We start from the raw sequence: 114,901 nt of genomic DNA, 5'->3' as shown, positions 1-114,901 counted from the left end.
GCCGATGCGATTATTGTTGCCGACCCCGCCATCATGGCGTATGCGGCAGACAAACATCCGAATTTACGCCTGCATATGTCGGTACAAGGTTCGGCCACCAATTACGAAGCCATCAATATGATGAAAGAGCTGTTCGGCATCCGTCGTGCCGTTTTGCCGCGCGTACTGACCATCGATCAGGTCAAACATGTGATTGACAATACTGATGTGGAAATTGAAGTCTTTGGCTTCGGCAGTTTGTGTGTGATGGTGGAAGGCCGTTGCATCTTGTCGAGCTATGCAACAGGCGAATCGCCCAATATGCAAGGTGTCTGCTCTCCGGCAAAATCCGTCCGCTGGGAACAACTGCCCGACCGCATGAACGTACGTCTAAACCAGGTATTGATAGACCAATACAAACCCAATGAACCGGCAGGTTATCCAACCTTGTGCAAAGGCCGCTTTGAAGTCAATGATGAAACTTACTATGCTTTGGAAGAACCGACCAGCCTGAATGTTTTGGAAATGTTGCCCGAACTCATCAAAATCGGTGTGTCCGCCATCAAAATCGAGGGACGCCAACGCAGTCCGATGTATACGGCGCAGGTAACCAAATCCCTGCGCCAAGCACTGGATGCAGCCGCAGCCGACCCGTCGCATTTCAAAGTCAATCCGTCCTGGAACAATGCCTTGAGCAAAGTTTCGGAAGGTCATCAGACAACTTTGGGCGCATACAACCGCCCATGGAAATAAGGGGAAAAAAATGAATTCATTGAAATTGTCGCTGGGCCCTATTTTGTTTTTCTGGCAAAAAGAAGCCCTGCTGGAATTTTACGTTTCCATGCTGGATACGCCGTTGGATACGGTTTATTTGGGCGAAGTAGTCTGCTCACGCCGTCAGAAAATGCGCTTTGCCGACTGGTTCGGACTGGCTGAAGACCTGGCGGAAAGCGGTAAGGAGATTATTCTTTCTTCACAAGTCCTGCTCGAAAGCGAATCCGATCTGAAACGCCTGCGTAAAATCACGGAGCAGGGAAAGTTTAAAGTTGAAGCCAACGACATGGGTGCGGTCAAATTGGCACGCGAACACGGCATCCCGTTTGTTGCCGGCGCAAGCCTGAATATCTACAACGAAACCACTTTGGACGTATTCCGAAAATTAGGGGCATTCCGCTGGATTGAACCGTCCGAGCTGAGCCGCGATAAGGTTGCAGAAATCATCAAGGCTTCAGACGGCATTGAAACCGAACTCTTTGCTTGGGGCAAAATGCCGCTCGCCTATTCATCACGTTGCTTTACCGCCCGCCATTACAATCTGAATAAAGACAGTTGCGAGTTCCGCTGCCTCGACCACGAGCACGGTATGGCCATGAATACGCGCGAAGGCCAGCCGTTTCTCACCATCAACGGCATCCAAACCATGTCTTACGGCTGCCAAAACCTACTGCCCCACCATGAAGATTTGAATAAAATCGGCGTGAATATGCTCAGACTGTCGCCACAAATGCACGGCATGGCTGAAATTATCCAAATTCACCGCGATGTATTGGACGGAAAAGCTACATGGGAAGATGTCCGCCCCGAGTTGGAACGACTGACTACCGGAACACTGGTTGACGGCTATTGGCGCGGCCAGCCCGGTATTGAAACCGTGAAGGAGGCATATTATGGCGCTGCCTGAAATCATATTACCCAAATGGATGGCAAAAATCGGTACCAAACTTCCCGGTAAACCTCCACGCTTTGTTTTGGTCTCCGTATTGAATACCATGCTGAAGAAAGGTTTACTGCCTGCCGATATGGAACTTTTTGCCGGAAGAAAATTCGAAATCGAAGTTTTGGATGCCGGTATCAAAGTGCGGTTTAGTGCCGATACGGAAAAATTCCTGGACGACAACTTCAGCGGCGCTCCCGATCTGAGGCTGGCCGCCAACGGCATAGACTTCATGCGTATGATGATGCGCGAGGAAGATCCCGATACCTTATTTTTTAACCGTAAATTGCAAATTGAAGGCGATACGGAACTGGGGTTAATTACCAAAAACTTACTCGACAGCGTCGAGTGGCCTTTCAGCGAATGGTTCCTGAAACGCAGTACATCCACTTTGGATTGATTAATTTTGGTTGAACCAAGAACAAAGGCCGTCTGAATGTTTCAGACGGCCTTATATATTTTGCCTCTTTTTGATATGTTTTTCTTATTGGTTTTATCAAATATAAAAAAGCGTACCTTGTTAGGTACGCTTTTTTCAATCCGACTCAAAATTAGAATTTTGCACCGGACTCATTTGCCATAAAGTCTACAGCCGCTTTAACTTCATCGTCACTCAAGCTGCTGTTGCCGCCTTTGGCAGGCATTGAATTAAAACCTTCAAGCGCGTGTTTGTGCAAAGTGTCTTTACCTTGCTTAATTCGAGGAGCCCAGTCGTCTTTTTTACCGACAACAGGTGCGCCCGGAATCATACCGCCATGACATGTTTTACAGTTGGCTTCAAAAACAGCTTTGCCGTCTACCTTAACCGGAGCCGCTTCTGCTTTTTCAGCAGGTTTGGCTTCAGCAGCCGGAGCAGCTTTGGCATCTGAAGCAGCTTTATCGGCAGCAGGAGCCGAAGCGGCCGCCGGAGCAGAAGCATCGGCAGGTTGAGCTGCCGGAGCAGGCTCAGCTTTTTTAGCAGGAGCTTTTTTACCGTCTTTGTTGGACAAACCCCAAACATAAGCAGTCATGATGTGCAGCTTGTCTTTGTCGAGGAAGTGACCCCAAGCAGGCATTTGGCTGCTGCGGCCGTTGGTAATGGTTTCGGTAATCGCTTTTTGAGTACCACCCCACAACCATACATCGTCGGTCAGATTCGGGCCGAGGCCTTGGATACCTTGACCTTTGTCGCCGTGACAAGTGAAACAGTTGGCAGGTGGGCCGCTAAACAGGACTTTACCGCGTTCTGCACGTTCTTCGTCGTATTGACCTTTAGGTTTAGAAAGAGACATAACATATTGTGTTACATTTTTCACGCCTTCTTCACCCAAAGCAGGACCCCATGCCGGCATAGAGGCAGTACGGCCTTTTTCGATGGTTTCCTGAATCTTTTCAGGTTCGCCGCCCCACAACCAATCGTCGTCGGTCAAATTCGGGAAGCCTTTTGAGCCTTTGGCATCTGAACCGTGACATTGGATACAGTAGGTATTGAAAAGGTTTTGCGCAATAGCACGGGCTTCAGGATCTTTAGCCACTTTCTCAATCGGCATATTGGAAAATTTAGCATACACTTTACCGTATTGCTGATTGGCTTTGGCAACTTCTTCTTCATATTGACCATGGCTGCTCCAGCCCCACAGGCCTTTGTAATCGCCGATACCTGGATACATAATCAGGTAGCCGACACCAAACAGCCATGTGCAGACATAAAGCCAAAACCACCAACGTGGCAGAGGGTTGTTGTACTCCGAAATGCCGTCCCACTCATGACCTGTGGTTTTTACTTCTTCGCCTTTTTTAGGGCGTTTCACAACGTTTTGCGAAAGCAGAAGCCAAGCCAGGCCGATGAAGCTGAGCACGACGATAACGGCAATATATATACTCCAGAAACTACTGGTAAATTGGGATGTTGTGTTCATTATTTTGCTCCGTGATCACGGACTGACTGAGCTTGATCGTTCTTTTCAGACGGCCTTTGTTCGTCATTATCGAAAATACTGCTGGCAGCATCGTCATAGTTTTTCTTATTGCGTCTATTGAACACAATATAGAGGACTAAAATAAAGCTGATGAATACCCAAACAGTAAAGAGCGAGCGAGCCCAGTTAGCGTCCATGATGTTACCTTACGTTTTTCAATGCCAAGCCCAAGCCTTGCAGGTAGGCGATAACAGCGTCCAGCTCTGATTTGTTGGCCAGCATTTCAGGTGCTTTGGCAATTTCTTCATCGCTGTAAGGTGTACCCACTTTACGCAGGGCTTTCATATGCGCCACAGTTGCCTCGGCATCGACTTTATTGCGTGCGAGCCATGGGAATGCAGGCATATTGGACTCCGGCACAACGTCGCGCGGGTTCAGCAGGTGGATGCGGTGCCATTCATCGGAATAACGGCCGCCGACACGAGCCAAATCCGGACCGGTACGTTTAGAACCCCATTGGAACGGATGGTCATAAACAGACTCACCGGCAACAGAGTAATGACCGTAACGTTCAGTTTCTGCACGGAATGGACGAATCATTTGAGAGTGGCAGTTGTAGCAGCCTTCGCGCACATAAATATCGCGACCGGCCACTTGCAGGGCGTTATATGGTTTCACGCCGGGTGCAGGTTCGGTAACCGCCTTGGTGAAGAACAGCGGAACAGCCTCGATCAGAAGGCCGACGCTGACTACAAGCAGGGTGAATACAATCAGTACACCGACTTTTTCTTCAGCTAATTGTTGTAATTTCATTTTGGTAGCCTATCTTTCTTGTCATTAGTGGTGTTGAGTTTGAGAAACCGCAGGAATCTCAGCATCAACGGCTTTACCACTGATAGCAGTACGGTAAACGTTATATGCCATGATGCACATACCGCTCAGGTACAGAAGACCGCCGGTGAAACGAATCATGTAGTAAGGCATGGTACGTTTTACGGATTCAACGAAGGAATAAGTCAGCGTGCCGTCGTCATTCAAAGAACCCCACATCAGACCTTGCATTACGCCGGCAATCCACATTGCAGCGATATACAGAACCACGCCGATGGTCGCGATCCAGAAATGCGCCTCAACCAATTTGGTGCTGTACATTTCATTTTTGCCGAACAAGCGGGGAATCATATAGTAAACGGAACCGATGGTTACAAAGCCCACCCAGCCCAATGCGCCGGCGTGAACGTGTGCAACAGTCCAGTCGGTGTAGTGGCTCAGAGCGTTAACGGTTTTGATAGACATCATCGGGCCTTCGAAGGTAGACATACCGTAGAAAGACAGAGAAACGATCAAGAATTTCAAAATCGGGTCGGTACGAAGTTTGTCCCATGCGCCGGACAGAGTCATGATACCGTTGATCATACCGCCCCAAGAAGGCGCAAACAGGATCAAAGACAATACCATACCCAAAGATTGAGTCCAGTCAGGCAATGCGGTGTAGTGCAAGTGGTGAGAACCAGCCCACATATAAGTGAAAATCAAAGCCCAGAAGTGGACGACGGACAAGCGGTAAGAGTAAATCGGACGGCCTGCTTGTTTAGGTACGAAATAGTACATCATACCCAAGAAGCCGGCTGTCAGGAAAAAGCCCACCGCATTGTGGCCGTACCACCATTGAACCATCGCATCAATCGCACCTGCGTAAACCGGGTAAGATTTCATCAAACCGGCAGGGATGCTGATATTATTGACGATGTGCAACAGCGCAACGGCCAAGATAAAGCCGCCGTAGAACCAGTTGGCAACGTAAATATGTTTGATTTTACGTTTGGCAATCGTACCGAAGAATACGATGGCGTAGGCAACCCACACCAGCGTAATCAAAATGTCGATAGGCCATTCCAACTCGGCGTATTCTTTACCTTGGGTGTAACCCATAGGCAAGCTGATGGCCGCAGCCACGATAACGGCCTGCCAACCCCAGAAGGTAAATGCAGGCAGCCAACCGCCAAACAGACGGGTATTACATGTACGTTGAACAACGTAGTATGATGTACCGATCAAACCGCAACCGCCGAATGCAAAAATAACCGCATTGGTGTGCAAAGGACGCAGGCGGCCGAAGTGGAACCAAGGTCCGATATTGGATAAATCGAGGGCCGGAGCAAAAAGCTGGGCAGCGACGATAACGCCGACCAACATGCCCACAATACCCCAAACTACAGTCATGATGGCGAACTGGCGCACCACTTTGTAGTTATAAGTTTGTGTGTCCATGGAAGTCTCCATAAATTATGGGTATAAAAAATTTTTATCTCACCCCAACCCCTGCATTTACGAAAAGCGCAATACGGCCAAGGTTCAAATTTTTCTAAATTTAACATAGACACCACAACATGCCAAGCAAAATTACATTCCAAATTGCATAAAATATTTAGAAAAACATAAATTCATTTCTTTTATAATCAATAAATTATTAAAACATACGCATTAAATCGGACAGGGTATTTTTTCAAGCCCCCTTTTTCATACAGTTTTATTGATATAGATTAAGCCCACCCCTTAAAACCCCTTCTTCTTAATAAACTTTAGCAAATTAACCAATAGCCATGATTAATTACAAAATTACCCCCAACTTTCTGTCTCATGAATGGCACATCACCTTATCATTCACTCAAACCAATGATTCAGAAACAGAAATCAGCTTACCCAACTGGGTTCCCGGTAGCTACCTCATCCGTGACTTTGCCCGCCACATCACACACATCAGCGCGCGCTGCAACGGCAAAGCCCAACCGCTGACACAAACCAGCAAAAACCATTGGCAAACCCCTGCTCTCAGTGGAGCGTGGGAAATTTACTACACTGTTTACGCATTCGACTTATCAGTTCGCGGCTCGTTCCTCAGCACCGAGCGCGGCTTTTTCGACGGCGCGTGTCTATTCTTAAAAGTCCACGGACAAGAAAACCGGCCACATCAAATCGAATTTTCCACCCTGCCGCACACATGGCAGATAGCCACCACACTGCCCCAAACCTCGGCAACCACTTTTCAGACGGCCTCATACGCCGAGCTTATCGACCATCCGGTTGAAACAGGCATCATTGAATTTCTCGAATTTGAAGCACAAGGCATTCCCCACCGTATTGCATTAAGCGGCATCTATCCCGATTTTGACCGCGCCCGCTTCCTCGCCGATATTCAAAAAATCTGCGAAACCGAGTTGGCGATGTTCCCCTCCCCTGCCCCGTTTACCAAATACCTTTTCTTACTACATCTGGGCGACAACCTCTACGGCGGGCTGGAACACATCAGCAGCACCGCCCTGCTCGCCGACCGCCACAGTCTGCCATCCTATAATATGGGCGAGGCCGACAACGCCTATACCGAATTGCTCGGCCTTTTCTCCCACGAATACTTCCACGCATGGAATGTCAAATCCATCAAGCCGGCCGTATTCGCACCTTACGACCTCGACCAAGAAAACTACACCGAGCAACTTTGGGCATTTGAAGGCATTACCTCCTACTACGACGACCTCTTTCTAGCCCGAAGCAAAACCATCAGTCCCGAAGCCTACCTCACCCTGCTTGCACAAAGCATCACACGCGTCCAGCAGACACAAGGCCGTCTGAAACAAACACTTGCCCAATCCAGTTTCAGCGCATGGGACAAGTTCTACAAACAAGACGAAAACAGCCCCAACGCCATCGTCAGCTATTATCAAAAAGGCGCACTAGCCGCACTTTGCCTCGACCTTATCATCCGTGAAAAAAGCCAGGACAAATACACCCTCGACAGCGTGATGCAGCAACACTATCGCGACTGGTGCAATACCCATCAAGGCATACCCGAAAAACACTGGCAAACCCGTTGCCAAGAAATAACCGGTTTAGATTTAGAAACCTTCTTTCAGACGGCCTTATACAGCACCGATGATCTTCCGCTCGCAGAATGCCTGCAAAGCGTAGGTGTCAAACTCGACTTTATCCCACTGCCCCGCCAACATGGAGGAGCATTTGCAAGCGAACCCCAATCGGTTGCCCCAGCCAACGATTTGGGTGCACGTTTCAAACAAAACAGCGACCATGCCGTCCTGACTCATGTATTCAATGGCGGCAGCGCAGAAAATGCCGGACTCTGCCCGCAAGACAAAATCATCGCCTTGGGCGGCTACGCCTGCAACGACCTTGCGGCACAGTGGGGCAAACTGCCTATCGGCACGCGCACCACCATCCATTTCTTCCGCCAAGGCTTATTGCGCGAGACCAGCATCACAGTCCAAGCAGCAGAAGCCAATACCGCCCTGCTGCACATTACCGATCGCCAAAAACTCGAAAACTGGTTGTACAATCATTAAATAAAACTTCAAACGGCCTGCTACTTCACAGGCCGTCTGAAATCAACATGCCCATTAAATATAAAGAAAGGAAAAACTATGCCCATCCATAAACTGACCGACTCTCTCTATATCGCCCCCCAATTGACTGAAGCCGATGTCCAAGAAGCCGTACACCTCGGCATCCAAACCGTCATCTGCAACCGCCCGGACGGCGAAGAAGAAAACCAACCGGCTTTTGCCGAAGTGCAAAACTGGTTTAAAGAGGCCGGCATCAACCAATTTTCCCACCAGCCCGTTGTTGCGCCTCAAATCAACGCAGCCGATGTCGCAGCCTTCCAAAATCTGTTGCAACAATCTCCGACTCCTATCCTTGCCTTCTGCCGTACCGGCACACGCTGCTCCCTGCTTTGGGGTTATCATCAAGTGCAACACGGCGCATCCGTAGCCGAAGTAGTTGCCGCAGCCGAACAGGCTGGCGTCAATCTCAGCAACTTTGAAGCCCGCCTGCAAGAAGCCAAAGATAAAGGTTTGGCTTAATACCTAATTTATATCGTAAATAGTAGCCCTTAAAACCATCAGGCCGTCTGAAACCGATTATTCAGACGGCCTGATGGCCTTAGCTTATTTATAATTTATTTCCACTATCTTAAAGATATATTTTCTAAATTAAAACAGAATTGACCTGTGTCAATACCCCAATCCTATTTTCATTTATAATGCCTTTCAATGATTCAGGGTCATGCCCGAATCTTCCAGTTTCCTCGATAAGAGCCAGCTCTCTTATTAAATGATTTTTCTTTCCTCTTGATGTGTGTGTGTTTGGGTGTGGCTGAGTGCCACCCCCTTTTTTTATACCTACCCTCTTGAAGGCCGTCTGAAACTTTCAGACGGCCTTTCCTTTCCCCTAGTAAAAATAGTATAAAATCCCCTTATCGTTCAAACCACAAACCCAAAACACCATGGTCAACAAACTCACCCCCCCTCCCAGCCTGCCCGATCCGCAAGACCTCCGCGCCGTTATCGCCTACAACATGCGCCTCTACCGCGTCAACCACGGCTGGTCGCAAGAAGAACTCGCACGCCAATGCGGACTCGACCGCACCTACGTCTCCGCCGTCGAACGCAAACGCTGGAACATCGCCCTTTCCAACATCGAAAAAATCGCATCCGCACTCAAAATCGCCCCTTACAAACTTCTCCTTCCACCGCAAGAAATGCTCCGTCAAATGACCGAGCCTGCCGACACCCAAGCCTAATTCACAACCAGACACCATCATGACCGCCGCCCAACAAGCCATCCAAACCTACCGGCAGCAAAAAGCCGCAGCAGAAACTGCCTACCGCAAAAACAACCGCCCTACCGCTTACTTCCGCGACCATATCGCCGCGGCCGAAACCCTGCTGCAAACCCTCTGGCAAATCCATTTTCCCGACAGCAACGACATCAGTCTCATTGCCATCGGTGGCTTCGGGCGTTGCGAACTCTACCCCCATTCTGACTGGGACTTAGCGATTATTTCCTCGACCCCATTTTCAGACGGCCTGCAACAGCAAACCGCCCAATTTATTCAAACCCTTTGGGACGCACGCCTCAATCCGGCCATCAAAAGCGGCAGCATAGAAGAAATCCTCCAAAGCACCCAAAACGACATTACCGGCGAAACCGCCTTTCTTGAAGCACGCCACCTACAAGGCAATGCCGACCTTACCGCACAACTTCTAAACAAACTCAACACACGCCGCGACACAGCCGCCTTTATCGAAGCCAAACTCCTCGAAATGGAGCAACGCCACACCAAATCCCAAGGCACAGGCGCACAACTCGAACCCAACATCAAAACCTGCCCCGGAGGCCTGCGCGACATCCACACCCTGATTTGGACAGCCAAAGCACAAGGCATAGACAGCAACCCCACCGCCCTCGTTACCGCCGGCTTCCTCACCCGCGCCGAAGCCGGCATGCTGGCCCATGGCTACCGCCGTCTCGCCAACATCCGCATTCACCTCCACCTTACCGCCGCCCGCCCCGAAGACAGGCTGCTTTTCGACTACCAGTCCCAAGTCGCCGAAAGCTTAGGCTATACCCAACCCGACATCCGCGGCAGAAGCGAAGCCCTGATGCACACCTTCTACCGCGCCACCAAAGCCATCAAACAACTCAACGGCATCCTCATTCCGGTTCTCAAAAACCATCAAACCTCCAGCCGTCCCCAACATATCCACCCCATCGACAGCCACTACAAACGCATCGGCCACCAAATCGCCGCCAACGACCTTGCCCTATTCGAGCAAAATCCCGAACACATCTTCACCATCATACAAACCATGCAGGAGCAAAACATCACCACCATCGAGCCGCAAACCCTGCGCGCATGGTGGGCGGCCACACGAAAAATCAACGCCCGTTTCACCCAAAATCCAGAAAACCGCCGCCGCTTCATCCAATTCTTCAAACACGGCACCGGCCTTACCCAAACCCTCCGTTTTCTCAACCTCTACGGCGTACTTGGCCGCTATCTCCCCGCATGGGAAAAAATCACCGGCCTGCTCCAACACGACCTCTTCCATATTTACCCCGTAGACGACCACATCCTGACCGTCGTCCGCAATATGCGCCGTCTCGCCATCGAAACCCACAGCCACGAAATGCCCGAGGCCAGCGCCGTCATGCAGGCCTACCCACGACCACATGTCCTCTACACCGCCGCCCTGCTGCACGACATCGCCAAAGGCCGTGGCGGCGATCACGCCAAAGAAGGCATCAAAGACGCCCAACAATTTGCCGCCGACCACTACTACACCGAAGAAGAAAGCCACCTCCTCGCATGGCTGGTTGAAAACCACCTGCTCATGTCTACCGTTGCCCAAAAAGAAGACATCCAAGACCCGCACGTCCTCCAAGCCTTCTGCCGCCGTATTCCCACACGCGAATACCTCGACGCACTCTACCTGCTTACCATTGCCGACATCCGCGGCACCAACCCAAAACTTTGGAACACATGGCGCGCCAGCCTGCTCCAAACCCTCTACCACAGCACCGCCGCCGTTTTAAACAGCAAAAACCACAATCCCGAACGCCTCCCCAACCGACGCGAACAAGCCGCAGCCGACCAACTCACGCGCGCAGCCGTTCCCCTCAAAAACCAACAAAAACTCCGCCGCATCCTCGGCAGCGCATACTACGTCCGCCATCAAACGCGGGAAATCCTCTGGCACACCGCAAACCTCGCCTACGACACCCAAAGTCCGGCCGTCCGCAGCCGCATCCTCCCCCAAAGCAACAGCCTTCAAGTCATGGTCTTCATGCCCAACGGCGACCGCCTCTTCGCACGCCTCTGCCGCATCTTCAGCAGCCACCGCTTCGACATCCAAGCCGCCCGCGCCTTCATCACCGAGCACGACTACATCCTCGACACCTTTATCCTCCAACTTCCCGACAATCTCCCGCCCGAAGAATATCCCGATCGCCAAAGCGCACTCGAAGCCGAACTCAACAGCTTCATCCACGGCAATACCACCGTCCAAAAACAAAGCGGCCGCCCGCACATCAGCCGCCGCATCCGCCACATCCCCATTCCGCCTACCGTAATCATCACCCCCGAAGAAGATTATCCCGGCTGGCACACCATAGACATCACAGCCGTCAACCGCCCCCACCTCCTCGCCGACATCGCCGAGACCTTCTTCGCACACAACATCAGCCTGCGCTACGCCAAAATCACCACCTTGGATCAGCGCATTGAGGACAGTTTCATCACCTATAGCCCATCCCTCCAAGACCCGCAAACCCAAAACACCCTAAAACAAGCATTGATCGAAGTCCTGACTCCATAAAGGCCGTCTGAACATCTTAAAAACATAGGGTGAGCATTTTTTGCTCACCCTAATCGCATTCAATATATAAACATCCTGAATATACCCTTCTAAAACACTCAAGAAATCCAACGCCTTAAAAATCAAAACCAGACCACTCCCTGATATAAAACTACATTACAAAATCATAACCCAAATAAATATAATTCCGAATACAAAATTTCATTCATCTATTACACCAAACCCCTTTTCAAATTCCCTCCTTCAAAACCATTTCCCCATCAATATTCACACAAAATACATACCCAAAATAAAACCCATAAAAAACAAAAGAATAAAATCACAAAAAATCAAACCGACCGATTAAGCCATAAAAACACCGCCCGTCTAAACCAATTAACATATTATTGAATTAAACTAAAATTCTGACAAAAAACGTCACACACCCAAACTTGTCTCCCTTCCCTGTCACAAAAAACACAAAACTGACAAAAAACGTCAACCGCCCTATTTCCCTAAAATCCTGAAACTTTCAAACAAAACCTCACAAAACTTAAAAATTGAAAAATAAACCCAATAAAAACAACAAATAAAAAATAAAAAATAAAATTTTCAGCCCATTTTCCACACTTGGCACACCGACTGCTTGAAACAACACGTCCGGTAAGGCCCAAGCCTCAAAGCAGCAAGCCCGACGGAAGCTGTATATTCCTTCTTACTTTATGGTTTACTCATAATACAAAGTGCCAAGCACATTACGGACTTTTTACTTAAACATAATTATTCACACTTTCAAACTGGAGTTTTAATCAATGAAAGCAATCCAAAAAGGTTTCACCCTGATCGAATTGATGATCGTCATCGCCATCTTGGGCATCTTGGCCGTAATCGCTCTGCCTGCATACCAAGATTACACCATCCGCGCTAAGATTTCAGAAGGTTTAAGCTTAGCCGAACCTGCTAAATTGGCAGTAGCAGAAACTTCTGCGGCTTTAGGTGGCTTGAACCAGATTACTGCTACTAATACTGGTTATACTTTCCCTGCAGGTGGTACTAAATACGTTTCAAGCATCGCTATTGAAGCAAATACCGGTAAAATTACAGTAACAACTAAAGATACTGGTGCTTCTACCAATCCAGTGTTTACATTAACTCCGAATCAAGCTAACTCTGAATCTCCTATTACTTGGGAGTGTAACTTTACTGGTGGTGAAGCTAAACACGTTCCAGCTAACTGTCGCACCGCTCCTACTGCTGCAACCCCGGCTCAACCTGCTCCATAAGCTAACTTCACATATATTCTGAGAAAAGCAAATCCCATAAAGCAATTATGGGATTTGCTTTATAAAAATAAAAAACTTGAAAACGATACACTCAAATGAATACCCCATTTCAAGCCCAAAAAGGTTTTACCCTGATTGAGCTGATGATAGTTATCGCCATCCTCGGTATTCTGGTTATTGTTGCCGTGCCTACCTACCAAAACTATATCGGCAGGGCGCAAGCCTCCGAAGCACTTTACCTTGCCGACGACCTGAAAACCGAAATCAGCATTGCCTCAGCGGTAAATAACCGCCTACCCAATGCAGAGGATGTCAGCAAACAAGGTGCAATCGGCGTTACCGCTCAACGCATCGGCGGCACATACATCCAAAACGGTGGCGTAACTGTAGAAGCAGATACAGGCAAAATCAGTATTCCTTTCGATAAAGGCCAAAACAAAGGCAAAGTCCTGACCCTGACCCCTTATCGAATTAACAATGACTCGACTTGGTTGCTTAACTGGCAATGCGGCGGAACGCTGGATCCGATGATGATCCCCGCCATGTGCCGTGATAATTCAAACGGATAACAACCAAGCCCATACCCTACAAGAAAACACAAAAATACATTGCGAAGAAAACACCCCAAACAAAGCCAAATACAAACGCGGAAAACGAATCAAAGCAAAAGAAACCAAACTCTCCAAAACAAGGTCATTAAGAGCCTGAATCATCACATTACGAGAATAAATGCCGTCTGAAATCCATTTTCAGACGGCCTCTTTATATTTAATCCTAATCCGACAGGAAAGTTTTAACCTGATTGGTTCAGACGGCCCTCGTCTTTTCACCACTACATAAAACAAATTCGCAACACTCCTGATAAGACAATTTGTCGCCCATCTGAACTCAATATATAATTTGACCATACAAGTCTTTATTTTTAAGCATTTTTCATTTTTAAAACATACATTGCCTACATTGGGAGAAACATCATGCCTCATCTGAATTTAGATAAAACGGATTTAAAGATTCTGCAGGTTTTGCAGGAAAACGGGCGGTTGAGCAATGTAGAGCTTTCTGAAAAAGTAGCGCTCTCCCCTTCTCCCTGCCTGCGCCGTCTCAAGCAGCTTGAAGATGCGGGCATTATTCAAAAATACGCCGCCCAGCTTTCCCCTGTCTCTTTGGGCTTGGGTTTGCAGGCTTTTATCCGTGTATCGATTAGCAAGGCAAAAGATGCGCGCGAGGATTTTTCCGAATCTGTCCGCGCTTGGCCGGAAGTATTGAGCTGCTTTGCGTTAACGGGTGAAACCGACTATCTGCTCCATGCCTTTTTTACCGATATGAACGCGTTTTCCCATTTTGTTTTGGATACGCTGCTTTCGCACCACGGCGTGCAAGATGCGCAATCGAGTTTTGTGTTGAAAGAAATTAAAAACACGACCGCTCTGCCTTTGGTTCATTTGGTTCAGGATTAATGATTTGAAACTGATGAAGGCCGTCTGTTGTTCAGACGGCCTTTTAAATTTCTATGGTTTGCCTTAAAGACCATACACTTGTATACTTTTTAAGAATAATTCACATAAGCTTTTACCATGACTGACACCGCCCATCTCGATACCAATACTGTTTCAGAACATACCAAACAATGGTTGGAAAAAGCCGTTATCGGGCTGAATCTCTGCCCGTTTGCCAAAGCGCCGCACGTTAAAAACCTGGTTCGCATCGTTGTCAGCGAAGCCCGTCATTTGGACGGTTTTCTTGAAGACTTGGATCGTGAATTGCAGCTTTTGGGCAATACGCCTGCTTCGGAATTGGAAACCACTTTGCTGGTTCATCCGACGCTGTTCCCTGATTTTGAAACCTTCAACCAAATGTTGGAAATCGCCGATGATGCCGTTGTAGAAAACGAATTGGAAGGCATTGTCCAAATTGCACCGTTCCATCCTGATTTTCAATTTGAAGGCACAGAAGCCGACGACATCAGCAACTACACCAACCGCTCGCCCTACCCGACTTTGCACCTGATTCGTGAAGACAGTATTGCCAAAGCGGCTGAAGCGTTTCCCGATGCCTCGGCAATTTTTGACCGCAATATTGCGCTGCTGGAAAAAATGGGGCATGAGGGCTGGGATAAGTTGGATATTCCGCGTTGTCCATTCCCGCATCACAAGCCGTCTGAAAACAACTAATTGGTGATGGAAGATGATTCGTCATCTATTGATTTTTTGCGGTGCATTGTCGCTTATCTTGGGTATTATCGGCATTTTCCTGCCATTTCTGCCAACCACGCCTTTCATTTTATTGACCGCTACTTGCTGGGCACAGGCTTCGCCGCGCTTTCACAATTGGCTCTATCATCACCGCTATTTCGGCCCAATCATACAAAACTGGGAAAACAACGGCGCCGTGCCGCGCAAGGCAAAGTTTTTCGCTATCGGCATGATGACCTTTTCTTGCCTGTTGATGTTTTGGCGGTTTCCGGAACGCTGGTGGATTGGTGTCATATCGTCAATTTGTTGCAGCTGCGTGGCCGTGTGGATGTGGCTGCGGCCGGAAGCATAAAATAAAGCAGGTGGGCATTTTCGCTCACCTGTTTTTGTTTTTACACCCGATTTATCTGTCAAAACAATCAGTAACACCTAAAACACCCTATTCAACCCTCATTTTTTCAGACGGCCTTTATTTATTCAATCAAATGTAAATTTTAGCTAAAATTAATCTAAATTGTTTTTCTGATAGGATTATTATTGATAATTCAAACCCCTGTTTCAAAACCACTTTTCTACTACTTTCGACTACTTCCCTCCCTTTTATTTCTTTATTTGTATCAACATTTCTTTTGATTCCAACACTCTAAACCGTCCCTTAACACTTACTTTGCGTTATACTTTCCCCTGACACAACCGCGCAGTTCGTCTGGATATTTCAGACGGCCTGAATATTTCACCGCCGTACTTTCTCAACAAAGTTCCTAACGGCGCAACAGAATAAAAAGGAAATACTATGCGCTACCTCTCGTTTTTACTGCTGCTTGCCGCCTTCCCGGCAGCGGCATCCGATTTTGACGGCTCGTCCGCCAGCCTGCTTTGGGGTCTGCCGTTTGCCCTGATTCTCTTGTCTATCGCACTCGGGCCTCTGTTTTTCTCCCATACTTGGCACCACCACTTTGGCAAAATTACAGCGTTTTGGACGCTGCTGTTTTTAACTCCATTCATCGTAACCTTTGGTTTCGGAGCCGGCGTCCATACCGTTGCCCATGCGTTGGTTGAAGAATATATCCCCTTTATCCTGCTGCTTTTAGCGCTCTATACCATTTCAGGCGGTATTTTTGTCAGCGGCGATTTGCACGGCTCGCCTAAATTGAACACAACCCTGTTGGCAGTCGGCACGGCTTTGTCTTCCATCATGGGGACAACAGGCGCGGCGATGTTGATGATTCGTCCACTTTTGAAAGCCAACCATAAACGCCACTACCGCGTTCACATCGTGATTTTCTTCATTTTCTTGGTAGCGAATATCGGCGGCGGTCTGACTCCTTTAGGCGATCCTCCGCTGTTCTTAGGATTCCTGAAAGGCGTAGATTTCATGTGGACGGTTAAACACATGCTGATGCCTGTATTGATTAGTTCTGTGATTTTACTGGCCGTTTTCTACATCATCGACAGCCGACACTTCAACCGCGAACAAAGCGAACACCTTGCTCCCGCTCCTTCCGATAAAGAAGAAAAAGTCAAAATTTACGGCAAATGGAATTTCCTGTTGCTGGCAGGCGTGGTCGGCGCGGTCTTGCTGTCCGGTTTGTGGAAACCAAATCATCCGGGCTTTGAAATCTTGGGCAGCCATTATGCCTTGCAAAACCTGATGCGCGATGGCATTTTGCTGGCTCTGACCGCCGTATCTTGGATTATTACGCCCAAACAAGTACGCGCAGGCAATGAGTTCAACTTCGAGCCGATTGCCGAAGTAGGCAAACTGTTTTTGGGTATCTTCATTACCATTTCGCCCGTCTTGGCGATTTTGAAAGCCGGTGAAACAGGCGCACTGGGCGCTGTCGTTTCTCTGGTTCACGACGCGGCAGGCAATCCGATTAATGTGATGTATTTTTGGATGAGCGGCATTTTGTCGGCATTCTTGGATAACGCGCCGACTTATTTGGTGTTCTTCAATATGGCCGGTGGCGATGCCCAAGCCTTGATGACAGGCCACCTGTTCCATTCGCTGCTGGCAGTATCCATGGGTTCCGTATTTATGGGCGCGCTCACTTATATCGGTAATGCACCGAACTTCATGGTCAAAGCCATTGCCGAACAACGCGGCGTACCGATGCCTTCCTTCTTCGGCTATATGGCATGGTCGGTGATTGTATTGATACCGCTGTTTGCCCTGCATACGATGATTTTCTTCGTTTGGCAGCTCTTTTAAACTTAAGGCCGTCTGAAATTCAGACGGCCTTTTATTTTCTAACAAGCCAGCAAACATAGTTCTTAAATATCAATCAGTTGAAATCTTTCCGCTTTAACATTCCATTACATATTCCTACTTTTTTCCCACTTTTCCCGTAAAAATAAGCGTAAAACTGACATAAAACGGCCTATACCTGATAAAATCTAAAGCTTTGTTGTTTGCGTTTATTCGTTGTTTTTATAGCAAACCTCTGCTTTTTTCAGACGGCCCATCCTTTGTTTCAAAGCATTACATGCCGTCTGAAAAAACAATCCGACATCCGAATCTCAACCCACCAAAAAGTAACGCATCCTTATGATTAAGATAAAAAAAGGCTTAGACCTGCTCATCGCGGGCAGACCGGAGCAAGTCATTTATGACGGCCCGGCCATCACCGAAGTCGCGTTGCTTGGCGAAGAATATGTCGGCATGCGCCCCTCGATGAAAATCAAGGAAGGCGAAGCCGTCAAAAAAGGCCAAGTGCTGTTTGAAGACAAAAAGAATCCGGGCGTAGTATTTACCGCGCCGGCTTCAGGCAAAATCGCCGCAATTCACCGTGGCGAAAAGCGCGTACTTCAGTCAGTCGTGATTGCCGTTGAAGGCAACGACGAAATCGAGTTCGAATGCTACGCACCTGAAGCGTTGGCAAAATTGAGCAACGAAGAAGTGCGCCGCAATCTGATTCAATCCGGTTTGTGGACTGCGCTGCGTACCCGTCCGTTCAGCAAAATCCCTGCCGTCGATGCCGAGCCGTTCGCCATCTTCGTCAATGCGATGGACACCAATCCGCTGGCTGCCGATCCTACGGTCATCATCAAAGAAGCCGCCGAAGACTTCAAACACGGCCTGTTGGTATTGAGCCGCCTGACCGAGCGTAAAATCCATGTGTGCAAAGCAGCAGGCTCAGACGTGCCGTCTGAAAACGCTGCCAACATCGAAACACATGAATTCGGCGGCCCTCATCCTGCCGGTTTGAGCGGTACGCACATTCATTTCATCGAGCCAGTCGGCGCGAATAAAACCGTTTGGACCATCAATTATCAAGACGTGATTGCCATTGGCCGTTTGTTTACCACAGGCCGTCTGAACAGCGAGCGTGTGATTGCCTTAGGTGGTTCCCAAGTCAACAAACCGCGCCTTTTGCGTACTGTTTTGGGCGCAAAAGTATCGCAAATTACCGCCGGCGAATTGGTTGACGCAGACAACCGCGTGATTTCCGGCTCGGTATTAAACGGCGCGATTGCGCAAGGCGCGCACGATTACCTCGGTCGCTACCACAATCAGATTTCCGTTATCGAAGAAGGCCGCAACAAAGAGCTGTTCGGCTGGGTTGCGCCGCAGCCGGACAAATACTCCATCACGCGCACAACCCTCGGTCATTTCCTGAAAAACAAACTCTTTAAGTTCAACACAGCCGTCAACGGCGGCGACCGCGCCATGGTTCCCATCGGTACTTACGAACGCGTGATGCCCTTGGACATCCTGCCTACCCTGCTTTTGCGCGATTTAATCGTCGGCGATACCGACAGCGCGCAGGCTTTGGGTTGCTTGGAATTGGACGAAGAAGACCTCGCTTTGTGCAGCTTCGTCTGCCCGGGTAAATATGAATACGGCCCGCTGTTGCGCAAGGTGCTGGAAACCATTGAGAAGGAAGGCTGATTATGGGCTTGAAACATTTTCTTGAAAAAATCGAACCGCACTTCCTGCCGGGCGGCAAACATGAAAAATGGTATGCCCTCTACGAAGCTGCGGCGACGATTTTCTATACATCCGGCGCGGTAACGCGCAAAGCGGCCCACGTCCGCGACGCGCTCGACTCCAAGCGCATGATGATTTTGGTGTGGCTGGCTTTGTTCCCTGCCATGTTCTACGGTATGTACAACGTCGGCGTACAAGCATTCGGCGCGTTAACGCCTGATTTGCTGCAACAAAATATCGCCAACGACTGGCATTACGCCCTTGCCAACGCTTTGGGCATCAATATGTCGTCTGAAGCGGGCGTATTGGGCAAAATGCTGTTCGGCGCGATCTACTTCCTGCCGATTTACGCGACCGTATTTATCGTCGGCGGCTTCTGGGAAGTTTTGTTCGCCACCGTGCGCAAACACGAAATCAACGAAGGTTTCTTCGTGACTTCAATTCTGTTTGCTTTGATCGTTCCGCCTACGCTGCCGCTGTGGCAGGCTGCCTTGGGTATTACCTTCGGCGTGGTGGTTGCGAAAGAGGTATTCGGCGGTACGGGTAAAAACTTTATGAACCCTGCGCTGGCAGGCCGTGCCTTCTTGTTCTTCGCCTATCCTGCCAATATTACCGGCGACACCGTTTGGACGGCGGTTGACGGCTATTCCGGCGCAACCGCGCTGGCTCAATGGGCGGCACACGGTGCAGACGGCCTGCAAAATGCCGTTACCGGTAAATCCATCACTTGGATGGATGCGTTTATTGGTAATCTGCCCGGTTCTATCGGCGAAGTATCTACTTTGGCGCTTTTAATCGGCGGCACGTTTATCGTGTTTGCCCGCATCGCTTCTTGGCGCATTATTGCCGGCGTGATGATCGGTATGATTGCCATGTCTTCGCTGTTTAACTTCATCGGTTCGGACACCAATCCGATGTTCAGCATGCCTTGGTATTGGCATCTGGTTGTCGGCGGCTTTGCCATCGGTATGCTGTTTATGGCGACCGACCCTGTTTCCGCTTCCTTTACCAATGTCGGCAAATGGTGGTACGGCGCGCTGATTGGTGTGATGTGCGTATTGATCCGCGTGGTCAACCCTGCTTACCCCGAAGGCATGATGTTGGCGATTCTGTTTGCCAACCTGTTTGCCCCGATTTTCGACTATTTCGTCGCACAAGCGAACATCAAACGCAGAAAGGCGCGCAGCAATGGCTAAGAAATTCGATAAAGACAGCTTCAGCGGCACGCTGATTGTGGTATTGGTTGTCAGCCTGATTTGTTCCATCATCGTTGCCGGTGCGGTCGTCGGCTTGAAACCCATCCAAGAGAAACAAAAACTCCAAGACAAACAAGGCTATATCTTGAGCGTAGCCGGTTTGATGGATAAAAACACCGACATCAGCAAAACCTTTGCCGAGCGTATCGAGCAACGCGTTGTCGATTTGGCAACAGGCGAATACGTGAAAGATGCGCCGAAAGACTTCAGCGCGCGCATCGCAGGCAAAGACCCTGCCCAAAGCATCCAAATCAAACCCGAAGACGATTTGGCCGGCATCAAAAGCCGTGCCAAATACACCGAGGTTTATCTGGTCAAAGGCGATGACGGCAAAGTCAGCCAAATCATCCTGCCTATGCACGGTAACGGTTTGTGGTCTGTTATGTACGGCTTTGTCGCCATCCAACCCGACGGCAACACCATCAACGGCATCACTTACTACGACCAAGGCGAAACCCCGGGCTTGGGCGGCGAAATCGGCAATCCGTTGTGGCAACAAAAATTCGTCGGCAAAAAACTGTTTGACGAACAAGGCAAACTCGCCCTGCATGTCGGCAAAGGCGCAAGTTCGGACAAAGAACACGGCGTAGATGCCCTCTCCGGCGCATCGCTGACATCTAAAGGCGTGCAAGGTTCGTTCGCCTACTGGTTCGGCGAAAACGGCTATATCCCCTACCTGAACAAATTGAAATCAGCAGGAGCACAATAATGGCTGACATGAAACGCTTGAAATATTTGATGTTTTCACCCTTTATCGACAACAACCCGATTGCCTTGCAGGTTTTGGGTATTTGTTCGGCTTTGGCGGTTACCACCAAGCTTCAGACGGCCATCGTGATGGGTATTTCCGTGAGTTTGGTAACTGGTTTTTCCAGCTTTTTCATCTCATTGGTACGCAACTACATCCCCAACAGCATCCGTATTATTGTGCAAATGGCGATTGTTGCCTCTTTGGTAACGCTGGTTGACCAACTACTTCAGGCTTTTGCCTATGAGCTGTCCAAACAGCTCTCCGTATTTGTCGGCCTGATTATTACCAACTGTATCGTGATGGGCCGTGCCGAAGCATTCGCCATGAAAGAGCCGCCGCTGGAAAGCTTGGTTGACGGTATCGGCAACGGCGCAGGTTACGGCATGATGTTGATCATCATCGCGACCATCCGCGAACTGATCGGCTCTGGCAAGCTCTTTGGCTACACCATTTTCCAAACCGTACAAGATGGCGGCTGGTATCAAACCAACGGCTTGTTCCTGCTTGCTCCCAGCGCGTTCTTCATCATCGGTTTCTTGGTATGGGGTCTGCGCACTTGGAAACCTGAACAGGCGGAGAAATAACACATGGAACATTACTTAAGCCTCTTTGTAAAATCCGTCTTTCTGGAAAACATGGCACTGTCTTTCTTCTTGGGGATGTGTACGTTTTTGGCGGTATCCAAAAAAGTATCCACCGCATTCGGTTTGGGCGTTGCCGTCACTTTCGTACTCGGCCTGTCCGTCCCTGCCAACCAACTTGTTTACTCGCTACTGAAAGACGGCGCACTGGTTGAAGGCGTGGATTTGACCTTCCTGAAATTCATCACCTTCATCGGCGTGATTGCCGCTTTGGTGCAGATTTTGGAAATGTTCTTGGACAAATTCGTCCCTGCCCTCTACAACGCATTGGGTATCTACCTGCCTCTGATTACCGTAAACTGCGCGATTTTCGGTGCCGTATCGTTTATGGCGCAACGCGAATACAACTTCGGCGAGTCCGTTGTATACGGTTTCGGCGCAGGCTTGGGCTGGCTTTTGGCTATTGTCGCTTTGGCGGGCATTACCGAAAAAATGAAATATTCGGATGTCCCTAAAGGCCTCAAAGGCTTGGGCATTACCTTTATCGCCGCCGGCCTGATGGCAATGGCGTTTATGTCGTTCTCCGGCATCCAGTTATAAGAAAGGAATCGGCATGGAGATTATTTTAGGTATCGTGATGTTTACCGTCATCGTCTTGGTTTTGGCACTGATGATTCTGTTTGCCAAATCCAAGTTGGTGAGCGAAGGCGACATCACCATCAAAGTCAATAACGAAAAAGAGCTGACGATGCCTGCCGGCGGCAAACTGCTGGGTGCGCTTGCCAGCCAAGGTATTTTCGTTCCTTCCGCCTGTGGCGGCGGCGGCTCATGCGGACAATGCCGCGTTGTCGTGAAAAGCGGCGGCGGCGACATTCTGCCGACCGAGTTGTCCCACATCAGCAAACGCGAAGCGCGCGAAGGCTGCCGTCTGTCTTGTCAGGTCAACGTCAAAACCGACATGGACATCGAAGTACCGGAAGAAGTGTTCGGCGTAAAAAAATGGGAATGTACTGTCATCTCCAATGACAACAAAGCCACGTTCATTAAAGAACTCAAACTTGCCATTCCCGAAGGCGAAGAAGTTCCCTTCCGCGCCGGTGGCTACATCCAAATTGAAGCTCCGCCGCACACCGTTGCCTACAAAGACTTCGATATTCCTAAGGAATACCACGAAGACTGGGACAAATACAATCTGTGGCAATACGTTTCCAAAGTGGACGAGCCGATTTTGCGTGCCTACTCTATGGCTTCATATCCAGAAGAAAAAGGCATCATCATGCTGAACGTGCGTATCGCCACACCGCCTCCACGCGTACCCGATGCGCCTCCGGGACAAATGTCTTCTTACATCTGGTCGCTTAAACCCGGTGATAAAGTAACCATCTCCGGTCCGTTTGGCGAATTCTTTGCCAAAGATACCGATGCCGAAATGGTATTTATCGGCGGCGGTGCAGGTATGGCGCCGATGCGCTCCCACATTTTCGACCAGCTGAAACGTTTGAACTCCAAACGTAAGATTACCTTCTGGTATGGTGCCCGTTCTAAACGCGAGATGTTCTATGTCGAAGACTTCGACCAACTCGCGGCAGAGTACCCGAACTTCACATGGCACGTCGCCCTGTCCGACCCATTACCTGAAGACAACTGGGACGGTTACACAGGATTCATCCACAACGTGGTTTACGAAAACCACCTGAAAAACCACGAAGCACCGGAAGACTGCGAATTCTACATGTGCGGCCCTCCAATCATGAACCAGTCCGTGATCAAAATGCTCAAAGACTTGGGCGTGGAAGACGAAAACATCCTTTTAGACGATTTCGGCGGCTAACCAACAAAAAGGAAGAAACTTCGGTTTCTTCCTTTTTTATTGCCAGGCCGTCTGAAAATCATACTTTCAGACGGCCTGAACCTTTCTTTTACGATACAATAAAGGCTTCAAAAAATAATCCGCAAATCCCTTATGCCGTTTCTTTCTAATTCGTTTTACCGTCCGATAATCGGTTGCACCGTTGCCATCTTTTCCGCATTTACACTCTCTGCCTGCCAACCTGAAAAACAACAACAAACCATCACCCTGCAAGGCGAGACCATGGGCACGACTTATACCGTCAAATACCTTTCAGACGGCCAAGACAAACTCCCCTCCCCTGCCGAAATACAAAAACGTATTGATGACGCGCTTAAAGAAGTCAATCGGCAAATGTCTACCTACCAGACCGACTCCGAAATCAGCCAATTCAACCAGCTGCGCACCGTCAATCAGGCCATGCCCATTTCCCAAGACTTTGCCTATGTAACCGGCGAAGCCTTGCGTTTAAACAAACTGACGCACGGCGCACTGGACGTAACCGTCGGCCCTTTGGTCAACCTTTGGGGATTCGGCCCGCAAAAAGAAATCACGCACGAACCGACTGCACAAGAAATCCAACATGCTTCAGAAATGGTCGGTACGGACAAACTCAAACTTTCCCAAGATGGCCAGCATCCCACACTTGCCAAAACCCATCCCGAAGTTTATTTAGACCTATCCTCCATCGCCAAAGGCTTTGGTGTAGATAAAACCGCCGCCGAACTTGAAAAACTCAATATCGGCAATTATTTGGTTGAAATCGGCGGCGAGTTGCATGGCAAAGGCCGCAATGCGCAAGGCAATCCTTGGCGTATCGGCATCGAGCAACCCAATATCGTTCAAGGCGGCGCAACCCAAATCACCATTCCATTGGATAATAAATCACTGGCCACATCCGGCGACTACCGCATTTTCCATGTCGATAAGTCAGGCCGTCGCCTTTCCCATATCATCAACCCTAAAACCAAACAACCCATCAGCCACAACCTCGCCTCCATCAGCGTAGTAGCAGAAAACGCCACACTTGCAGACGGCCTTTCCACCGGATTGTTCGTCCTCGGAGAAACCGAAGCGCTTAAACTTGCCGAGCAAGAAAATCTCGCCGTTTTCCTTATCATCCGAACCCCGCAAGGCGGCTACCATACTAAAATGTCCAGCGCATTCAAAAAATTATTAAACTAACCTTCAGGAATACACACATGAAAACCCTCCTTCTGACTTTCGGCATCTTTATCATTGTCATCCTCGGCATGGCAGTCGGCTATATTTTCTCCAAACGCACCATCAAAGGCAGCTGCGGCGGCATTTCCTCTCTCGGCATGAAGAAAATGTGCGATTGCGACACGCCATGCGATACTTTGCAAAAAGAGCTGGATAAAAAACAACATTCCGACAATCAAAGCATCAAGGTCGATCATTAAGTCTTTGTTGAATGTTTATTCATAACTCAAGGCTGTTTATCCCCCATCAGGCCGTCTGAAAAACAAAAGAGCGTGATTCCAATGGATACACGCTCTTTTGTTTTGCCTCTTCCAAAGCAATCCAAAAATATCTTGCATACACATTTGAAACAAGCCCTCCAAAACCAATCATGAAACAAAAAGAAAAGCTCCTGCAAAACAGGAGCTTTTTCTTGGAAGAAACCGGATTATTTCAATTTAGTTTCTTTGTAAATAACGTGTTTACGGGCTACTGGGTCAAATTTTTTGATTTCCAGTTTGCCAGGCATAGTACGTTTGTTTTTAGTAGTTGTGTAGAAGTGACCAGTACCAGCGCTGGACTCCAGTTTGATTTTATCGCGCATTGCAGTAATCCTTAATTAATGGTGTTTAAATTAAGCTTCGCCGCGAGCACGCAAATCAGCCAATACGACATCAATGCCTACTTTATCGATGGTGCGCAATGCAGCGTTAGAAACGCGCAGGCGAACCCAGCGGTTTTCACTTTCTACCCAGAAACGACGTGATTGCAAGTTAGGCAAAAAACGACGTTTGGTTTTGTTGTTGGCGTGTGATACGTTATTGCCAGACATCGGGCGCTTACCGGTCACTTTGCAAACTCGTGCCATGGTTAGTCTCCAAACTTCTAAAATAGTAAAACGCGATTTATACCACGAAATCCGCCTTCAGTTCAAGTCGTTTACTGAAAAAACGGGATTTGTGGAAATAAACCTTCTCAATATGTTGCATCTGCGAAACGGTATCTCGCAAAGCCTTAACTTTTCAATTATAACGGATTTCTTCAAAAAAATCATCTGTCGTTTGCGCGGTCGGCGAAATAAACAGGCCGTCTGAACATTTCAGACGGCCTGTTTGTCATCATGCTTTTTTCTTCAACGCCGCATTCAAAATGCAGCCGAGTATAAAACAGGCTAAAGAAGGAACAACCCACCCTAAACCGATATTGTAAAACGGCAATGCGCGCTCGATGGCGGCAGCGGTGTCGGCATCCAATCCAAACGCGGCCTTATAGGCATCGAGCAAACCGACCATAAGGGCCGCCATCATGGTGCAAAAATAGACAATACGGCCGCCGCCAAACAGTTTATCCGTCAAAGCTAGCAGAATGATGACGATAGTCAGCGGATACAACAGCATCAGCATTGGGATGGAAAAATGCAAAATCGCTGAAAGGCCTTTATTGGCCAACAGGATAGACACCACCGTATTCAGTATTACAAAGACTTTATAAGAAATACCCGGGCAAAGACGGTTGAAATATTCGGCGCATGAAGTAATCAAGCCAACCGCCGTACTCAGACAAGCCAGCAGCACCATGACGCCAAGCAACACAATACCGGCCGTACCGAAATAGTGCTGTGCGGTTTTAGACAAAACCGACGCGCCGTTTTCCTGCAAGCCGATACCGGCCACGCCTGTCGCGCCCATATAACCGATAAACAGGTAAACCACTGCCAGGCAGGAAGCCGCCAACACACCGGAAATCGTCGTGGTCTTCAGCAAATCCGCGCGGTTGTCCACGCTCATGGCGCGAACGGCATCGATGACGATAATGGCAAACACCAGCGAAGCCAGCGCGTCCATGGTGCCGTAGCCTTCCAAGATGCCTTTGACCAACGGATGCGCGGCAAAATCGCCTTGTGCCGCCTGTGGCACGCCCATCGGGTTAATAGCGGCATAGCCGACCAATATTGCAATTGCCAGTAACAAAACGGGCGTAAGGATTTTACCGATACGGTCAACCAGCTTACCCGGAGAAATCGATAGCCAATAAGTCATGCCGAAAAACACCAGGCTGAATACGGCCAATGCGATGCTTTTCCAAGATTCATCAATGAAAGGAGAGATGGCGGTTTCAAAAGATACCGTTGCCGTACGCGGCATGGCAAATAGAGGGCCGATTGCCAGATAAAGCGCGGCGGCAAAAGTCACGCCGTACCAAGGCGCAACACGGGAAGCCAGCGCTTCCACATCGCGCGAGCCGGAATAGCCGACGGCAATCACGCCCAGCAGTGGCAACCCCGCCCCGGTCAACAAAAAGCCGAACATTGCCGAAAGCCAGTTTTCGCCTGCCTGCTGCCCCAAATAAGCCGGGTAAATTAAGTTACCCGCGCCGAAAAACAGCGCAAACAGCATCAAACCCACCGCCCATAAAGAGGCCTTGCTGCGACTTGTCGTCGAATTCATCTTAAATTCTCTTTTTCCAAATACCCGTTATCAGCTTCATCGGTTTCATCGATTTCAAGGCCGTCTGAAAGCATTTCGGCTTCGTTTGTTTCCAAACCGTCTTTCAGGCTGATTTCGATTTCGCCATAATTTTCAGGCTGTACGATACGCACCAAGCCTTCTTTGGCCAATTCCAGCAATGCAATAAAATTGACCACCACATATGTCGCGCCCTGCTCCGGCTTAAACAAATCACTAAACTTGCTGATACCGCTTTCGTTCAAACGACGCAAAATCGCCGTCATCTGCGCGCGCACGGAAATGGTTTCCCGCACCACTTCATGACTGCGCGTATGCTTGGCACGCGACAAAATACCCAACCAAGCCTGCGTCAAATCGGCAACGTACACTTCCGGCAACTTCGCTTCGACCGCAATTTCCAGCGGCAAATACGCCCAAGCAAAATCACGTCCGGCGCGCGGCAATGCGTCCAAGCCCTGAGCCGCCAGCTTCATCTGTTCGTAAGCCAACAGACGGCGCACCAACTCGGCACGCGGATCCGCCTCTTCATCCTCAACTTCTTCGGGACGCGGCAACAGCAGGCGCGATTTAATTTCAATCAACATCGCCGCCATCAGCAGGTATTCTGCCGCCAAATCAAACTGATATGCTTCCATTTGAGCAATATAGTGCAGATACTGCTCGGTAATCTTCACCATCGGAATATCAAGGACATCGATATTCTGCTTGCGGATAAGGTACAGCAGCAAATCCAACGGCCCTTGGAAGCTGCTCAATACCACCTTCAACGCATCAGGCGGAATAAACAAATCCTGCGGCACATCGGTAACAGGCTGACCGAACACCCACGCAACGGTATGTTCAGACGGCGTTGCGGCAGTGGAAGAAATAAGGTGTTCTGAAGGCATGGTTAAAGGGTCTTTTTCTTTTTAAGTTTAGTAAGAAGTTTCATCAACAAAAGGCCGTCTGAAACGAGGACAACCCGTTTTTAATATAAAATCAGCGGTTTTTACGATTGATTTGCAAAGAAACAATGGCGACGGCAAAGGTCTGCGCCAAGGCCATACCCAACAGCGGCAGGCCGGCGAAAACCGTACCCGTCAGTACCGAACTGATATCTCGGGACAACACAAAACCATCCCTCGCAAGCATCGCCACTATCAAAGCCAACAGCAGCAAACTTTCGCAGCCGACCAAAAGCCAAATCATTTTAACCGAACGGCGTTTGCGCCATTTCATGATCCCGGCGTGCAACAGGCTGAATATCATGACGGACAGAAACGGATAAAGAAAAGCGGTGAATGGACGGGTATAACCGCTTTGCACACACAAATAATCGCCGGGCAACGTATTGCATTCCATCACATCGAGAAACATCGGATCGACGGCATACATCAACACACCGAACCATACCGCATAAATCAGGCTGGCGATAAAGTAGGCTTTAAAAAATCGGCTCTTACCCATTCCCTACCCCTCACTTCCGCCCCGCGATATGCTCCACCGCCGCCTGCGCACAATACAGCCCAAACGAAGCCGTCACCAGCATACTCGCGCCGTAGCCCGCGCAGGACAAACCTTGCGGCGCGGCATCGGCCGAACACACTTCGCCGGATTGCGGCGGCGTAATATTCTCTGTTGAATAAACGCAAGGCACGCGCATTTTTTCTTTGGTATCGCGGCTGAAGCCGTAGCGTTTGCGCAAGGTATAGCGCAAATTGGAAAGCAGCGGATCGTGGGTAACGCGGCTCAAATCGGCGGTTTGGATCAAAGCCGGATTTTTCTGTCCGCCCGCGCCGCCACTGATGATAAACGGTTGTTTATGTTGCACGAAATATGCCGCCATCGCCGCTTTGACACGGATTTGGTCGATGGCGTCGATGACGAAGTCAAAAGGCCGTCTGAAAAGCTCGTCCAGATTGTCTTCGGTCACAAAATCTTCAATTTCCGTCACTTCGCATTGCGGATTGATTTGAGCAATGCGTTCGCGCAAAGCGGTAACTTTTGCCTTACCGAAATCATCGGTCAAGGCGTGCAACTGGCGGTTGACATTGGATTCGGCAACATTGTCCAAATCAATCAGCGTTAAACGACCGATGCCGCTCCTCGCCAATGCCTCCACCGCCCACGAGCCGACGCCGCCGACGCCGACCACGCACACATGCGCGCGCGAAAAGCGCACCAGCGCTTCGTCTCCGTAAAGTCTGGCAATGCCGCCAAAGCGGCGCGAAGAAAGAAAAGCGGCGTCCTGCATAAGTAACCTTGTGATATATCAATAAATTAATGAAAAACGCGACAGGCGATTCGGACAGACATTATACTTGAAAGCAGATGGGCTGTTGTACCTGCCCGAAAGAGTTTATAATCGTTTCACATTCAGACAAGTTCTGATTTCATATTAAACGAAAGTGCCGCTACTCGGCGCAAAAGGAGAATGAATATGTACAAACATCTGGTTGTAGCCGTTGACGGTAGCGAGACCTCCCTCAATGCATTGAAACACGCCGCCGAACTGGCAAGCCTCAACAAAGCCCAACTGACTTTGGTTCACGTTGCCAACCCTGCCGAATACATGGCTTTGGCGCCTGAATTCCTGCAACACGAAAGCTACGAAGCCGCCGCCGTTGCCCAAGGTAACGAAGTTTTGGATTTCGCAGAAAAAACAGCGCGTGAAAACGGCGTTGAAAACATCGTGAAACACCTGTTGGTCGCCAACAAAGGCGCGCGCGAAATGGCTCAAGACTTGGTTGACTACGCCGACGAAAATGGCGCCGACCTACTGGTACTCGGCACACACGGCCGCACCGGCCTGATGCACCTGCTGATGGGCAGCTTCGCCGAAACCGTTATGCGCCAAAGCCACCTGCCTCTGCTGATTATCCGCAGCAAAGCCGAAGAAGCATAATCAAGCATTGATTTAAAATAGCGAAAGGCCGTCTGAATATTTTTCAGACGGCCTTTTTTCACATGACAGCTTTAACTTTTATTTCGCCATTTCTTTGAACACTTCGTGTGCCGCAACAATGGTTTCGTCAATCAGCTCAGGCGTATGCGCGGCGGAAACAAAGCCGGCTTCATAAGCGGACGGGCCGAAGGCAACATTGCGGTCGAGCATACCGTGGAAGAAATATTTGAAACCTTCAATATTGGAACGCGCCATATCAGCGTAGTTTTGCGGTGCATGGTTGGCAAAATACAGACCGAACATGCCGCCCACGCTGTCGGCCGTAAATTCAACGCCGTGCGCTTTGGCCGCATCGGCCATACCGTTGGCAAGGCGTTGAGTCAGGGCAGTCAGGTTTTCATAGAAGCCTTCGCGCTGAATGATTTCCAACGTTTTCAAACCAGCTGCAACCGCAATCGGATTGCCGGACAATGTACCTGCCTGATACACACCGCCTAAGGGGGAAATGCATTCCATAATGTCTTTACGGCCGCCGAACGCCGCCAAAGGCATGCCGCCGCCGATTACTTTGCCCATGGTGGTCAAATCGGGTTTGATGCCGTGCAAAGATTGCGCGCCGCCCAGCGCCACGCGGAAGCCGGTCATCACTTCGTCGTAAATCAATACGGCACCGTGTTTTTCAGTCAATTCGCGCAAGGCTTTGACAAAGGCTTCAGACGGCCTAACCAGATTCATATTGCCGACAAAAGGCTCCAAAATCACACAGGCAATGTCATTGCCGCTTTGAGCAAAGGCTTCTTCCAGTTGGGCGATATTGTTGTATTCGAGTACCAAAGTGTGTTTGGTAAAATCGGCAGGCACACCGGCGGAAGAAGGATTGCCAAACGTCAGCAGACCGCTGCCTGCTTTCACCAACAGGCTGTCGGAATGACCGTGGTAGCAGCCTTCAAACTTGATGATTTTGTCACGGCCGGTAAAACCGCGTGCCAGACGGATGGCGGTCATCGTTGCTTCCGTGCCGGAGCTGACAAGGCGCAGCTGCTCGACCGACGGCATGATTTTGGCGATTTCTTCGGCAATGACAATTTCGCCTTCAGTCGGCGCACCAAACGACAAACCGCCCAATGCCGCCTCGCGCACAGCTTCAATGACTTCAGGATGGGCATGGCCGACAATCGCAGGGCCCCAAGAGCCGACATAGTCGGTATAACGCGTGCCGTTTTCGTCCCAAACATACGCACCTTCTGCCTTTTTGATAAAACGCGGTACGCCGCCGACGCTGCCGAATGCGCGCACAGGAGAGTTTACGCCGCCGGGAATAATGGCTTTGGCGCGGTTGAACAAGCTTTCATTACGGTTCATGGTCAATTCTTTCGTAAGAGGTCGTCTGAAAATCAAATTGATGCCATTTTAACACTAAATCCTTTTCAGACGGCCCAAGCTTCAAAATAAGAATCGGGCGCAAAATCAAAATTATTCTTTAAAAACAAACACTCTATCCACATTTTTCCTGCTTGTGCTATAATCCGCGACCTATTGAAACAATAAAAGAAAAGCATCATGTTACGCGGATTCATACTCAGCCTCGCCCTTTTGGCGTCCTCCCTCGTCCATGCACAACGCAGCCTGCCCGACGATATGGACGTGGCCGTTTTAAAAACTGTCGATCTGCCTTATCTGAAAGTCAGCAAAGGCGGTTTTTCTTGGACGCGCCTACTGACCTTGGGCATTGTGGACGGCAATGCGGCCAAACTGCAAATCACCCGCTTCACCAAAATCCACGATGAAAACGACCGTTTCATTCCTATGGGCCGCCTGCTGAATCAAACCGGCAAAGCCGTCGCGTTCAAATACAACGAAGAGAGCCGCCTCGTCCGCGAAATCTGGATTCTGACCGACGCCGAGGCCGACAGGTTTGCCGCACACGCCAAAGTGCAAAAACAGGCGGAAGAATAACTTTCAGACGGCCCGGGTATTCACAGGCCGTCTGAACCCTTTTACAACAAGCAAATCAATCAAAACAAACCATGAAAAAAGTATTTATCCGCACCTTCGGGTGCCAAATGAACGAGTACGACAGCGAAAAAATGCTGTCCGTCCTCGCCGAAGAACACGGCGGCATCGAGCAGGTTACCCAACCTGACGACGCCGACATCATCTTGTTCAACACCTGCTCCGTGCGTGAAAAAGCGCAAGAGAAAGTCTTCTCCGACTTAGGCCGTGTACGCCCACTCAAAGAGAAAAACCCAAACGTAATCATCGGCGTTGCCGGCTGCGTTGCCTCGCAAGAAGGCGAAAACATCGTCAAACGCGCTCCGTATGTGGACGTGGTTTTCGGCCCGCAAACGCTGCACCGTCTGCCTAAACTCATCGTCGATAAAGAAACTACCGGCCTGTCTCAAATCGACATTTCCTTCCCCGAAATCGAGAAATTCGACCACCTGCCGCCTGCGCGCGTAGAAGGCGGCTCGGCATTCATTTCCATTATGGAAGGCTGTTCCAAATACTGCTCTTACTGCGTCGTCCCTTACACCCGCGGCGAAGAATTCTCCCGCCCGCTCAACGACGTATTGACCGAGATTGCCGGTTTGGCACAACAAGGCGTTAAAGAAATCAACCTCTTAGGTCAGAACGTCAATGCCTATCGCGGCGAAATGGAAAATGGCGAAATCTGCGACTTTGCCACTTTGTTGCGCATCGTCCACGAAATCCCCGGTATCGAACGCCTGCGCTTTACCACCAGCCATCCGCGCGAATTTACCGACGCGATTATCGAGTGCTACCGCGACCTGCCCAAGCTGGTTTCCCACCTGCACCTGCCGATTCAAAGCGGTTCCGACCGCGTATTGAGCGCGATGAAACGCGGTTACACCGCCTTGGAATACAAATCCATCATCCGCAAGCTACGTGCCATCCGTCCTGATTTGTGCCTCAGCTCCGACTTTATCGTCGGCTTCCCGGGCGAGACCGAGCGCGAGTTCGAGCAAACCTTGAAACTGGTCAAAGACATCGCCTTTGACTTGAGCTTCGTCTTTATTTACAGTCCGCGCCCCGGTACGCCTGCCGCCAACCTACACGACGATACGCCGCACGAAGAAAAAGTACGCCGCCTCGAAGCTTTGAACGAAGTCATCGAAGCCGAAACCGCGCGCATCAACCAAACCATGGTAGGCACGGTTCAACGCTGCTTGGTCGAAGGCATCTCCAAAAAAGACCCCGACCAACTGCAAGCCCGTACCGCCAACAACCGCGTGGTCAACTTTACCGGCACACCCGACATGATCAACCAAATGATCGATTTGGAAATCACCGAAGCCTACACCTTCTCCCTGAAAGGCAAACCGGTATAAGCACACGCAAACAAAGGCCGTCTGAAACTGTTCAGACGGCCTTTATCTTGGTTCGGCACGGCATTATCTGATTCATGTATTTTTATTACCCGAACAAAAGGCTTTTCAGTATAATACCGCCCGAAAATTCCCTTATCTGTTGAGAAGTTAAGGCCAAAAACCAAACTTTTTGCAGACCAATCCGACGATGCCGTCCCGCAGGCGGCTTTCCCAAAAGGAATATTTTTAAATGAGTTCTTCAAATCAAAGCGTTTTGGAACGATTGTTCAACCTGAGTGCCAATCAGACCAACGTCCGCACTGAAATCATGGCCGGTTTGACCACCTTCCTCGCCATGTGCTACATCATCATCGTCAACCCCCTGATTTTGGGCGAAACCGGCATGGATATGGGCGCAGTATTTGTGGCCACCTGTATCGCCTCCGCCATCGGCTGTTTCGTGATGGGCTTTGTCGGCAACTACCCGATCGCCCTCGCGCCGGGCATGGGTTTGAACGCCTACTTTACCTTTGCCGTCGTCAAAGGCATGGGCGTGGACTGGCGTGTGGCTTTGGGTGCCGTTTTCATTTCCGGCATCATTTTCATCCTGTTCAGCTTCTTTAAAGTGCGTGAAATGCTGGTCAACGCCCTGCCTATGGGCTTGAAAATGTCGATTGCCGCAGGTATCGGCCTCTTCTTGGCATTGATTGCGCTCAAAGGCGCGGGCGTGATTGTGGCCAATCCTGCCACATTGGTCGGCTTGGGCGACATCCACCAACCTACCGCCCTGCTGGCGATGGCAGGCTTTGTCATGGTGGTTGCACTCGGCCACTTCCGCGTCAAAGGCTCCATCATCATTACCATTCTGATGCTGACCGCCATCTCCACCGTCTTGGGCTTGAGCGAGTTCAAAGGCGTGGTCGGCGAAGTCCCAAGCATTGCGCCGACTTTCATGCAGATGGACTTCAAAGGCTTGTTTACCGTCAGCATGGTCAGCGTGATTTTTGTATTCTTCCTGGTTGACCTGTTTGACTCTACCGGCACCTTGGTCGGCGTTTCCCACCGCGCAGGCCTGTTGCAAGACGGCAAACTGCCGCGTTTGAAACGCGCCCTGCTTGCCGACTCAACCGCCATCGTCGCCGGCGCCGCCTTGGGTACGTCTTCTACCACCCCTTACGTTGAAAGCGCGGCAGGTGTTTCTGCCGGCGGCCGCACCGGCCTGACTGCCGTTACCGTCGGCGTCCTGATGCTGGCCTGTCTGATTTTCTCGCCGCTGGTTCAAAGCATTCCTGCATTCGCTACCGCTCCCGCCCTGCTCTATGTTGGCGCGCAAATGTTGCGCAGCGCGCGCGAAATCGATTGGGACGACATGACCGAAGCCGCACCGGCATTCCTGACCATCGTCTTCATGCCGTTTACCTACTCGATTGCCGACGGTATTGCGTTCGGCTTTATCAGCTACGCACTCATCAAACTCTTGTGCAACCGCACCCAAGACGTACCGCCTATGGTATGGATTGTCGCCGTATTGTGGGCATTGAAATTCTGGTTCTTGGGTTAAACCACCCCAAAAAAACAGGCCGTCTGAAAAGTTTTCAGACGGCCTGTTTTATTTTGCCCAGCGTTTAAAGCTGTCGGCAAAGATTATTTTTTCACTTTTTTAGCGGCTGGTTTAGCGGCAGCTTTCGCGCCTTTGTCCAATACGCAGAAACGGGTAGCGATTTGGTCAACCACTTCTTGTTTGCCGTTTACTTCGGTAGTACCGCGGATAGTCAGCATGTTGCCGTCAACTTTGTCCACGTTGGCTGCAGTAGCTGCTTCAGCAATCCAAGCAACGTTGCCGCCCCAGAATGCGTTTACATCTTTGCTGCTGTCAGTGATACGGAACAGGTTTTCAGTGACTTGGCCTTTGTATTTTACTTGGGCGGCAACAACTTCGTTGCCTTTGAAGCCGTACATGACGCTCAGAGGCTCTTTGCCGTCTTTACCGCATTTGTAGTGAACTTCTTTAGTACCGTCGATAGAGTCTACTTTCAAAGTATTAGGTACTGGAGCTTGAGCTTGTTGAGCCTGAGCTTGAGTTTGTTGTTGCGCAGTAGGCGCAGCTTTGGCTTCAGGTTTGGCTTTAGAACCGCTGCTACATGCAGTCAGGGCAACAGCCGCCAAAACGGCAGGAACGATTAATTTAACATTCATATTCATAATTGACTCCCAAATGGTTTCAATAAAAAACCGGCAAACGCCGGCTGACATTTACACATTAACAGAGATATTCCGTCTTGTCTTTATTTCAGACGGCATTTTTTAAGAAAAGTTCAAATAAATATTTTTATTTTCTAAAATCAAGAAATTATGAATATGAAATCATGTAAATTCAGGTTTGGGAATTTTTAAGATGAATACTCTTGTCAATAAATCGGGTTTTGACAATAGTAAAATAAGATTGAAAAACGCATAGAAATGACAAAAAGTCTGGGCAATTGATTTTACACACTTCTGTCTCTTGAGTTGCTAAGCGTTTCAGACGGCCCTAGAACACAAACAGTAAATGCAATAAAAAAACGCAATCTGAAACAGATTGCGTTTTTTTGAAAACTGGCACGCCCACGGGGAATCGAACCCCGGTTACCGCCGTGAAAGGGCGATGTCCTAACCGCTAGACGATGGGCGCGGATAAATCTTGTGGCGCACCCGGAGCGATTCGAACGCCCGACCCTCTGGTTCGTAGCCAGATACTCTATCCAACTGAGCTACGGGTGCATCCTCATCACTTCGCTAGTGCGTTGTGAATCAAGAAGACCGAATAATATAGGCTTTACTGAAACCTGTCTACCCTTTTCACGGATATTTTTTATATTTTTATTTAACTATTTGAAATTAAACAATATAAAATTAACGTAAAATCCCTACTCCTGACAAATCCTGCGCCATTTTGGCGGCGGAGTTATCGGTCATGCCACCAACAAAATCCAAAATCTTCATATAGGCCTGATACAGACTGTCTTCAGGAAGAATCGGATTGTGCTTTTTCAATAATTCCAATGCCAGAGACTGACGCGTTGCCAACTGTTTTTCAGCAATCAGGGCATAAGCGGCAGGGACAAGCAAATCCAAGATGGAGCCTAAGCATGGGAACGTGGCGATTTCGGTCAAGAGTTTGGTGTGATGACGAAAAATCCGTGTTTGCGCCAATTCTTTCGCTTTTGCCAAAGTGTTTTGCACTTGCGGGCTGCACAGAGCAAGCAAGTCTTTGCCTTTGAATGTTCCATCCAGTAAATCGGACTGATGCAGCATAAAGGTTTGCGCGACATCATCAATCGCCTTGCCGATCGCAATGCCGCGCAACATGGCGCAACGCTGACGGCTGGAGCTGGCGTGCCACGCGCTTTCGGCAAAGGTCAGTTCGGACAAAATACTTTCTACTTCCGTATCCGTGAGCAAATCCAATTCGACGGCATCTTCCAAGTCCAGCAAGGCATAGCAAATATCGTCGGCGGCCTCCATCAAATAAGACAAAGGATGGCGCGCCCAGCTGTCTGCTCCTGCGGAAACCAGCCCCAATTCGTCGGCAACTTGACGGATAAACGGCAACTCGGTTTGATAAATATTGAATTTTTTTCTGCCGTTCGGATGTTGCGTTGTCCACGGATACTTCAACAATGCGCCGATGGCTGCCGCAGTCAGGCGCATTCCGCCAGCCTCGGGATACATTTCAAGGCTGGCGACGATACGCAGGCTATGCGCATTGCCTTCATAGGTTTGAATATCGTTGCGTTCCGCTTCGTTTAATGTGTTCAGATAAATTTGATGTTCAGGCCGTCTGAACCAATCACGCAAAGCATCTTCGCCGGTATGGCCAAACGGCGGATTGCCCAAATCATGCGCCAAACAGGCAACCTGCACCACGGCACCAATATCGCTGGGCGTATTGCCCTGCGGCAAAAAACCGCCGTTGTGCAACATCACGCCCACGCGGTTGCCCAAGCTCCTGCCCACGCTGGCAACTTCAACGCTGTGCGTCAGGCGGTTGTGCGTCAAATCGTGTTGCGCCAGCGGATGCACTTGCGTTTTTCGGCCAAGGCGGCGGAAGGCTCCGGAAAAAACGACCCGGTCGTAGTCGATGTGAAAATCCGTACGCAAGGCATCGGCACCTTCCTGAGTCGAAGGGGTAACGGTCGGCACGATTTCGCCGTTTTGGGGACGGAAGCGTTGGGTGGACAATAAGTTTTGCCAATTCATTCGGGTATTCATAAGCGTTTCCTAAAATGAAGCAAAGGCCGTCTGAAACATATTCAGACGGCCTTATGCTTATTTACCGCGCATCAATTCAAAGAAATCGTCATTGTTTTTGGAGTCTTTGAGTTTGCCCACCAAAAACTCGGTCGCTTCGATTTCGTCCATCGGATGGAGGAATTTACGCAAGAGCCACATGCGCTGCAACTGATCGTTCGGCACCAGCAATTCTTCGCGGCGCGTACCGGATTTATTGATGCTGATGGCCGGGAACAGGCGTTTTTCTGCCATGCGGCGGTCAAGGTGCAATTCCATATTGCCCGTACCTTTGAACTCTTCGTAAATCACGTCGTCCATGCGGCTGCCGGTTTCAACAAGCGCTGTCGCAATAATGGTAAGCGAACCGCCTTCTTCAACATTACGCGCGGCACCGAAGAAGCGTTTCGGACGGTGCAAAGCGTTGGCATCGACACCGCCGGTCAGAATTTTGCCCGAAGTCGGCACAACGGTATTGTAGGCACGAGCCAAACGGGTAATCGAATCCAGTAGGATAACCACGTCTTTTTTGTGTTCGACCATACGTTTGGCTTTTTCAATCACCATCTCGGCCACTTGTACATGGCGTTGCGCAGGTTCGTCAAACGTAGAGGAAACGACTTCGCCGCGTACAGAACGGCTCATTTCGGTTACTTCTTCCGGACGCTCGTCAATCAACAGGACAATCAGCTCGACATCGGGATAATTGGCGGTAATGGCGTGGGCAATGTTTTGCAACATTACGGTTTTACCGGTTTTAGGCGGCGCCACCAACAATGCACGTTGGCCTTTACCGATCGGGGAAACCAAGTCGATGGCGCGGCCGGTCAGATTCTCTTCGGCTTTGATGTCGCGCTCGAGTTTGAATTGTTCGGTTGGGAATAAAGGCGTGAGGTTTTCAAAAAGAATTTTGTGTTTGCAGACTTCGGGCGGATCGCCGTTGATGGTGTCGAGGCGGACAAGCGCGAAATAGCGCTCGTTGTCTTTCGGCACACGCACGCTGCCTTCGATGGTGTCGCCGGTGTGCAGATTGAAGCGGCGGATTTGCGTGGGAGAAACATAAATATCGTCAGGACCGGCAAGATAAGAAGTATCTGCGCTGCGCAGGAAACCGAAGCCGTCAGGCAGGATTTCCAGTGTACCCGAACAGGTAAAGCTGACATTCTGCTTCATCATCTGGCGGACGATGGCAAAAACGAGGTCTTGTTTGCGGAAACGGTTGGCGTTTTCAATGCCATGTTCTTCTGCCATTTCCAAGAGTTTGGAAATGTGGAGGGTTTGGAGTTCTGAAACGTGCATAGTATTGATATATTTTGGATGGTATCAGAGAGATGGCACACAGGCCGTCTGAAAGTATGAAATCGTGCCGCAGGATACGGTAGATTTTTGAGAAAGTTGAATTTTAGGCAGTTGGAGGCAGGGTGTCAAATTTTTAAATCGAACACTGAGCCGAGACCATAATCTTACCCTACAATAAGATTATGGCCGGCAACAGCTTGGCAATCGCAACCCTATCGCCAAAAATCCGAGTATTTACCCAACTTCAGACGGCCTTTTGTCCGTACCGCATCAGCGTCATGCCGCCGACCGCCGCCGCGCAGCCCGCAACCAGCGAAATATGCAACGGTTCGCCCAAAACCCACGCCGAAGACAGCACACCGAAAATCGGCACAAGCGTAATATACGCCGCCGCGCTGCCTGCACCCAAAGTCTTTACGCCTTCGAAATACCACGCATAGGCCAATACCGTCGCACCGATAACCAGCCATGCCAAGGCCGTCCAACCGCGCCCATCCATTGCCGCTATCGCCTCAAACGGCATTCCGTCCGTCCACAACGCCACCACCGACAACATCAACGCACCAATGAACGACGTTGCCGTCGTTACCGTCAGCGCATCTATCCCGCGCAAAACCGCGCGACCGATTAAGGTATAAGCCGCCCAACAGACCACGCATCCGAAAATCAGCCACTCCCCCGCCTTGATGCCGCCCGACAATACCGTCAACGGCTGCCCTTGCGTTACCACCATAATGGCACCGCCGACCGCCAGCAGCATACCCGCCAAAATCTTCGCATTTAAACGCTCGCCGAAAAACCAAGTTGCCAACAGCAGCGTCAACACGGGATTCACCGCCACAACCACCGCCGCCTTGCCTGCCGGCATAGTCTGCAAACCCAGCATAAAAAACACCGCATAGCCGCACACGCCGACGGAAGCGGCTGCCGTCAGACCCAGCCATTGCCGCACCGACAAAGCCGCCAAAGTCGTGAATCTGCTGCGCGCAAACAACCAGCCCAGCAACAAAACCGAAGCCAAAACAAACCGAACCGCCCCGCCCGTCAGCGGCGGCAGCGACTGCCCCAACATCCGCCCCATCGGCCAGGACGCGCCCCACAACACCGCCATTCCCAGCAGTTTCAAATGTACAGAATAACGTTCCATCTCATCCCTTTTATCGGCAAAGGCCGTCTGAAAACCCGATTTCACGTTTTCAGACGGCCTTCAATATAGCGACTGCAAACAGATTACTTAGGCTGCCAAGAATCTTTCAGCGTTACCGTGCGGTTAAACACCGGCGTATCTTTGCTGTGGTCTTTGCGGTCGGTGACGAAATAGCCGATACGCTCGAACTGCCAACGGCTCTCCGCCGGCAAATCTTTTGCGACAGGTTCGGCGTAGGCGGTGATTTCCTTGATGGATTCAGGGTTGAGGAAATCGGTAAACGGCAGGTAGTTGCCGTCTTCGCCGCGCACGGCATCGGGACGCTCGACGGTAAAGAGGCGGTCGTACAGGCGGACTTTGATTTCTGCTGCGTGTTCGGCGGAAACCCAGTGAATCACGCCTTTGACTTTGCGGCCTTCGGGATTTTTGCCCAAGGTATCGTGGTCGATGCTGCATTTGAGTTCAACCACATTGCCTGCCTCGTCTTTTACTACTTCATCGCACTTGATGACATAACCGTGGCGCAAACGCACTTCGCCGCCGGGAATCAGGCGTTTGAAGCCTTTAGGCGGATTTTCGGCAAAGTCATCGGCTTCGATATAGATGGTTTGTGAAACAGGTACTTCGCGATCGCCCATTTCTTCGTGGTTCGGATGGAACGCGGCACGGCGGCTTTGGGTTTTACCGGCTTCAAAGTTGGTCAGGGTAACTTTGAGCGGATTCAAAACCGCCATCAGGCGCGGGGCGGAGTTTTCCAGCTCTTCGCGAATCGCGCCTTCCAACACGCTCATATCGACCACGTTTTCAGATTTGGAAATACCGGCGCGTTTGGCAAACAGGCGCAGACCTTCGGGCGTGTAGCCGCGGCGGCGCATACCGGAAATCGTTGGCATACGCGGGTCATCCCAGCCGAAAACATGGCCGTCTGAAACCAGTTGGTTCAGCTTGCGTTTGGACGTGATGGAATACAGAAGCTCCAAACGGGAAAACTCGTATTGGCGCGGACGCGTGGCGTGCGGCGCGGGGATGTTGTCCAGCACCCAGTCGTACAGCGGACGGTGGGCTTCAAACTCGAGTGTACACAAGGAATGCGTGATGCCTTCGATGGCATCGGAAATGCAATGCGTGTAGTCGTACATCGGGTAGATGCACCATTTGTCGCCGGTGTTGTGGTGATGGGCGCGGCGGATGCGGTAGATGACGGGATCGCGCATATTGATGTTGCCTGATGCCATGTCGATTTTCAGGCGCAGGGTTTTGCTGCCGTCGGGGAACTCGCCGTTTTTCATGCGCGTGAACAGGTCGAGGTTTTCTTCGATACTGCGGTCGCGGTAAGGGCTGTTTTTACCCGCCTCGGTCAGCGTACCTCGGTATTCGCGCATTTCTTCGGGCGTCAAATCATCGACATATGCTTTGCCGTCTTTGATTAAGCCGACGGCGTAGTCATACAGCTGGTCGAAATAATTGGAAGCGAAACGCGGCTCGCCCGCCCAATGGAAACCGAGCCACTCGACGTCTTCTTTGATGGCGTTGACGTATTCGTCGTTTTCTTTTTCGGGGTTGGTGTCATCGAAACGCAGGTTGCACAAGCCGTCGTAAATATAAGCCAAACCGAAGTTCAGGCAGATGGATTTGGCGTGGCCGATGTGCAGGTAGCCGTTGGGTTCGGGCGGGAAGCGGGTTTGGATGGCTTCGTGTTTGCCGCTTTTTAAGTCTTCTTCAATGATGGTGCGGATGAAATGGTTGTCCGCGAATTGGTCTTTATTCAACATAATATTTCTTTGATGGAAAGATGATTTTCTGTTTTCAGACGGCCTGGGCATTCAATCAGGCCGTCTGAAAGGAATGGAATGATGGCTCAATTGTACCCGACTTGGCTACTTTGATACAGGGTCGACAACCTGCCACGCCACGCCGCGCTCGTTTAGGGTTTTCTGCATGGCGGCAGATGGTGTGCGGTCGGTAAACAGCTTATCGAATGCGCCGATATCGCCCAGTCTGACCAAGGCATTGCTGTTGAACTTGCTGTGGTCGACGCCGAGATAGCGCACGCGGGCATTGTTCACCATCGCCTGCATGACGCTGACTTCCTTGTAATCGTCATCCAAAAGCGAGCCGTCGTTTTCTATGCCGTGGGTACTCATGATGGCATAGTCGACTTTGAATTGATTGATGAAATCGACAGTCGCCACGCCGGTAATACCGCCATCCAACGGACGGACCACGCCGGAAGCGATGATGACCGTGTAGTCGGTACGCGCCGCAGTGATGGAGGCGGCGTAGATGTTGTTGGTGATAATCCGCAGGTTTTTACGCTGTCTGACCAACTCGGCGGCGACGGCTTCCATGGTGGTGCCGATGCTGATAAAGAGCGAGGCATTGTCGGGAATGGTGGAAGCAATCAGCCGGGCAATGGCGTTTTTTTCCTGCTGCTGATGGTTGCGCCGCTCCTGCCCTGCCGTTACGACTGAAACGTCGCCCAAAGACGCGCCGCCGTGATAGCGTTTGAGCTGTCCGGTTTCGCTCAATTCCTGCACATCGCGGCGTATGGTTTGCGGCGTCACATCCAAATTCGCCGCCAGCTCTTCCACCGTCATAAAGTTATGTTCGCGGACAAGGGTGAGGATATGTTCGTGTCTTTGGATTTTGGGTTTCATGGCGTTTTACTTTGCAGGGATAAACCAATGGCCGTCTGAATATTTCAGACGGCCTTTTTATTGTCAAACCGATTACATTTCGAGTTTCTGTTCCAAGCGTTCGATGCACGCGCTCAAGTGGCGGCGCATGACTTTGGTCACACGGTTGCGCTTGCCGGCCACCAATAAATCGAGGATTTCGCGGTGTTCATGGTGCGAATTGGAATTGATGGTGCGCTTTTCTTTGCGAAGCGGATCGGAAACGGCCACAATCAGTGAAGAACGCGCGCACAAGGTATTCATGATTTCAAACAGGACGTCGTTGTCCAGCAGCCGCGCCAATTCGACATGGAAGGCATTGGACAGGCGGTTCCAACCCACGCGGTCGCCGCTTTCGGAGGCTGCGGCCTCTTGCTCAATCATGGCGTAAAGCGGTTGCAGGCGCGTTTCCAAATCAGGCATATCGATGAGGACGCTCAAAATCATGCTTTCCATTTCGATACGCGTGTTGAACACGTCTTTCATTTCTTTCAAGTCCGGCACATGGACAAATGCGCCGCGGTTGGGCTGCAAATCGACGATTTTATCGTGCGCCAAAAGCGATAATGCGCCACGCACGGTATTGCGCGAGCAAACCATTTGCCGGCACAGCTCGGACTCGGTCAATTTTTTGCCCGGCAGCAGCAGATGGTCGGTAATCCCGTCCAAAATCAATGCGTACACGCGGAAGAGTTCGGAATCGTGACGCTCTTCCAAAATAAGCGATGAAGTTGCAGGCGCAACGTTGGTATTATTTTCGTAATCCATAATGTTTCCCCAGTATCCGTATTAAGGCACAAGCGTTTACAAACCTGCAGCTTTCGGGGGTGTTTAAAATATAATTAAAAATTGTTGACAATGTTAAACGAAACTTGCACAATGAGGTCAACAAGCCAAGTTATAAAGGCTGATAGAGAGAGAGAAAAAGGAATAAAAAGCAAGCAGATATATTCATGTTAATGCGTGAATATATCTGCTTTTTTTGTGGGTAGCCGGTTCACGCTCCGATACTCCCACCCTGAAACTGCCCTATTCTGTTTCGACGATCTCGAAGCTGTGGCTCATTTTTGCCGCTTTACCCAGCATAATCGATGCGGAGCAATATTTTTCGGCAGACATCTGTACGGCGCGTTCAATCGCGCTTTCTTGCAAACCCCGGCCATACACTTTGAAGTGGATATGGATTTCGGTAAACACGCGCGGCGCGGTGTCGGCGCGTTTGGCAGTCACTTCGGCACGGCAGTCGGTGATTTTTTGGCGTTGTTTCTCAGCAATCATCACCACATCGATGCTGGAACAGCCTGCCACGCCCAACAGCAGCATTTCCATCGGGCTGGGGCCGCGTTTGACTTCGCCTTCAGCCGCCGCGCCTTCCATTACGACGCTGTGTCCGTTTGCCGTTGTGCCGACGAAGCACATTCCGTCTATCCATTTTGAAGTCACTTGCATGGTGTGTTTTTCATCCGTAAAAGCATTAATCTGATATTGTAAACAATTCCTAGTAATAAACCTAGTCAGGCCGTCTGAAAAATACAATCCATTACAATCGGGTCGAACGCGTTATTCGTCCCGATACGCCCAATGGTTGACCGGCCCGTGCCCTGCTCCGATGCCCAGAGGGTGGGAAATGGCGGCGGCGATATAGTTTTTTGCCGTCTGAACCGCTTCGGGAACGCCAAACCCTTTTGCCAACTCGGCAGCAATACAGGCTGAAAACGTGCAGCCTGTGCCATGCGTATGCGGCGTTGGGAAACGTTTGCTGTTCAGCTCGATGGTTTCGTTTGGCGTAAACAGCCAGTCGGTGCAATATTCGCTTTGGCTGTCGGCAAGATGGCCGCCTTTAATCACTACATTTTTCACGCCCCAATCCTGAAGAATTTTGGCGGCGCGTTCCGCATCTTGGCGGTTTTCAATATTAATACCCGTCAAAGCCTGCGCTTCGGGCAGATTGGGCGTCAAGACATCCGTATGCGGCAGCAACAGGCGTTTCATGGCTTCAACGGCTGAATTTTCCAACAACGGCGCGCCGCCTTTGGCAATCATGACCGGATCCAACACGCGTTTGCCGAAGTCGCATTCGGCGGTTTGTTCCGCCACGCATTCGATGATTTCCGCCGTACCCAGCATGCCGATTTTATAAGCGCGGATGTGAAAATCCTCCTGAATCGCGGCAATCTGCGCAGCAATCATGTCAGTCGGTATCGGATGCACTGCCGATACGCCCAAAGTATTTTGTGCGGTAACCGCAGTCAGTACGCTGGTGCCGAACACGCCGCGCATCTGAAACGTCTTCAAATCCGCCTGTATACCTGCGCCGCCGCCGGAATCGGAGCCGGCAATCGTCAGCGTTTGAATAAAAAGTTCGTCCATCGTATCCTCCTGTTTTTCAGACGGCCTTTTGCTTATCGTTGTTGAAAGCCGTTTGGTTTTATCCGCAAACAAGTCATGCGCCGTCTATCTTTCCGAAAGCCTTATTTGTTGTTTTACCCAAAACAAACGTACGTTCTCGGGCGGAATATCTTAACAAACAAAAGGCCGTCTGAAAACTATTTTCATTTTCAGACGGCCTGTTCAATGTTAAACCTATTCAGGCTTAATCTTCGTATGCGTCAATCGGCAAGCAGGAGCAAACCAGATTGCGGTCGCCATAGACCTCATCCAAACGTTTCACACTCGGCCAGAATTTGTTTTCACGCACGAACGGCAACGGGAAGACGGCTTCTTCGCGGGAATATGGGTGCGCCCATTCGCCGGTTACGTCGGCGGCAGTGTGTGGGGCGTTGACCAGCGGATTATCGTCTTTCAGCCATTCGCCGCGCACGACTTTCAGCACTTCCTGTTTGATTTGTTTCAGGGCAGCGATGAAGCGGTCGAGTTCGGCTTTGCTTTCACTCTCGGTCGGCTCGATCATCAGCGTGCCGGCAACAGGGAAGGAAACCGTCGGCGCGTGGAAGCCATAGTCCATCAGGCGTTTGGCGATGTCGGTTTCGGTGATGCCGCTTTCGGCTTTGAGCGGACGCAAATCAACGATACATTCGTGCGCGACGCGGCCGTTTTTGCCTGCATACAGAATCGGATAGTCTTCGCTCAAGCGTTTGGCGACGTAGTTGGCGTTGAGCAATGCCCAGCGCGTTGCCTGTTCCATGCCTTGTTTGCCCATCATGGTCAGGTACATCCAAGTAATCGGCAGGATGGACGCAGAACCGAAAGCTGCGGCGGCAACGGCGGTTTGGTCGGCACTGGCGCTGTGGGTGTCGGTCAAAGCGTGTCCCGGTGCAAACGGAGCGAGGTGGGCTTTCAAACCGATAGGGCCGACGCCCGGGCCGCCGCCGCCGTGAGGGATACAGAAGGTTTTGTGCAGGTTCATGTGCAACACGTCCGCGCCGACTTCGGCAGGTTGCATGATGCCGATTTGGGCGTTGAGGTTGGCGCCGTCCATGTAAACCTGTCCGCCGTTTTCATGGATGATGCGGCAGATGTCGCGGATGCCTTCTTCGTACACGCCGTGGGTGGACGGGTAGGTAATCATGATGGCGGACAAAGCGTCGCGGTGTTGCTCGGCTTTGGCTTTCAAATCTTCGATGTTGACGTTGCCGTGTTCGTCGGTATCGACAACGACGACTTTCAAACCGAGCATGGCGGCAGTCGCAGGGTTGGTGCCGTGGGCGGATTTGGGAATCAGGCAGATGTTGCGGTGTCCCTCGCCGTTGGCTTCTTGATAGCGGCGGATGGACAGCATGCCGCTGTATTCGCCCTGCGCGCCGGAGTTGGGCTGGAAGGAAATCGCGTCAAAGCCGGTGATTGCTTTCAGGCTGTTTTCCATGTCGGTCAAAAGCGCGCGGTAGCCTGCGGCTTGGTCTTTGGGAGCGTAGGGGTGGATGTCGGTGAACTCTGCCCAAGTAATCGGCAACATTTCCGCAGTCGCGTTGAGCTTCATGGTGCAGCTACCGAGCGAAATCATACTGCGGTTCATCGCCAAATCGCGGTCTTCGAGTTTTTTCAGGTAGCGCAGCATTTCGTGTTCGGTGTGGTAACGGTTGAACACGGGATGTTGCAGAATATTGTCTTGACGCAGCAACTCGGCGTTCAGACGGCCTTTGACGTCATCGGCAAATGTAGCCGTATCTTTGCCGGTAAACGCGCGGTACAAATCAGTTAAATCTTCGCGTGTCGAAGTTTCATGGAAGGCTGCCGCAACTTGAGTATCGTTGACGCGGCGCAGGTTGTAGCCCAGTTCCAAAGCGGTTTGGAATACTTGGTCTGCTTTCTCTTTGCTGCCGAAATCAACGGTAACGGTATCGAAGAAGACTTTGTGAACCACATTCAGGCCGTCTGAAACCAGCGCATCGGCAAAGGCAGAAGCCAGCGCGTGAATACGGTTGGCGATGCGTTTTACGCCTTCGGGGCCGTGGTAAACGGCGTACATGCCGGCCAAGTTCGCCAGCAATGCTTGTGCGGTACAAATATTGGATGTCGCTTTTTCGCGGCGGATGTGTTGCTCGCGGGTGGACAAAGCCATGCGCAAGGCAGGTTTGCCCGATGCGTCTTTGGATACGCCAATGATGCGACCCGGAGCAGAACGTTTGAACTCGTCTTTAAACGCGAAATAAGCAGCGTGCGGCCCGCCGAAGCCCATCGGTACGCCGAAGCGCTGGGTATTGCCCAAAGCAATGTCCGCGCCCAATTCGGCAGGCGATTTCAGCAAAACCAAGCTCATGATGTCGGCGGCAACGGCCACGATTGTGCCTTTTGCTTTCAGACGGCCGATAACGTCCTGCAAGTCTTGCACATCGCCGTCTTTACCGACGTATTGGAACAGCGCGCCGAAGTATTCGCCTTCATCCGCTTGGGCAAAATCGCCGACCACCAGTTCAAATCCGAAATATTTGGCGCGGGTTTTCATCACGTCCAAAGTCTGCGGATACACGCGCGCATCCACAAAGAAACGCTCGGATTTCACTTTGCCCACGCGGTGCGCCATCGCCATCGCTTCAGCGGCGGCAGTTGCCTCGTCCAGCAAAGACGCGCCTGCCACAGGGAAACCGGTCAAATCGATACACACTTGTTGGAAGTTCAACAAAGCTTCCAAACGACCTTGGGCAATTTCCGCCTGATACGGCGTGTAGGCGGTGTACCAACCCGGATTTTCCAATACGTTGCGCAAAATCACGTTCGGCACGCGGGTCGGGTAATAACCCAAGCCGATATAGGATTTGTTGATCACGTTTTTCGCCGCAATGCCTTTCAGCTTCGCCAAAGCGTCCGCCTCGGTCAAAGCCTCGGGCAGGTCGAGTTCAGACGGCATACGGATGCTTTGCGGCACGGTGTTGCCGACAAAATCGTCCATACTCTTCTCACCGAGCGCTTCCAAAAGCGCAGCTTCGTCGCCGAAACTCAAATGGCGCGCGGCAAATTCGTTCGGGTTGAACAATTCAGATAGTTTCATTTCTACTCCTTTTTTGTTATCGGTATCAAAACCGCTTTTTCTTTCAGATGTTGTTTCAGACGGCCTCCGCCCACTTCGGACGACATGCCAATATTTCCCTATAAACCGGACAGGTTTCCACATGCGCACCGGACAGGTAGCCGGTACTCATCAGAAATTCGCCGACGATTTCGCCGCCGACAAATTTGAAATGTTTTTTAAACAGCTTCACCCATTCTGCCTTGTCGAGCGGATGGTGCGCATCCAGCCAGTTTTTGAATGAGCCGTATTCTTGCTGTATTTGTTTAATTTGTCGCGCGTTATAAATGGCTGCGTTGATTTTCAGGCGGTTGCGGACGATGCCTGCATCGGCAAGCAGCCGCTCAATATCGGCTTCGTCAAATGCGGCGACCGTCTCGATATCGAAACCTTTAAATGCCGTCTGAAATGCCTGCTGCTTCTTCAACATCAGCGTCCAGCTCAAACCCGCCTGATTGATTTCCAACACCAGCCGCTCAAACAATTCATTGTCGTCCTCAATCGGAAAACCGTATTGCGTGTCGTGATAATGTTGGTTGGGGTTGTCCGTATCGTCGGGTAGCGTGGCGACAAATTCGCAGTAATTCATGTTTATTGAGGAAAAATTGAAACAAAGGCCGTCTGAAAGTATTTTCAGACGACCTAAGACCTGCACCATCAAACAGGCGCAAAACCTGTTTGAATGTTTGCAAAAATCAAGCTACTTCGCCTGCGTATTGTTCGGCAGTCAACAGACCGTCGTAATCGGCAGGGTTGGCAGGTTTGATTTTGAAGAACCAGCCTGCGCCGTAAGGGTCGCTGTTGGCAGTTTCCGGCGCGCTTGGCAAATCTTCGTTGACGGCAACGACTTCGCCTGCAATCGGCGCGTACACGTCAGACGCTGCTTTCACAGACTCAACCACACCGGCTTGCTCTTCGGCAGCCAGGTTTGCACCGACTTCGGGCAGCTCGACGAACACGATGTCGCCCAACAGCTCTTGCGCGTGATGGGTAATGCCGACGGTAACGGTACCGTCTTCTTCAAGGCGCAGCCATTCGTGGCTGGCAACGTATTTCAGTTCGGCTGGGATGTTGCTCATGGTTTGATACTCCATTGATAGGGGGTTATTTTCAGACGGCCTCTGCGTGAATCAATATCCACAGATGCCTTGTTCAATGCTTTCTATAAACGTCCGTAACGGACGACAATTAAAACCTGCTTTCAGACGGCCCTTAACAAATAAAGGCCGTCTGAACCGATATTAATCAAACTGTTTTTGACCGTTGCGCACAAACGGCAGCTTCAGTACGCGTACGTCCACTTCTTTGCCGCGTATCAAGACTTTGGCGGTATCGCCGTCAAAATCTTTCGGTACGCGCGCGATGGCGATGGATTGTTTCAGGCTTGGAGAGAATACGCCGCTGGTGGTTTCGCCTTTGCCTTTGTCGGTCAACACTTCCATATGCGCGCGCAGGATGCCGCCTTTGTCGAGCAGCAAACCGACTTGTTTGACGGCAACACCTTTTTCTTTCAATGCCAGCAAGGCGGCTTTACCGACGAAATCGCGGCTTTCGTCTTTCAAGTCAACAGTCCAACCCATGCCTGCTTCAAGCGGGCTGGTGTCGTCGTCCATATCGTTGCCGTAGAGGTTCATACCGGCTTCCATGCGCAGGGTGTCGCGTGCGCCGAGGCCGCAAGGCTGTACGCCTGCTGCTTGCAGGGCTTTGAAGAATGCGACGGCTTCAGTGCCCGGCAGGATGACTTCGACGCCGTCTTCGCCGGTATAGCCTGTACGGGCGACAAACCAGTCGTTGCCCAAGTCTGCACCTTGGAACGGTTTGAGGTTGTGGACGACATCCGCCCATTCGGGTTTGACGGTCAGGAGTTTTTCAATGGCTTTAGGACCTTGTACGGCGAGCATACCGAGGTCGTAGCGCGGATTGAAGGCAACGCCAAACTCTTGTCCAACTTTGTGGAATTGCGCCGTGTCTTTTTCGCGGGTCGCGCCGTTGGACACGATGCGGTATTGGGTTTCGGCTTCGTTGGTGCGGTAAACGATCAAGTCGTCAATCACGCCGCCGTTATCGTTGAGCAGCGCGGAATAAAGGGCTTTGCCGACGAAGGCGAGTTTGGCAACGTCGTTGGCAATCAGTTTGCGGAAAAAGGCTTTGGCATTTGCGCCTGCTACGTCGGTAACAAGCATGTGTGATACGTCGAACATACCGGCGTCGGTGCGCACGGCTTCGTGTTCGGCGATTTGCGAACCATAATGGATGGGCAGCTCCCAGCCGGCAAAATCGACCAGCTTCGCGCCTGCATCTTGATGGGCTTGATAAAACGGGGTGGTTTTCAGGGCAGTCATTCTCAAGTTTCTCCGGATTTATTGTTCAGATGCCGCCCGCGCACCTATGCGCGGATGACCCTATCTGTCCTTGAACCTGAGATTTTCGGCCGTATCCGCTGGATGGCAAACCAGTCTGCTCACTGCTTTGCGCGGTTGTCTGAATGGTGGTTCAGACGGCCTTCTCCCCTTCGGTGGACGTTATTCAAACGCCGCTCTCCAGATTGTTTGTTTCAATGTGCAGTCCCTGATACCTGAGCGATTTAAGGGTGTCTGCGCCTTCGGTGGCCACATGTAGTTGGGTGTAGCTCTCTCCTGCACATGCTCCGATTATGGCTTGAATCGGCGGTTTGGGCAAGTGGCCGACGAATATTTATGATGTGAATATTCATCTTTTTATCAAAACGGCCGACCGCAAACCTTTGCAAAATTGCCGGATATGCGGCAAATGTTTTTGCAAAAGTCTCAGGCCGTCTGAAGCCCTTACCCGTTTTTCCTATATAATTCTGTTTTTTCGATTTATCTGCGTCCATCATGAACCGCCTCAAACGCATTAAAACCATCCTCTGCACGCTCTACCGCTACCGCCTTGCCGAGCTGATTGCCTCGCTGGTCCGTCCGGGTTGGGCGCGGACTTTCCTCAATATGCTGCCGCAGTCGTCCAAGTTCAAACACGAAACGCCTGCCGTGCGCCTGCGTTTGGCGTTGGAAAGCCTGGGGCCGATTTTCATCAAATTCGGACAGGTATTGTCCACGCGTCCCGATTTGATTCCACACGATTACGCGGTCGAACTGGCAAGGCTGCAAGACAAAGTGCCGCCGTTTGACGCACAGCTTTCGCGCTCGCAAATCGAAAAATCGCTGGGTCAATCCATCGACACTTTATACGCGGAATTTGAAACCGAGCCGGTCGCCAGCGCGTCCATCGCCCAAGTACACAAAGCCCGCCTGCATTCGGGCGAACAAGTAGCGGTCAAAGTCTTGCGCCCCAACCTTTTGCCCGTTATCGAACAGGATTTGTCACTGATGCGCTTTGGCGCGGGCTGGGTGGAACGTTTGTTTTCAGACGGCAAGCGTTTGAAGCCGCGCGAAGTGGTGGCCGAATTTGACAAATATCTGCATGACGAATTGGACTTGATGCGCGAAGCCGCCAATGCCAGCCAACTCGGTCGCAATTTCCAAAACAGCGATATGCTGATTGTGCCGAAGGTGTTTTACGACTACTGCACCAGCGACGTGCTGACCATCGAATGGATGGACGGCACGCCGGTATCCGATATTGCCAAACTCAAAGCCGACGGCATTGATTTGCACAAACTCGCCGATTACGGCGTGGAAATCTTCTTCACGCAAGTCTTCCGCGACGGCTTTTTCCATGCGGATATGCACCCCGGCAATATTTTGGTCGCCGCCGATAACCGCTACATCGCCCTCGACTTCGGCATCGTCGGTACGCTGACCGATTACGACAAACGCTATCTCGCCATCAACTTCCTCGCCTTCTTCAACCGCGACTACCACCGCGTCGCCACCGCACACATCGAATCGGGCTGGGTACCTGCCGACACGCGCGCGGAAGAATTGGAAGCCGCTGTCCGCGCCGTGTGCGAGCCTGTGTTCAACAAACCGATTTCGCAGATTTCCTTCGGCTTGGTGCTGATGCGCCTGTTTGAAGTCAGCCGCCGCTTCAATGTCGAAATCCAACCGCAGCTGGTATTGCTGCAAAAAACGCTGCTCAACATCGAAGGCTTGGGCCGCCAACTCGATCCCGATTTGGACTTGTGGAAAACCGCCAAACCGTTTTTGGTGCGCTGGATGAACGAACAGGTCGGCCCCAAAGCCCTCTGGCGCAACCTCAAAAACGAAGCCCCCGACTGGGCGCAAATCATCCCTTCCCTGCCGCGCAAAATCAGTGCGCTGATTGATGAAAACCGCCAACAGGAAATGCGCGATGCCTATGTGCATCTGGTCAAAGTACAGCAACGTCAAAGCCTGTGGCTGGGTGCGATTGCGGTTGTTTTGCTGCTGATTTTGCTGTTTAAGTAAACCGTAATACAGCTTTAAACGACATAATAAAGGCCGTCTGAAATCTGATTTTCAGACGGCCTTTATTATGCCGACCTATTCTTTTTTCTCGTGCTGAACATGTCCGCTTTCGGCTTCGATATGCCGTCTGAAGCGCAAACCTGCGGCATGGTAAAACGGATGCGGCGAGAATTGGCGCGAGACTTGCGAAGCGAAGATGCAAGTCAACAGCATCCAAAACAGTAAATTCTGTCCGCCCGTCATTTCCATGACCACCACGGCGGCAGTCAACGGCGATTGGGTCGCGGCGGCAAGGAATGCGGCCATGCAGAGCAAAACCGCGACATTGGACGCGTCGCCCAGTTGCGCGAAAGAAGCCATGTGTTCGCCTATCATCGCGCCGATGGTTAACGACGGCGTGAAGATGCCGCCGGGAATGCCTGCCCAATAGCTGAACACGGTTGCCGCCCATTTTGCGGCAGCCAAGCCGAACGGCGCTTCATACGCGCCTTTGAGTGCGGCTGCGGCTTCGTGATAGCCCGTGCCATAGGTTTTACCTTGATAAAACGTACCGAGCAACGCCAGCAAAATACCCATCACAAAGGCAACCACCAACAAATGGCGGCGAATGAAACTGCGCCAGCGTACCGGTGCGAATGCCGCCGCGCCGCGATACAAAAAGCTGCCGAACAATCCGCCTGCCACACCGCAGACGATGCCCGACACCGCCGCCCACATCAGCATATTTGGCAGCTCATGCCCTTGAAAACCTGAGAAATACGGGTTATTGCCCTGTATCGCCACTTGAATGAAACCGGCCGCCAACACGCCCATCAGGATTTGACGTTCCCAACGTAAAAGCACGCCGCGCCCCAATTCTTCGATGGCAAACACCACGCCGGCCAAAGGCGCGTTAAACGCCGCCGCCAAACCGCCGGCCGCGCCTGCGGCAATCAAATCGTTTTCCTGCATGCCCCTAAACGCCAGCCCGTGCTTTTTACACCACGCGCCCCAAGCGTTCATGACCGCCGCACCCACTTGTACAGACGGCCCTTCCCTACCGATCGACGCCCCCAAAATCATGCCCAAAAACGTCAGCGGAATCTTAAAAAAGGTTTCGCCCAGACGAATCAGACGGGTTTTCTGCGCGCCATACGGCAAAGACAACGAAGCGATGACCTGCGGAATACCGCTGCCGGAAGTGTACGGCGCAAATTTGCGCGTAAACCACGCCAAAAGCGGCAAGCCCAGCGGCAAAGCCACCCACGCAAACCACGGATATTTGCCCACCAACAAAGCGTTCCATTCCAAAGCCAAATCCGCCAAACGCGCAAACAGCAAAGCCGTCAGGGCAACCAGCGCCGAGCCTGCCAGCAAAAACAGAAAAGCCATGCTTTTTTTCGACAAGCGTTTGGTTTGGCGGATTTTGTGGGCGAGGCGCGCCGCCCAAGTCTGTGGAAATTTCATCATAAACACGCAGTCAATGTGTTCAGACGGCCTTGATACTTTTCTCAAAGGCCGTCTGAACACAAGGATAAAGGTTTTTTAAGAACGGTAATCCGCGTTAATCGACACATACTCGTGCGACAAATCGCAGGTATAGACGACCGCCTCCGTATCGCCGCGTTGCAAATCGATGCGGACGGTGATTTCCGGACGGTTCATCACGGCTTGTCCAGCCTCTTCGGTATAGCTTTCCGCACGGCCGCCGTTTTCGGCCACCAACACGTCATCCAGCCACATTTTCAAAGCATCAACATCCAAGTCTTCAATACCGGCATAGCCGACGGCTGCCAACAGACGGCCCAAGTTCGGGTCGGAGGCAAAGAACGCGGTTTTCACCAAAGGCGAATGGGCGACGGCATAAGCCACCTTGCGCGCTTCTTCGCAGGTTTTCGCGTTTTGCACTTCAATCGTGATGAACTTGGTCGCGCCCTCGCCATCACGGACAATCGCCTGCGCCAATTCCAAAGCCAGCGAACCGAGCAAGGCTTTAAGCTGGGCATAGCGCGGATCGGCGGTATTGTCGATTTCGCTCTGACCGCAACGGCCTGTCGCCATAATCACGAAGCTGTCGTTGGTGCTGGTATCGCCGTCCACGGTAATCGTATTGAAACTTTCGTCTGCGATTTCTTGGGTCATCAGCTGCAAAATCGGTTGTGACACTTTGGCATCGGTGGCGATAAACGACAACATGGTCGCCATGTTCGGATGAATCATGCCCGAGCCTTTGGCGATGCCGGTGGCGCGGACTGTGTGTTTATCGCCGACCAGGCCTTGGCGCGAAGCGGCTTTCGGTACAGTGTCCGTCGTCATGATGGCACGCGCCGCGTCCGACCAGAATGCAGGGCGCACTTGCGGCAAAGCGGCCACGATTTTATCCACAGGCAGCGGCTCCAAAATCACGCCGGTCGAAAACGGCATCACCTGATTGGATTGGCAGCCGACCTGTTCCGCCGCCGCCGCGCACACTTTAATCGCGTCCAGACGGCCTTGCGCGCCGGTACCCGCATTGGCATTGCCCGTATTGACGACTAAGGCACACACACCGTCTTGGTCAAACAGGTGCGACTTGGCGATATGCACCGGCGCGGCGCAGAAACGGTTTTGCGTAAACACCGCGCCCACCGTATGGCCGCCGCCCAACACCATCAGCGTCAAATCGTCGCGGTTTTGTTGCTTGATGCCGGCACGACCCGTAAACAGACGGATGCCGTCGATTTCCAACAATTCGTCTGCACGTTTTTCAGTCAAATTTACAGCCATATCATTTTCTCCTGTTTTACACTGTTTTCAGACGGCCTAAACGCTATACACCCAATAAGGGAATCAAGATAGGCACCAATACCGCCGTCAATACGCCGTTGAGCGTCAAGCCCAAGCCGGCATACGCGGCCATACGGCGGCCGTATTCCAAAGACGCTGCAATCCCCATCGCATGGGAAGCCGTCCCTAAAGACATCCCCACTGAAGAAGGCATATACAACGCCCCTTTCAACACTTTATATCCGGCCATCTGTCCAAAAAGTCCGGCGATAATCACCGTTGCCGCCGTAATCGCCGGAATACCGCCGACCGATGCCGTGATTTCAATCGCAATCGGGTTGGTTACCGATTTGGAAGCCAACGACAAAACCACATCGCGCGACGCGCCCAGCCATTTGGCGAAATACACGCCCGTAACAATGCCTGTCACGCTGCCCGCCAATTGCGACAACACCACCGGCAACCACTGGCTGCGGATACGGTCCCAATTTCGATAAAGCGGCACGGCCAGCAATACGACCGCCGGTTTCAACCAAAAATCGATAAACTGCGCCGCATCGTGATACAGCTCGTAATCAATGGCAAATACCTTCAAATACCCCATCAACACCAGCGTGCTGATCAATACCGGATTGCACAAAACGTTTCCCGTACGCACCCGAATCTGCACCGCCAAAGCATAAACGGCCAAAGTCAGAAACAGCATAAGCACGGGCATACGCAACAAATTGTCGATATCGCCCATCACATCAGCCTCCTGACCCACTCATGCACCTTGCCCGTGACCAACAACACGCACACCGTACTGGCGATGGTGGCCGTCAAAATCGAAAACCAGTCGTTTGCAATCACATCTAAATAGCTGATGACGGCCACGCAAGGCGGCACCAAAAACAAAGTCAGGTTCGCCATCAAAATGTCCGCCAGCTCTTCCACCCAAGACAATTTGACCCAGCCGGCCTGAAGCGCGGCAAACAGCAACCCCATGCCGACAATGCTGCCCGGCAGCTTCAACCCCAAAATCCAAACGGCCGCCTCGCCCAAAGTCAGACAACCCAATACCACCAATAAGGCACGAATAATATTCATTAAGCCGGTTTCTCCCTATCTTTTTCAGACGGCCTCAAAAAATTTATTAATCATTGAATCATATCGTGCCACAGGCCGTCTGAAAAGGGAAGAAACGCCTTCTTTCAAGTTTAATGAAAGATAAGCATGATTGCTCCGGCGGATTGGCTTCGGAGCATTGAAACCCTTGTCCTGCTTTTGTCTTTAACGGCCGCTGCAAACCGGACATTCGGGATTGCGTCTCACCCCGTATTGCCGCCATTGTCCGCTCAATGCGTTGTAGGTGGAAAGTTTGCCGTGCGACGGCGTGCCGATACCGAGCAGCACTTTGAGCGCTTCGGCGGCTTGGGTCGTTCCGACAACACCGACCAAGGGCGAAAAAACGCCGAACAATGCACAAGCGCCGTCATCGGCTTGTTCGCCGTCAAACAGGCAGGCATAACAAGGCGTATCGGGAAGGTCGGGGCGGTACACGGCGATTTGTCCGTCAAAACGGACGGCCGCGGCGGAAACCAAAGGCGTGCGCGCGGCAACGGCGGCGCGGTTGACCGCCTGGCGCGTGGGATAGTTGTCGGAACAATCAAGGATGATGTCGGCGGCGTTTGCCAATTCGACCAGCCTGGCCTCATCGAGAAATTCAGCCATGGCCGTAATGTGTGTTTGGCTGTTGATCTGTTTCAGACGGCCTTGCATGACCAAAGCCTTGTTTTTGCCGATGTCGGCTTCGGTAAACGTGATTTGGCGTTGAAGGTTGGTCTCGTCGATGGTATCGGCATCGGCAATCGTCAGGCTGCCGATACCGGCGGCGGCAAGATACGGCAAGGCCGCCGCACCCAGCCCGCCGCAACCGACAACGAGCGCATGGGCGGCCAAGAGTTTTTCTTGGCCTTCGATACCGATTTCATCCAGCAGGATATGGCGGCTGAACCGCAAAAGTTGTTGATCGTTCATCATAACAATAAGGCCGTCTGAAACCGAATATTCAGACGGCCTGAGTGGTTTAGAAATTGATATTTTCGTAGGCGTTGTCAAACAGGAAAGGACGACCTTCGCTGCTGGTTTCGGATTCGAGGCGGATGCCGCTGAGCATCATATTGCGGTCAACGTCTTTCATCATGTCGTAAACGCTCAAGAGCGCCAAATTGAGGCCTGTCAGGGCTTCGGTGGCAATGCTGCCGTTGCTGTGCGCTTGGACGGTCAATGTGGCCTTCAAGCAGGCCAGCTCAACGTTAATATCGAAATCAACCTGCACGCCGATGATGCGGCCGGGCAGGTGCAGCGGAATCAGGTTGGCGGTCTGTTTGATGCTCTGAATAGCGGCAACGCGGGCGATGGTCAGAATGCTTGCCTTTTCGGTTGCATTCTCTATCAACACCCGTACCGCCTGCTGGCTCATGTTGATGGTACCGACGGCGACGGCGGTGTGTTGCTCAGGAAAATCGGGCTGGTTGGGGAATTCGATCATGGGGTTCTCGCCTCTGTTTTGACAGCCAATATTTTACGGCATTTTACAGACACCGGCCACGCGGCGGATACGGACGGCTGTTTTCCGGTTTGAAATGTATCGGACGGCAGCATTGGCAGTTTACAAAAATTTGCTATACAATGGATTCGGGACAAACCCAAATTAACATTTAAATAAGAGAAAAATCATGCAACTGCATATCTTAAACAATCCCAAAGATGCCGCTTTGGCAGCGGATGCGGAATTTTTAAAACAGTCTCTGTTCAATCTGCTGCATGAGGAAGCATCGCCTTTGGTGGTTGAAACCGTTAAGTTATTATCGACTTCAGACGACAGCGCCGCCTTGATTGAGAAGGTGTTGCCGCAACTGGACGAACAGCAAACCCACGATTTAACCCTGGCCTGCGGCCTGTTCGCACAAATTCTGAACATCGCCGAAGACGTGCACCACGAACGCCGCCGCCAAATCCACGAAGAAGCCGGCCACAGCGGCGCGGAAGGCAGCCTGACGGAAACCGTGCGCAAGCTTAAAGCCGGAAAAGTCAACGGCAAATCGGTGCAGAAACAACTGGACAATACCGTCGTTACTGCCGTTTTGACCGCGCACCCGACCGAGGTACAACGCCAAACCGTCTTGAGCTTCAACCGCCGCATCCGCGCGCTGCTGCCGCAACGCGAACGCTGCACTAATCCTGATGCACTGGCTCAATTGCGCCGCGAAATCGACACAGTCCTTTTGGGCTTGTGGCAGACCAGCGAAACGCGCCGCCACAAACTCAGCGTCAACGACGAGATCAACAACGGTGTATCCATCTTCCCAATGAGCTTCTTTGAAGCCCTGCCCAAACTCTACCGTACAATGGAACGCGATTTTCAGACGGCCTATCCCGGTGTCCGCGTTCCGAATATCCTCAAAATCGGCGGCTGGATCGGCGGCGACCGCGACGGCAATCCGTTTGTCTCTGCCGAAACCCTGCGTTTTGCGTTCAGACGGCATGCCGACGCCGTATTCCGTTTCTATCGCGGCGAACTCGACAAACTCTATCGCGAATTGCCGCTCTCCATCCGCCGCGTCAAAGTCAATGACGATGTGATGGCACTTTCCGCCCAGTCTCCCGATGAAGAAATCGCCCGCGCCGAAGAACCCTACCGCCGCGCCATCGCCTACATCATGGCACGCGCTATGGGCAAGGCACGTTCACTCGGTTTGGGCATGGGCTGCAAATTCGGCTTCCTCGAGCCTTATGCCACGGTCGAAGAGTTCCTCAACGACCTGAAAAAACTGCAACGCTCGCTCCACGAAAACGGCAGCCAACTGCTGGCTGAAGGCCGTCTGGCCGACATTATCCGCAGCGTGTCCGTGTTCGGCTTCCACATGATGCCGCTCGACCTGCGCCAACACGCAGGCAAGCACGCCGATGTGGTTGCCGAACTTTTCCAACACGCAGGCTTGGAAGACTACAACAGCCTGAACGAAGAGCAAAAACAAACCGCCCTGTTGCGCGAATTGAGCCATCAACGCCCGCTGTACAGCCCGTTCATCACATACAGCGACCATACCCGTCACGAACTGGCGATTTTCAACGAAGCGCGCAAAATCAAAGACGAATTCGGCGAAGATGCCGTGACGCAAAGCATTATTTCCAACTGCGAACAACCCAGCGACCTGCTCGCCTTGGCATTGCTGCTGAAAGAAAGCGGCCTGTTGACAGTGGAAAACGGCAAACCGCGCAGCCGCATCAATATCGTGCCTCTGTTTGAAACCATCGAAGCGCTCGAAAACGCCTGTCCTGTCATGGAAACCATGTTCCGCCTCGACTGGTATGACGCCCTGCTCGAAAGCCGCGGCAACATCCAAGAAATCATGCTCGGCTACTCCGACTCCAACAAAGACGGCGGCTACGTTACCAGCTCATGGTGTCTGTATCAGGCCGAGTTGGGCTTGGTCGAACTCTTCAAAAAATACAATGTCCGCATGCGCCTGTTCCACGGCCGCGGCGGCAGCGTAGGTCGCGGCGGCGGCCCTTCTTACCAAGCCATCTTGGCGCAACCTGCAGGCAGTGTTGCCGGACAAATCCGCATTACCGAGCAAGGCGAAGTCATTACCGCCAAATACGCCGACCCGGGCAATGCCCAACGCAACTTGGAAACCTTGGTCGCCGCGACTTTGGAAGCCAGCATCCTGCCGGACAAAAAAGACCCTGATGCCAAGCTGATGCAGGATTTGTCGGACGTATCGTTCAAATACTACCGCGAACTGATTACCCACCCCGACTTCATCGACTACTTCCTGCAAACCAGTCCGATTCAGGAAATCGCCACCCTCAACCTCGGCAGCCGTCCCGCCAGCCGCAAAACCCTGGCGCGGATTCAGGACTTGCGCGCGATTCCGTGGGTATTCTCCTGGATGCAAAACCGCCTCATGCTGCCGGCTTGGTACGGTTTCGGCAGCGCAGTGGAAACCTTGTGCGAAGGCAAACCCGAAACCCTCGCCGCCCTGCGCGAACACGCCCAAAGCAACCCATTCTTCCAAGCCATGCTCTCCAATATGGAACAAGTGATGGCGAAAACCGACATCACCTTGGCGGAAAACTACGCCGGCTTGAGCGAATCGCCCGATAAAGCAAAAGTCATCTTCGGCATGATCAAGGAAGAATACCAACGCAGCCGCAAAGCACTGCTCGACCTGCTGCAAACCGAAGAGCTTCTGCGCGACAACCGCAGCCTCGCCCGTTCGCTTGCCTTGAGGATTCCATACCTGAATGCCCTCAACGGCCTGCAAGTCGCCATGCTCAAACGCCTGCGCAAAGAGCCTGACAATCCACACGCCCTGCTGATGGTTCACCTGACCATCAACGGCGTGGCGCAAGGTTTGCGTAATACCGGTTAAAGCAGTACGGAAAAAAGGCCGTCTGAAACAGTTTTCAGACGGCCTTTTTATGATGAACATACACCAGCATTGCAGCTGTTTTGAGTGCCTCCACAATATGCTATAATCCGCCGTTAAACTTTTAACTTTTCAGGAAAAACCATGAGCTTGAAATGCGGCATCGTCGGTTTGCCCAACGTCGGCAAATCCACCCTCTTTAACGCGCTGACCCAATCGGGTATCGAAGCGGCAAACTATCCTTTCTGTACCATCGAACCCAACGTCGGCATCGTTGAAGTCCCTGATCCGCGTATGGCCGAATTGGCAAAAATCGTCAATCCGCAAAAAATGCAGCCTGCCATCGTCGAATTCGTCGACATTGCCGGTTTGGTCGCAGGTGCGAGCAAAGGCGAAGGTTTGGGCAACCAGTTCCTCGCCAACATCCGCGAGACTGACGCGATTGTTAACGTCGTACGTTGCTTTGACGACGACAACATCGTCCATGTCGCAGGCAAAGTCGATCCGATTGCCGACATCGAAACCATCGGCACCGAGTTGGCACTGGCCGACTTGGCCAGCGTCGAAAAAGCCATCGTCCGCGAAGAAAAACGCGCACGCTCAGGCGACAAAGACGCACAAAAACTGGTCGAACTGTGCAAAAAACTGCTGCCGCATCTGGACGAAGGCAAACCTGTCCGCTCCTTCGGTTTGGACGCGGAAGAACTCGCCATGCTCAAGCCGCTGTTCCTGCTGACCGCCAAACCTGCCATGTACGTCGGCAACGTTTCCGAAGACGGTTTTGAAAACAACCCGCACCTCGACCGTCTGAAAGAATTGGCTGCAAAAGAAAACGCGCCGGTTGTGGCCGTCTGCGCCGCGATGGAGAGTGAAATCGCCGAGTTGGAAGACGACGAAAAAGCCGAATTCCTCGCCGAAATGGGCTTGGAAGAACCGGGCCTGAACCGCCTGATCCGTGCCGGCTACGACCTCTTGGGCCTGCAAACCTACTTCACCGCCGGTGTCAAAGAAGTCCGCGCCTGGACCATCCACAAAGGCGACACTGCGCCACAAGCCGCCGGCGTGATTCACACCGACTTTGAACGCGGCTTCATCCGCGCCCAAGTTATCTCCTACGAAGACTTCATCGCTTTAGGCGGCGAAGCCAAAGCCAAAGAAGCCGGCAAAATGCGTGTGGAAGGCAAAGAATACGTCGTACAAGACGGCGATGTGATGCACTTCCTGTTTAACGTATAAACCCGGTAAAACGCTTTTTCAGACGGCCTTTTCTAAGATTAAGGCCGTCTGAATTTATTTTCAGACGGCCTCACGTCTTGAAATATCAACAAAACAAGACATTATCTCCATAATAAATACGGGCATGACCCGTAATTTTTCTCTCTTAAAATCTCCCATTTCTTACCGACGCCTCACCTAAAAATAGCGCAAGGTTACATCATCAATAACAATATCATTGATATGACAATAAAAAATTAAACAATACCACATCGTATTGATTCATTATAAAAACAACATATTAAATGTTATGTTGAAACTATCAACTTTATTCCTACTCTAATCCATTACTATTCAAACGCATATCATCAGCAATCATTCTAAGAAGGCAAACAAACTGCCCTGTTCCGACAAACGATGGCCGACCTCCGAAATACTGCCATTCTCGGCAGGAATCACTTTTCAGACGACGCCATTAATATAAAATTTATTAAAATCAAAATATTATGAGCAAAGTTTTATCTTACCGCCCAGATATTGATACATTGCGTGCCGTTGCTGTTCTATCCGTTGTCATTTTCCATATTGAAAAAAACTGGCTGCCTGGCGGCTTTCTTGGTGTTGATATCTTTTTTGTCATTTCCGGCTTTCTGATCACGATGATTATCCATCGTGAAATGAGCAGCGGGATTTTCTCGTTCAAAAAGTTTTACATCCGCCGTATCAAGCGGATACTGCCCGCATTTTTTACCGTATTGACGGTAACGCTGATATGCGGCTTTCTTTTATTCACCAAAGATGATTTTTCCCTTTTATGGAGGACGGCACTGTCCACCTTGGGTTTCATCTCCAATATCTTTTTTGCAAAGGGTCAGGGCTATTTCGACCCCATACAAGAAGAAAAACCTTTGCTTCACATTTGGTCTTTATCGGTCGAAGAACAATATTATTTCGTCTTCCCGATATTGCTGTTACTGGTAGTCCGCAAAAGCTGGCGCACTCAGTTTGCCTTCCTCATCACGCTATGCGTATTCAGCATTTTGGCTTCTTTTATACCGACTTCACTGGATAAATATTACCTGCCCCATCTGCGCGCCTGCGAAATGCTAATCGGCTCGTTGACGGCCGTGTGGATGCAATACCGGCAACAACAAGGGCTGGATACCGGCAAACCATATACGGCGGCAGGCGCATTACTTTCCGTCTGCGTACTGTTTGCCTGCCTGTTTGCCTATACGGAAAAAACTGCCTATTTCCCGGGGCCTGCCGCTATCATTCCTTGTTTGGCCGCCGCCGCATTCATTTATTTCAATCAATTTGAACACCAGCTGAAAAAATTCTTCCAATGGAAGATTACTGTCGGCATAGGCTTGATTTCCTATTCGCTGTATCTGTGGCATTGGCCTGTATTGGCTTTTATGAGATACATCGGTTCAAACAATCTGCCTTCGTATTCGACTGCGGCCGCGATTGTCTTAATGTTTGCACTCTCCCTGCTTTCTTATTATTTTGTCGAGAAACCGTTTAAAAAGTGGAAAGGCTCTTTTGCCCAATCTGTGGCATGGATTTATGCCGTCCCCATGCTTGTTTTGGCCATAACGCCTTTTCTTGCCATGAAGCTTCCGTTTATGGAGCAGTACGACCGTATGGGATTGGCGCGTTCCTACACTTCTTGCCACAACAATACCGACAAACAATGTGTTTGGGGCGATACCGACAAACAGCCGGAATTACTGATTTTGGGCGATTCGCATGCCGACCAATATAAAACGTTTTTTGATACCGTCGGCAAAAAAGAAAAATGGTCGGCAACGATGGTCACGGCGGACAGTTGTGCCTATGTAGAAGATTATGCCGCCCCCATATTCAAGCAAAACGCCTCCTGCCGTGCCGTTTATGAGTATGCCAAAGAGCATCTGTCCCAATACTCAAAAGTGCTTTTGGCCATGCGCTGGGGCAGCCAAATGCCTGAAAACAGCCATTCCCTTGCTTACGATGCCGATTTTTTCAAAAAATTCGACCTCATGTTGCAAAAACTTTCTTCGGAAAAACAAGCGGTTTACCTGATGCTGGACAACCCTAATCTATCCTACAACGGTTTGCGCGCCTATATCCTGTCTTACCGCATACCGGGATTTAATCAAAATCTTGTTATTGATGAACAAAACACTTTTAAAGGAAATGAACGCATCAAAAAATTAGCCGAAAAATATGCCAATGTGTATATTATCGATGCCACCGCCTATATTCCGCACAGTTTCAAAATCAACGGATTGCCGGTTTATTCCGATAGAGACCACATCAACCCTTACGGCGGTAGAGAACTGGCCAAGCGTTTTTCTGAAAAACACACGCTTCTTCAGTAAGCCATAGCCATTCATCCGATGAAATTTGTTACAATTAGCAGTTTGTAAAACTGCTAATTTTTTTGGAAGACATCAATGAGCGTCATCAAAGACCTACAATCGCGTGGCTTAATCGCGCAAACTACCGACATCGAAGCCTTAGACGCTTTGTTAAACGAACAAAAAATTTCCCTCTATTGCGGTTTTGACCCGACGGCCGACAGCCTGCACATCGGCCACTTGCTGCCTGTATTGGCATTGCGCCGTTTCCAACAAGCCGGCCATACGCCGATTGCTTTGGTGGGCGGTGCGACCGGTATGATCGGCGACCCAAGCTTTAAAGCGACAGAACGCAGCTTGAATTCCGCCGAAACCGTTGCCGGCTGGGTGGAAAGCATCCGCAACCAATTGACCCCTTTCTTAAGTTTTGAAGGCAATAACGCTGCTATTATGGCCAACAACGCCGACTGGTTCGGCAGCATGAACTGCCTCGACTTCCTGCGCGACATCGGCAAGCATTTCTCCGTTAACGCCATGTTGAACAAAGAGTCCGTCAAACAGCGTATTGAGCGCGACGACGTGGGCATTTCCTTTACCGAGTTCGCCTATTCCCTGCTGCAAGGCTACGACTTTGCCGAGTTGAACAAACGCCACGGCGCAGTTTTGGAAATCGGCGGTTCCGACCAATGGGGCAACATCACTGCCGGTATCGACTTGACCCGCCGTCTGCACCAAAAACAAGTATTCGGCCTGACCCTGCCTTTGGTAACCAAATCCGACGGCACCAAATTCGGCAAAACCGAAGGCGGCGCGGTATGGTTGAACGCGAAGAAAACCTCGCCGTATCAGTTCTACCAATTCTGGCTGAAAGTGGCCGACGCCGATGTGTATAAATTCCTGAAATACTTTACCTTCCTGTCCATCGAAGAAATCGATGCCATCGAAGCCAAAGACAAAGCCAGCGGCACCAAGCCAGAAGCGCAACGCATTCTCGCCGAAGAAATGACCCGCCTGATTCACGGCGAAGAGGCCCTTGCCGCCGCCCAACGCATTTCAGAAAGCCTGTTTGCCGAAGACCAAAGCCATCTCACCGAAAGCGACTTCGAGCAGCTGGCACTCGACGGCCTGCCGACTTTTGAAGTTTCCGAGAGCCTCAACGTGGTTGAGGCTTTAGTGAAAACCGGTTTGGCGTCTTCCAACAAAGAAGCGCGCGGCTTTGTCAACAGCAAAGCAGTTTTGCTCAACGGCAAACCTGCCGAAGCCAACAATCCGAACCATGCCGCTGAAAAACCTGACGATGCCTATATGCTGACCGACGAACACAAACGTTTCAGCAAATACACTATCGTCCGCCGCGGCAAACGCAACCACGCTTTGTTGGTTTGGAAATAATCTTTAAACATTAAACGCATCGTTTAAAACAATCATGCCGTCTGAAATCAGCCACGCTTTTTTCAGACGGCATTTTCTATTGATGATATTCAGTTTTCCCAAAAAGAAAGGACAGGTTTTTCACCTGCCCTTCTATTAAATAATCCAATTTTTTAAGCAACTTTTATCGCGCGATTACTGCAAACGCTCATTCTCTTGACGGACGGCATTCACTACGTCCGCGCCAAACAAAGCGTTGACATCGGTTTCATCAAACACATATTTGCTATGGCAGAAATCGCAGTCAATTTGAATACTGCCTTGTTCTGCCACCACGCCGCCGATTTCCTGACCGCCAAGCATCAACAGCATATCGCTGACTTTGCCGCGGGAGCAGGTGCAGGCAAATTCAATGGCTTCCGGTTCAAAAACGCGGGGCGGGGTTTCATGGTAAAGGCGGTAAAGGGCGTGATGAGCGTCCAAACCGGTCAATTCTTGCGGAGTAAGCGTTTGCGCAAGCGTGGTCACATGTTCCCACGCGGCATCATCCAATTCTTCTTCCGGCAGACGTTGCAGCAATAATGCGCCTGCGGCGTGGTCGTCGGCGGCAAGCGTAATATAAGTATCGAGCTGCTCGGAACGTTTCATATAGTTGACCAGCATTTGCGCAATGCTGTCGCCTTCCAGTGGGACAACACCTTGCCAAGGGTCGGCATCTTTAGGCTGATGGGTTAAAACGAACACGCTGTTTTCGCCCAACAGCGCAGTCAGGCTTTCATCATCACGGATTTCAGCGTTTTCGTCCCAACGGGCGGTAGCGCGGACAGTATTTTCAGAAGTCGCTTCCACCACCAACATTTTCAGACGGCCCTGACCTTGAACCTGAACAATCAGCGTGCCTTCGTTTTTAAGGTTGGCAGACAATAAAGAGCCGGCGGCCAGCAACTCGCCCAAAGCGCGGCGGATGGCGACAGGATAATGTTTTTGGTTGACGATGTGTTGCCAAACCTTTTCGAGGCGGATGTGCATACCGCGGATGGGCATATCGTCAAAGATAAAGCGTGTACGGATATCGCTGTGATTTTGTGTCATGTCAGTCTCTGAAAATAAATCAATGAATGCCGCTTATATGGTTGCAGCGGCGGATAAATCAAGCGAAACCGTGCCTGATGTTTTTCTAGTTCTTTTGGAAACAAGGGTTTAACGCAAAATAACAGCAGTTTTTTTGCCAAAAAGACAGTTTTTTAATACAATCAAGCAGATAACAAGAGAATGATACGGGATAACATCTCAGAAACCGGCAATGTGCCTGCAATCGGCAGGGAATGCCTTCTGAAACGGAAGTTTGTACAATGAATTTTTTACTCCGGCTCGCAGCAGTTTGGACTTCGGTCGCCATGCTCGCGAGCGTCAATTTTTCTTACGCCGATGATTTGGAAAACCTGATTACCACCCGTCAGCGTGTTTTAAACCAATTCAACGACAATGCCAATGTTTACGGCAATACGCGTCAGGCAACCCCTGTCCATCCCACCAATACCTATTCTGCCGCAGGCAACAATACGCGCGCACCTTCGGGCAATGCAGATGAGTTAATCGGCAGCGCCATGGGCTTGCTCGGCGTGGCCTACCGCTACGGCGGCACATCAGCCTCTACCGGCTTTGACTGCAGTGGCTTCATGCAACACATCTTTAAACGCGCCATGGGCCTGAACCTGCCGCGTACTTCTGCCGAACAAGCGCAAATGGGCGTTGCCGTGAGCCGTTCCGAATTGCAGCCGGGCGACATGGTCTTTTTTCGCACCATGGGTCGTGGCCGTATTTCCCACGTCGGCCTCTACATCGGCAACAACAATTTCATTCACGCACCGAGGACGGGCAAACGTATCGAAATTACCAGCCTCGGCCACAAATATTGGAGCGCGAAATACGCCTTCGGCCGCCGTGTGAAGAAAAACGATCCTTCCCGTTTCTTAAACTGAGGTGAGCTATGGCAATGCCGCAAATGCCCAAATGGTATGACGACGACGGTCAGATCGTTTCCTGTACCGAAAAAGTCAAAGTCATGACCGAAAACTTGAACGAACTGTACCAAATGGCGCAGGACGCTTTTGAAGACGCCCTGCTGATGGGTTGCTCCGAAAAACAGTTGCGCGAATACTTCCGCGACTTAATGGCCGGGCTGGAAAACCCTTATCAAAAAAATGTTTAATTTCTTCAATCCATACAAAAAAAGGCCGTCTGAAAGTTTTTCAGACGGCCTTTTTTATCGGGCAATTGCCCTATTCTATTTCTAACATTCCACCACGCGCACGGATACGGGGACGGCTTTTTTCTGCAAGGTAACGGCCAGGCCGGCGAGTGAGGTTTCTTTGTAGGTTGCCTTCATATCGCGGCCGGTTTGCAGCATGGTTTGAATCACTTCATCAAGTGAAACTTTTTTGTCTGTGCCGTCTTCCAAAAGCGCAAGCGTGGCGAGCTTGAGGGCTTTTTCGGCAGCGATGCCGTTGCGTTCGATGCAGGGGATTTGCACCAAGCCGCCGACGGGGTCGCAGGTTAAACCCAAGTGGTGCTCCATGGCCATTTCGGCGGCGTTTTCCACTTGTTTGGGCGTGCCGCCGATGACTTCGGCGTATGCGCCTGCCGCCATGGAACACGCTACGCCGACTTCGCCTTGGCAGCCGACGTCCGCGCCGGAAATCGATGCGTTGGTTTTGTACAAAATGCCGATGGCGCCGGCAGTCAGCAGGAAGTCTTCAACACGCGATTGGTTGGCGTGCGGATTAAATTTGCGGAAATAGTGCAAGACGGCAGGAATAATGCCTGCCGCGCCGTTGGTCGGTGCGGTTACGACGCGGCCGCCGGCGGCATTTTCTTCGTTGACCGCCATGGCGTACACCATCGGCCAAAGTTGGGTATTGACGATTTCACTCTCGCGCAGGACTTTGAGTTTGGCCGCCAACTGCGGCGCGCGGCGGCGTACGTTCAAGCCGCCCGGCAATTGCCCTTCCGCACCCAAGCCGCGCTTGATGCAGTTTTCCATCACATCGGCCACGGCGGCCACACGGCAGCGAACTTCCGCTTCGTCGCAATCTGCCAACGCTGCTTCATTGGCCAACACGACTTCGGAAATATTCAACTGGTTCAGACGGCATTGTGCCAGCAACTCGTCGCAGTTTTTGTATGGATACGGCACATCGGCATTTTCCTGAGCCTCTTGTGCAAACCCTTCGTCTGTTACGACAAAACCGCCGCCGACCGAATAATAAATCTGCTCTTTCAGCTTCCGGCCGTCTGAATGGTAGGCGATAAAGTTCAGGCCGTTCGGATGTTTGGGCAACACTTTGTCGCCGCGGATGTCCAAATCTTTTTCGGGATTGAAGGCCATTTCGCGGCCGTTGAGTTTTAAAACGTGTTGCGTGCGGATGCGTTCCAAGCGTTGGGGGATGTCTGCCAGTGGAATATCGTGCGGCAGGCTGCCTTCCAAACCGAGCAATAATGCATCGAATGTACCGTGTCCGATACCGGTCAAAGCAAGCGAGCCGTACACTTCAATGACAATGCGCGCCACTTGTGTATCCAAGTTTTCGGCATGCAGCAAATCGGCAAAAGCGGCCGCAGCCTTCATCGGGCCGACGGTGTGCGAGCTGGACGGGCCGATGCCGATTTTAAAAATATCAAAGATGCTGATCATAATTTTCCTATCATTGTGTGTGCGGGCAGGCTGTTTTTCAGACGGCCTTAAGGCCTAAAGAGGAATCTTGTGCGCCGCTTGCCAATGCAAGTACCAAATGTCCGACAGTCATCAAAGGATCGCCTGCTTCCGGCGAGGTGTATTTCAGCGTCAGCGGTTTTTTACGCAAGGGTTCGTAACGGCTGACTCTACAATGCGTGTCTTCCAAACTTGTGGAACCGGCGCGGTATCTGTATGCCAACAGCCGTAAATCGTTCAAGTCCATTTTCATGCCGTTGTCCAACAATTCGCGCAACTGGTTTTCCCAGGCAATATCGTTGCTTCCGTCTTTAATGGCAATCAAGATGGACTTTTCGAGGATTTTTTTGATGTGCTGGTTCAAGGAGCGGATTGGGAAGTGCCCCAGCCACAACAAATCGGTCTCCGCAAATTGGGCGGAAAAATGCTCGATAAACCAGGAATGTAAACCTCGATAATCCGGCGAATGAAACAGGGTTGATTTAACCTTGTTGCCATCTTTATCCAACATGTAATGGCAGCCGATAATCACGCTGCAAGATTCGGCTGCCCATCTGGGGATAATGACTTTGGGGGTAAAGAGCGTTTCGAGGCGTTGCTCGGTAAATTGAGTGGTGAAATCAGGGTTGTATTGCAACGATGTCGGCAAATAGCCGCGCCAAAGGTACATGCCGATCCTGTTTTCGCCGATAACATCCAAAAGTTGTTCCAGCATGATACGGCTAGGACATGAAATAAATTCGTCCGCATCCAGCGGAAAAACGAAATCTATCGCTTCATCTTTTGCTACAAGCTGCTTCATCAGCTGGTTGACCAATTGCTCATGATTAAACTTGAGCGCTTGATATTGATAGATAAATATCGGCAAACCTTCTTCTTTCAATTGAATCAGGATTTCCCTTGTTCCATCGCTGCTGCCGTGATCGATGATGTGCATTTCATCCATCAGCTCGAGATTGTGACGGACAAACGATTCGATCACGTCGTTTTCGTTGCGCACCATGCTGATGCTGATTAGTTTTTTTCCCATAAATTATGCAATGTATTGATAGGTTTTAATCATCATTTTTCAGACGGCCTTGATCCAGCCGGCAATGCGTTTTTCAATCGCTTCGGCACTCAAACCCAAGTCGTCCAACAGTTTTTTCGGGTCACCGTGTTCGGTAACTTTGTCTTCTACACCCAACAGCAACACCGGTTTGCAGATGCCGTGTTTCGCCAACACTTCCAACACCGCGCTGCCTGCGCCGCCTTGTTCGGCGTTTTCTTCGGCGGTAACGATGTAATCGTGGCTTCGGGCGAGACGGACGATCAGCTCTTCATCTATCGGTTTGACAAAGCGCATATCGGCAACGGTCGCATTCAGTTTATCGGCAGCGGCCAATGATGGGGCAACCATGCTGCCAAAGGCGATAACGGCAATTTTCTCGCCTTCGCGACGGATGATGCCTTTGCCGATTTCAACGGTTTCCAGGCCGTCTGAAACAGTTGCGCCAGTACCCGTACCGCGCGGATAACGGACGGCGGACGGCGAATTTGCCTGATAGCAGGTTGAGAGCAGCAGGCGGCATTCGTTTTCGTCGCTGGGTGTGGCAATAATCATGTTCGGCACGCAGCGCAAAAAGCTCAAGTCGTACAAACCGGCATGGGTCGGGCCGTCTGCACCGACAATACCTGCGCGGTCGATGGCGAACAAAACAGGCAGGTTTTGCAAGGCAACGTCGTGCACCAACTGGTCGTAAGCGCGTTGCAGGAAAGTGGAGTAAATCGCTACAACAGGCTTGATGCCTTCGCATGCCAAACCGCCGGCAAAGGTAACGGCGTGTTGCTCGGCGATGCCGACGTCGAAATAGCGGTCGGGGAATTGCTGTTCAAACTCAACCAAGCCGCTACCCTCGCGCATGGCAGGCGTGATGGCAACCAAACGCTCGTCAGCCGCCGCTTGGTCGCACAGCCATTGGCCGAACACTTGCGTATAAGTCGGTTTGGCCGCGGCAGGTTTCACTTCCGGGGCAGGCACTTCGCTCGGCAGCTTGGCGACAGCGTGGTATTTGACGGGGTCGTTTTCGGCGAATTTGTAGCCGTTGCCTTTTTTGGTGATGACGTGCAACAACTGAGGGCCTTTGCGGCCGCGCAAGTCTTTTAATACGTCCACCAGATTTTCAACGTTGTGGCCGTCCACAGGGCCGGTGTAACGGAAACCGAAGTTTTCAAACAAAGACAGCGACTGTTTGGCGTATTCCGCTTCGCCTGCCAAGGTTTTGATTTTGTTTTCGACTTTTTGGGCAAGCTCCATCGCTCCGGGCAATTTGTCTAATACTTTGCTTGATTGGGCTTTGATGGTACTCAACAGGCCGTGCATATCGCGCACGACGTTGCTGGCGAGATATTTCGGCAGCGCGCCGACATTGGGGGAAATCGACATTTCGTTGTCGTTGAGGATAACCAGCAAATCGACATCCATATCACCTGCACAGTTCAGAGCCTCAAACGCCTGACCCGCTGTCATGGCTCCATCGCCGATAATAGCGACGCTGCGGCGGTTGTTGCCCAACTGTTTGTCCGCAACGGCCATGCCCAAGGCCGCGCCGATGGATGTGGAAGAATGCCCCACGCCGAACGCGTCGTATTCCGACTCGCTGCGTTTCGGAAAACCGGCCAAACCGCCGTATTGGCGCATGGTGTTCATTTGATTTTTGCGGCCGGTCAGGATTTTGTGCGGATAGCTTTGATGGCCAACATCCCAGACCAAATGGTCTTCGGGCGTGTCGTACACATAATGCAGCGCCACCGTCAGCTCGACCGCGCCCAAGTTGCTGGCGAAATGGCCGCCCGTCTTACCGACGGAATCCAACAGAAATTCGCGCAATTCGGCGGCGACTTGCGGCAGCTGTTTTTTCTCCAGACGGCGCAAGTCCTGAGGCGTATCGATCATATCGAGCAAAGGGCTTGGGTTCATGATTTTTGGCGGTGATTTTTTGTGTAACGGACGATTATATCAAGAGATTGCACAACTTGTTACAAATGCTTTCAGACGGCCCGAACCTTTATCCTTTATAATACTGCCAACTGAAAACACAAGGCCGTCTGAAATGACCCAAAACGCAAACAACCTCTGCTGGCTCGATATGGAAATGACCGGCCTCAACCCGGAACACGACCGCATTATCGAAGTCGCCATGATCATTACCGACTCCGATTTGAACGTACTGGCGCAATCGGACGTATACGTCATCCATCAAAGCGACGAATTGCTCGACAGCATGGACGAATGGAACACCGCCACCCACGGCCGTACCGGTCTGACCCAACGCGTACGCGAATCCAAACTGACCGAAGCCGAAGTCGAGCAAAACCTGTTGGACTTCATGTCCGCATGGATACCCGAGAAATCCACGCCCATGTGCGGCAACTCCATCCATCAAGACCGCCGCTTCATGGTCAAATACATGCCGCGTTTGGAAGCCTATTTCCACTACCGCAACTTAGACGTATCCACGCTGAAAGAATTGGCCAAACGCTGGAATCCGGCCGTCGCCAAAAGCGTGGTCAAACGCGGTTCGCACAAGGCATTGGACGACATCCTCGAAAGCATCGAAGAAATGCGCCATTATCGCGAGCATTTCCTCAAACTCCCTTCCGAACAATAATCCCAAGGCCGTCTGAAACCGGTTTGACACCGTTCAGACGGCCTCATCGGCTTCCTTCATCTCATGAAAATCACCAAAATCTTTACCTTCGATTCCTCGCACATGCTCGACGGGCATGACGGCAAGTGCCAAAACCTGCACGGCCACACCTACAAACTCGAAATCACCGTCTCCGCGCCCGTTATCCAAGGCGGCGCGAAAGACGGCATGGTGATGGACTTTACCGACCTGAAAGCCATCGTCAAACAACACATTACCGACCCGTTCGACCATGCCTTCATCTATCACGGCGACAACGAACGCGAAAGCCAAATCGCCGCGCTTTTGGAAGGCTGGAACATGAAAACCCTGCGCCTGCCCTGCCGCACCACCGCCGAAAACATGAGCGTAGAAATGTATGGCCGTCTGAAAAACGCCGGTGTCAAAGTGTGCAGCGTAAAATTATGGGAAACGCCGACTTCGTGTGCGGAATATGAAGGGGAATAAACCGCCATCCTGTATTTTTCAGACGACCTGTTCCCATAAATACCTCATACACTAAACATCAAAAGGAATCTTCATGAAACTCCTCTCCACCCTCCTCGTCCTCTTCGTCGCTATCGAACATTTCTACATCGCCTGGCTCGAAATGACGCAAATCCCAAGCGAAAAAGCGTCAGAGCTGTTCAACATGCCTTACGAATTTATGGAACAAAAACGCGTACAAACCCTGTTTTCCAACCAAGGTCTGTACAACGGCTTCCTCGCCATCGGCTTGGTATGGGCGCGCTTTGCCGCACCTGACAACGCCGTTTATGGCGCGACCATCCTGTTCCTCGGCTTCGTCCTCATCGCCGCCGCATGGGGCGCGTTTTCATCCGGCAACAAAGGCATTTTGTTCAAACAAGGCTTGCCGGCATTTTTGGCCGCCGCAGCCGTCATTGCCGCTTAAATACACACCAGCCATTCTTTCCCATTGAACTAACAGAAAGAATGGCTGCCTCACATCACTTCTTCAAACGCTTCACGACAACAATTCAATCCCACACACCTAATATTCATGACCATTCACATCACGCCGAACAATCCCCAATACCGCATTGTCGAAATCTTTGAAAGCCTGCAAGGCGAAGGCTGGAACACAGGCATGCCCGCCGTTTTCATCCGTTTGGGCAAATGCAATCTCGCATGCAGCTGGTGCGATACCGACTACCTCAAATTCGGCATGATGAGTCTGTCCGATATTTTAGGCCGTCTGAAAACCTACACAGCGCGCAACATCATCATTACCGGCGGCGAACCCACCATCCAACCGCATTTGAATACCCTGCTCAACGCACTCAAAGCCGAAGGCTATTTTCTGTGTATCGAAACCAACGGCCTCAACCCCGCTCCGCCGCAAATCGACTACGTTGCCACCAGTCCTAAAGCCTGTTACGCCGCCAAATACGAAAAAAGCTGCATCGAGAAAGCAGACGAAGTGCGCATTGTTGCCGACGGCGAAGTCATTGCGTTTTGTCAGAAAATGGAACACAAAATCCGCGCCCGGCATTACTACCTTTCCCCCTGCGAACAAGACGGCGCGATGAATATCTACGACACCATCCGCCAAATCGGTGTGTTAAACAGCCGACCCGACGCCCCCGTCCATTGGCAACTGAGCGTACAGACGCATAAGTGGGCAGGAATAGAATAATTCGTTTGAAATCAATCAAAAATTAAACCTTTACAAAATATTGAATGTAAATACCATTCGATATTCGACCAAATGCACTACTGGCAAAGCGCTCAGGCCGTCTGAAACCCTATTTCAGACGGCCTTTTTTGTTATAAAACTCTTGACCGATTACATAAGATTACGTAAAGTGTGCAACAGTTTTCATAAATTGGTAAAACCAATTTACCTGATGACTAACCGCATCTGAGGATGCAAATATCTATTCGAAAAACATTTATTGCTCAACACATCGTATCAAACCGCCATTACATTGACGGTTATGGTGCTTGTTGCCCCGAGGATATTCCTATGGCTCTCTTTCTCAGCATTTTTCCCATCATCCTGCTGATTTGGCTGATGGTTAAGAAAAACAGTATGCCGTCTTACATTGCGCTGCCGATTACTGCCTCGCTGATTTACGTCATCAAACTGTTTTATTTCGGCGACAACGCCATGTTGCTCAACGCAACGGCAGCGTCAGGCCTCGTTTCTACCCTGACCCCGATTACCGTGATTTTCGGTGCCATTATGTTCAACCGCATGATGGAAACCACCGGTTGTATCGACGTCATCCGCAAATGGCTGGCTACCATCAGCCCGAATCCGATTGCCCAATTGATGATCATCGGCTGGTCTTTCGCCTTTATGATTGAAGGCGCATCCGGTTTCGGTACGCCTGCCGCTATTGCCGCGCCAATCTTGATGAGCTTGGGCTTTAATCCGCTGAAAGTAGCCATCTTCACTTTGGTGATGAACTCTGTGCCCGTTTCCTTCGGCGCAGTAGGCACACCGACTTGGTTCGGTTTCGCGCCTTTGGGCCTGGATCAAAAAAGCATTATGGAAATCGGTATGCAAACCGGCGTCATGCACTTCTTCGCAGGTTTCATCATCCCTGTTATCGGCTTGAGCTTCATCGTGCCTTGGGCTGAAATCCGTAAAAACTTGGGCTTCATCGGCATTGCCGTATTCTCCTGTACCCTTCCTTATGTCGCATTGGCGATGGTCAACGAAGAATTCCCATCTCTGGTTGCCGGCGCAATCGGCCTGTTGGTATCCGTATTTGCGGCAAACCGCGGCTGGGGCTTGAGCAAAGATTACGCCAAAGACCCGAATGCAGAAAAAGTACCTTTCGCACAAGTTGCCAAAGCACTGGCCCCTTTGGGTATGCTGATCGGCATGCTGGTGGTCACCCGCATCAAACAGCTGGGCATTAAAGGCCTGCTGACCAGCAAAGAAGAATGGTTCAGCTTCCAACTGCCGTTTGATTTATCCAAAATCACCGTCAGCGACTCCCTGACCATCACCTTCGGCAACATCTTCGGTCAAGGTGTAAACGCTTCCTACCAAACCCTCTACGTTCCGGCTTGGATTCCGTTTGTCTTCACCGTTTGGATCTGTATCCTGCTGTACCAAACCAAATTCAAAGATGCATGGTCTTTCTACGCTGCAACGTTCAACCAAACCAAAAAACCTCTGCTCGCCCTGATGGGTGCGTTGATTATGGTTCAACTGATGATGGTTGGCGGCGATGACTCCATGGTGAAAATCATCGGTAAAGAATTTGCAGCGATGGCAGGCGAACACTGGGTGTACTTCTCCCCTTACCTTGGCGCAATCGGTGCATTCTTCTCAGGCTCCAACACTGTATCCAACCTGACCTTCGGCCCGATTCAACAACAAATCGCGCTTGATACCGGCCTGTCCGTTACCCTCATCCTCGCCCTGCAATCCGTCGGCGGCGCAATGGGCAACATGGTCTGCATCAACAACATCATCGCCGTGTGCAGCGTGTTGAACGTGAACAACGCCGAAGGCGCGATCATCAAGAAAACTGTTATCCCGATGAGCATCTATGGCGTCATCGCCGTGACTATCGCTTCAATTTTCTTCTTGTAAACCGCTTCATATCAAAGGCCGTCTGAATATTCAGACGGCCTTTTTTGTATTCTTTCGCTATATTTCTTAAAGAATCATTAATGTATATATTCCGCAACAATCCGCATAGCCACTTTGCAACACCAAATTACAAACAACTTTCTATTAATAAACAATCAGGTAATCATAAGTAAACACTGTTTTGCAATTTACCCAATTGCCACTACCGACAAAAAGCCTACAATACGCTTCATCTGCAAACGGAAACCCTTTCTCACTTTGCAAGATAACACACAACCCTCATATGGAGCTTAGATCATGAAATTACTTTCTGTTATCACTGCAGCCACATTGGCTACTGTTTCCTTCTCTGCTGCCGCTGCGCCTGCCGGCTTCGTTTCTTACCGTTGTGAAGGCGGCAAATCACTGAACGTAATGTACGGTTTCGACCGCAGCGGCCGCGCAGTTACTGCCGACGTAAACGCCGGTGGCAAAAAAGCCTCTTTGGTTGTCGACAAAAAACGTTCTGACAGCACCGGCACTACTTTCACCAACCGTCGCGGCTATGTAATGTCTGCCGGTTTCATCGACAAAAACACCCACACTACTTCTGAAGTAGTCGGTGTGAACGCCCCTAACGGCTCATTCCTGGTGAAAAACTGCGAACCACGTCCACGTTAATCCCAGTTTTCCTATTTAACCAAATCATCCCGGTTTGATAGAAAGGCCGTCTGAAAAACAATTTTCAGACGGCCTTTTGATTCAAGCATATAAAAAAGAGCGTGTACCGTACACGCTCTTTTTGTTTGTTCACACATCAATTAAATACGCATCGGCATTACGATGTATTTGAAGTTCGGATTATTCGGTACGGTAAACAGCGTTGAACGGTTGACATCGCCAAAAGCAAGCTGCATATCGTCGGAGTGGATGTTACGCAACACATCCATCAGGTAGCCGATGTTGAAACCGACTTCGAGTTCTCCGCCTTGGTAAGCGATTTCCAGCTCTTCGCGCGCTTCTTCCTGCTCATTGTTGCTACATACGACACTCAGCAAACCAGGCTGCAAGAACAGTCGCGCACCGCGGAATTTTTCATTGGCAAGAATAGCGGCACGCTCGAGCGCACCCAAAAGCTGGGTACGGGATACGAGGAAAATCTTGTCATTATCCAAAGGAATCACGCGGTTAAAGTCAGGGAACTTGCCGTCGATGACCTTGCTGACGATGGTTGTACCATTACATTGGAAGCGTACTTGATTGTCCAAAAGCTCAACGGTGATGGACTCGGACGGATTGTTCAACAGCTTGAAGAGTTCCAATACCGTTTTGCGCGGCAGGATGACTTCCGTTTTCGGCAGTTCCGCTTCAATTTGGCTGGCCGCATAAGCAAGGCGGTGGCCGTCGGTTGCAACAAGGCGCAGTTGGTTTCCTTCAACCTGCATCAGTAAGCCGTTGAGGTAATAGCGGATATCTTGAACCGCCATGCTGTATTGCACTTGCGAAAGCATGGTTTTGAAGGTTTCTTGAGTCTGCGAGAAAGTCGCGCTGACGTCGCTGCCGACATTCATCAACGGAAAGTCTTCGGCCGGCAGGGTTTGCAGGGCAAAACGGGATTTGCCCGCACGCAGAGTCAAACGGTTGTCCGCCCAATCCAGTGACACCAACGCACTGTCAGGCAGGGCGCGCAGGATGTCTTGGAATTTTTTAGCGTTGGTCGTAATACGGAAATCGCCTGCCTGACTTTCAGGGCCGGCGGTATTGATTTGAATTTCCAAGTCGGTTGCCAAAAGTTTGGTTTGTCCGTCTTTGCTTTCCAGCAACACATTGGACAAAATCGGCAGAGTATGGCGACGTTCGACAATACCGGTAACGGCTTGCAACGGCTTGAGCAGACTGTCGCGATCGGCTTGTAAAATCAGCATGTTCCATTCCTTTGAATTTGAAATCGGTTGATTTGGGTATTTTAAAATATTTTTTGTTTTCAGACGGCCTCATATTGACCTCAGGCCGTCTGAAATTGCATTGGGTCAGTTCTGAATCAGAATCAGCAGTTTTTCATAGTCTTGCGCCAATTCGGGATCTTCTTCGCGCAGTTTCGCCACCGCTTTGACACCGTGCATCACAGTCGTGTGGTCACGACCGCCGAACGCATCACCGATAGAAGGCAGACTGAGCGTGGTCAACTCTTTGGTCAAGCTCATTGCAACTTGGCGCGGACGGGCAATGTTACGCGTGCGTTTTTTGCCCAATATATCGCTGATTTTAATACGGTAGTATTTGGCTGTCGCATCGATGATGATGTCGGCGGTAATGACTTTGTGTTTCTCGGCAATAATATCCTGCAAAGCCGTACGCGCCAAATCCATGTCGATGACAGGACGGTTCATAAAACGGCTACTGGCGCTGACACGGTTGAACGCGCCTTCCAGCTCACGCACATTAGAACGGATCAGATTGGCAATAAACAAAGCGGCTTCGTCTTCGATACTGATACCGGCCGCTTCTGCCTTTTTCTGCAAAATCGCCACGCGCATTTCCAATTCGGGCGGTTCAAGTTCCAAAGTCAAACCCCATGAGAAACGGGATTTGAGACGGTCGTCCATACCTTCGATTTTGGCGGGCAATACGTCGCACGTCAGGATCAGCTGTTTTTTCTCGTTGTGGAAATGGTTGTACAGATAGAAGAACTCTTCCATCGTACGGTCTTTGCCTTTGATGAACTGGATATCGTCGATAATCAGTAGGTCATATTGTTTGTATTGTTGCTTGAACACATCATAAGTGTTGTTGCGCACTGCCTTCATAAAGCTGCGGATATAGTCGTCCGAGTGCATATAGCGCACTTTGGCATCGGGGCGGTTTTTCAGCAATTCGTTGCCGATGGCCTGCACCAAGTGGGTTTTACCCAAACCGGTACTGCCGTATAAGAAAAACGGGTTGTAGCCCTGCCCCGGATTTTCAGCAATCGCTTGGGCGGCTGCGGCGGCAAGGCGGTTGCCCTTACCTTCCACCAAAGTTTCAAATGTATAGTCGCGCGACAGATTGGTCTGTTCGTAGCGCGCTTCTTCCGCATCGTGTTGCGCGTCGGTTTTGGCTTTGGCAACTGCTTTAGACTCAGCCGGAGCGGCAGTTTGCACTTGAGGCTCATGCGGCAGGTTTTTCATGCGCTGCGCCAAAATCTCGGCAGCCGTCTTGGCAGCGGCAGGCTTGGAAACCGTTTCAGACGGCCTGTCTTCTTCTATTGCCGCAACGGTTTGCAAAGGCATTTGAACAGGCTCTACAAATTCTTCAACTTCAATGACTTCTTGCACTTGCACCGGCGCAACAGCCTGAGCCGCCATTTCATAATGCGTACCTACGCCCGGCTTAAACGCAAACGCAGCCTGCTGAGGCACCAATTCGGCACGCACGGCGTCAATTTTGGCGGCAAACTGGCTTTTGAGCATATTGCAGGCAAATTGGTTTTTACCATACACCACCCATACGCCGTTTTCTTCACCCACGGTCAAAGGCGCAATCCATTGCGCAAACTGCCCGGCAGGCAACATTTCGTGAAGGCGGCAAAGGCACAGCGGCCAAAATTCAGCTAACGTCATGAGATTAAGCTCGGAAAATGGAAGATTTGGGAAATACAAGAAGGCAGAGCAGACAGGCAATCCGATAAAAATCAAATTTTTACAATACTCCCGCTGCTTTCAGACGGCCTTGCGCACAGAGAAAAGCAAGGTTGGGCGATTATACCCATTCCGCTCTTTTTTATCCACAACCGCCGCAAAATTTTATCCACAAATTCTATCAATGCATAAAACCCGTTGTCACACTTTGGCCAACGAAAAGTTTTTATATTGATTGACAAAAGCAGTAAATTAGAGTGTAATTCACGGTTTAATTATCTACCAATTTTTAGGAAACATCATGAAACGCACTTATCAACCTTCCGTTACCAAACGCAAACGCACCCACGGCTTCTTGGTTCGCTCCAAAACCCGCGGTGGTCGCGCAGTATTGGCTGCCCGTCGCGCCAAAGGCCGCAAACGCCTGGCTGTATAATTTTGAATTACGGCTTCTCGAAGCAGTATCGCTTATTAAAAACGGATGATTTTTCATCCGTTTTTGCGTTGAAAAACCGACGCAGCCGCGATTTGCTGCAAGTCTCCCAGTCCGCAGACAACGCGCTCGGCCATCCGCGCCTTGGTTTGGTCGTCAGCAAAAAGACCGCCAAACGCGCCCATGACCGCAATTATATGAAGCGCGTCATCCGCGACTGGTTCAGGCTGAATCAACACCAGCTGCCGCCGCATGACTTTGTTGTGCGCGTGCGTCAGGCGTTTAATCGGGAAACTGCTCTGGAAGCCCGCAACCAACTTGCCCAGCTGATGAAAAAACGCTGATGAATACCCTGCTTTCCAAGCTCCTCCTTGCACTCATCCGCTTTTACCAATACTGCATCAGCCCCCTCATTCCGCCGCGCTGCCGCTATACCCCGACCTGTTCACAATACGCAGTCGAAGCCGTCAAAAAATACGGCGCATTCAAAGGCGGATGGCTGGCCATCAAACGCATCGCACGATGCCATCCTTTCGGCGGACACGGACATGACCCTGTTCCATAATGCTGCTGTCAACCATTTAAAGAACACGATTTCCTTTAATTTCCCGTCGGTTTCTATATAATGCCGTCTGAAGCAGTTTTCATCTCGATTACCTATCCGTCAACTCCAGGAATCTCTTATGGATTTTAAAAGACTAATGGCGTTTTTTGCCATTTCAGTGGCAATCTTTGCCGGCTGGGAACATTTTTTCCCCAGCCCCAAACCTAATCCGGCGCAACAAGCCGCGCAACAGCAAACGGCTGCTACTCCGGCAAAAGCCGCTGCCGAAGCCGCGCTAGCCCCGGCCTCTCCTATTACCGTTACCACAGACACGGTTAAAGCCGTCATTGATGAGAAAAGCGGCGACCTGCGCCAGCTGACCCTCTTGCAATACAAAGCAACCGGTGACGAACACAAACCTTTCGTCCTGTTTAACGACGGCAAGGAATACACCTACGTTGCCCAATCCGAGCTTTTGGACGCACAAGGCAACAACGTTCTGAAAGGCATCAGCTTTACCGCTCCGCAAAAACAATACAGTTTGGAAGGCGACAAAGTTGAAGTCCGCCTGAGCGCACCTGAAACCAACGGCCTGAAAATCGACAAAGTTTATACTTTTACCAAAGGCAGCTACTTGGTTAACGTCCGTTTCGACATTACCAACAGCAACGGCCAACCCGTCAACCTGAGCGCAGACTACCGCATCGTTCGCGACCACAGCGAACCTGAAGGCCAAGGCTACTTCACCCGCTCTTACGTCGGCCCGGTGGTTTACACCCCTGAAGGCGGCTTCCAAAAAGTCAGCTTCTCTGATTTGGACGACGATGCCAAGTCCGGCAAATCCGAAGCCGAATACATCCGCAAAACCCCGACCGGCTGGCTCGGCATGATTGAACACCACTTCATGTCCACTTGGATTTTGCAGCCTAAAGACGGCCAAAGCGTATGCGCTGCAGGCGACTGCCGTATCGACATCAAACGCCGCAACGACAACCTGTACAGCGCAAGCGTCAGCGTGCCTTTGGCCGCCATCCAAGCCGGTGCAAAAGCCGAAACTGCCATCAACCTGTATGCCGGTCCGCAAACCACTTCCGTTATCGCCAACATCGCCGACAAACTGCAACTGGCCAAAGACTACGGCAAAGTACACTGGTTCGCCTCCCCACTCTTCTGGCTCTTGAACCAACTGCACAACATCATCGGCAACTGGGGCTGGGCAATCATCGTTTTGACCATCATCGTCAAAGCCGTACTGTATCCATTGACCAACGCCTCTTACCGCTCTATGGCAAAAATGCGTGCCGCCGCACCTAAATTGCAAGCCATCAAAGAGAAATACGGCGATGACCGCATGGCGCAACAACAAGCCATGATGCAGCTTTACAAAGACGAGAAAATCAATCCGCTGGGTGGCTGTCTGCCTATGCTGTTGCAAATCCCCGTCTTCATCGGCCTGTACTGGGCATTGTTCGCTTCCGTAGAATTGCGCCAAGCGCCTTGGTTAGGCTGGATTACCGACTTGAGCCGTCCGGATCCTTTCTACATCCTGCCTTTGATTATGGCGGCAACCATGTTTGCACAAACTTATCTGAATCCGCCGTCAACCGACCCAATGCAGGCGAAAATGATGAAAATCATGCCTTTGGTTTTCTCCATCATGTTCTTCTTCTTCCCTGCCGGTTTGGTTCTGTACTGGGTAGTCAACAACCTCTTGACCATTGCCCAACAATGGCACATCAACCGCAGCATCGAAAAACAACGCGCCCAAGGCGAAGTTGTTTCTTGATAAAGGTTTAGGCAACACAAAGGCCGTCTGTTGTTCAGACGGCCTTTTTTTCTTTCCTCAAATACAGTTTGGGATTGAACCCAATCCAGTTTTAAGCGGCATGCAACACAAAAATCGTCGGGCGTTTTTTCAAATTCGGCATTTCTTTTCTTTTTCGCCACTGCGCAATCGTCTGGCTGATGATTTCCTGTGCCGGCAAGGTCAAGTCCGTAGCCACGCACAAGCGCGTTTCAGGATGCAGGTTTTCCACCGCATCAGCCAACAACGCATCGTTGCGATACGGCGTTTCGATAAACAGCTGTGTTTCATTCTGCTGGCGAGAACGTTGTTCCAAAGCCTTTAAACTCTGAATACGCTCATTTTTTTCAGACGGCAGATAACCCTTAAATGCAAAGTTCTGACCATTCGCACCCGAAGCCATCAGCGCCAGCAACAAACTGGACGGCCCGACCAAAGGCCGTACTTCAAAACCGTGTTTATGCACCAACGCCACCAAATTCGCACCCGGATCGGCAACAGCCGGGCAACCTGCCTCGCTGACAATACCCATACTGCGCCCTTCTTGCAAAGGTTTCAGTAATTCCGGCAAAGTCTTCAAATCCGTGTGTTCATTCAGCGTTTGCAGATTCAGCTCGCGGATAGGCGTAGTTACGCCCAAATGTTTCAAATGCGCGCGCGCTGTTTTTTCCGCTTCCACGACAAAATCCGTCAGCCCGACAATCGCCTGTTGCTCATGCGGCAACAGGCATGGCGTATCAGGCGCACCCAAAGGGGTAGGAATCAAATACAAAATCGGTTTCATTCTTGCAACTCCCAAAAATCTCAGGCCGTCTGAACACATTCAGACGGCCTCAAACTATAAAACTTCCACACCTTCGTTTTTCAAAAAATCAATCAGACGGAAAATCGGAAGGCCGATCAAAGCATTCGGATCCGTACTTTCAATACGCTCCAACAAAGCGGCTCCCAAACCCTCGCTCTTCGCCGCACCGGCACAATAAACCGCATCCGGCTCGCGTTCCAAATATCGGCTGATTTGTTCCTGCGACAACTGGCGCATGGTAACCACCGTATGATCGACATGATGCTGAACCTTGCCCGTAGCAGTATTCAAAAGCACGATTGCGCTGTAAAATTCAATCCGTTTTCCACTTAAGTTTTCCAGCATCTGTTGTGCATTTGCGACGTTCATCGGTTTGCCCAACTGCCGTCCTTCGCACCATGCCACTTGGTCTGCGCCGATAATCAGCGCGACAGGAAAAGCTGCTACCAATGAACGGGCTTTGCCTTCCGCCAAACGCAGCGCCGTTTCGCCTGCATGTTCGCCCGCAATAGGCGTTTCGTCAAAATCAGGCGATGCCGTCTGAAAATCGATACCCAAACGGCGAAGCTGTCCGCAGCGGAAAACCGAACTCGACCCTAAAACCAAAGGCAGTTTTACTTCCATATTTTTACTTAAAAACATTGACGTTAGACCGCCGAAATTATATCATACTCCGTTTATGTCATACCCTAATTTGATTGACCCAGAAGTTTTCGCCGCCGAAGGGCAGAATCTGCAAGGCAGCTTCCTGCTCGAAGAATTGGATGAACGAGTCAGTTCGCACGATTATCCGGCCGACAAACAGACACGCGTGTCGTTTACGCTGCAAGGCGGCCGCGACCGGCTGCAACGTCTGTTTCTCGATTTGAACGTCAAAGCCGACATGCCCCTGATTTGCCAGCGCTGCATTACGCCCATGCCGTTTCTACTCGATGAAACCAGCCGTATCGTCTTGTTTGCCGATGAAGAGAGTTTGGACGAAGCCATGCTTGCCGATGAAGAATTGGAAGGCATACTGCTCGAAAAAGAGCTAGACGTACGAACTCTGGTCGAAGACCAAATCCTGATGTCGCTCCCTTTCTCCCCTCGACACGAAGACTGCGGCAACAATGGAACACTGGACGAAGTCAATCGGGACAAACCAAACCCCTTCGCTGTTTTAGCAGGTTTGAAAAGCAGTTAATTAGGACACAGTTTATTTATCTAGGAGCTTGAAATGGCCGTTCAACAAAACAAAAAATCCCCTTCTAAACGCGGTATGCACCGTTCACACGACGCTCTGACTGCGCCTTCTCTGTCTGTCGACAGCGCAACCGGCGAAGTGCATCGTCCACACCACATTTCTCCAAACGGTATGTACCGTGGCCGTAAAGTGGTAAAAGCTAAAGGCGAATAATCCGTTCGTCTGACTGAAAAAGCCAGAATATTGCCATGCAATGACTGGCTTTTTTGCATTGCACCCTGTATTTTCCTCTTCGGAAGCACACCATGAAACGTAAAATCTGGTACACCTACGACGACATCCACCGCGTAATCAAAGGATTGGCGGAAAAAATCCAAAACTCCGGCACCAAATACGATGCCATGATTGCCATTGGCGGCGGCGGTTTTATCCCTGCCCGCATGTTGCGCTGCTTCTTGGAAATCCCGATTTACGCCGTGACCACAGCCTACTACGACAACGATCACGAAGGTCAAGTGACCGATGAAGTGAAAAAAGTCCAATGGCTTGATCCCGTTCCCGATGTACTGAAAGGCAAAAACGTATTGGTTGTTGACGAAGTGGACGACAGCCGCGTTACCATGGAATTCTGCCTGAACGAATTGTTGAAAGAAGATTTCGGCACCATCGGCGTGGCAGTATTGCATGAAAAAATCAAAGCCAAAGTCGGCAAGATTCCCGAAGGCATCCCTTATTTCAGCGGCATTACCGTGGAAGACTGGTGGATCAACTATCCTTGGGACGCACTGGACATCGACGAACACAATAAATTGGCCGCGCAAAACCGATAAATCCGGCATGACCATCGCAACAAGCCTTTCCATCTGATTTTCAATCTATCTCCTGAAAATCAGATGAGTGTGCTTGTCCGATGGTCCGAGGCCGTCTGAAACACACAAACCGGAGAACAACATGATTACACTGGCCGTAGATGCCATGGGCGGAGATGCAGGCCTTGCGATTACCGTCCCCGGTGCAGTGGATTTCCTCAAACAACAATCCGATGTACATCTGATTATGGTCGGCGATGAAGCAGCAGTCCGCCAAGCATTAAGCTCGGCAGGCGCGCCTATGGACCGCATCACCGTCTGCCATGCAGCACAAGTTGTTGAAATGGATGAAGCGCCGCAATCCGCGCTGAAAAACAAAAAAGAATCATCCATGCGCATCGCCATCAACCAAGTTAAAGAAGGCAACGCGCAAGCCGCCGTATCAGCAGGCAATACCGGCGCACTGATGGCGACCGCCCGATTCGTCCTCAAAACCATTCCCGGCATTGAGCGCCCCGCTATCGCCAAATTCCTGCCTTCCGACAGCGAACACGTTACTTTGGCTTTGGATTTGGGTGCCAACGTTGACTGTACGCCCGAACAACTGGTTCAATTTGCCATCATCGGCAGCGAGCTGGTACACGCCCTGCACCCCGAAAAAGGCAGTCCGCGCGTCGCCCTTTTGAACGTCGGCACAGAAGACATCAAGGGTACGGATGCCGTCAAACAAACCTTTAAACTGTTGAGCAGCAGCAAACTCAACTTCATCGGCAATATCGAAAGCAATAGCGTTTTGTATGGCGAAGCCGATGTCGTTGTCGCAGACGGATTTGTCGGCAACGTTATGCTCAAAACCATCGAAGGCGCGGTTAAATTCATGAGCGGCGCTATCCGCCGTGAATTCCAAAGCACCCTGTTCAACAAACTTGCCGCCATTGCCGCCCTGCCCGCGCTCAAAGGCTTGAAAGGCAAACTGGATCCGCGCAAATTTAACGGCGCCATCCTGCTTGGCCTACGCGGTATCGTGATTAAGAGCCACGGCGGAACCGACGAAGTCGGCTTCCGTTATGCTTTGGAAGAAGCCTACCACGAAGCCAAATCTGCCGGCCTCGCCCAAATCGAACAAGGAGTAGCCACCCAGTTGGCCGCTTTAGAAGCCGCCAAAGCAGAAGCAGAGCAGGAAGAAACCGCCGCTCCGGCCACGGAAGCTTAAGGCTGATATACACAGGCCGTCTGAAACTTCAAAATGTTCAGACGGCCTGTTTTTATCTTTGAAACACCAACTTCATGCTTCATATTGGGAATTTCCCCATTTTCGCTTACAATATCCGACTATCTGAATTAACTCTCTAAAAAGGCCGTTCTCATGCAATATGCCAAAATTTCCGGCACAGGCAGCTATCTTCCTGCCAACCGCGTCAGCAATGACGACCTTGCCAAAAAAGTGGACACTTCCGACGAATGGATTACCACGCGTACAGGCATCAAATTCCGCCATATTGCAGACGAGGGCGAAAAAACCAGCGACTTGGCCGCCGAATCAGCACGTCGCGCCTTGGCAGATGCCCATTTACAGGCTGACGACATCGACCTGATTATCGTTGCCACAGCCACTCCCGATATGCAGTTCCCCTCCACTGCGACCATCGTTCAGCAAAAATTAGGCATAACCAACAGCTGCCCTGCCTTTGACGTCCAAGCCGTGTGCGCCGGTTTTATGTATGCCATGACCACTGCCAATGCCTACATCAAAAGCGGCATGGCGAAAAACGCTTTGGTTATCGGCGCGGAAACCTTCAGCCGCATCGTCGATTGGAACGACCGCACCACCTGCGTCCTCTTTGGTGACGGCGCAGGCGCGGTTGTCTTAAGCGCATCTGACGAACCGGGCATCATCCACAGCAAACTCAAAGCCGACGGCAACTACCTCAACCTTTTAAACGTCCCGGGACAAATCGCCAACGGCCAGGTTTGCGGGTCGCCCTACATCAGCATGGACGGTCCCGGCGTATTCAAATTTGCCGTCAAAATGCTGGCAAAAATTGCAGATGACGTTATCGAAGAAGCCGGTTACACCGCCGACCAAATCGATTGGATTGTGCCGCACCAAGCCAACAAGCGCATTATCGACTCTACCGCCAAACACTTGGGTTTGAGCATGGACAAAGTGATCTTGACCGTCCAAGACCACGGCAACACTTCCGCAGCCTCCATTCCGTTGGCACTGGATGTCGGCATTAAAAACGGCCAAATCAAACGCGGACAAAACCTCTTGCTCGAAGGCATCGGCGGCGGTTTTGCCTGGGGTGCGGTTTTGGTGAAATACTAACGGTTGGGCCGTCTGAATATCCCTTTCAGACGGCCTATTCTGCTCAAACCCATGAAATCCCTAACGTTTGCATTCTGCATCAGCAGCCTGTTTTTAAGCATAACGGCTGTAATATTGCCCAAACTGGCAATCGCCTATCTCGCACAGAGCGCATACGTTTTCCTGCTTTACTACCAAGACAAACAGCGCGCACGCAACCACGGCAGGCGCATACCCGAAGCAAAATTGCATCTGCTCAACCTGCTTGGCGGTTGGCCGGGCGGTTATTGCGGCAGCCTTGCATTCCGGCATAAAACCAGCAAATCCGGATTTATCCGCACCTTCCGACTGGGTGCCGCAACCAATACTGCCGCCACCCTCCTTCTGCTGGCAGATACCCTAAAACATTCAAACCAATAAGGAATTACCATGTCTTTCGCATTCTTCTTTCCTGGACAAGGCTCACAAAGCCTAGGCATGATGAACGGCTTTGCCGAACAAGCCATCGTTAAAGCCACATTTGACGAAGCTTCCGCCGTATTGGGTCAAGACCTGTGGGCAATGATTAACGGCGAAGATGCCGAATTAATCGGTCAAACCGTCAACACCCAGCCCATCATGCTGGCTGCCGGCATTGCCACCTACCGCGCCTACTTAGAAGCCGGCGGCAAAACCCCTTCCGTCGTTGCAGGCCACAGCCTCGGCGAATACACCGCCCTCGTCGCTGCCGGCGCATTGGATTTTGCAGACGCAGTCAAACTCGTCCGCCTGCGCGCCGAACTCATGCAATCCGCCGTACCGCAAGGCGTAGGCGCAATGGCCGCTATTTTGGGTTTGGAAGACGAACAAGTCAAAGCCATTTGCGCCGAAGCCGCACAAGGCGAAGTCGTTGAAGCCGTCAACTTCAACTCCCCAGGCCAAGTCGTGATCGCCGGCAACACCGCCGCAGTCGAACGCGCCATGGCCGCCGCCAAAGAAGCCGGAGCCAAACGTGCCCTGCCGCTGCCCGTTTCCGTTCCCTCACATTGCAGCCTCATGAAGCCCGCAGCAGAAAAACTTGCCGAAGCACTGAAAGACATCACCATCAAACAACCGCAAATCCGCGTCATCCATAACGCCGATGTTGCTTCTTACGATGATGCCGACAAAATCAAAGATGCCCTAGTACGCCAACTGTACAGCCCGGTGCGCTGGACAGAAACCGTCAACGCGCTTGTTTCCGAAGGCATCACCGAATCCGCCGAATGCGGCCCCGGCAAAGTCCTCGCAGGCCTCGCCAAACGCATCAACAAAGAAGCCGTATGCAGCGCATTGACCAATGCCGACCAAGTGGCTACATTTATTGAAGCCCATTAAAACGTTTTCAGACGGCCTTATCCTGTCAGGCAAGGCCGTCTGAAAAATCAGCCCACTCCAATCCGAATACATTATGAAAAAAACCATTATTCTTGCCGTTCCCTACATGTACGGACTGGATCAATGTATCGAAAAAAATCTGCGTTTTCTTGGCTTTGATGTCATCAACCTGTGCTATGACGACCGGGATTCCTATTACCCGAACTTGGGCAGCAGACTCAAAAACCTCTATCACAAACACATCACCAAAGACGGCAACTATAAAAAATACCTCAAATACAGCCGCCACTTCGACGACATTCAGCAAAAATTGGCCTCGCTAAACGGTAAAAAAGCCGACTATGCGCTCTGTATCCGCGCCAATATTTACCCCAAAGAAATCATCGCCACCATTCGAGAACACAGCAACATTTGCGTGAATTATCAATGGGATGGCGTAGGGCGCTTCCCAGACATTATTGAATATTTGGATTATTTTGACCAATGCTGGGTTTTCGATCCCGATGATATTCAAAAATATCCACAATGCCGTTTCAAAGCCACCACCAATTTTTACTTTGACTTTCCCGTGGCTGAATATGCACCCACTAACAAACTCTACTTTTTAGGCGGCTACGAACTTAGACGCGAAGAGCAAACCAAACGTTTTATCCAAGAAACTGAACGCCTCAACCTACCCTTGGATTTCCATATCTACTGCAAAGACGACAGGGCCGAAAAAGCCTTCGGACACAACGGCATCCGCTATCTCGACCGCAGTAGCATCCTCAGCTTTGAAGAAAACCTCAGCCAAGTACAAAGTTGCGGTGCGGTCGTCGATTTTGCACAATTCGAACATTACGGCTTATCATTCCGTATCTTTGATGCGTTGCGTTTCGATAAAAAACTGATTACCACCAACAAACATATCTTAGAGACCGACCTATACCACCCAGACCGTGTGTTCGTATGGGACGGCGGTAGTTTAGACGCATTGCCTGAATTTTTGGCACGCCCGTATCAGCAACCTGACCCTGAAATCAAAGCCTATTATTCATTTACACAATGGCTAAACCGCCTGCTCGGAATTGATTAACCCTATGCCGATAGCAAATATTCCTGTCTGAGAAAATATTATATTGAATACATTATGAGTAAGAAAAAAGTCATTCTCGCCATGCCGGAACTCTTTAAAATCCACGAACTCATTATTGAGAACTTGGAAAAATGCGGATTTGAAGTGCTGTCTCTGACCTATGAAGAAAAAGAGTTCAAATACAAAAATGTATTTCAACGGCTGAAAAAAATCTGGTATCGAAATATTCTTGGACAAAAAGACTTCAAAAAACGGACCATGTTCCGCGCCGTAGAAGAACGCCTCAATACCCTGTTAAGCGAACATCCCGAACAAGCAGATTATTGCTTCATGATTTGGCTGGGCGCCTATCCAAAAGACTTTATCGCCAAGCTCAGAGCGCATTCCAAATTGATGGTGTACTACAACTGGGAAGCCCTAACTTTCTTAAAAGAAGACTTCGACAACATCGAATTTTTCGACAAATTTTACTTTTTCGATCCGTTTGACCAGGGCAAACATCCCGAATACACCGAAAAACTCTTTCCAACCACCAGCTTCTACTTTGACTGCTTCAGGCCGTCTGAAAACCCGCAAAACAAAATCTTGTTTATCGGCTCGTACGCTGCCGACCGCAACAACGACATCCGCGCATTTTGCGAAGCTGCACGTTCAATCGGTTTAGAAATAGATTTCCGCTTGGCCAGCAAGAAAATCGAAGAAGAAAAAGCGGCTTTGGGCATTCCCGAAGTCGAGTTCTTCTCCTTTGAAAACGCTCTCTCCTATCGTCAGAACTTAGAAGAAGCGGCCAAATCCTCCGTATTGGTGGATTTCCTCAACCGCAAGCACTACGGTCTCTCTTTGCGGATTTTCGAAGCGATTAGTTTGGACAAAAAACTGATTACGACCAATCCGACCATCGTACATTACGATTTTTATCACCCGAACAATATGTTCTACTGGGACGGAAGCAACCTTGAAGAACTCAAAGCCTTCCTGACCTTGCCGTATATACCGCTTGCCCCCGGCCTGAAGCACAAATACAGCTTCAGCAACTGGATCAGCTGCGCCTTTAACATCGAACCCAACATCCCCATTACCCTACCCCAAGCGGACCCGTCCATTTTGGAGAAACAGCATGTTTGAAAAAGAAAAACTACTAACTGCCGTCCTGCCAGTCAGACAAAGGCCGCCTGAAAAAAACACACGGCACATCGTCTATGCAGCCGATCAAAATTACATCCGACATATCGGCACATCTATGCTTTCCGTATTGGAAAACAACCACTTCCCCATCCACTTCCACCTACTGGTCAGCGGATCGGAAAGCTACGACTTCAGCATTTTCAACCATCTCGAAACCATCAACCCCAACTATGCAGTAACGGTTTACCATCTCAACACCGAATACTTTACCACCCTGCAAACCAACGGCTATTTCACCATAGCCATGTACTACCGCATGTGCATACCTGCCATACTTGGCAGCATCAGCGATACTGCTCTTTATCTCGACACCGACGTATTATGCTTGGGCGACATCTCCGAACTCTTTACCATAGACCTTACAGGCCAACTCGTCGCGGCAGCTCCCGATACCATATTCCGCGCTTATATCTGCAAGCTAAATCCTGTTGGCTTCAACGACACCGCCCCCTACTTCAATTCCGGCGTATTACTGTTCAACATCCAAAACTGGAACGATTCACAAACAGACAATATATTACAAAACAAAATAGAAGCCGTGGAAAACGCCAACATCCGCCTATCATGCCCCGACCAAGACATCCTCAACCTTACTTGTATCAATAAAATCCGCTGGCTTCCCGATACATACAACTGGATACATTGGCAAAAAAAAGCTTATGAATTAAACAAAAACCCAAATGCAATCAAACTCGTACACTTTACCGGCCACGTCAAACCATGGCACGTCTTAGGTTTTCATCCCATTTACGACCGCTACTATCAAAAGTCGCCTTGGAACGAAGGATATATTCATCAACCGTTAAACACATGGCTGCCCTTTCCTAAGCCCTACCAAGCCTTCAAACAAGCCGCCAAAAGACTTTCAAAGCAAGGGGATAAAAAACAAGCCTGGGCATATTACAAAGAATACCTGCTCAGAAAACTCAATCCAAACAGATTCAAAGCACCAGATTTTTAACTGTCAAATAGAAAGTTCAGACGGCCTACTTAAGAAAATTAGATTAAAAAACCTATTCGTGGTATAAGGCCGTCTGAAACCATTTTTCCAATCGCAATTAAGGAATAAAACATGAGTACACAAGATTTGAGCGGCAAAATCGCTTTGGTAACCGGTGCATCGCGCGGTATTGGTGCGGCGATTGCCGATACTTTGGCTGCGGCCGGTGCAAAAGTTATCGGTACAGCCACCAGCGAAAGCGGCGCGGCTGCAATTAGCGAGCGTTTGGCGCAATGGGGTGGCGAAGGCCGTGCATTGAATTCTGCCGAACCTGAAACCATCGAAAACCTGATTGCCGACATCGAGAAAGAATTCGGCAAACTGGATATTCTGGTCAACAACGCCGGTATTACCCGCGACAACCTCCTGATGCGCATGAAAGAGGAAGAGTGGGACGACATCATGCAGGTTAACCTCAAATCTGTGTTCCGCGCCTCCAAAGCCGTATTGCGCGGCATGATGAAACAGCGTGCCGGCCGCATCATCAACATCACATCCGTTGTCGGCGTGATGGGCAATGCCGGTCAGACCAACTATGCTGCGGCAAAAGCAGGCTTGATCGGTTTTTCCAAATCCATGGCGCGTGAAGTCGGCAGCCGTGGCATTACCGTCAACTGCGTTGCCCCAGGCTTTATCGACACCGATATGACCCGCGCCCTGCCGGAAGAAACCCGCAAAACCTTTGAAGCGCAAACTTCTTTGGGCAAATTCGGTGAAGCGCAAGATATTGCCGATGCAGTCTTGTTCTTGGCTTCTGATCAGGCAAAATACATTACCGGTCAGACACTTCATGTCAACGGCGGCATGTTGATGCCTTAAACCGTTTGTTTATTTAAAGGCCGTCTGAATATTTCAGACGGCCCTTTTTGTCAATCAAAACACTATTTTACATTCTATCTTGATATAATCTTAATAATCCGTTAGATAACGCTCGAAACAGTAAATCCAAATAAGCATGATACGGGAAATCAAATCGCAGAAATGAAGTTCATTCTGTGCGTTTTTATTTGGGTTTACTGTCGGTTTTCGACGTGTTTCAGACGGCCTCTATATAACAATATTTACTTTTAATGAAAGGCCGCCCACTCTATGCACGAATTTTCCCTTGCTCCCATTGTCATTGTTCTGTTGGTTGCCGTTATTACGGTTATCTGCTGCCGCAAATTCAACATTCCTTCCATGCTCGGTTATCTTTTGGTCGGTTTTATTGCCGGTCCGGGTATGTTCAAACTGATTCCGCAAAGCCACGCTACCGACTATTTGGGCGAAATCGGCATTGTGTTCTTGATGTTCAGCATCGGCCTCGAATTCTCCCTGCCTAAACTCAAGGCCATGCGCCGCCTCGTATTCGGTTTGGGCGGTTTGCAAGTCATCGTTACCATGCTCTCGATTATGGGCATTTTGATGGCGATGGGTACGCCGTTTAACTGGGCGTTTGCCACCGCCGGCGCACTGACCATGTCGTCCACCGCCATCGTCAGCCGCATTTTGTCGGAGAAAACCGAGCTGGGTCAGCCGCATGGTCAAATGGCCATGGGCGTTTTGCTGATGCAGGATATTGCCGTTGTACCGCTGATGATTCTGATTCCGGCGCTTGCAGGCGGCAGCGAAGGCAACTTGTGGGTAGAACTGGGCTTGGCCGGCTTGAAAATGTTGCTGACCTTGGGCATTTTGTTCGTTATCGGCAGCCGTGTGATGTCGCGCTGGTTCAGACTGGTTGCCAAACGCAAATCGTCCGAACTCTTCATGATCAACGTTTTGCTGGTTACTTTGGGCGTAGCCTATCTGACAGAACTTGAAGGCCTGTCCATGGCATTGGGCGCATTCGTCGCCGGTATGCTGCTTTCCGAAACCGAATACCGTATTCAGGTGGAAGACGACATCCGCCCATTCCGCGACATCCTGCTCGGCTTCTTCTTCATCACCGTCGGCATGAAGCTGGATATTCAAGCGCTGATCGGCAATTGGCAGCAAATTCTGATTTTGTTGGTCATCCTGTTGGTCTTGAAAGCACTGATCGTTTTCGTCATCGCTTTGCGCATGAAAAACCCTGTGGGCGACAGCCTCAAAAGTGCGCTTTATTTGGCGCAAGGCGGCGAGTTCGGCTTTGTGATGCTGGCTATTTCCAGCAAAATCAATATGGTTTCGCCCGAATTGGAACAAGCGGCCACTGCAGCCGTATTGCTCTCCATGATTGCCGCTCCATTCATTTTGGGCAGCAGCGATGCCATCATCGGCCGATTCGTCAAATCCGACTGGGACATGAAAGCCTTGGACTTGCACTCCATGCTGGTGGAAACCATGAGCAAATCCGAACACGTCCTGATTATCGGTTTCGGACGTGGCGGTCAATCGGTTGCCCGTGTATTGGCGCAAGAAGGCATCCCCTACTTTGCCCTCGACTTGGACATTGCCCGCGTACAAGTGGCACGCAACGCAGGCGAACCGGTTTCCTTTGGCGATGCCAAACGCCGTGAAGTCTTGGAAGCCGCCGGCTTGGGACGCGCCAAAATGGTAGTCATTACGCTGAACAATATGCACGAGACCCAACATGTTCTCGGCAACATCATGTCCATGCATCCGAGCATGCCGGTTTATGTTCGCGCCACCAATGACGATTACGTCAAAACCTTTACCGAAATGGGCGCGGAAGAAGCCGTTTCCGACACCAAAGAAACCAGCCTGGTGCTGGCAAGCTATGCCATGTTGGGCCACGGCCTCTCCTACAACCACGTTTATCAAACCATAACCCATATCCGTCACAGCCGCTATGCATCGTTGCAAGACTTGTTTATCGGCAGCGACGATGACAGCTTCTCAGACGAAGACAGCAAAGCCATCTCCCGTCACGCCTTCCCGTTGCACGGCGAGGCACACGCCATCGGCAAAACCATCCGCGAATTGCCCTTGTCCGCCCATCATCTGAAGCTATTGTTTATCCGCCGCAAGACCGGAAAAATCCAAGAACTTGATCCTGATTTTGTTTTGAAAAACGGTGATATTTTGATTGTCGCAGGCAAGCAGGAAGAAATTATTTCCTTTGAAAACTGGTGCTTGCAAGGAGATATCTAATAATCGGCAAATAAATCTTGCGCGCATCAGAATTTTTTGGTTTAATAGCGTCTTCGCAATTTTGCGCACGGGTGATTAGCTCAGTTGGTAGAGCGTCTGCCTTACAAGCAGAATGTCGGCGGTTCGACTCCGTCATCACCCACCACTTTCCTTTTCATTGTCTTTGACAGTGGATGCGCGGTGGTAGCTCAGTTGGTTAGAGTACCGGCCTGTCACGCCGGGGGTCGCGGGTTCGAGCCCCGTCCGCCGCGCCATTATTTAAAAATACTGATTTTTCAGTATCTCCCTTTTACGGGTGATTAGCTCAGTTGGTAGAGCGTCTGCCTTACAAGCAGAATGTCGGCGGTTCGACTCCGTCATCACCCACCACTTTCCTTTTCATTGTCTTTGACAGTGGATGCGCGGTGGTAGCTCAGTTGGTTAGAGTACCGGCCTGTCACGCCGGGGGTCGCGGGTTCGAGCCCCGTCCGCCGCGCCATCAAGTTAAAAATAAAAAATACCGGTTTTTACCGGTATTTTTTTCGTCTGTACCTTATGCCTTTTCGTAAAAAGGCCGATTATTTAGACAAGAGAAGCCGGAAATAAACTTAAAACATACGTCTTAAATACTGAAGATAAAACCATCCATCTCAAGCTGATTCACACCAAACGTTTATTCATCCAATTCCTGAATCATCTTTTAAAATAGACATAAATACTTGCCTCCTCTTCTTACACAAAGGCCGTCTGAAACGTCAATACATTTTCAGACGGCCTTTTTTAGCTTATCAAACCTGATACCTAATCATGCAGGAAGCTTTAGCATCAATCCAATGATCGCCACCGGGCTGAACAATTTTAGACACCAGCTTATCCAAATCGCGTAAATAATCGGTCGACTTCGGGCTGTTGATAATGACGACAACCACTAACGGCTTTTCGCCCAACCAATACCCTGCCAATGCGCGGACATCTTTGAGCGTACCGGTTTTGAGGCGCAGGTTTTCACCGGGCTGTTTCAAGCGTGTTTTAAGCGTGCCGTCTTTACCGGCAATCGGCAGCGTACTGATAAACTCGTTTTTAAACGGGCTGAAGTAGGCTTTTTCCAACATTTGCGCCATCATTCGCGCATTGAGCCGTTCTACGCGGGACAGGCCTGAGCCGTTTTCCAACACCAGCCCTTCCGTATTGATACCGGCAACCGCCAACTCGCTTTTTACGATAGAGGCAGCCTTGGCCTGCGCCTGCTTGTAATCAGATATATGTCCGGCAAATTTAAGGAAAACCGAACGGGCAATCAGATTATTGGAATGCTTGTTCATATCGGTGAGGATATCGGCAAGCGGTTTGGATTGATGACTTGCCAAAATATGCGCGTCATGAGGCGCGACACCTGTTGTCAGGCCGTCTGAAACCGTGCCGTCTTGTTGACGCCATTGGTTGACAAAACTTTTGCCGACAAATTCTTTCATGCTGTACATATTCAGATACAGCTCTTTGCCCAAACAACTTTCCGGCAGCTTGCCCGATACGGTCAGCGTATTGTTTTTATAGGAAGTCTTCATGTGGTTTTTTAAAACGCTGCACTTCCCTTCCTTATCTTCAAGTGTTAATTTGTTTTGAATGTTCAGATTCGGCAGCGGCGGATTGGTACGGATGACCAAGCGTCCGTCTGCTTCTTTTTCGGCGCTAAGTTCAACGGTTTTATACGCCAACATATTGGGGTCGGGCGGCGTCATAAAGCTTTCGGCAGAATCGGAAGCAAAATCATCCGGATTCTTCACATCGCCCCACAGGCTGCGGTCGAGTATCAGATGTCCGTCAATATGGCGTATGCCCTTATCGCGCATCTGTTGCTGCATTTGCACCAGATCATGCTGGTCAAACACAGGATCGCCGCTCCCTACCCAATACACATTGCCTTTCAGCGTATCGCCTTTGATTGCGCCGTTGGTTTTAAACTCGGTTTTCCAACGATAATCGCCGCCCAGCATACGAAACGCGGTAAACGCCGTTACCAGCTTCATGGTCGAAGCAGGATTGCGCAACTCATCGGCACGGTGTTCCACAATCACTTTGCCGCTGTCCAATTCCTGCACATAAACGGAAATTTCATTTTCAGGAATACGGCCGAAATCCAAAGCCCATGACGGACACGCCGCCACCATCAGGCTGATTAATAAAATATTTTTTAACTTCATTGTGTTACGAAAAATTGATACATCTGTACGAGGTACTGAGGCCGTCTGAACATTTCAGACGGCCTGTTATTTATTTCTGATGCGCTTTCAAACGCAAAGCAAACATGACGACCACGACACCGACAACCAAAGCGCAACCCATCGCCAAATGGATACCATCCAACATTGCCTGTTGCGGCATATCTGCACTGGAAAGTTTCTCGCCGATATTGGTTGCACCGACAAAAAACGCCGCGCCGATGGCACCGGCAATCGGGTTGATGGTGGTCAGAATCGCCGCACCGTGCGGATTGAGCGTTTTCGGCAACGCGTTCAGACCATGAGTTTCGCCGGTTACACAAGCAGACACGGAAAGCGCCAACAGCGTAAACATCGCCGTCAACATCACCACTTGCGTATCAATCCGCAAAAACAGCCACAATACTGCCAGCGACACCACCAGCATCACTGTTGCTGGCAAGACGACAAAACGTCCACCCTTTTTGTCCAACAATTTGCCGAACAAAGGCGCGGCAACCGCTTGGGCAATGCTGGCAGGCATCAGAATCAGACCGGTTGCCGTACCGGTCAGCATCAACACTTGCTGCGTGTACATCGGTACCATCAGCTCCAAGCCCAAAAACAGGAATACCGCACCGGCCAAAATCACAACGCAATATCTGAACTGTTTGTATTCAAACGCACGAAGGTTCAACAACGGCGTAGCCAAACGGAACTGCCGGTGCGCAAACCAACCCACCAGTACAACGGAAGCGGCAAAGAGCAGGATAAATTCCAGCAGCGGTATATGGGCAAAATTACTGCTCGCATAAACCAACCCGCCGAAGCCCGCAATCGACAGCACAGCTGACAACATATCGATTTTTGGACGGCTGATGTTGCTTAAATTGACTGTCAAATATTTACCCACCAGCACCATCGCCGCCAACATAAACGGCGCAGTAAAACCGAACAGCACGCGCCAATGCGTATGGTCGATGATGATGCCCGACAGCGTCGGCCCCATTGCAGGTGCGGCGGTAAACATCATGGTAATCACACCCATCGCCGTTCCGCGCTTGTTGGGCGGAAAAATCGACAACACACCGTTAAACAGAAGCGGAACAAAAAACGCGGCAGATACTGCCTGCACCATACGCCCGACCACCAATACACCAAACGTCGGCGCAAACGCGCAAATCAGCGATCCTGCTAAAAACGTCGCCTGCGTGAACAGCACCATTTTGCGCGTTTCAAACCATTGAATCACACCTGCCGTAATCGGCGTAAACGCGCCCATGACCAGCAAAAAGCCCGTCGTCAACCATTGAACCGTCGTCTTATCGACCCCGAAATCCTTCATAATCGGCGTAAGCGCGACATTCAGCAGGGTATCGTTGAGATAGCCGAAAAATGCGCCGATAAACAGCGTCGCCACAATGGTTTTAGCAGGAAAATCAGGATTATCGGCGTGGTATTCGTGCGCCGTATCATTCTCTTGAAAATCAGAAGCGTGCATAATAATTTGAAATATCAGCGAAACTGTTATTTTAGCATAAACCGTTTTGACAGGCCGTCTGAAACCTTGACCGCTTCCCTAGACAACACTAAAATCTAGAATAGTTTTCATTTTTATTATCAAACAGGAGAAAAACATGTCAAAAAAAGTCAGCATCTTGGTCGGCAGCCTGCGTAAAGGTTCGTTCGCACGAAAAATTGCACAAAACGTCATTTCCATGTTTCCCGAAGGCTACGAAGCGCAAATCGTCGAAATCGGCCATTTGCCTTTGTATAACTTCGACTACGACGATCCTGCCGTTACCGACTTCCCCACTCCGCCCAGCTATACCAAGTTCCGCGAAACCATCAAAGCTTCGGCTGGCGTATTGTTCGTCACTTCCGAAAACAACCGTACCGTCCCCGCCTGCCTGAAAAACGCCATCGACATCGGTTCCAAACCCAATGCCGATGTTTCCTGGAAAAAAACACCGGCCGGCATCATCAGCCATTCCGTCGGCAAAATGGGCGGTTATAGCGCGCAAAAAAATCTGCGCCTTGCCCTTTCGTATTTCGATATGCCGCTGACCGGCCAGCCGGAAGTATTCCTCGGCAACTCTCCCACCCTGTTTGACGACAACGGCCGACTCATCGAATCCGCGCGTGAATTTGTCCAAGGCTATATCGACCAATTGGTTGCCTTGATTGAGAAAAACCCTAAATAATCGGGATTGAAGCATACAGGCCGTCTGAAAACCGAATTTCAGACGGCCTCATCGTTTGCAAAAATCAGTTTTTCAACCCTTCCTAAATTTTTACTAATTGAGTGCGGTTATAATCACTGTCCACCCATCCTTTGGAGAACTTCCATGCGCGTATTATTGGTTGAAGACGATGCCATGATTGCCCAAGCCGTCAGCGCCAATCTGAAAGACGCCGGCTACGCCGTCGATTGGGTCAGCCGCGGTTCGGAAGTGGCCGCGGCAGTGGCGGCGCAGGCATACGATTTGCTGCTCTTGGATTTGGGTTTGCCCGGCAAAGACGGTTTGGACGTATTGGCGCAAATCCGCAACGGCGGCTGTACCGTTCCCGTCTTAATCGTAACCGCGCGCGACGATTTGCACAGCCGCCTCAACGGCCTAGACGGCGGCGCAGACGACTACATCGTCAAACCCTTCGACATGGCGGAACTGCAAGCCCGCATGCGCGCCGTATTGCGCCGACACGGTGGACAGGCGCAAACGCTGCTGACCAACGGCATCATCACGCTCAACCCTTCCACCCATCAGGCGGAAGTGGTTGGACAAGAGCAAGCCGTCATGCTCAGCAACAAAGAATTTGCCGTCCTCCAAGCCCTGCTGCTGCGTCCGGGCATGATTCTGTCGCGCAGCGATTTGGAAGACAAAATTTACGGCTGGGGTGAAGAAGTCGAAAGTAACGCCGTTGACTTCCTGATTCACGCCTTACGCAAAAAACTCGGCAAAGAAGCGATTCAAAACGTCCGCGGGGTCGGCTGGCTGGTTGCACAAAACAACCAGGCCGTCTGAAAAACCATAACAATATCAACACACAAACCATGCAACGCCTTATCCACACCATCAAACAATCCCTGCAAGTCCGAATCAGCCTCGCCCTGATCTGCATGCTCCTGCCCCTCTCCATCCTTGCAGGCATATTTTCATATTACGATACTTATCACGAGACCCAAGAGGTTCAAGACGACCTGTTGCGCCAAGTCGCGAACTATCTCGACCCGAGCGATGCCGATGACGAGAAACACTCACTCGACAACGACAACAAGATTTCCGTTCAATTTCCCAATACGCCCAACCCCATTGTCAGCCTGCCTGAGAAGATTTCAGACGGCCTGCACACCATTCAGGCCGATGACAACGACGATTACTACCGCGTTTACACCCGCACCACCAAACAAGGCCGAATTACCGTCATGCAGGAAAGCGACTACCGCGAAGAGCTGGCCGAAATGGCCGCCGTGCAGAGCATCCTTCCCATGCTCCTCGCCCTACCCCTGATTATCCTGCTCACCGTCTGGATTACCCACCGCACCATGCGTTCCGTCAAAACACTGTCCAACGATTTGGAGCAGCGCCAAATCAACGACCTCTCGCCGATGGACACGCAAGACATTCCCAGCGAAATCCAAGGCTTTGTCGTCGCCATTAACAACCTGTTGCAACGTACCGATGAAAACGTCCGCCAACAGCAACGCTTTATCGCCGATGCCGCACACGAATTGCGCAGCCCCATGACCGCCCTTTCCCTTCAGGCAGAGCGGCTCAACAATATGCAGCTGTCTGCCGAAGCGCGCGAGCAGTCCGCCCTGTTGCAACAAAGCATACAGCGCAATCGCCACCTGCTTGAGCAACTCCTTTCCCTCGCACGCGCCCAAGCGCCCGAAACCCAACGCCCCAAAACCCTGATCAGCCTGCAAAACCAGTTCCGCCGCGTCTTGCAGGAACTCATGCCGCTGGCGCTGGCCAAAGGTCAAGACATCGGCGTCGCCGTTGAAAACGACTTCCAAATCCACGCCGACGACACCGAAATCTACACCCTCATCAAAACCTTTACCGACAACGCCATCCGCTATACTCCCAAAGGCGGCCGCATTGATTTGGGCTTTGACGAAACCGCCGAATACCTCAACATCTGGGTGGAAGACGACGGTCCCGGCATTCCCCCAAGTGAACGCCAACGCGTTATCGACCCTTTCTACCGTATTCTTGGCACCGAACAACAAGGCACCGGACTTGGCCTGTCCATTGCAGACACCATTGTCAAACGCCATCAAGGCCGTCTGAAACTGGCCGACAGCCGACGCTTTGACAGCGGCTTATTGATTATTGCCGAGTTGGATAAAAAGACGCTTTAAATAATTGACCCGCCCAAATTGGTTTATCTAGCTTTAAGCCGATGAATCAAAACGCTTTAAAACCAAAGGCCGTCTGAAAATGACTTTCAGACGGCCTTTGGTTTTAAAGCAAACCTACTTCATTCCTCACAAATATGGCTGCAAGGTTTGGCGGAGGATTTCCATATCGGTAATTTCGGTGATATTGGCTTTGCCCAAGTATTCCAAACCGACAAAACGCATGATGCCGCTGCTGACTTTTTTGTCGTGGCTCATGTGTTCAATCCATTTTTCAAAGGAGAAAACGGGCGGCGCAGACGGGAGGGAAGCGGCTTCCATTAAAGCGGAAATGCGGTCGGTATCGGCCTGTCGGGTTTTGCCCAAGATTTGCGACAAACGGGAAGCAAGGACGCAACCTGCGGCAACGGCTTCACCATGCAGCCATACGCCGTAGCCCATTTCGGCTTCGATGGCATGGCCGAAAGTGTGGCCGAGATTAAGCCATGCGCGGATGCTCTGCTCGGTTTCGTCTTGGGCAACAATATCGGCCTTCATTTTGCAGCAATGGTAAACAGCTTCCGCCATTTTTTCTTGATGTTGCGCCATCAGGTCGGCCATATTTTCTTCCAACCAGGCAAAAAATTCGGCATCGCCCAATGCTCCGTATTTGATGACTTCGGCCATGCCTGCGGAAAGTTCGCGCTGCGGCAACGTTTGCAGGGCGGTCAAATCGGCCAAAACGGCTTGCGGCTGGTAGAACGCGCCAATCATGTTTTTACCGAGCGGATGGTTGATGGCGGTTTTACCGCCGACCGAGGAATCAACCTGACTGAGCAATGTGGTCGGCACTTGGATAAAAGGTGCGCCACGCTGATAAGTCGCCGCGGCAAAGCCGACCATATCGCCTATCACGCCGCCACCCAAAGCGATTAAAGTGGTTTTGCGCTCGGCACGGTTTTGCATCAGGCCATCATAAATCAGGTTGAGCGTCTGCCAGTTTTTATATTCTTCGCCGTCGGGAAGGATAATGCTGAAATGCGGCACGCCCAGTCTGTCTAAGGCCGTCTGAAGTTGCTTGAGATAAAGCGGCGCAACGGTTTCGTTGGTAATGATGGCCGCTTTTTTGCCTAAATAGGGCTGAAGCAGCGTATCGGCCTGCTCAATCAGTTTATGCCCGATAAAGATGGGGTATTGATGGGACGGGGTTTGGACAGTCAGGGTGCGCATGGTGTTCCTTTGTAAAGCGTGTTATTCGCTCAATATTTCAATCAGCCGTTTGAGCGTTTTGTGGCAGCTGTCGGACTCGATGACGAAATGGGCGGTTTGACGGTACAGCGTATCGCGCTGGTCATACAGTTCTTGCAGTTTGGCCAAAGGGTCGGCAACTTGCAACAGCGGCCGGTTGCTGTCGTAACGGGTACGCTCCAGCAAGGTTTCAGGGCTGGCATGCAGATAAACAACCGTGCCGTTTTGCCGCAGAATCTGTCTGTTTTCACTGCGCAACACGGAGCCGCCACCGGTCGATAAAACGATGTTGCGCCGGGAAGCGAGCTTTTTCAGCATATTGGTTTCGCGGTTGCGGAAGCCTTCTTCCCCTTCCATCTCAAAAATGGTCGGAATGGATACGCCCGAAGAAGTGCAGATTTCGTAGTCGCTGTCGTAAAACGGGCATTCAAACATTTGGGCAAGCTGCTTGCCCAAAGTGGTTTTGCCCGCGCCCATCAGCCCGATTAAAATTAAATTGCCGTTGATTTTTTCCATGAGGGTCATTTTATACGATATGGCGGTTTCGTGGAAAAGTTCGTGGTTTTTCAGACGGCCTGAAATAAAAAGGCCGTCTGAAAACGAAAACAGGCATACCTTTGCAGATATGCCTGTTTGTCATTCTAAAATCAATAACGCAGATTGTTACCCACATTGTCCATAATGCGCGGCGTGATGAAAATCAACAGCTCACGGCGGTTTTCACGCTTGCCGCGTGATTTGAACAAATTGCCGACAACGGGAATATCGCCCAAAACGGGGACTTTGTTCACTGCGTTGGTGCTTTCTTCTTCGTAAATACCGCCGACAATCAGCGTACCGCCATCTTCAACCATGGCTTGGGTATTCAAGTGTTTGGTGTTGATACACTTGGTTGTCAGAGAATCCACGGTACAGTCGATCGGGGTATCGCGATTAATCTTCACAGTCATGATGATTTGACCGTCAGGCGTAATGTTCGGCGTTACGGTCAAGCCCAAAACGGCTTTCTTGAAGGTAATCGAAGTCGCACCGCTGGAAGAAGCTTCTTGGTAAGGGATTTCCGTACCGGATTCAATTTTGGCTTCTTTACGGTCTTGTGTCAGCACGCGTGGATTGGAAATGGTTTTGCTCTTACCTTGTTCTTCAGACGCGCTGATTTCCAAACCCAATGCGCCGGACGAGAATGCACGCACCAGCGCAATGCTGTTGACTGCGGCTGCGGTCGGCAGGCTGACGTTCGGATCCAAAGACCAAGTAGGATAGCCGACATCACCACGGTTAAACGAAGCATTGGTGTTATGGTTGGCTTGCGCATTGCTCCAGTTGCTGCCCCATGCCGTACGGCCGCTCGCACCACCGGAACCGAATTTAACGCCCAAATTGCGGAAGAAGGTATCTTCTGCTTCGACAATGCGCGCTTCAACCATCACTTGACGGGTCGGAACGTCCAATTCATCAATCAGTTTGCGGAATTTCTCAATCACGCCGCGGTTGTCGGTTACGATCAGCGTATTGGTGGCCGGATCGATTAAGGCGCTGCCTCGGTTGCTCAACAGAGTGTTGCGGGTATTGGAATTATTGCTGTCGTATTCTTCCAAACGCAAAATTTTGCGGAATTCTTCCACGTTTTTGTATTTCAACTGGAAGGTTTGAGAATACAGCGGACCCAATTCGGCAATCTCTTTTTCAGCCTGCAAGAAGGCTTTGTCTTTTGCCAACAATTCATCGCGGGGGGCGATATTGATAATGTTGCCTTGACGGCGCATATCCAAATTGCGCGCCTGCATGACCAAATCCAAAGCCTGATCCCAAGGTACATCTTTCAAGGACAAAGTCATGGTGCCTTTGACGGTATCGCTGGCAACAATATTCACGCCGGATTCTTTCGCCAAAATCTGCAAGATGGTACGAACTTCTACATCTTGGAAATCCAAAGAAATTTTACGGCCTTTGAACGATTTGTTCGCATTGTGGTTCAAGCCGCCGGATTCGGTATTGGCGGCTTTAGGCGATACTTCAAATACAAAACGGCCTGAAGAAGCTTTGGTATTGATGTCCCAATTCGCATTATTGTTGCGGATAATGAGCTGGGTAGAATTGCCGATACGTTTGAGCGTAACGTTTTGTACAGGGGTATTGAAGTCAGCCACATCCAAACTGCGTTGCGCTTGTGTCGGCAGCGTATGGTTTTTCAATGTCACAACCACGCGGTCGCGCTGCTGTTTAATGTCCGGCTGTCCGCTAAAACCTGGGGCGGACAATTCAATAATGCCGGAATTGCGTGCGCCTTTGCGGAAATCGATATTGGCTGCTGAAACGGCTTGATAAGTCTGAGCAGCACGCGCGGTAGACGGCGTAGCCGCACGTTCATTGGCAATGGCAGCATTGGTTTGATCAGTAGATTCATTTACAAATACCCAAACTTCGTTGCCGCGAATCTCAGTATTGTATTGGCTGATTTTGTTCAAACCCAAAACCACGCGTGCACGGTCATTGTTTTGTGCCGCAGTAATTTGATGCAGCAATGGGTCGGCATATTCCAAAACAGGCTGAGGCAAACGGATATTGGTGTTGGCAAAATCCAATGCGATACGCGCCGGAGTAGATGTTACAAAACCATGAGGTGTAGTGACGTCTTTGTCGAAACGGATTTTGATGATTTTTTGGTTGTCAGGCAAAGTGGAAACGTTGATATCGGTAATATTGCCTGCAAAGGCCGTCTGAACAGCGAGGGCAACGCTGAAGCCGGCAAATAATTTTGTCATGTGCTTGGTTTTCATAATCGAGTGAGACCCCTAAATTAATTTGAATTCGAACTATCGGAGCTATTGGAAGAATCCGCCTCTTTACTGCTCAATGGCAATTCGGCCTTCCGGTACACCCAGTTGCCGTAGCTGTCTTCAACTTGCTCGGTCAAGATAATTTTGTCTTCGGTAATACTTTGGATTCTGCCGTAATTCTGACCGATGTAGTTTCCGGGATAAACGGTATAAACATGGTCGTTAACCTTGATAAATCCGGAAACTTTGCCGCCGCTTTGCAGCGTTCCGACAAAGGCCATATTTTCCAAACTGAAGGCTTCCAATGTTTCTTTCGGACGGTTCACATCCGGCGCATTGCCGCCTTTAGGCGCAGTGTCCAAACGGCGTGAATCAAACGCATTCATGCCTTTAAAGTTCGGCGGGCTATACGGCTTAGGCAATGTAACCGTCGGCTCTTCAAACGGAATAATCTTGGATTTTGCTTCCTGACGGGTTTGCGTCATCCATTGAGTCAAATCTTCATAGCTTTGCGTACAGGCTGCCAAGGGAAGAAGACTTAAGAGTAAGATGATTTTTTTCATGATTTCCCTATTCTTTTATTTTTGCTCATTCTCGGCAGGTTTGCCTTCTTCTTGTTCCTGTTGCGCAGCCAATTCAGCAGCAATCTCTTCGGCCGGACGGGCTTTGTAAGTCGTCGCAATCGCGCTCAATGTCAACTCGCCTTTATTGCCTTTGCCTTCTTTGTCCTCGCCTGCGTTCACAAGTTTCAAAGAATCTAAAGTAATAATGCGCGACAAATCGCCTACATCACGGGTAAATTGGCTGATCTGTGAGTATTTGCCTGTGATGGAAATCTGATACGGCAGTTTTTGAATCGGACCATCGTTTTCAGGTTGGAGCGGTGCAACGCTATCCAAACGCAATCCGTTGGTTGAGCCTGCCTGATGCAATTCTTGAATCAGGTTCGGAATTTCCGCATCGGTCGGCAATTGTTTCAACAAAACGTCGAATGCAGAACGGATCGAAGCCAATTCAGCCTTCAAATTGTTCAAGCTCGCCGCCTGAATGCTTTTACGCGTAAAGGTTTCCTTCAGCTCATCTTCTTTGGCTTCCTGCGTATTCAAGGTTTCAATCTGATCTTTAAAGACGCCGACATAGCCCAAAGCCAACATGCCGACAATCAATAAACCTGCCAGCAAAAGTTTTGAAGGCATATTGAGCAGATACAGGTTTTGTACGTCCAATTGTTTCAGGTTTTTAGATGCCATTATTGAGCCTCCGGAGCAGGTTCGGCCACAGGTTCGGCCACTTCACCGCTGCTTTGAGCAGTCGGTGCGGGAGCCGGCGTATTCACCTGATTGATTGAAGATTTCAAAGTAAATTCTTGGTAGTTATCTACTTTTTTAATGCTCAACAATTCAGGCTGCAAGAAAATACCTGTACTTGGCAGGGAGCGCATCATAACAGCGATTTTATTGTCGCTGATGGCATGGCCGCTGATTTTATAGCTGGTCGGGCTTTCGGCTTCCAACGCGGTCAAATAAGTATTATCGGGCGTAAGCGTATTCAAAGAATCAAGGATATAGGCCGCTTGATAGCGTTTTTCCTGCAATTCTTCCACTTTCAGCTTTTTAGCCAAGAAGGCTTCTTTTTCTTGCTGAAGTTTATCAATTTCGCCCAATTCCCTATCGAGTCTGTCGATTTCGGTTTGCAGGAAGTTGTTGCGCCCTTCTTGATTACTGATGGCGTTGTCAATACCGAGATAAGTTGCGGCCGCCAAGCCCAAACCCACGGCAAAAGCGCCAAGCATCAATATTTTGAATTGCTGCTGCTTGCGCTGTTTAATCTCTTCCCGATACGGAAGAAGGTTGATTCTGGTTAATTCGATCATGTTCTCAAAGTCCCCTTAATGCCAATCCGAACGCCAAAGTCAGTGACGGCGCATCAATTTGAAACTGCGGCAATTCTACTTTTGCACTGCGTTCCACATATGAAATCGGATGCAGATATTCTGTTGGCGTATTGGTTTGCGAGAAAATGCTTTCTGCCAAACCTGCCTGCTGCGCGGTAAAGCCGGTCAGCAGGATGTGTTTGATATTGTGAAAAGAATCAGTGGCCTGCGTGGTATAGTAAAATTGCAGAACACGCTGAACTTCTTGTGCAACCTGCACATTAAAACGGTCGGCAATCTGAGACTGGTAGTCGGAAGGCTTGTTTTGGGAAGCCATCATTTGAGCGGCTTTTTCTTCCGTTACCTGATAAGTACGCTGAATCAGCTGATTGAGCTGCTCTGTACTGACCGGCGTTTCCTGCTTGTAGAGAATACGGCCGTTTTGCAGAATCAGGGCATACATTTGAGTCGCATGAATGCCGAACACGGCAACTTTTTCCTCTGCCATTTCGGGAGCATGCGTATTCATCCAATAGACGAAGGCATTGCGTTGCGCCAGCGAGTCCAAATCCAAAGCGGACAAAGGCAGGCCGGCATTTTCAAACATTTCAATGCGCGGCTCGACATCGTCTTTTTTGGCGGCAACAGCTAAAACATGCTGGCTTGAACCGACTTCTTCAGCTTGAAAGTCGTAGTTCATTTCTTCAATAGGCGCAAATTGGCCGACTTCCGCCTCGATAAACTCTTCCAAGTCCAAATCGGTATCACGCGGGTTGTAAATAATTTGCTCAACTGTCGCCAAATTTTGTGGCACAGCAGCAACAATATTTTTGCAAGAACTGCGTAATTGTGTGTAAGTATGTTGGATGTAAGTAGCAAGCTGATCGTAGTCTTGAATTTTGTTGCCTTTGACAATATTTTTAGGCAATTTGGTAATAACGTATTTTTCCAGCTGAATTTGGTTTAAACTACGGCCTGTCAGTTGTACCATCTTAATGGCATGTTGGCTGATGTCGACGCCGATGGCAGAGCGGTTGTTCAATCCGCTAGAAGCCTTGCCTGTTTTGGTATCTTTCGTGCTTTTAAATAAGCGCATGATTTGACTTCCCTGTATCATTTAGGAGTGAGTAACTGTTTCGTTATCCGTAAAGGACTTCTTATTCTTTACACAGTATTGACTGTGGCTGATAGAAATCGTTTCCCATTTTACTTTATTTATCGCCATTAATGGCAAAATTATTACCTAGTCATGATTAAAAAGATTATAACGACCTGCATGGGTCTCTTATTAGGACTGGCTCTTTTCGGCGTGGGGCTGATTGCAATTGCAATTTTGGTCACCTATCCGAAGCTGCCGTCTTTGGACACTTTACAACACTACAAACCCAAAATGCCGCTGACGATTTATTCTTCAGACGGCCAAGTGATTGGCGTTTACGGCGAGCAACGGCGTGAATTCACCAAAATCGGGGACTTTCCCAAAGTTTTGAAAAATGCCGTGATTGCCGCCGAAGACAAACGCTTCTATGACCACTGGGGCGTGGACGTTTGGGGTGTGGCGCGCGCCGCGATCGGCAACGTCATGGCTGGCGGCGTCCAATCCGGTGCCAGTACGATTACGCAACAGGTTGCTAAAAACTTTTACCTGAGCAGCGAGCGCTCGTTCACCCGTAAATTCAACGAAGCACTGTTGGCCTACAAAATCGAGCAGTCTTTAAGCAAAGACAAGATTTTGGAGCTGTACTTCAACCAAATCTATTTGGGTCAACGCGCTTATGGTTTTGCATCTGCCGCTCAAATTTATTTCAATAAAAATGTTAACGAATTAACATTGGCCGAAGCCGCCATGCTGGCTGGCTTGCCCAAAGCCCCTTCCGCCTACAATCCGATTGTGAACCCTGAGCGTGCCAAACTGCGTCAGGCTTATATTCTGAACAATATGCTGGAAGAAGGCATGATTACCCTGCAGCAACGCGATCAGGCTTTGAAAGAAGAGTTGCATTACGAGCGTTTTGTACAAAACATCGATCAAAGCGCCCTGTACGTTGCCGAAATGGTGCGTCAAGAGCTGTTTGAGAAATACGGCGAAGATGCCTACACTCAAGGCTTCAAGGTATATACCACCGTCGACACCGCACACCAGCGCGTGGCCACTGAAGCCCTGCGTAAAGTTCTGCGCAATTTCGACCGCGGCAGCAGCTACCGCGGTGCAGAAAACTACATCGACCTGAGCAAAAGCGACAACGTAGAAGAAACTGTCAGCCAATACCTTTCTACGCTTTACACCGTCGATAAAATGATTCCGGCAGTTGTATTGGAAGCCTCCCGTAAAGGTGTACAGATTCAGTTGCCAAGCGGCCGTAAAGTGACGCTGAACAGCCACGCTTTAGGCTTTGCCGCCCGTGCCGTCAACAACGAAAAAATGGGGGATGACCGCATCCGTCGCGGCTCCGTCATTCGCGTTAAAGGCAGCGGCGATACCTTTACCGTTGTTCAAGAGCCTTTGCTACAAGGCGCATTGGTGTCTTTAGATGCGAAAACGGGCGCAGTCCGCGCATTGGTCGGCGGCTACGACTACCACAGCAAAACCTTCAACCGCGCAACTCAAGCCATGCGCCAACCCGGCTCTACGTTCAAACCGTTCGTTTATTCCGCCGCTTTGGCAAAAGGCATGACTGCTTCCACCATGATTAACGATGCGCCGATTTCCCTGCCGGGCAAAGGTGCAAATGGCAAAGTGTGGAACCCGAAAAATTCAGACGGCCGCTATTCCGGTTACATCACGCTGCGCCAGGCTTTGACCGCTTCGAAAAACATGGTGTCCATCCGCATCCTAATGTCTATCGGTATCGGTTACGCGCAACAATACATCCAACGCTTCGGCTTCAAGCCGTCTGAAATTCCTGCCAGCCTGTCTATGGCTTTGGGTACAGGCGAAACCACGCCGTTGCGTATTGCAGAAGGTTACAGCGTCTTTGCCAACGGCGGTTACAAAGTATCTGCCCACGTCATCGACAAAATCTACGACAGCCAAGGCCGTCTGAGAGCGCAAATGCAACCTTTGGTAGCCGGTGAGAACGCACCTCAGGCCATTGACCCGCGCAACGCCTACATCATGTACAAAATCATGCAAGACGTTGTCCGTGTCGGTACCGCACGCGGTGCAGCCGCACTCGGCCGCGCCGACATCGCCGGTAAAACCGGTACCACCAACGACAACAAAGACGCATGGTTTGTCGGCTTCAACCCTAGCGTTGTGACTGCCGTCTATATCGGCTTTGACAAACCGCGCAGCATGGGTCGTGCAGGCTATGGTGGTACAATCGCCGTACCGGTTTGGGTAGAATATATGCGCTTCGCCCTGAAAGGTACCAGCGTCAAACCGATGAAAGCTCCTGAGGGCGTGGTTTCGAACGGTGGCGAAGTGTATATGCGCGAACGCATGACCACTAGCTCCGACCTGGCCTTGGACAACAGCGGCGTTGCTCCGCATCCCGCTCAATCTGCCCGTCGCGCGGTTCCGAATGAAAACCGCCGCCGTGCCGAGAGCAACACTGCGCCAGCCCGTGAAGAATTAGACGAAACCCCAGTTCTGCCAAGCAATACCGGCAACAATAACAAACAACAACTGGACTCTCTGTTCTAATGTTCTAAAGCAAGGCCGTCTGAAACGTTCAGACGGCCTTTTTTGAGAAAATTCAAAGCAAAACCATGATTGATTTACACTGCCATTCAACCGTTTCAGACGGCATGTTGTCTCCAACCGAAGTTGTCCGACTCGCCCGTCAAAACGGTTGCACCCTGCTCGCCCTAACCGACCACGACCATACCGGCGGACTTGCCGAAGCACGTGCCGAAGCCGATACCCTCGGCCTCCCCTTCGTCAACGGCGTGGAAATATCCGTCACTTGGCGCGGCCGCACCATCCACGTTGTCGGCTTGGACTTTGACGAACACAACGAAGCCCTGCAAAACCTGCTTGCAGAAGTCCGCAAAGGCCGTCTGAAACGATTGGAAGCCATCGCGGCCAAGCTGGAGAAAAAAGGCATAACAGGCGCGTATGAAGGCGCACTCGCATTGGCTGCCAACAAAGAAATGGCCAGCCGCACCCACATTGCCGAATTCCTCATCCGCGAAGGCCATGTCAAAAACAAACAGCAGGCATTTACCAAATATCTGGGCGACGGCAGCTCCTGTTCCGTCAGACATGAATGGGCCACATTGGAAGACTGCGTAGCCGCGATTACAGGCGCGGGCGGCATGGCCATTATCGCCCACCCGATGCGCTATGAATTATCCGCCACCGCCAAACGAAACCTGTTTCAAGAGTTTAAAAATCTCGGCGGCGCAGGAATTGAAGTGCACAGCGGTAACTGCTGTAAAAACGACCGCCTCAACTATGCCCTGCTTGCCGACCGTTTCGACTTTCTCGCCAGCGCAGGCAGTGACTTCCACCGCCCCAACGACTTCAGCGGCGGCATACTCGGCGCCTGCCCCGACTTACCCGAACAATGCCGTCCTGTCTGGAAACACTTTAAGGCCGTCTGAATTTTTGACAGCAATTTTTCAGACGGCCCGCCAAGTATGAGACAGTTATAAACATATCACACTCTACATATTGAAACTGCCTGCCCGATACACCATAATAACCCTATAAATACCCCAAAAATAAAGGTTAACGCCATGTGCCAACTGCTCGGCATGAATTGCAACACGCCCACAGACATCATGTTTTCTTTTGAAGGCTTCCGCCGTCGTGGCGGCATTACCGACCACCATGCCGACGGCTTCGGTATCGGTTTTTTTGAAGGCAAAGGCGTGCGCTTGTTTCACGACGACAAACCCAGCGCCAACTCTCCCGTTGCCGACTTGGTACGCGCCTACCAAATCAAATCTGAAAACGTTATCGCCCATATCCGCAAGGCCTCACAAGGCCAGACCTCATTGGCGAACACTCATCCCTTCATGCGCGAGATGTGGGGCGAATATTGGCTGTTTGCCCACAACGGCCATTTGATTGATTTTTTCCCCGAGCAGGGCGAGTACTACCATGCCGTCGGCTCAACCGATTCCGAACGCGCGTTCTGCTTTATTCTCAACCGCCTGCGCAGCCGCTTTGCCACCAAGCCCGAACCTGAAGTTTTGTTTGACGCCATTGCCGGCCTAACCCATGAAATCCGCCGCTACGGCTTGTTTAATTTCGTGATGTCCAACGGCGACTGCCTGTTTGCCCATGCCAGTACTTTGCTTCACTACATCGTGCGCAAAGCCCCGTTTGGCAAAGCACGTTTGCTGGACGATGATGTCATGGTCGATTTTTCAGAGGTGACCACCCCGAACGATAAAGTTTCCGTCATCGCCACCCTGCCCCTGACACGAGATGAAACCTGGTCGCAATTGGCAGTCAATGAATTAGTGATGTTTCAAGACGGCGACATTGTCCTCAGCGACCGCCCCGACAATCCGGTTTACATGAGCGCGGAAGAAGGTTTGGAAATCGCCCGTGCCGTCGGCGTATCGGTTTGACGTTTGATTGACTGAAAAACACAAGGCCGTCTGAAAAGCCCGACTTCGCCAAAGTTGCCCTTTCAGACGGCCTTTTTATACCTAAATTCTACGCAAAAGCCTTTACTATACGAAAATAACGCAATCCGCTACAATAATAGTTCACAAACAATAAATTCAATTGCTTAGCGACCTTGCCGAGCGTATGACAAGGAAACCCGATGAAGTGCCCGTTTTGCCAACACCCCAACACTCAAGTAACCGACTCGCGATGGCTGGAAGACACCAACAGCATCCGTCGCCGCCGCAAATGCTTGGAATGCGGACAACGCTTCAGCACTTTTGAAACCGTTGAAATGCGGATGCCGCAAGTCATCAAATCCAACGGCACACGGGTTCCCTTCAATCCGCACAAACTGCAGACCAGCCTTGAGCGCGCGCTGCACAAACGCCCTGTCACGCAAGAACAAATCGACGAAACCGTTGCCCTGATCGAGCAGCGCCTCTACCGTTTGGGCAAAAAAGAAGTCGCTTCGCGCATCGTCGGCGAAATGGCGATGGAGGAGCTGGCAAAAATCGACCAAGTTGCCTATGTCCGCTTCGCGTCCGTCTATAAAAGCTTTAAAGACGTTTCCGAATTCACCCAAGTCATCGCCGAATGCAAAGCCAAATAAGGCCGTCTGAAACCATGTTTTCCGCACTTGATACCCAAATGATGCAAACCGCCCTCGAGCTGGCCAAGCTTGGGCGGTTTTCTACTTCCCCCAATCCCCGCGTCGGTTGCGTGATTGCACACGGCGCCCAAATCGTCGGACAAGGTTTCCACGTCAAAGCAGGCGAGCCGCACGCCGAAGTTCACGCATTGAGGCAAGCCGGAGCGGCGGCAAAAGGCGCAACAGCCTATGTCACGCTGGAGCCTTGCAGCCATTACGGCCGTACACCGCCATGCGCCGAAGCGCTGATTCATTCCGGCGTAGCACGCGTGGTCGCCGCCATGACCGACCCTAACCCGTTGGTCGCAGGCAAAGGTTTGTCCATGCTGGAAGCCGCCGGAATCCGTACCG

109 protein-coding genes, 6 tRNA genes and 1 riboswitch (2 of these 116 only partly in view) are annotated in these 114,901 nt (G+C 50.7%); of the genes, 66 read left to right on the top strand and 49 right to left on the bottom strand.

The features are described 5' to 3' along the window. The 3 genes in view from ubiU to ubiT are tightly spaced (at most 10 nt apart) and all read left to right on the top strand, a layout consistent with a single transcriptional unit that may run on beyond the window. Positions 1 to 732, top strand: partial view of a ubiquinone anaerobic biosynthesis protein UbiU gene (ubiU, locus tag ACTHRY_RS02550; RefSeq protein WP_003748766.1) — the 3' portion only. The gene continues 276 nt to the left of window position 1, outside the view; the window shows 732 of its 1,008 coding nt (coding positions 277–1,008); the start codon falls outside the window, past its left edge; its stop codon occupies positions 730 to 732. A gap of 10 nt (positions 733 to 742) precedes the next feature. Further along, positions 743 to 1,660, top strand: a complete 918-nt coding sequence (locus ACTHRY_RS02545; RefSeq protein WP_049323907.1) for a U32 family peptidase — start codon at positions 743 to 745, stop codon at positions 1,658 to 1,660. Further along, on the top strand, positions 1,647 to 2,093 hold the full coding sequence (gene ubiT / locus ACTHRY_RS02540; RefSeq protein ID WP_049323906.1) for a ubiquinone anaerobic biosynthesis accessory factor UbiT: 447 nt from the start codon (positions 1,647 to 1,649) through the stop codon (positions 2,091 to 2,093). Before ACTHRY_RS02545 ends, ubiT begins: the two co-directional genes overlap by 14 nt. A gap of 151 nt (positions 2,094 to 2,244) precedes the next feature. Here the strand turns inward: ubiT and ccoP are convergent, their stop codons facing one another. Genes ccoP through ccoN form a run of 4 tightly spaced genes read right to left on the bottom strand, consistent with a single transcriptional unit; the run spans position 2,245 to position 5,862 of the window. Continuing rightward, a complete protein-coding gene (ccoP, locus tag ACTHRY_RS02535; protein WP_079453803.1) occupies positions 2,245 to 3,591 on the bottom strand; it encodes a cytochrome-c oxidase, cbb3-type subunit III in 1,347 nt (448 codons plus the stop codon). Continuing rightward, entirely contained in the window at positions 3,591 to 3,788 is a 198-nt protein-coding gene (locus ACTHRY_RS02530) for a cbb3-type cytochrome oxidase subunit 3 (protein ID WP_049323905.1), read from the bottom strand. The genes ccoP and ACTHRY_RS02530 overlap by 1 nt, the downstream gene beginning before the upstream one ends. Before the next feature lie 4 nt (positions 3,789 to 3,792). Continuing rightward, complete coding sequence (gene ccoO, locus ACTHRY_RS02525; RefSeq protein WP_003748778.1) at positions 3,793 to 4,404, bottom strand: cytochrome-c oxidase, cbb3-type subunit II; 612 nt, start codon at positions 4,402 to 4,404, stop codon at positions 3,793 to 3,795. A gap of 24 nt (positions 4,405 to 4,428) precedes the next feature. Continuing rightward, a complete protein-coding gene (ccoN, locus tag ACTHRY_RS02520; protein ID WP_003748780.1) occupies positions 4,429 to 5,862 on the bottom strand; it encodes a cytochrome-c oxidase, cbb3-type subunit I in 1,434 nt (477 codons plus the stop codon). Positions 5,863 to 6,194: 332 nt separating this feature from the next. Between ccoN and ACTHRY_RS02515 the strand changes: the two genes are divergently transcribed. The 18 genes from ACTHRY_RS02515 to nqrM all read left to right on the top strand — a co-directional run bounded on the left by ACTHRY_RS02515 (position 6,195) and on the right by nqrM (position 25,008). Continuing rightward, the gene (locus ACTHRY_RS02515) at positions 6,195 to 7,946 is read left to right on the top strand and encodes a M61 family metallopeptidase (protein ID WP_440374005.1); all 1,752 of its coding nucleotides are present in this window, start codon (positions 6,195 to 6,197) and stop codon (positions 7,944 to 7,946) included. Between the two features lie 78 nt (positions 7,947 to 8,024). Further along, positions 8,025 to 8,465 carry a TIGR01244 family sulfur transferase gene (locus tag ACTHRY_RS02510; RefSeq protein WP_250580763.1) on the top strand — a complete coding sequence of 147 codons (441 nt, stop codon included), beginning with the start codon at positions 8,025 to 8,027 and terminating at the stop codon, positions 8,463 to 8,465. 422 nt (positions 8,466 to 8,887) lie between these two features. After that, a complete protein-coding gene (locus ACTHRY_RS02505) occupies positions 8,888 to 9,184 on the top strand; it encodes a helix-turn-helix domain-containing protein (protein WP_003680870.1) in 297 nt (98 codons plus the stop codon). Between the two features lie 19 nt (positions 9,185 to 9,203). Beyond that, complete coding sequence (glnD, locus tag ACTHRY_RS02500) at positions 9,204 to 11,762, top strand: [protein-PII] uridylyltransferase (protein WP_440374004.1); 2,559 nt, start codon at positions 9,204 to 9,206, stop codon at positions 11,760 to 11,762. Positions 11,763 to 12,553: 791 nt separating this feature from the next. After that, on the top strand, positions 12,554 to 13,024 hold the full coding sequence (locus tag ACTHRY_RS02495; RefSeq protein WP_440374003.1) for a pilin: 471 nt from the start codon (positions 12,554 to 12,556) through the stop codon (positions 13,022 to 13,024). 95 nt (positions 13,025 to 13,119) lie between these two features. Further along, positions 13,120 to 13,593 carry a pilin gene (locus ACTHRY_RS02490; RefSeq protein ID WP_440374002.1) on the top strand — a complete coding sequence of 158 codons (474 nt, stop codon included), beginning with the start codon at positions 13,120 to 13,122 and terminating at the stop codon, positions 13,591 to 13,593. A gap of 405 nt (positions 13,594 to 13,998) precedes the next feature. Beyond that, the gene (locus ACTHRY_RS02485; protein WP_003684427.1) at positions 13,999 to 14,481 is read left to right on the top strand and encodes an Lrp/AsnC family transcriptional regulator; all 483 of its coding nucleotides are present in this window, start codon (positions 13,999 to 14,001) and stop codon (positions 14,479 to 14,481) included. Positions 14,482 to 14,598: 117 nt separating this feature from the next. Next, positions 14,599 to 15,195: a DUF1415 domain-containing protein gene (locus tag ACTHRY_RS02480; RefSeq protein ID WP_440374001.1), complete on the top strand. Its 597-nt coding sequence runs from the start codon at positions 14,599 to 14,601 to the stop codon at positions 15,193 to 15,195. A gap of 13 nt (positions 15,196 to 15,208) precedes the next feature. Then, entirely contained in the window at positions 15,209 to 15,568 is a 360-nt protein-coding gene (locus tag ACTHRY_RS02475; protein ID WP_070850165.1) for a YbaN family protein, read from the top strand. Positions 15,569 to 16,009: 441 nt separating this feature from the next. Further along, positions 16,010 to 17,428, top strand: a complete 1,419-nt coding sequence (locus ACTHRY_RS02470; RefSeq protein ID WP_440374000.1) for a sodium:proton antiporter — start codon at positions 16,010 to 16,012, stop codon at positions 17,426 to 17,428. Positions 17,429 to 17,764: 336 nt separating this feature from the next. Then, positions 17,765 to 19,108: a Na(+)-translocating NADH-quinone reductase subunit A gene (locus tag ACTHRY_RS02465; protein ID WP_440373999.1), complete on the top strand. Its 1,344-nt coding sequence runs from the start codon at positions 17,765 to 17,767 to the stop codon at positions 19,106 to 19,108. 2 nt (positions 19,109 to 19,110) lie between these two features. After that, positions 19,111 to 20,343 carry an NADH:ubiquinone reductase (Na(+)-transporting) subunit B gene (locus ACTHRY_RS02460; protein ID WP_440373998.1) on the top strand — a complete coding sequence of 411 codons (1,233 nt, stop codon included), beginning with the start codon at positions 19,111 to 19,113 and terminating at the stop codon, positions 20,341 to 20,343. Next, positions 20,336 to 21,112, top strand: a complete 777-nt coding sequence (locus tag ACTHRY_RS02455) for a Na(+)-translocating NADH-quinone reductase subunit C (RefSeq protein ID WP_003748805.1) — start codon at positions 20,336 to 20,338, stop codon at positions 21,110 to 21,112. The genes ACTHRY_RS02460 and ACTHRY_RS02455 overlap by 8 nt, the downstream gene beginning before the upstream one ends. Continuing rightward, the gene (locus tag ACTHRY_RS02450) at positions 21,112 to 21,738 is read left to right on the top strand and encodes an NADH:ubiquinone reductase (Na(+)-transporting) subunit D (protein ID WP_036493003.1); all 627 of its coding nucleotides are present in this window, start codon (positions 21,112 to 21,114) and stop codon (positions 21,736 to 21,738) included. Before ACTHRY_RS02455 ends, ACTHRY_RS02450 begins: the two co-directional genes overlap by 1 nt. A 3-nt stretch (positions 21,739 to 21,741) precedes the next feature. Beyond that, the gene (nqrE, locus tag ACTHRY_RS02445) at positions 21,742 to 22,335 is read left to right on the top strand and encodes an NADH:ubiquinone reductase (Na(+)-transporting) subunit E (protein WP_003684365.1); all 594 of its coding nucleotides are present in this window, start codon (positions 21,742 to 21,744) and stop codon (positions 22,333 to 22,335) included. 13 nt (positions 22,336 to 22,348) lie between these two features. Next, positions 22,349 to 23,566 (top strand): NADH:ubiquinone reductase (Na(+)-transporting) subunit F, encoded by a 1,218-nt coding sequence (gene nqrF, locus ACTHRY_RS02440; RefSeq protein ID WP_003748808.1) that lies wholly within the window; start codon positions 22,349 to 22,351, stop codon positions 23,564 to 23,566. A 132-nt stretch (positions 23,567 to 23,698) separates the two neighbouring features. After that, positions 23,699 to 24,769 carry an FAD:protein FMN transferase gene (locus ACTHRY_RS02435; RefSeq protein WP_003748810.1) on the top strand — a complete coding sequence of 357 codons (1,071 nt, stop codon included), beginning with the start codon at positions 23,699 to 23,701 and terminating at the stop codon, positions 24,767 to 24,769. Positions 24,770 to 24,786: 17 nt separating this feature from the next. Beyond that, entirely contained in the window at positions 24,787 to 25,008 is a 222-nt protein-coding gene (gene nqrM, locus ACTHRY_RS02430; RefSeq protein WP_070814910.1) for a (Na+)-NQR maturation NqrM, read from the top strand. A 227-nt stretch (positions 25,009 to 25,235) separates the two neighbouring features. On the opposite strand, the gene rpmG is transcribed toward nqrM, so the two are convergent. The 6 genes from rpmG to ACTHRY_RS02400 all read right to left on the bottom strand — a co-directional run bounded on the left by rpmG (position 25,236) and on the right by ACTHRY_RS02400 (position 29,488). Beyond that, positions 25,236 to 25,391, bottom strand: a complete 156-nt coding sequence (rpmG, locus tag ACTHRY_RS02425) for a 50S ribosomal protein L33 (RefSeq protein ID WP_003684373.1) — start codon at positions 25,389 to 25,391, stop codon at positions 25,236 to 25,238. 30 nt (positions 25,392 to 25,421) lie between these two features. Then, a complete protein-coding gene (gene rpmB / locus ACTHRY_RS02420; protein ID WP_002216391.1) occupies positions 25,422 to 25,655 on the bottom strand; it encodes a 50S ribosomal protein L28 in 234 nt (77 codons plus the stop codon). A gap of 250 nt (positions 25,656 to 25,905) precedes the next feature. Next, complete coding sequence (gene brnQ, locus ACTHRY_RS02415) at positions 25,906 to 27,234, bottom strand: branched-chain amino acid transport system II carrier protein (RefSeq protein ID WP_440373997.1); 1,329 nt, start codon at positions 27,232 to 27,234, stop codon at positions 25,906 to 25,908. Further along, entirely contained in the window at positions 27,231 to 28,142 is a 912-nt protein-coding gene (locus ACTHRY_RS02410) for a segregation and condensation protein A (RefSeq protein WP_101755840.1), read from the bottom strand. The genes brnQ and ACTHRY_RS02410 overlap by 4 nt, the downstream gene beginning before the upstream one ends. 91 nt (positions 28,143 to 28,233) lie before the next feature. Next, positions 28,234 to 28,701: a hypothetical protein gene (locus ACTHRY_RS02405; RefSeq protein ID WP_049323890.1), complete on the bottom strand. Its 468-nt coding sequence runs from the start codon at positions 28,699 to 28,701 to the stop codon at positions 28,234 to 28,236. A 10-nt stretch (positions 28,702 to 28,711) separates the two neighbouring features. Then, positions 28,712 to 29,488: a tRNA threonylcarbamoyladenosine dehydratase gene (locus ACTHRY_RS02400; protein ID WP_049323889.1), complete on the bottom strand. Its 777-nt coding sequence runs from the start codon at positions 29,486 to 29,488 to the stop codon at positions 28,712 to 28,714. A 186-nt stretch (positions 29,489 to 29,674) separates the two neighbouring features. On the opposite strand from ACTHRY_RS02400, the gene ACTHRY_RS02395 reads away from it, so the two are divergent. Continuing rightward, on the top strand, positions 29,675 to 30,139 hold the full coding sequence (locus tag ACTHRY_RS02395; protein ID WP_003748822.1) for a universal stress protein: 465 nt from the start codon (positions 29,675 to 29,677) through the stop codon (positions 30,137 to 30,139). 78 nt (positions 30,140 to 30,217) lie between these two features. Here the strand turns inward: ACTHRY_RS02395 and hemL are convergent, their stop codons facing one another. After that, a complete protein-coding gene (gene hemL / locus ACTHRY_RS02390; RefSeq protein ID WP_049323888.1) occupies positions 30,218 to 31,501 on the bottom strand; it encodes a glutamate-1-semialdehyde 2,1-aminomutase in 1,284 nt (427 codons plus the stop codon). 198 nt (positions 31,502 to 31,699) lie between these two features. Between hemL and ACTHRY_RS02385 the strand changes: the two genes are divergently transcribed. The 3 genes from ACTHRY_RS02385 to ACTHRY_RS02375 all read left to right on the top strand — a co-directional run bounded on the left by ACTHRY_RS02385 (position 31,700) and on the right by ACTHRY_RS02375 (position 35,029). Next, positions 31,700 to 32,095: a hypothetical protein gene (locus ACTHRY_RS02385; RefSeq protein ID WP_049323887.1), complete on the top strand. Its 396-nt coding sequence runs from the start codon at positions 31,700 to 31,702 to the stop codon at positions 32,093 to 32,095. A gap of 71 nt (positions 32,096 to 32,166) precedes the next feature. Then, positions 32,167 to 33,489, top strand: coding sequence for a tRNA (N6-isopentenyl adenosine(37)-C2)-methylthiotransferase MiaB (gene miaB / locus ACTHRY_RS02380; RefSeq protein WP_004519557.1), 1,323 nt, complete (start codon positions 32,167 to 32,169; stop codon positions 33,487 to 33,489). Between the two features lie 229 nt (positions 33,490 to 33,718). Beyond that, complete coding sequence (locus ACTHRY_RS02375; RefSeq protein WP_049323886.1) at positions 33,719 to 35,029, top strand: NCS2 family permease; 1,311 nt, start codon at positions 33,719 to 33,721, stop codon at positions 35,027 to 35,029. An 83-nt stretch (positions 35,030 to 35,112) separates the two neighbouring features. Here ACTHRY_RS02375 and ACTHRY_RS02370 read toward each other — a convergent pair whose 3' ends face one another. The 15 genes from ACTHRY_RS02370 to gcvT all read right to left on the bottom strand — a co-directional run bounded on the left by ACTHRY_RS02370 (position 35,113) and on the right by gcvT (position 50,664). Further along, a complete protein-coding gene (locus ACTHRY_RS02370) occupies positions 35,113 to 35,670 on the bottom strand; it encodes a hypothetical protein (RefSeq protein ID WP_003748832.1) in 558 nt (185 codons plus the stop codon). 394 nt (positions 35,671 to 36,064) lie between these two features. Continuing rightward, positions 36,065 to 36,139, bottom strand: a tRNA-Glu gene (locus ACTHRY_RS02365). Positions 36,140 to 36,151: 12 nt separating this feature from the next. After that, a tRNA-Arg gene (locus ACTHRY_RS02360) sits at positions 36,152 to 36,228 on the bottom strand. Between the two features lie 132 nt (positions 36,229 to 36,360). Further along, positions 36,361 to 37,719, bottom strand: a complete 1,359-nt coding sequence (locus ACTHRY_RS02355) for a deoxyguanosinetriphosphate triphosphohydrolase (RefSeq protein WP_049322530.1) — start codon at positions 37,717 to 37,719, stop codon at positions 36,361 to 36,363. A 57-nt stretch (positions 37,720 to 37,776) separates the two neighbouring features. Then, on the bottom strand, positions 37,777 to 39,036 hold the full coding sequence (gene rho / locus ACTHRY_RS02350) for a transcription termination factor Rho (RefSeq protein ID WP_003748836.1): 1,260 nt from the start codon (positions 39,034 to 39,036) through the stop codon (positions 37,777 to 37,779). Positions 39,037 to 39,280: 244 nt separating this feature from the next. After that, positions 39,281 to 40,183, bottom strand: coding sequence for a DMT family transporter (locus ACTHRY_RS02345; protein ID WP_440373996.1), 903 nt, complete (start codon positions 40,181 to 40,183; stop codon positions 39,281 to 39,283). Positions 40,184 to 40,266: 83 nt separating this feature from the next. Beyond that, positions 40,267 to 41,955 (bottom strand): glutamine--tRNA ligase/YqeY domain fusion protein, encoded by a 1,689-nt coding sequence (locus ACTHRY_RS02340; RefSeq protein WP_049322528.1) that lies wholly within the window; start codon positions 41,953 to 41,955, stop codon positions 40,267 to 40,269. Between the two features lie 105 nt (positions 41,956 to 42,060). After that, the gene (locus tag ACTHRY_RS02335; RefSeq protein WP_440373995.1) at positions 42,061 to 42,840 is read right to left on the bottom strand and encodes a DeoR/GlpR family DNA-binding transcription regulator; all 780 of its coding nucleotides are present in this window, start codon (positions 42,838 to 42,840) and stop codon (positions 42,061 to 42,063) included. 72 nt (positions 42,841 to 42,912) lie between these two features. Then, complete coding sequence (locus ACTHRY_RS02330) at positions 42,913 to 43,626, bottom strand: GntR family transcriptional regulator (protein WP_049348122.1); 714 nt, start codon at positions 43,624 to 43,626, stop codon at positions 42,913 to 42,915. 261 nt (positions 43,627 to 43,887) lie between these two features. Beyond that, positions 43,888 to 44,307: an OsmC family protein gene (locus ACTHRY_RS02325; RefSeq protein WP_003684499.1), complete on the bottom strand. Its 420-nt coding sequence runs from the start codon at positions 44,305 to 44,307 to the stop codon at positions 43,888 to 43,890. Between the two features lie 111 nt (positions 44,308 to 44,418). Further along, the gene (gene thiD / locus ACTHRY_RS02320; RefSeq protein WP_049322525.1) at positions 44,419 to 45,228 is read right to left on the bottom strand and encodes a bifunctional hydroxymethylpyrimidine kinase/phosphomethylpyrimidine kinase; all 810 of its coding nucleotides are present in this window, start codon (positions 45,226 to 45,228) and stop codon (positions 44,419 to 44,421) included. Between the two features lie 223 nt (positions 45,229 to 45,451). Beyond that, a complete protein-coding gene (gene gcvP, locus ACTHRY_RS02315) occupies positions 45,452 to 48,304 on the bottom strand; it encodes an aminomethyl-transferring glycine dehydrogenase (RefSeq protein ID WP_440373994.1) in 2,853 nt (950 codons plus the stop codon). Between the two features lie 55 nt (positions 48,305 to 48,359). Then, the gene (locus ACTHRY_RS02310; protein ID WP_049322523.1) at positions 48,360 to 48,911 is read right to left on the bottom strand and encodes a DNA-3-methyladenine glycosylase I; all 552 of its coding nucleotides are present in this window, start codon (positions 48,909 to 48,911) and stop codon (positions 48,360 to 48,362) included. A gap of 106 nt (positions 48,912 to 49,017) precedes the next feature. Beyond that, positions 49,018 to 49,416 (bottom strand): glycine cleavage system protein GcvH, encoded by a 399-nt coding sequence (gene gcvH / locus ACTHRY_RS02305; RefSeq protein ID WP_049322522.1) that lies wholly within the window; start codon positions 49,414 to 49,416, stop codon positions 49,018 to 49,020. 147 nt (positions 49,417 to 49,563) lie between these two features. Further along, the gene (gene gcvT / locus ACTHRY_RS02300) at positions 49,564 to 50,664 is read right to left on the bottom strand and encodes a glycine cleavage system aminomethyltransferase GcvT (protein ID WP_049322521.1); all 1,101 of its coding nucleotides are present in this window, start codon (positions 50,662 to 50,664) and stop codon (positions 49,564 to 49,566) included. Between the two features lie 210 nt (positions 50,665 to 50,874). After that, a riboswitch (glycine riboswitch) is annotated at positions 50,875 to 50,971 on the bottom strand. A 206-nt stretch (positions 50,972 to 51,177) separates the two neighbouring features. Here gcvT and ubiB point away from each other — a divergent pair. Beyond that, entirely contained in the window at positions 51,178 to 52,689 is a 1,512-nt protein-coding gene (gene ubiB / locus ACTHRY_RS02295; protein WP_049322520.1) for a ubiquinone biosynthesis regulatory protein kinase UbiB, read from the top strand. 75 nt (positions 52,690 to 52,764) lie between these two features. On the opposite strand, the gene ACTHRY_RS02290 is transcribed toward ubiB, so the two are convergent. The 6 genes from ACTHRY_RS02290 to ACTHRY_RS02265 form a co-directional block, all read right to left on the bottom strand. Beyond that, entirely contained in the window at positions 52,765 to 54,135 is a 1,371-nt protein-coding gene (locus ACTHRY_RS02290; protein ID WP_079453746.1) for a chloride channel protein, read from the bottom strand. Between the two features lie 78 nt (positions 54,136 to 54,213). Beyond that, positions 54,214 to 55,434: a bifunctional glutamate N-acetyltransferase/amino-acid acetyltransferase ArgJ gene (gene argJ / locus ACTHRY_RS02285; protein WP_049322518.1), complete on the bottom strand. Its 1,221-nt coding sequence runs from the start codon at positions 55,432 to 55,434 to the stop codon at positions 54,214 to 54,216. A gap of 43 nt (positions 55,435 to 55,477) precedes the next feature. Beyond that, entirely contained in the window at positions 55,478 to 56,179 is a 702-nt protein-coding gene (locus tag ACTHRY_RS02280; protein ID WP_049322517.1) for an LrgB family protein, read from the bottom strand. Then, on the bottom strand, positions 56,179 to 56,523 hold the full coding sequence (locus ACTHRY_RS02275) for a CidA/LrgA family protein (RefSeq protein WP_049322516.1): 345 nt from the start codon (positions 56,521 to 56,523) through the stop codon (positions 56,179 to 56,181). The genes ACTHRY_RS02280 and ACTHRY_RS02275 overlap by 1 nt, the downstream gene beginning before the upstream one ends. 183 nt (positions 56,524 to 56,706) lie before the next feature. Continuing rightward, positions 56,707 to 57,453, bottom strand: coding sequence for a HesA/MoeB/ThiF family protein (locus ACTHRY_RS02270; RefSeq protein ID WP_193388256.1), 747 nt, complete (start codon positions 57,451 to 57,453; stop codon positions 56,707 to 56,709). Between the two features lie 49 nt (positions 57,454 to 57,502). After that, positions 57,503 to 57,967 (bottom strand): cyclic pyranopterin monophosphate synthase MoaC, encoded by a 465-nt coding sequence (locus ACTHRY_RS02265; protein ID WP_049322514.1) that lies wholly within the window; start codon positions 57,965 to 57,967, stop codon positions 57,503 to 57,505. Between the two features lie 187 nt (positions 57,968 to 58,154). Here ACTHRY_RS02265 and ppc point away from each other — a divergent pair, with 187 nt between their 5' ends. The 4 genes from ppc to tyrS all read left to right on the top strand — a co-directional run bounded on the left by ppc (position 58,155) and on the right by tyrS (position 65,806). Next, complete coding sequence (gene ppc, locus ACTHRY_RS02260; RefSeq protein ID WP_049322513.1) at positions 58,155 to 60,857, top strand: phosphoenolpyruvate carboxylase; 2,703 nt, start codon at positions 58,155 to 58,157, stop codon at positions 60,855 to 60,857. Between the two features lie 141 nt (positions 60,858 to 60,998). Then, the gene (ychF, locus tag ACTHRY_RS02255) at positions 60,999 to 62,090 is read left to right on the top strand and encodes a redox-regulated ATPase YchF (protein WP_049322512.1); all 1,092 of its coding nucleotides are present in this window, start codon (positions 60,999 to 61,001) and stop codon (positions 62,088 to 62,090) included. Positions 62,091 to 62,575: 485 nt separating this feature from the next. Next, the gene (locus tag ACTHRY_RS02250; RefSeq protein ID WP_049322511.1) at positions 62,576 to 64,435 is read left to right on the top strand and encodes an acyltransferase family protein; all 1,860 of its coding nucleotides are present in this window, start codon (positions 62,576 to 62,578) and stop codon (positions 64,433 to 64,435) included. A gap of 75 nt (positions 64,436 to 64,510) precedes the next feature. Beyond that, a complete protein-coding gene (gene tyrS, locus ACTHRY_RS02245; RefSeq protein WP_049322510.1) occupies positions 64,511 to 65,806 on the top strand; it encodes a tyrosine--tRNA ligase in 1,296 nt (431 codons plus the stop codon). Positions 65,807 to 65,980: 174 nt separating this feature from the next. On the opposite strand, the gene hslO is transcribed toward tyrS, so the two are convergent. Beyond that, positions 65,981 to 66,877 carry an Hsp33 family molecular chaperone HslO gene (gene hslO / locus ACTHRY_RS02240; RefSeq protein ID WP_049322509.1) on the bottom strand — a complete coding sequence of 299 codons (897 nt, stop codon included), beginning with the start codon at positions 66,875 to 66,877 and terminating at the stop codon, positions 65,981 to 65,983. Positions 66,878 to 67,137: 260 nt separating this feature from the next. On the opposite strand from hslO, the gene ACTHRY_RS02235 reads away from it, so the two are divergent. Together ACTHRY_RS02235 and ACTHRY_RS02230 are read left to right on the top strand one after the other, a co-directional pair. Beyond that, a complete protein-coding gene (locus tag ACTHRY_RS02235; RefSeq protein WP_049322508.1) occupies positions 67,138 to 67,767 on the top strand; it encodes a C40 family peptidase in 630 nt (209 codons plus the stop codon). Between the two features lie 8 nt (positions 67,768 to 67,775). Continuing rightward, positions 67,776 to 67,997 (top strand): hypothetical protein, encoded by a 222-nt coding sequence (locus ACTHRY_RS02230; protein ID WP_049322507.1) that lies wholly within the window; start codon positions 67,776 to 67,778, stop codon positions 67,995 to 67,997. Positions 67,998 to 68,078: 81 nt separating this feature from the next. On the opposite strand, the gene ACTHRY_RS02225 is transcribed toward ACTHRY_RS02230, so the two are convergent. The 3 genes from ACTHRY_RS02225 to dxs are packed head-to-tail and all read right to left on the bottom strand — an operon-like array spanning position 68,079 to position 72,456. Next, positions 68,079 to 69,479, bottom strand: coding sequence for an L-serine ammonia-lyase (locus ACTHRY_RS02225; RefSeq protein ID WP_049322506.1), 1,401 nt, complete (start codon positions 69,477 to 69,479; stop codon positions 68,079 to 68,081). Between the two features lie 37 nt (positions 69,480 to 69,516). After that, the gene (locus ACTHRY_RS02220; RefSeq protein WP_049322505.1) at positions 69,517 to 70,527 is read right to left on the bottom strand and encodes a glycosyltransferase family 2 protein; all 1,011 of its coding nucleotides are present in this window, start codon (positions 70,525 to 70,527) and stop codon (positions 69,517 to 69,519) included. Positions 70,528 to 70,566: 39 nt separating this feature from the next. Beyond that, complete coding sequence (dxs, locus tag ACTHRY_RS02215) at positions 70,567 to 72,456, bottom strand: 1-deoxy-D-xylulose-5-phosphate synthase (RefSeq protein WP_049322504.1); 1,890 nt, start codon at positions 72,454 to 72,456, stop codon at positions 70,567 to 70,569. Positions 72,457 to 72,589: 133 nt separating this feature from the next. On the opposite strand from dxs, the gene orn reads away from it, so the two are divergent. From orn to ACTHRY_RS02185, 6 genes are all read left to right on the top strand, one after another. Further along, a complete protein-coding gene (gene orn, locus ACTHRY_RS02210; protein ID WP_049322503.1) occupies positions 72,590 to 73,147 on the top strand; it encodes an oligoribonuclease in 558 nt (185 codons plus the stop codon). Between the two features lie 63 nt (positions 73,148 to 73,210). Continuing rightward, entirely contained in the window at positions 73,211 to 73,633 is a 423-nt protein-coding gene (gene queD / locus ACTHRY_RS02205; RefSeq protein WP_036492897.1) for a 6-carboxytetrahydropterin synthase QueD, read from the top strand. Positions 73,634 to 73,706: 73 nt separating this feature from the next. Further along, positions 73,707 to 74,078, top strand: a complete 372-nt coding sequence (locus ACTHRY_RS02200) for a DUF1304 domain-containing protein (RefSeq protein ID WP_049322502.1) — start codon at positions 73,707 to 73,709, stop codon at positions 74,076 to 74,078. 108 nt (positions 74,079 to 74,186) lie between these two features. Then, entirely contained in the window at positions 74,187 to 74,822 is a 636-nt protein-coding gene (locus ACTHRY_RS02195) for a 7-carboxy-7-deazaguanine synthase QueE (RefSeq protein ID WP_049322501.1), read from the top strand. A 330-nt stretch (positions 74,823 to 75,152) separates the two neighbouring features. Next, positions 75,153 to 76,739, top strand: a complete 1,587-nt coding sequence (locus tag ACTHRY_RS02190) for an L-lactate permease (protein ID WP_440373993.1) — start codon at positions 75,153 to 75,155, stop codon at positions 76,737 to 76,739. 297 nt (positions 76,740 to 77,036) lie between these two features. After that, positions 77,037 to 77,399, top strand: a complete 363-nt coding sequence (locus ACTHRY_RS02185) for an ACP-like domain-containing protein (protein ID WP_440373992.1) — start codon at positions 77,037 to 77,039, stop codon at positions 77,397 to 77,399. A 140-nt stretch (positions 77,400 to 77,539) separates the two neighbouring features. Here the strand turns inward: ACTHRY_RS02185 and dnaN are convergent, their stop codons facing one another. Further along, a complete protein-coding gene (gene dnaN / locus ACTHRY_RS02180) occupies positions 77,540 to 78,643 on the bottom strand; it encodes a DNA polymerase III subunit beta (protein ID WP_049322498.1) in 1,104 nt (367 codons plus the stop codon). Between the two features lie 105 nt (positions 78,644 to 78,748). Further along, complete coding sequence (gene dnaA / locus ACTHRY_RS02175) at positions 78,749 to 80,317, bottom strand: chromosomal replication initiator protein DnaA (RefSeq protein ID WP_049322497.1); 1,569 nt, start codon at positions 80,315 to 80,317, stop codon at positions 78,749 to 78,751. Between the two features lie 319 nt (positions 80,318 to 80,636). On the opposite strand from dnaA, the gene rpmH reads away from it, so the two are divergent. The 4 genes from rpmH to yidC all read left to right on the top strand — a co-directional run bounded on the left by rpmH (position 80,637) and on the right by yidC (position 83,098). Beyond that, complete coding sequence (gene rpmH / locus ACTHRY_RS02170; protein ID WP_002214728.1) at positions 80,637 to 80,771, top strand: 50S ribosomal protein L34; 135 nt, start codon at positions 80,637 to 80,639, stop codon at positions 80,769 to 80,771. A gap of 2 nt (positions 80,772 to 80,773) precedes the next feature. Then, entirely contained in the window at positions 80,774 to 81,112 is a 339-nt protein-coding gene (gene rnpA, locus ACTHRY_RS02165) for a ribonuclease P protein component (RefSeq protein WP_049322495.1), read from the top strand. After that, positions 81,112 to 81,333 carry a membrane protein insertion efficiency factor YidD gene (gene yidD / locus ACTHRY_RS02160; protein ID WP_003682178.1) on the top strand — a complete coding sequence of 74 codons (222 nt, stop codon included), beginning with the start codon at positions 81,112 to 81,114 and terminating at the stop codon, positions 81,331 to 81,333. Before rnpA ends, yidD begins: the two co-directional genes overlap by 1 nt. A gap of 118 nt (positions 81,334 to 81,451) precedes the next feature. Next, positions 81,452 to 83,098 carry a membrane protein insertase YidC gene (gene yidC / locus ACTHRY_RS02155; protein ID WP_049322494.1) on the top strand — a complete coding sequence of 549 codons (1,647 nt, stop codon included), beginning with the start codon at positions 81,452 to 81,454 and terminating at the stop codon, positions 83,096 to 83,098. A 91-nt stretch (positions 83,099 to 83,189) separates the two neighbouring features. Here the strand turns inward: yidC and ACTHRY_RS02150 are convergent, their stop codons facing one another. Further along, complete coding sequence (locus ACTHRY_RS02150) at positions 83,190 to 83,900, bottom strand: SAM-dependent methyltransferase (RefSeq protein ID WP_049322493.1); 711 nt, start codon at positions 83,898 to 83,900, stop codon at positions 83,190 to 83,192. Between the two features lie 54 nt (positions 83,901 to 83,954). Then, positions 83,955 to 84,545 (bottom strand): Maf family protein, encoded by a 591-nt coding sequence (locus tag ACTHRY_RS02145; RefSeq protein WP_440373991.1) that lies wholly within the window; start codon positions 84,543 to 84,545, stop codon positions 83,955 to 83,957. 55 nt (positions 84,546 to 84,600) lie between these two features. On the opposite strand from ACTHRY_RS02145, the gene ACTHRY_RS02140 reads away from it, so the two are divergent. From ACTHRY_RS02140 to ACTHRY_RS02065, 16 genes are all read left to right on the top strand, one after another. Further along, positions 84,601 to 85,104: a YceD family protein gene (locus ACTHRY_RS02140; protein ID WP_049322492.1), complete on the top strand. Its 504-nt coding sequence runs from the start codon at positions 84,601 to 84,603 to the stop codon at positions 85,102 to 85,104. A 33-nt stretch (positions 85,105 to 85,137) separates the two neighbouring features. Beyond that, positions 85,138 to 85,317 carry a 50S ribosomal protein L32 gene (gene rpmF / locus ACTHRY_RS02135; protein ID WP_002240035.1) on the top strand — a complete coding sequence of 60 codons (180 nt, stop codon included), beginning with the start codon at positions 85,138 to 85,140 and terminating at the stop codon, positions 85,315 to 85,317. A 92-nt stretch (positions 85,318 to 85,409) separates the two neighbouring features. Then, entirely contained in the window at positions 85,410 to 85,934 is a 525-nt protein-coding gene (locus ACTHRY_RS02130) for a phosphoribosyltransferase (RefSeq protein WP_049322491.1), read from the top strand. A gap of 121 nt (positions 85,935 to 86,055) precedes the next feature. Continuing rightward, on the top strand, positions 86,056 to 87,126 hold the full coding sequence (plsX, locus tag ACTHRY_RS02125; RefSeq protein WP_003748926.1) for a phosphate acyltransferase PlsX: 1,071 nt from the start codon (positions 86,056 to 86,058) through the stop codon (positions 87,124 to 87,126). A 153-nt stretch (positions 87,127 to 87,279) separates the two neighbouring features. Beyond that, positions 87,280 to 88,242 (top strand): beta-ketoacyl-ACP synthase III, encoded by a 963-nt coding sequence (locus tag ACTHRY_RS02120; RefSeq protein ID WP_049322490.1) that lies wholly within the window; start codon positions 87,280 to 87,282, stop codon positions 88,240 to 88,242. A gap of 51 nt (positions 88,243 to 88,293) precedes the next feature. Then, positions 88,294 to 88,641 carry a DUF1294 domain-containing protein gene (locus ACTHRY_RS02115; protein ID WP_049322489.1) on the top strand — a complete coding sequence of 116 codons (348 nt, stop codon included), beginning with the start codon at positions 88,294 to 88,296 and terminating at the stop codon, positions 88,639 to 88,641. Between the two features lie 9 nt (positions 88,642 to 88,650). Continuing rightward, positions 88,651 to 89,577 carry an ACP S-malonyltransferase gene (gene fabD / locus ACTHRY_RS02110; protein ID WP_049322488.1) on the top strand — a complete coding sequence of 309 codons (927 nt, stop codon included), beginning with the start codon at positions 88,651 to 88,653 and terminating at the stop codon, positions 89,575 to 89,577. Positions 89,578 to 89,650: 73 nt separating this feature from the next. Continuing rightward, positions 89,651 to 90,652 (top strand): hypothetical protein, encoded by a 1,002-nt coding sequence (locus tag ACTHRY_RS02105; RefSeq protein ID WP_049322487.1) that lies wholly within the window; start codon positions 89,651 to 89,653, stop codon positions 90,650 to 90,652. Positions 90,653 to 90,706: 54 nt separating this feature from the next. Continuing rightward, positions 90,707 to 91,777 (top strand): hypothetical protein, encoded by a 1,071-nt coding sequence (locus ACTHRY_RS02100; protein ID WP_049322486.1) that lies wholly within the window; start codon positions 90,707 to 90,709, stop codon positions 91,775 to 91,777. Further along, positions 91,770 to 92,798: a glycosyltransferase family 8 protein gene (locus ACTHRY_RS02095; RefSeq protein WP_049322485.1), complete on the top strand. Its 1,029-nt coding sequence runs from the start codon at positions 91,770 to 91,772 to the stop codon at positions 92,796 to 92,798. The genes ACTHRY_RS02100 and ACTHRY_RS02095 overlap by 8 nt, the downstream gene beginning before the upstream one ends. 111 nt (positions 92,799 to 92,909) lie before the next feature. After that, on the top strand, positions 92,910 to 93,656 hold the full coding sequence (gene fabG / locus ACTHRY_RS02090; protein ID WP_003684588.1) for a 3-oxoacyl-ACP reductase FabG: 747 nt from the start codon (positions 92,910 to 92,912) through the stop codon (positions 93,654 to 93,656). Positions 93,657 to 93,926: 270 nt separating this feature from the next. After that, on the top strand, positions 93,927 to 95,909 hold the full coding sequence (locus ACTHRY_RS02085) for a monovalent cation:proton antiporter family protein (RefSeq protein ID WP_049322484.1): 1,983 nt from the start codon (positions 93,927 to 93,929) through the stop codon (positions 95,907 to 95,909). A gap of 69 nt (positions 95,910 to 95,978) precedes the next feature. Further along, positions 95,979 to 96,054 (top strand) — tRNA-Val (locus ACTHRY_RS02080). Positions 96,055 to 96,086: 32 nt separating this feature from the next. Then, a tRNA-Asp gene (locus ACTHRY_RS02075) sits at positions 96,087 to 96,163 on the top strand. Between the two features lie 39 nt (positions 96,164 to 96,202). Beyond that, positions 96,203 to 96,278, top strand: a tRNA-Val gene (locus ACTHRY_RS02070). A gap of 32 nt (positions 96,279 to 96,310) precedes the next feature. After that, positions 96,311 to 96,387, top strand: a tRNA-Asp gene (locus ACTHRY_RS02065). Positions 96,388 to 96,676: 289 nt separating this feature from the next. On the opposite strand, the gene dacB is transcribed toward ACTHRY_RS02065, so the two are convergent. Both dacB and ACTHRY_RS02055 read right to left on the bottom strand, forming a co-directional pair. Further along, a complete protein-coding gene (gene dacB / locus ACTHRY_RS02060) occupies positions 96,677 to 98,089 on the bottom strand; it encodes a D-alanyl-D-alanine carboxypeptidase/D-alanyl-D-alanine endopeptidase (protein ID WP_049322595.1) in 1,413 nt (470 codons plus the stop codon). Positions 98,090 to 98,159: 70 nt separating this feature from the next. Next, positions 98,160 to 99,587 carry an MFS transporter gene (locus ACTHRY_RS02055; protein ID WP_049322596.1) on the bottom strand — a complete coding sequence of 476 codons (1,428 nt, stop codon included), beginning with the start codon at positions 99,585 to 99,587 and terminating at the stop codon, positions 98,160 to 98,162. 136 nt (positions 99,588 to 99,723) lie between these two features. Between ACTHRY_RS02055 and ACTHRY_RS02050 the strand changes: the two genes are divergently transcribed. The 3 genes from ACTHRY_RS02050 (at position 99,724) to ACTHRY_RS02040 (ending at position 102,455) form a co-directional block, all read left to right on the top strand. Further along, positions 99,724 to 100,290, top strand: a complete 567-nt coding sequence (locus tag ACTHRY_RS02050; protein WP_049322597.1) for an NADPH-dependent FMN reductase — start codon at positions 99,724 to 99,726, stop codon at positions 100,288 to 100,290. 144 nt (positions 100,291 to 100,434) lie between these two features. Beyond that, entirely contained in the window at positions 100,435 to 101,112 is a 678-nt protein-coding gene (locus ACTHRY_RS02045) for a response regulator (RefSeq protein WP_003748951.1), read from the top strand. Between the two features lie 29 nt (positions 101,113 to 101,141). After that, on the top strand, positions 101,142 to 102,455 hold the full coding sequence (locus ACTHRY_RS02040) for an ATP-binding protein (protein ID WP_049322598.1): 1,314 nt from the start codon (positions 101,142 to 101,144) through the stop codon (positions 102,453 to 102,455). 126 nt (positions 102,456 to 102,581) lie between these two features. Here ACTHRY_RS02040 and aroB read toward each other — a convergent pair whose 3' ends face one another. The 7 genes from aroB to pilM all read right to left on the bottom strand — a co-directional run bounded on the left by aroB (position 102,582) and on the right by pilM (position 109,428). Next, on the bottom strand, positions 102,582 to 103,661 hold the full coding sequence (aroB, locus tag ACTHRY_RS02035; RefSeq protein ID WP_049322599.1) for a 3-dehydroquinate synthase: 1,080 nt from the start codon (positions 103,659 to 103,661) through the stop codon (positions 102,582 to 102,584). Between the two features lie 21 nt (positions 103,662 to 103,682). Next, positions 103,683 to 104,195 (bottom strand): shikimate kinase, encoded by a 513-nt coding sequence (locus ACTHRY_RS02030; protein WP_049322600.1) that lies wholly within the window; start codon positions 104,193 to 104,195, stop codon positions 103,683 to 103,685. A gap of 131 nt (positions 104,196 to 104,326) precedes the next feature. Further along, on the bottom strand, positions 104,327 to 106,459 hold the full coding sequence (gene pilQ / locus ACTHRY_RS02025) for a type IV pilus secretin PilQ (RefSeq protein WP_049322601.1): 2,133 nt from the start codon (positions 106,457 to 106,459) through the stop codon (positions 104,327 to 104,329). Positions 106,460 to 106,479: 20 nt separating this feature from the next. Further along, on the bottom strand, positions 106,480 to 107,022 hold the full coding sequence (locus ACTHRY_RS02020) for a pilus assembly protein PilP (RefSeq protein ID WP_003684527.1): 543 nt from the start codon (positions 107,020 to 107,022) through the stop codon (positions 106,480 to 106,482). A 15-nt stretch (positions 107,023 to 107,037) separates the two neighbouring features. Beyond that, a complete protein-coding gene (locus ACTHRY_RS02015) occupies positions 107,038 to 107,709 on the bottom strand; it encodes a type 4a pilus biogenesis protein PilO (protein WP_049322603.1) in 672 nt (223 codons plus the stop codon). Then, a complete protein-coding gene (locus tag ACTHRY_RS02010) occupies positions 107,709 to 108,332 on the bottom strand; it encodes a PilN domain-containing protein (RefSeq protein WP_049322604.1) in 624 nt (207 codons plus the stop codon). Before ACTHRY_RS02010 ends, ACTHRY_RS02015 begins: the two co-directional genes overlap by 1 nt. 4 nt (positions 108,333 to 108,336) lie before the next feature. Beyond that, complete coding sequence (pilM, locus tag ACTHRY_RS02005) at positions 108,337 to 109,428, bottom strand: type IV pilus biogenesis protein PilM (RefSeq protein ID WP_049322605.1); 1,092 nt, start codon at positions 109,426 to 109,428, stop codon at positions 108,337 to 108,339. Positions 109,429 to 109,581: 153 nt separating this feature from the next. Here pilM and ACTHRY_RS02000 point away from each other — a divergent pair, with 153 nt between their 5' ends. The 5 genes from ACTHRY_RS02000 to ribD all read left to right on the top strand — a co-directional run. Then, positions 109,582 to 111,978 (top strand): penicillin-binding protein 1A, encoded by a 2,397-nt coding sequence (locus ACTHRY_RS02000; RefSeq protein ID WP_049322606.1) that lies wholly within the window; start codon positions 109,582 to 109,584, stop codon positions 111,976 to 111,978. A gap of 65 nt (positions 111,979 to 112,043) precedes the next feature. Beyond that, complete coding sequence (locus tag ACTHRY_RS01995; protein WP_049322607.1) at positions 112,044 to 112,880, top strand: PHP domain-containing protein; 837 nt, start codon at positions 112,044 to 112,046, stop codon at positions 112,878 to 112,880. A 135-nt stretch (positions 112,881 to 113,015) separates the two neighbouring features. Then, the gene (locus ACTHRY_RS01990; RefSeq protein ID WP_036492810.1) at positions 113,016 to 113,858 is read left to right on the top strand and encodes a class II glutamine amidotransferase; all 843 of its coding nucleotides are present in this window, start codon (positions 113,016 to 113,018) and stop codon (positions 113,856 to 113,858) included. A 200-nt stretch (positions 113,859 to 114,058) separates the two neighbouring features. Further along, positions 114,059 to 114,511, top strand: a complete 453-nt coding sequence (gene nrdR / locus ACTHRY_RS01985) for a transcriptional regulator NrdR (protein ID WP_003748978.1) — start codon at positions 114,059 to 114,061, stop codon at positions 114,509 to 114,511. Between the two features lie 14 nt (positions 114,512 to 114,525). Further along, positions 114,526 to 114,901: the beginning of a bifunctional diaminohydroxyphosphoribosylaminopyrimidine deaminase/5-amino-6-(5-phosphoribosylamino)uracil reductase RibD gene (ribD, locus tag ACTHRY_RS01980; protein ID WP_049322608.1), read on the top strand. The gene runs 740 nt beyond the window's last position; 376 of the gene's 1,116 nt are visible here — the first part of the coding sequence; its start codon is at positions 114,526 to 114,528; its stop codon lies beyond the right edge, outside the window.

Origin of the sequence: Neisseria sp. P0004.S004, assembly GCF_051963335.1 — a bacterium.
Taxonomy (GTDB): Bacteria; Pseudomonadota; Gammaproteobacteria; order Burkholderiales; family Neisseriaceae; genus Neisseria.
This window is presented reverse-complemented; position numbering and strand designations above follow the sequence as displayed.

Bases quoted from the DNA above. Each gene is read 5' to 3' on its own strand.
- ACTHRY_RS02545 (WP_049323907.1), top strand. From the start codon at position 743: ATGAATTCATTGAAATTGTCGCTGGGCCCTATTTTGTTTTTCTGGCAA.
- ubiT (WP_049323906.1), top strand. From the start codon at position 1,647: ATGGCGCTGCCTGAAATCATATTACCCAAATGGATGGCAAAAATCGGT.
- ccoP (WP_079453803.1), bottom strand. From the start codon at position 3,591: ATGAACACAACATCCCAATTTACCAGTAGTTTCTGGAGTATATATATT.
- ACTHRY_RS02530 (WP_049323905.1), bottom strand. From the start codon at position 3,788: ATGGACGCTAACTGGGCTCGCTCGCTCTTTACTGTTTGGGTATTCATC.
- ccoO (WP_003748778.1), bottom strand. From the start codon at position 4,404: ATGAAATTACAACAATTAGCTGAAGAAAAAGTCGGTGTACTGATTGTA.
- ccoN (WP_003748780.1), bottom strand. From the start codon at position 5,862: ATGGACACACAAACTTATAACTACAAAGTGGTGCGCCAGTTCGCCATC.
- ACTHRY_RS02515 (WP_440374005.1), top strand. From the start codon at position 6,195: ATGATTAATTACAAAATTACCCCCAACTTTCTGTCTCATGAATGGCAC.
- ACTHRY_RS02510 (WP_250580763.1), top strand. From the start codon at position 8,025: ATGCCCATCCATAAACTGACCGACTCTCTCTATATCGCCCCCCAATTG.
- ACTHRY_RS02505 (WP_003680870.1), top strand. From the start codon at position 8,888: ATGGTCAACAAACTCACCCCCCCTCCCAGCCTGCCCGATCCGCAAGAC.
- glnD (WP_440374004.1), top strand. From the start codon at position 9,204: ATGACCGCCGCCCAACAAGCCATCCAAACCTACCGGCAGCAAAAAGCC.
- ACTHRY_RS02495 (WP_440374003.1), top strand. From the start codon at position 12,554: ATGAAAGCAATCCAAAAAGGTTTCACCCTGATCGAATTGATGATCGTC.
- ACTHRY_RS02490 (WP_440374002.1), top strand. From the start codon at position 13,120: ATGAATACCCCATTTCAAGCCCAAAAAGGTTTTACCCTGATTGAGCTG.
- ACTHRY_RS02485 (WP_003684427.1), top strand. From the start codon at position 13,999: ATGCCTCATCTGAATTTAGATAAAACGGATTTAAAGATTCTGCAGGTT.
- ACTHRY_RS02480 (WP_440374001.1), top strand. From the start codon at position 14,599: ATGACTGACACCGCCCATCTCGATACCAATACTGTTTCAGAACATACC.
- ACTHRY_RS02475 (WP_070850165.1), top strand. From the start codon at position 15,209: ATGATTCGTCATCTATTGATTTTTTGCGGTGCATTGTCGCTTATCTTG.
- ACTHRY_RS02470 (WP_440374000.1), top strand. From the start codon at position 16,010: ATGCGCTACCTCTCGTTTTTACTGCTGCTTGCCGCCTTCCCGGCAGCG.
- ACTHRY_RS02465 (WP_440373999.1), top strand. From the start codon at position 17,765: ATGATTAAGATAAAAAAAGGCTTAGACCTGCTCATCGCGGGCAGACCG.
- ACTHRY_RS02460 (WP_440373998.1), top strand. From the start codon at position 19,111: ATGGGCTTGAAACATTTTCTTGAAAAAATCGAACCGCACTTCCTGCCG.
- ACTHRY_RS02455 (WP_003748805.1), top strand. From the start codon at position 20,336: ATGGCTAAGAAATTCGATAAAGACAGCTTCAGCGGCACGCTGATTGTG.
- ACTHRY_RS02450 (WP_036493003.1), top strand. From the start codon at position 21,112: ATGGCTGACATGAAACGCTTGAAATATTTGATGTTTTCACCCTTTATC.
- nqrE (WP_003684365.1), top strand. From the start codon at position 21,742: ATGGAACATTACTTAAGCCTCTTTGTAAAATCCGTCTTTCTGGAAAAC.
- nqrF (WP_003748808.1), top strand. From the start codon at position 22,349: ATGGAGATTATTTTAGGTATCGTGATGTTTACCGTCATCGTCTTGGTT.
- ACTHRY_RS02435 (WP_003748810.1), top strand. From the start codon at position 23,699: ATGCCGTTTCTTTCTAATTCGTTTTACCGTCCGATAATCGGTTGCACC.
- nqrM (WP_070814910.1), top strand. From the start codon at position 24,787: ATGAAAACCCTCCTTCTGACTTTCGGCATCTTTATCATTGTCATCCTC.
- rpmG (WP_003684373.1), bottom strand. From the start codon at position 25,391: ATGCGCGATAAAATCAAACTGGAGTCCAGCGCTGGTACTGGTCACTTC.
- rpmB (WP_002216391.1), bottom strand. From the start codon at position 25,655: ATGGCACGAGTTTGCAAAGTGACCGGTAAGCGCCCGATGTCTGGCAAT.
- brnQ (WP_440373997.1), bottom strand. From the start codon at position 27,234: ATGAATTCGACGACAAGTCGCAGCAAGGCCTCTTTATGGGCGGTGGGT.
- ACTHRY_RS02410 (WP_101755840.1), bottom strand. From the start codon at position 28,142: ATGCCTTCAGAACACCTTATTTCTTCCACTGCCGCAACGCCGTCTGAA.
- ACTHRY_RS02405 (WP_049323890.1), bottom strand. From the start codon at position 28,701: ATGGGTAAGAGCCGATTTTTTAAAGCCTACTTTATCGCCAGCCTGATT.
- ACTHRY_RS02400 (WP_049323889.1), bottom strand. From the start codon at position 29,488: ATGCAGGACGCCGCTTTTCTTTCTTCGCGCCGCTTTGGCGGCATTGCC.
- ACTHRY_RS02395 (WP_003748822.1), top strand. From the start codon at position 29,675: ATGTACAAACATCTGGTTGTAGCCGTTGACGGTAGCGAGACCTCCCTC.
- hemL (WP_049323888.1), bottom strand. From the start codon at position 31,501: ATGAACCGTAATGAAAGCTTGTTCAACCGCGCCAAAGCCATTATTCCC.
- ACTHRY_RS02385 (WP_049323887.1), top strand. From the start codon at position 31,700: ATGTTACGCGGATTCATACTCAGCCTCGCCCTTTTGGCGTCCTCCCTC.
- miaB (WP_004519557.1), top strand. From the start codon at position 32,167: ATGAAAAAAGTATTTATCCGCACCTTCGGGTGCCAAATGAACGAGTAC.
- ACTHRY_RS02375 (WP_049323886.1), top strand. From the start codon at position 33,719: ATGAGTTCTTCAAATCAAAGCGTTTTGGAACGATTGTTCAACCTGAGT.
- ACTHRY_RS02370 (WP_003748832.1), bottom strand. From the start codon at position 35,670: ATGAATATGAATGTTAAATTAATCGTTCCTGCCGTTTTGGCGGCTGTT.
- ACTHRY_RS02355 (WP_049322530.1), bottom strand. From the start codon at position 37,719: ATGAATACCCGAATGAATTGGCAAAACTTATTGTCCACCCAACGCTTC.
- rho (WP_003748836.1), bottom strand. From the start codon at position 39,036: ATGCACGTTTCAGAACTCCAAACCCTCCACATTTCCAAACTCTTGGAA.
- ACTHRY_RS02345 (WP_440373996.1), bottom strand. From the start codon at position 40,183: ATGGAACGTTATTCTGTACATTTGAAACTGCTGGGAATGGCGGTGTTG.
- ACTHRY_RS02340 (WP_049322528.1), bottom strand. From the start codon at position 41,955: ATGTTGAATAAAGACCAATTCGCGGACAACCATTTCATCCGCACCATC.
- ACTHRY_RS02335 (WP_440373995.1), bottom strand. From the start codon at position 42,840: ATGAAACCCAAAATCCAAAGACACGAACATATCCTCACCCTTGTCCGC.
- ACTHRY_RS02330 (WP_049348122.1), bottom strand. From the start codon at position 43,626: ATGGATTACGAAAATAATACCAACGTTGCGCCTGCAACTTCATCGCTT.
- ACTHRY_RS02325 (WP_003684499.1), bottom strand. From the start codon at position 44,307: ATGCAAGTGACTTCAAAATGGATAGACGGAATGTGCTTCGTCGGCACA.
- thiD (WP_049322525.1), bottom strand. From the start codon at position 45,228: ATGGACGAACTTTTTATTCAAACGCTGACGATTGCCGGCTCCGATTCC.
- gcvP (WP_440373994.1), bottom strand. From the start codon at position 48,304: ATGAAACTATCTGAATTGTTCAACCCGAACGAATTTGCCGCGCGCCAT.
- ACTHRY_RS02310 (WP_049322523.1), bottom strand. From the start codon at position 48,911: ATGAATTACTGCGAATTTGTCGCCACGCTACCCGACGATACGGACAAC.
- gcvH (WP_049322522.1), bottom strand. From the start codon at position 49,416: ATGGAGTATCAAACCATGAGCAACATCCCAGCCGAACTGAAATACGTT.
- gcvT (WP_049322521.1), bottom strand. From the start codon at position 50,664: ATGACTGCCCTGAAAACCACCCCGTTTTATCAAGCCCATCAAGATGCA.
- ubiB (WP_049322520.1), top strand. From the start codon at position 51,178: ATGAACCGCCTCAAACGCATTAAAACCATCCTCTGCACGCTCTACCGC.
- ACTHRY_RS02290 (WP_079453746.1), bottom strand. From the start codon at position 54,135: ATGAAATTTCCACAGACTTGGGCGGCGCGCCTCGCCCACAAAATCCGC.
- argJ (WP_049322518.1), bottom strand. From the start codon at position 55,434: ATGGCTGTAAATTTGACTGAAAAACGTGCAGACGAATTGTTGGAAATC.
- ACTHRY_RS02280 (WP_049322517.1), bottom strand. From the start codon at position 56,179: ATGGGCGATATCGACAATTTGTTGCGTATGCCCGTGCTTATGCTGTTT.
- ACTHRY_RS02275 (WP_049322516.1), bottom strand. From the start codon at position 56,523: ATGAATATTATTCGTGCCTTATTGGTGGTATTGGGTTGTCTGACTTTG.
- ACTHRY_RS02270 (WP_193388256.1), bottom strand. From the start codon at position 57,453: ATGAACGATCAACAACTTTTGCGGTTCAGCCGCCATATCCTGCTGGAT.
- ACTHRY_RS02265 (WP_049322514.1), bottom strand. From the start codon at position 57,967: ATGATCGAATTCCCCAACCAGCCCGATTTTCCTGAGCAACACACCGCC.
- ppc (WP_049322513.1), top strand. From the start codon at position 58,155: ATGCAACTGCATATCTTAAACAATCCCAAAGATGCCGCTTTGGCAGCG.
- ychF (WP_049322512.1), top strand. From the start codon at position 60,999: ATGAGCTTGAAATGCGGCATCGTCGGTTTGCCCAACGTCGGCAAATCC.
- ACTHRY_RS02250 (WP_049322511.1), top strand. From the start codon at position 62,576: ATGAGCAAAGTTTTATCTTACCGCCCAGATATTGATACATTGCGTGCC.
- tyrS (WP_049322510.1), top strand. From the start codon at position 64,511: ATGAGCGTCATCAAAGACCTACAATCGCGTGGCTTAATCGCGCAAACT.
- hslO (WP_049322509.1), bottom strand. From the start codon at position 66,877: ATGACACAAAATCACAGCGATATCCGTACACGCTTTATCTTTGACGAT.
- ACTHRY_RS02235 (WP_049322508.1), top strand. From the start codon at position 67,138: ATGAATTTTTTACTCCGGCTCGCAGCAGTTTGGACTTCGGTCGCCATG.
- ACTHRY_RS02230 (WP_049322507.1), top strand. From the start codon at position 67,776: ATGGCAATGCCGCAAATGCCCAAATGGTATGACGACGACGGTCAGATC.
- ACTHRY_RS02225 (WP_049322506.1), bottom strand. From the start codon at position 69,479: ATGATCAGCATCTTTGATATTTTTAAAATCGGCATCGGCCCGTCCAGC.
- ACTHRY_RS02220 (WP_049322505.1), bottom strand. From the start codon at position 70,527: ATGGGAAAAAAACTAATCAGCATCAGCATGGTGCGCAACGAAAACGAC.
- dxs (WP_049322504.1), bottom strand. From the start codon at position 72,456: ATGAACCCAAGCCCTTTGCTCGATATGATCGATACGCCTCAGGACTTG.
- orn (WP_049322503.1), top strand. From the start codon at position 72,590: ATGACCCAAAACGCAAACAACCTCTGCTGGCTCGATATGGAAATGACC.
- queD (WP_036492897.1), top strand. From the start codon at position 73,211: ATGAAAATCACCAAAATCTTTACCTTCGATTCCTCGCACATGCTCGAC.
- ACTHRY_RS02200 (WP_049322502.1), top strand. From the start codon at position 73,707: ATGAAACTCCTCTCCACCCTCCTCGTCCTCTTCGTCGCTATCGAACAT.
- ACTHRY_RS02195 (WP_049322501.1), top strand. From the start codon at position 74,187: ATGACCATTCACATCACGCCGAACAATCCCCAATACCGCATTGTCGAA.
- ACTHRY_RS02190 (WP_440373993.1), top strand. From the start codon at position 75,153: ATGGCTCTCTTTCTCAGCATTTTTCCCATCATCCTGCTGATTTGGCTG.
- ACTHRY_RS02185 (WP_440373992.1), top strand. From the start codon at position 77,037: ATGAAATTACTTTCTGTTATCACTGCAGCCACATTGGCTACTGTTTCC.
- dnaN (WP_049322498.1), bottom strand. From the start codon at position 78,643: ATGCTGATTTTACAAGCCGATCGCGACAGTCTGCTCAAGCCGTTGCAA.
- dnaA (WP_049322497.1), bottom strand. From the start codon at position 80,317: ATGACGTTAGCTGAATTTTGGCCGCTGTGCCTTTGCCGCCTTCACGAA.
- rpmH (WP_002214728.1), top strand. From the start codon at position 80,637: ATGAAACGCACTTATCAACCTTCCGTTACCAAACGCAAACGCACCCAC.
- yidD (WP_003682178.1), top strand. From the start codon at position 81,112: ATGAATACCCTGCTTTCCAAGCTCCTCCTTGCACTCATCCGCTTTTAC.
- yidC (WP_049322494.1), top strand. From the start codon at position 81,452: ATGGATTTTAAAAGACTAATGGCGTTTTTTGCCATTTCAGTGGCAATC.
- ACTHRY_RS02150 (WP_049322493.1), bottom strand. From the start codon at position 83,900: ATGAAACCGATTTTGTATTTGATTCCTACCCCTTTGGGTGCGCCTGAT.
- ACTHRY_RS02145 (WP_440373991.1), bottom strand. From the start codon at position 84,545: ATGGAAGTAAAACTGCCTTTGGTTTTAGGGTCGAGTTCGGTTTTCCGC.
- ACTHRY_RS02140 (WP_049322492.1), top strand. From the start codon at position 84,601: ATGTCATACCCTAATTTGATTGACCCAGAAGTTTTCGCCGCCGAAGGG.
- rpmF (WP_002240035.1), top strand. From the start codon at position 85,138: ATGGCCGTTCAACAAAACAAAAAATCCCCTTCTAAACGCGGTATGCAC.
- ACTHRY_RS02130 (WP_049322491.1), top strand. From the start codon at position 85,410: ATGAAACGTAAAATCTGGTACACCTACGACGACATCCACCGCGTAATC.
- plsX (WP_003748926.1), top strand. From the start codon at position 86,056: ATGATTACACTGGCCGTAGATGCCATGGGCGGAGATGCAGGCCTTGCG.
- ACTHRY_RS02120 (WP_049322490.1), top strand. From the start codon at position 87,280: ATGCAATATGCCAAAATTTCCGGCACAGGCAGCTATCTTCCTGCCAAC.
- ACTHRY_RS02115 (WP_049322489.1), top strand. From the start codon at position 88,294: ATGAAATCCCTAACGTTTGCATTCTGCATCAGCAGCCTGTTTTTAAGC.
- fabD (WP_049322488.1), top strand. From the start codon at position 88,651: ATGTCTTTCGCATTCTTCTTTCCTGGACAAGGCTCACAAAGCCTAGGC.
- ACTHRY_RS02105 (WP_049322487.1), top strand. From the start codon at position 89,651: ATGAAAAAAACCATTATTCTTGCCGTTCCCTACATGTACGGACTGGAT.
- ACTHRY_RS02100 (WP_049322486.1), top strand. From the start codon at position 90,707: ATGAGTAAGAAAAAAGTCATTCTCGCCATGCCGGAACTCTTTAAAATC.
- ACTHRY_RS02095 (WP_049322485.1), top strand. From the start codon at position 91,770: ATGTTTGAAAAAGAAAAACTACTAACTGCCGTCCTGCCAGTCAGACAA.
- fabG (WP_003684588.1), top strand. From the start codon at position 92,910: ATGAGTACACAAGATTTGAGCGGCAAAATCGCTTTGGTAACCGGTGCA.
- ACTHRY_RS02085 (WP_049322484.1), top strand. From the start codon at position 93,927: ATGCACGAATTTTCCCTTGCTCCCATTGTCATTGTTCTGTTGGTTGCC.
- dacB (WP_049322595.1), bottom strand. From the start codon at position 98,089: ATGAAGTTAAAAAATATTTTATTAATCAGCCTGATGGTGGCGGCGTGT.
- ACTHRY_RS02055 (WP_049322596.1), bottom strand. From the start codon at position 99,587: ATGCACGCTTCTGATTTTCAAGAGAATGATACGGCGCACGAATACCAC.
- ACTHRY_RS02050 (WP_049322597.1), top strand. From the start codon at position 99,724: ATGTCAAAAAAAGTCAGCATCTTGGTCGGCAGCCTGCGTAAAGGTTCG.
- ACTHRY_RS02045 (WP_003748951.1), top strand. From the start codon at position 100,435: ATGCGCGTATTATTGGTTGAAGACGATGCCATGATTGCCCAAGCCGTC.
- ACTHRY_RS02040 (WP_049322598.1), top strand. From the start codon at position 101,142: ATGCAACGCCTTATCCACACCATCAAACAATCCCTGCAAGTCCGAATC.
- aroB (WP_049322599.1), bottom strand. From the start codon at position 103,661: ATGCGCACCCTGACTGTCCAAACCCCGTCCCATCAATACCCCATCTTT.
- ACTHRY_RS02030 (WP_049322600.1), bottom strand. From the start codon at position 104,195: ATGGAAAAAATCAACGGCAATTTAATTTTAATCGGGCTGATGGGCGCG.
- pilQ (WP_049322601.1), bottom strand. From the start codon at position 106,459: ATGAAAACCAAGCACATGACAAAATTATTTGCCGGCTTCAGCGTTGCC.
- ACTHRY_RS02020 (WP_003684527.1), bottom strand. From the start codon at position 107,022: ATGAAAAAAATCATCTTACTCTTAAGTCTTCTTCCCTTGGCAGCCTGT.
- ACTHRY_RS02015 (WP_049322603.1), bottom strand. From the start codon at position 107,709: ATGGCATCTAAAAACCTGAAACAATTGGACGTACAAAACCTGTATCTG.
- ACTHRY_RS02010 (WP_049322604.1), bottom strand. From the start codon at position 108,332: ATGATCGAATTAACCAGAATCAACCTTCTTCCGTATCGGGAAGAGATT.
- pilM (WP_049322605.1), bottom strand. From the start codon at position 109,428: ATGCGCTTATTTAAAAGCACGAAAGATACCAAAACAGGCAAGGCTTCT.
- ACTHRY_RS02000 (WP_049322606.1), top strand. From the start codon at position 109,582: ATGATTAAAAAGATTATAACGACCTGCATGGGTCTCTTATTAGGACTG.
- ACTHRY_RS01995 (WP_049322607.1), top strand. From the start codon at position 112,044: ATGATTGATTTACACTGCCATTCAACCGTTTCAGACGGCATGTTGTCT.
- ACTHRY_RS01990 (WP_036492810.1), top strand. From the start codon at position 113,016: ATGTGCCAACTGCTCGGCATGAATTGCAACACGCCCACAGACATCATG.
- nrdR (WP_003748978.1), top strand. From the start codon at position 114,059: ATGAAGTGCCCGTTTTGCCAACACCCCAACACTCAAGTAACCGACTCG.